The 115,343-nt window shown below is 41.8% G+C and carries 99 protein-coding genes and 1 pseudogene (1 of these 100 running past the window's edge); 38 read left to right on the top strand and 62 right to left on the bottom strand.

Annotation, left to right across the window (positions count from 1 at the left end; translation table 11 throughout):
• Positions 1-77: the end of an NAD(P)/FAD-dependent oxidoreductase gene (locus L1286_RS17100; RefSeq protein ID WP_235408259.1), read on the top strand. It extends 979 nt beyond the left edge of the window; the window shows 77 of its 1,056 coding nt (coding positions 980-1,056); its start codon lies off the left edge, out of view; it ends in the stop codon at positions 75-77.
• A gap of 174 nt (positions 78-251) precedes the next feature.
• Entirely contained in the window at positions 252-1,277 is a 1,026-nt protein-coding gene (locus tag L1286_RS17095) for an ankyrin repeat domain-containing protein (protein WP_235408258.1), read from the top strand.
• 58 nt (positions 1,278-1,335) lie between these two features.
• Here the strand turns inward: L1286_RS17095 and L1286_RS17090 are convergent, their stop codons facing one another.
• Genes L1286_RS17090 through L1286_RS17080 form a run of 3 tightly spaced genes read right to left on the bottom strand, consistent with a single transcriptional unit; the run spans position 1,336 to position 3,711 of the window.
• Positions 1,336-1,944, bottom strand: coding sequence for a glutathione S-transferase family protein (locus L1286_RS17090; protein WP_235408257.1), 609 nt, complete (start codon positions 1,942-1,944; stop codon positions 1,336-1,338).
• Complete coding sequence (locus tag L1286_RS17085) at positions 1,941-2,999, bottom strand: NADP-dependent oxidoreductase (RefSeq protein ID WP_235408256.1); 1,059 nt, start codon at positions 2,997-2,999, stop codon at positions 1,941-1,943. The genes L1286_RS17090 and L1286_RS17085 overlap by 4 nt, the downstream gene beginning before the upstream one ends.
• 34 nt (positions 3,000-3,033) lie before the next feature.
• Entirely contained in the window at positions 3,034-3,711 is a 678-nt protein-coding gene (locus L1286_RS17080) for a type 1 glutamine amidotransferase domain-containing protein (RefSeq protein WP_235408255.1), read from the bottom strand.
• 171 nt (positions 3,712-3,882) lie between these two features.
• Here L1286_RS17080 and L1286_RS17075 point away from each other — a divergent pair, with 171 nt between their 5' ends.
• Positions 3,883-4,761 (top strand): LysR family transcriptional regulator, encoded by an 879-nt coding sequence (locus tag L1286_RS17075; RefSeq protein WP_235408254.1) that lies wholly within the window; start codon positions 3,883-3,885, stop codon positions 4,759-4,761.
• Positions 4,762-4,820: 59 nt separating this feature from the next.
• Here the strand turns inward: L1286_RS17075 and L1286_RS17070 are convergent, their stop codons facing one another.
• Positions 4,821-5,693, bottom strand: a complete 873-nt coding sequence (locus L1286_RS17070) for an alpha/beta hydrolase family protein (RefSeq protein WP_235408253.1) — start codon at positions 5,691-5,693, stop codon at positions 4,821-4,823.
• A 213-nt stretch (positions 5,694-5,906) separates the two neighbouring features.
• On the opposite strand from L1286_RS17070, the gene L1286_RS17065 reads away from it, so the two are divergent.
• Both L1286_RS17065 and L1286_RS17060 read left to right on the top strand, forming a co-directional pair.
• On the top strand, positions 5,907-6,377 hold the full coding sequence (locus L1286_RS17065; RefSeq protein WP_235408252.1) for a hypothetical protein: 471 nt from the start codon (positions 5,907-5,909) through the stop codon (positions 6,375-6,377).
• Between the two features lie 2 nt (positions 6,378-6,379).
• A complete protein-coding gene (locus tag L1286_RS17060) occupies positions 6,380-6,664 on the top strand; it encodes a transcriptional regulator (protein WP_063370534.1) in 285 nt (94 codons plus the stop codon).
• A gap of 60 nt (positions 6,665-6,724) precedes the next feature.
• Here L1286_RS17060 and L1286_RS17055 read toward each other — a convergent pair whose 3' ends face one another.
• The 3 genes from L1286_RS17055 to L1286_RS17045 form a co-directional block, all read right to left on the bottom strand.
• Positions 6,725-8,713: a PAN domain-containing protein gene (locus L1286_RS17055; RefSeq protein WP_235408251.1), complete on the bottom strand. Its 1,989-nt coding sequence runs from the start codon at positions 8,711-8,713 to the stop codon at positions 6,725-6,727.
• Positions 8,714-9,110: 397 nt separating this feature from the next.
• Complete coding sequence (locus L1286_RS17050; protein ID WP_235408250.1) at positions 9,111-10,676, bottom strand: HEAT repeat domain-containing protein; 1,566 nt, start codon at positions 10,674-10,676, stop codon at positions 9,111-9,113.
• Positions 10,677-10,719: 43 nt separating this feature from the next.
• Positions 10,720-11,691, bottom strand: a complete 972-nt coding sequence (locus L1286_RS17045; RefSeq protein WP_235408249.1) for a hypothetical protein — start codon at positions 11,689-11,691, stop codon at positions 10,720-10,722.
• Between the two features lie 497 nt (positions 11,692-12,188).
• Here L1286_RS17045 and L1286_RS24160 point away from each other — a divergent pair.
• From L1286_RS24160 to L1286_RS17010, 8 genes and pseudogenes are all read left to right on the top strand, one after another.
• Positions 12,189-12,308: pseudogene (locus L1286_RS24160) on the top strand (LysR family transcriptional regulator); the annotation flags it as partial.
• Positions 12,309-12,347: 39 nt separating this feature from the next.
• The gene (locus L1286_RS17040; protein ID WP_268832537.1) at positions 12,348-13,034 is read left to right on the top strand and encodes a substrate binding domain-containing protein; all 687 of its coding nucleotides are present in this window, start codon (positions 12,348-12,350) and stop codon (positions 13,032-13,034) included.
• A 112-nt stretch (positions 13,035-13,146) separates the two neighbouring features.
• Entirely contained in the window at positions 13,147-13,746 is a 600-nt protein-coding gene (locus L1286_RS17035) for a short chain dehydrogenase (RefSeq protein ID WP_235408248.1), read from the top strand.
• Between the two features lie 206 nt (positions 13,747-13,952).
• Positions 13,953-16,055, top strand: a complete 2,103-nt coding sequence (locus tag L1286_RS17030; protein ID WP_235408247.1) for a TonB-dependent siderophore receptor — start codon at positions 13,953-13,955, stop codon at positions 16,053-16,055.
• A gap of 36 nt (positions 16,056-16,091) precedes the next feature.
• Positions 16,092-17,255 (top strand): DUF1624 domain-containing protein, encoded by a 1,164-nt coding sequence (locus tag L1286_RS17025; protein WP_235408246.1) that lies wholly within the window; start codon positions 16,092-16,094, stop codon positions 17,253-17,255.
• 198 nt (positions 17,256-17,453) lie between these two features.
• Positions 17,454-17,966 carry a hypothetical protein gene (locus L1286_RS17020; RefSeq protein WP_235408245.1) on the top strand — a complete coding sequence of 171 codons (513 nt, stop codon included), beginning with the start codon at positions 17,454-17,456 and terminating at the stop codon, positions 17,964-17,966.
• 10 nt (positions 17,967-17,976) lie between these two features.
• A complete protein-coding gene (locus L1286_RS17015) occupies positions 17,977-18,567 on the top strand; it encodes a protein regulator of cytokinesis family protein (protein ID WP_235408244.1) in 591 nt (196 codons plus the stop codon).
• A gap of 11 nt (positions 18,568-18,578) precedes the next feature.
• Positions 18,579-18,938, top strand: coding sequence for a hypothetical protein (locus L1286_RS17010; RefSeq protein WP_235408243.1), 360 nt, complete (start codon positions 18,579-18,581; stop codon positions 18,936-18,938).
• 44 nt (positions 18,939-18,982) lie between these two features.
• Here L1286_RS17010 and L1286_RS17005 read toward each other — a convergent pair whose 3' ends face one another.
• The 11 genes from L1286_RS17005 to L1286_RS16955 form a co-directional block, all read right to left on the bottom strand.
• The gene (locus L1286_RS17005; protein WP_235408242.1) at positions 18,983-20,488 is read right to left on the bottom strand and encodes an alpha/beta fold hydrolase; all 1,506 of its coding nucleotides are present in this window, start codon (positions 20,486-20,488) and stop codon (positions 18,983-18,985) included.
• A gap of 129 nt (positions 20,489-20,617) precedes the next feature.
• Positions 20,618-21,529, bottom strand: a complete 912-nt coding sequence (locus tag L1286_RS17000) for a helix-turn-helix transcriptional regulator (RefSeq protein ID WP_235408241.1) — start codon at positions 21,527-21,529, stop codon at positions 20,618-20,620.
• Between the two features lie 17 nt (positions 21,530-21,546).
• A complete protein-coding gene (locus tag L1286_RS16995; protein WP_235408240.1) occupies positions 21,547-23,361 on the bottom strand; it encodes a HEAT repeat domain-containing protein in 1,815 nt (604 codons plus the stop codon).
• Between the two features lie 190 nt (positions 23,362-23,551).
• Positions 23,552-24,190, bottom strand: a complete 639-nt coding sequence (locus L1286_RS16990) for a site-2 protease family protein (protein ID WP_235408239.1) — start codon at positions 24,188-24,190, stop codon at positions 23,552-23,554.
• A 109-nt stretch (positions 24,191-24,299) separates the two neighbouring features.
• Positions 24,300-24,533, bottom strand: a complete 234-nt coding sequence (locus L1286_RS16985) for a hypothetical protein (protein ID WP_235408238.1) — start codon at positions 24,531-24,533, stop codon at positions 24,300-24,302.
• Between the two features lie 250 nt (positions 24,534-24,783).
• A complete protein-coding gene (locus L1286_RS16980; RefSeq protein ID WP_235408237.1) occupies positions 24,784-25,101 on the bottom strand; it encodes a hypothetical protein in 318 nt (105 codons plus the stop codon).
• A 127-nt stretch (positions 25,102-25,228) separates the two neighbouring features.
• Positions 25,229-25,783: a hypothetical protein gene (locus L1286_RS16975; protein ID WP_235408236.1), complete on the bottom strand. Its 555-nt coding sequence runs from the start codon at positions 25,781-25,783 to the stop codon at positions 25,229-25,231.
• Between the two features lie 634 nt (positions 25,784-26,417).
• Complete coding sequence (locus L1286_RS16970; RefSeq protein ID WP_235408235.1) at positions 26,418-26,666, bottom strand: hypothetical protein; 249 nt, start codon at positions 26,664-26,666, stop codon at positions 26,418-26,420.
• A gap of 108 nt (positions 26,667-26,774) precedes the next feature.
• Complete coding sequence (locus tag L1286_RS16965; RefSeq protein ID WP_235408234.1) at positions 26,775-27,137, bottom strand: hypothetical protein; 363 nt, start codon at positions 27,135-27,137, stop codon at positions 26,775-26,777.
• 123 nt (positions 27,138-27,260) lie between these two features.
• Positions 27,261-27,494, bottom strand: coding sequence for a hypothetical protein (locus L1286_RS16960; protein WP_235408233.1), 234 nt, complete (start codon positions 27,492-27,494; stop codon positions 27,261-27,263).
• 540 nt (positions 27,495-28,034) lie between these two features.
• The gene (locus L1286_RS16955) at positions 28,035-28,538 is read right to left on the bottom strand and encodes a hypothetical protein (RefSeq protein ID WP_235408232.1); all 504 of its coding nucleotides are present in this window, start codon (positions 28,536-28,538) and stop codon (positions 28,035-28,037) included.
• Positions 28,539-28,732: 194 nt separating this feature from the next.
• Here L1286_RS16955 and L1286_RS16950 point away from each other — a divergent pair, with 194 nt between their 5' ends.
• The 4 genes from L1286_RS16950 (at position 28,733) to L1286_RS16935 (ending at position 30,885) form a co-directional block, all read left to right on the top strand.
• Positions 28,733-28,981 carry a phage integrase N-terminal SAM-like domain-containing protein gene (locus L1286_RS16950; RefSeq protein WP_235408231.1) on the top strand — a complete coding sequence of 83 codons (249 nt, stop codon included), beginning with the start codon at positions 28,733-28,735 and terminating at the stop codon, positions 28,979-28,981.
• Between the two features lie 119 nt (positions 28,982-29,100).
• Entirely contained in the window at positions 29,101-29,901 is an 801-nt protein-coding gene (locus L1286_RS16945) for an AraC family transcriptional regulator (protein WP_235408230.1), read from the top strand.
• A 4-nt stretch (positions 29,902-29,905) separates the two neighbouring features.
• A complete protein-coding gene (locus L1286_RS16940) occupies positions 29,906-30,589 on the top strand; it encodes an AzlC family ABC transporter permease (protein ID WP_235408229.1) in 684 nt (227 codons plus the stop codon).
• The gene (locus L1286_RS16935) at positions 30,586-30,885 is read left to right on the top strand and encodes an AzlD domain-containing protein (protein WP_235408228.1); all 300 of its coding nucleotides are present in this window, start codon (positions 30,586-30,588) and stop codon (positions 30,883-30,885) included. Before L1286_RS16940 ends, L1286_RS16935 begins: the two co-directional genes overlap by 4 nt.
• 52 nt (positions 30,886-30,937) lie before the next feature.
• Here L1286_RS16935 and L1286_RS16930 read toward each other — a convergent pair whose 3' ends face one another.
• Positions 30,938-38,938, bottom strand: a complete 8,001-nt coding sequence (locus tag L1286_RS16930) for an ExeM/NucH family extracellular endonuclease (protein ID WP_235408227.1) — start codon at positions 38,936-38,938, stop codon at positions 30,938-30,940.
• An 899-nt stretch (positions 38,939-39,837) separates the two neighbouring features.
• Between L1286_RS16930 and L1286_RS16925 the strand changes: the two genes are divergently transcribed.
• From L1286_RS16925 to L1286_RS16905, 5 genes are all read left to right on the top strand, one after another.
• Positions 39,838-40,551 (top strand): hypothetical protein, encoded by a 714-nt coding sequence (locus L1286_RS16925; RefSeq protein ID WP_235408226.1) that lies wholly within the window; start codon positions 39,838-39,840, stop codon positions 40,549-40,551.
• Between the two features lie 183 nt (positions 40,552-40,734).
• Complete coding sequence (locus L1286_RS16920; RefSeq protein WP_235408225.1) at positions 40,735-41,625, top strand: NAD-dependent epimerase/dehydratase family protein; 891 nt, start codon at positions 40,735-40,737, stop codon at positions 41,623-41,625.
• Between the two features lie 116 nt (positions 41,626-41,741).
• Positions 41,742-42,257, top strand: a complete 516-nt coding sequence (locus L1286_RS16915) for a hypothetical protein (protein WP_235408224.1) — start codon at positions 41,742-41,744, stop codon at positions 42,255-42,257.
• A 224-nt stretch (positions 42,258-42,481) separates the two neighbouring features.
• Entirely contained in the window at positions 42,482-42,841 is a 360-nt protein-coding gene (locus L1286_RS16910) for a Ypar14, super integron cassette (RefSeq protein WP_235408223.1), read from the top strand.
• A 122-nt stretch (positions 42,842-42,963) separates the two neighbouring features.
• Positions 42,964-43,575: a rhomboid family intramembrane serine protease gene (locus tag L1286_RS16905; RefSeq protein WP_235408222.1), complete on the top strand. Its 612-nt coding sequence runs from the start codon at positions 42,964-42,966 to the stop codon at positions 43,573-43,575.
• A 32-nt stretch (positions 43,576-43,607) separates the two neighbouring features.
• On the opposite strand, the gene L1286_RS16900 is transcribed toward L1286_RS16905, so the two are convergent.
• On the bottom strand, positions 43,608-44,210 hold the full coding sequence (locus tag L1286_RS16900) for a class I SAM-dependent methyltransferase (RefSeq protein WP_235408221.1): 603 nt from the start codon (positions 44,208-44,210) through the stop codon (positions 43,608-43,610).
• A 236-nt stretch (positions 44,211-44,446) separates the two neighbouring features.
• Here L1286_RS16900 and L1286_RS16895 point away from each other — a divergent pair, with 236 nt between their 5' ends.
• Entirely contained in the window at positions 44,447-44,995 is a 549-nt protein-coding gene (locus tag L1286_RS16895; protein WP_235408220.1) for a hypothetical protein, read from the top strand.
• 29 nt (positions 44,996-45,024) lie between these two features.
• Here the strand turns inward: L1286_RS16895 and L1286_RS24155 are convergent, their stop codons facing one another.
• Positions 45,025-45,156, bottom strand: a complete 132-nt coding sequence (locus tag L1286_RS24155; protein WP_268832517.1) for a hypothetical protein — start codon at positions 45,154-45,156, stop codon at positions 45,025-45,027.
• A gap of 36 nt (positions 45,157-45,192) precedes the next feature.
• Complete coding sequence (locus tag L1286_RS16890) at positions 45,193-45,594, bottom strand: hypothetical protein (protein ID WP_235408219.1); 402 nt, start codon at positions 45,592-45,594, stop codon at positions 45,193-45,195.
• Between the two features lie 228 nt (positions 45,595-45,822).
• Here L1286_RS16890 and L1286_RS16885 point away from each other — a divergent pair, with 228 nt between their 5' ends.
• Both L1286_RS16885 and L1286_RS16880 read left to right on the top strand, forming a co-directional pair.
• A complete protein-coding gene (locus L1286_RS16885) occupies positions 45,823-46,197 on the top strand; it encodes a hypothetical protein (protein WP_235408218.1) in 375 nt (124 codons plus the stop codon).
• Positions 46,198-46,287: 90 nt separating this feature from the next.
• Positions 46,288-48,264, top strand: a complete 1,977-nt coding sequence (locus L1286_RS16880; RefSeq protein ID WP_235408217.1) for a TonB-dependent receptor plug domain-containing protein — start codon at positions 46,288-46,290, stop codon at positions 48,262-48,264.
• 94 nt (positions 48,265-48,358) lie between these two features.
• On the opposite strand, the gene L1286_RS16875 is transcribed toward L1286_RS16880, so the two are convergent.
• From L1286_RS16875 to L1286_RS16860, 4 genes are all read right to left on the bottom strand, one after another.
• Entirely contained in the window at positions 48,359-50,242 is a 1,884-nt protein-coding gene (locus L1286_RS16875) for a PKD domain-containing protein (protein ID WP_235408216.1), read from the bottom strand.
• 401 nt (positions 50,243-50,643) lie between these two features.
• Complete coding sequence (locus tag L1286_RS16870) at positions 50,644-51,726, bottom strand: hypothetical protein (RefSeq protein ID WP_235408215.1); 1,083 nt, start codon at positions 51,724-51,726, stop codon at positions 50,644-50,646.
• Positions 51,726-53,411 carry a molecular chaperone HscC gene (locus tag L1286_RS16865; protein WP_235408214.1) on the bottom strand — a complete coding sequence of 562 codons (1,686 nt, stop codon included), beginning with the start codon at positions 53,409-53,411 and terminating at the stop codon, positions 51,726-51,728. The genes L1286_RS16870 and L1286_RS16865 overlap by 1 nt, the downstream gene beginning before the upstream one ends.
• A 443-nt stretch (positions 53,412-53,854) precedes the next feature.
• Positions 53,855-55,198 (bottom strand): serine hydrolase domain-containing protein, encoded by a 1,344-nt coding sequence (locus L1286_RS16860; RefSeq protein WP_235408213.1) that lies wholly within the window; start codon positions 55,196-55,198, stop codon positions 53,855-53,857.
• 343 nt (positions 55,199-55,541) lie between these two features.
• Between L1286_RS16860 and L1286_RS16855 the strand changes: the two genes are divergently transcribed.
• Positions 55,542-57,704, top strand: coding sequence for a M3 family metallopeptidase (locus tag L1286_RS16855; protein WP_235408212.1), 2,163 nt, complete (start codon positions 55,542-55,544; stop codon positions 57,702-57,704).
• Positions 57,705-57,960: 256 nt separating this feature from the next.
• Here L1286_RS16855 and L1286_RS16850 read toward each other — a convergent pair whose 3' ends face one another.
• Positions 57,961-58,476, bottom strand: coding sequence for a demethoxyubiquinone hydroxylase family protein (locus L1286_RS16850; RefSeq protein ID WP_235408211.1), 516 nt, complete (start codon positions 58,474-58,476; stop codon positions 57,961-57,963).
• A 74-nt stretch (positions 58,477-58,550) separates the two neighbouring features.
• Positions 58,551-58,661, bottom strand: coding sequence for a hypothetical protein (locus tag L1286_RS24315; protein WP_442961739.1), 111 nt, complete (start codon positions 58,659-58,661; stop codon positions 58,551-58,553).
• A gap of 687 nt (positions 58,662-59,348) precedes the next feature.
• Between L1286_RS24315 and L1286_RS16845 the strand changes: the two genes are divergently transcribed.
• The 4 genes from L1286_RS16845 (at position 59,349) to L1286_RS16830 (ending at position 63,310) form a co-directional block, all read left to right on the top strand.
• On the top strand, positions 59,349-59,948 hold the full coding sequence (locus L1286_RS16845) for a DUF4291 domain-containing protein (RefSeq protein ID WP_235408210.1): 600 nt from the start codon (positions 59,349-59,351) through the stop codon (positions 59,946-59,948).
• A gap of 955 nt (positions 59,949-60,903) precedes the next feature.
• On the top strand, positions 60,904-62,235 hold the full coding sequence (locus tag L1286_RS16840) for a hypothetical protein (protein ID WP_235408209.1): 1,332 nt from the start codon (positions 60,904-60,906) through the stop codon (positions 62,233-62,235).
• Between the two features lie 3 nt (positions 62,236-62,238).
• On the top strand, positions 62,239-62,880 hold the full coding sequence (locus tag L1286_RS16835) for a hypothetical protein (RefSeq protein ID WP_235408208.1): 642 nt from the start codon (positions 62,239-62,241) through the stop codon (positions 62,878-62,880).
• Between the two features lie 13 nt (positions 62,881-62,893).
• Positions 62,894-63,310 carry a hypothetical protein gene (locus L1286_RS16830; protein WP_235408207.1) on the top strand — a complete coding sequence of 139 codons (417 nt, stop codon included), beginning with the start codon at positions 62,894-62,896 and terminating at the stop codon, positions 63,308-63,310.
• 165 nt (positions 63,311-63,475) lie between these two features.
• Here the strand turns inward: L1286_RS16830 and L1286_RS16825 are convergent, their stop codons facing one another.
• Positions 63,476-64,741 (bottom strand): hypothetical protein, encoded by a 1,266-nt coding sequence (locus tag L1286_RS16825; RefSeq protein ID WP_235408206.1) that lies wholly within the window; start codon positions 64,739-64,741, stop codon positions 63,476-63,478.
• Positions 64,742-64,907: 166 nt separating this feature from the next.
• On the opposite strand from L1286_RS16825, the gene L1286_RS16820 reads away from it, so the two are divergent.
• Both L1286_RS16820 and L1286_RS16815 read left to right on the top strand, forming a co-directional pair.
• A complete protein-coding gene (locus L1286_RS16820) occupies positions 64,908-65,585 on the top strand; it encodes a response regulator transcription factor (RefSeq protein WP_235408205.1) in 678 nt (225 codons plus the stop codon).
• Positions 65,578-66,912, top strand: coding sequence for a sensor histidine kinase (locus L1286_RS16815; RefSeq protein WP_235408204.1), 1,335 nt, complete (start codon positions 65,578-65,580; stop codon positions 66,910-66,912). Before L1286_RS16820 ends, L1286_RS16815 begins: the two co-directional genes overlap by 8 nt.
• A gap of 146 nt (positions 66,913-67,058) precedes the next feature.
• Here L1286_RS16815 and L1286_RS16810 read toward each other — a convergent pair whose 3' ends face one another.
• From L1286_RS16810 to L1286_RS16770, 9 genes are all read right to left on the bottom strand, one after another.
• On the bottom strand, positions 67,059-67,403 hold the full coding sequence (locus tag L1286_RS16810; RefSeq protein WP_235408203.1) for a VOC family protein: 345 nt from the start codon (positions 67,401-67,403) through the stop codon (positions 67,059-67,061).
• A gap of 120 nt (positions 67,404-67,523) precedes the next feature.
• Positions 67,524-67,757 carry a YciI family protein gene (locus tag L1286_RS16805; protein ID WP_235408202.1) on the bottom strand — a complete coding sequence of 78 codons (234 nt, stop codon included), beginning with the start codon at positions 67,755-67,757 and terminating at the stop codon, positions 67,524-67,526.
• A 105-nt stretch (positions 67,758-67,862) separates the two neighbouring features.
• Positions 67,863-68,354: a DUF1579 domain-containing protein gene (locus L1286_RS16800; protein ID WP_235408201.1), complete on the bottom strand. Its 492-nt coding sequence runs from the start codon at positions 68,352-68,354 to the stop codon at positions 67,863-67,865.
• A gap of 581 nt (positions 68,355-68,935) precedes the next feature.
• Complete coding sequence (locus L1286_RS16795) at positions 68,936-70,876, bottom strand: immunoglobulin-like domain-containing protein (protein ID WP_235408200.1); 1,941 nt, start codon at positions 70,874-70,876, stop codon at positions 68,936-68,938.
• Between the two features lie 321 nt (positions 70,877-71,197).
• Positions 71,198-72,907, bottom strand: coding sequence for an ATP-binding protein (locus tag L1286_RS16790; protein WP_235408199.1), 1,710 nt, complete (start codon positions 72,905-72,907; stop codon positions 71,198-71,200).
• Positions 72,908-73,488: 581 nt separating this feature from the next.
• On the bottom strand, positions 73,489-74,379 hold the full coding sequence (locus L1286_RS16785) for a hypothetical protein (RefSeq protein WP_235408198.1): 891 nt from the start codon (positions 74,377-74,379) through the stop codon (positions 73,489-73,491).
• A gap of 368 nt (positions 74,380-74,747) precedes the next feature.
• On the bottom strand, positions 74,748-75,083 hold the full coding sequence (locus L1286_RS16780; RefSeq protein ID WP_235408197.1) for a hypothetical protein: 336 nt from the start codon (positions 75,081-75,083) through the stop codon (positions 74,748-74,750).
• A gap of 209 nt (positions 75,084-75,292) precedes the next feature.
• Entirely contained in the window at positions 75,293-75,640 is a 348-nt protein-coding gene (locus L1286_RS16775; protein ID WP_235408196.1) for a ribonuclease E inhibitor RraB, read from the bottom strand.
• Positions 75,641-75,899: 259 nt separating this feature from the next.
• Positions 75,900-76,679, bottom strand: coding sequence for an ion transporter (locus L1286_RS16770; protein WP_268832534.1), 780 nt, complete (start codon positions 76,677-76,679; stop codon positions 75,900-75,902).
• A gap of 335 nt (positions 76,680-77,014) precedes the next feature.
• Between L1286_RS16770 and L1286_RS16765 the strand changes: the two genes are divergently transcribed.
• Entirely contained in the window at positions 77,015-77,920 is a 906-nt protein-coding gene (locus L1286_RS16765) for a hypothetical protein (RefSeq protein ID WP_235408194.1), read from the top strand.
• A gap of 24 nt (positions 77,921-77,944) precedes the next feature.
• Here L1286_RS16765 and L1286_RS24245 read toward each other — a convergent pair whose 3' ends face one another.
• The 8 genes from L1286_RS24245 to L1286_RS16725 form a co-directional block, all read right to left on the bottom strand.
• A complete protein-coding gene (locus L1286_RS24245) occupies positions 77,945-78,538 on the bottom strand; it encodes a pentapeptide repeat-containing protein (RefSeq protein ID WP_235408193.1) in 594 nt (197 codons plus the stop codon).
• Positions 78,539-78,658: 120 nt separating this feature from the next.
• Positions 78,659-79,276 carry a DsbA family protein gene (locus tag L1286_RS16755; RefSeq protein ID WP_235408192.1) on the bottom strand — a complete coding sequence of 206 codons (618 nt, stop codon included), beginning with the start codon at positions 79,274-79,276 and terminating at the stop codon, positions 78,659-78,661.
• A 32-nt stretch (positions 79,277-79,308) separates the two neighbouring features.
• Entirely contained in the window at positions 79,309-79,764 is a 456-nt protein-coding gene (locus L1286_RS16750; protein WP_235408191.1) for a macro domain-containing protein, read from the bottom strand.
• A 129-nt stretch (positions 79,765-79,893) separates the two neighbouring features.
• Positions 79,894-80,685: a hypothetical protein gene (locus L1286_RS16745; protein WP_235408190.1), complete on the bottom strand. Its 792-nt coding sequence runs from the start codon at positions 80,683-80,685 to the stop codon at positions 79,894-79,896.
• Between the two features lie 68 nt (positions 80,686-80,753).
• Positions 80,754-81,224, bottom strand: a complete 471-nt coding sequence (locus tag L1286_RS16740; protein ID WP_235408189.1) for a hypothetical protein — start codon at positions 81,222-81,224, stop codon at positions 80,754-80,756.
• Positions 81,225-81,630: 406 nt separating this feature from the next.
• On the bottom strand, positions 81,631-82,251 hold the full coding sequence (locus tag L1286_RS16735) for a helix-turn-helix transcriptional regulator (RefSeq protein WP_235408188.1): 621 nt from the start codon (positions 82,249-82,251) through the stop codon (positions 81,631-81,633).
• Between the two features lie 13 nt (positions 82,252-82,264).
• Positions 82,265-82,660, bottom strand: a complete 396-nt coding sequence (locus L1286_RS16730) for an MAPEG family protein (protein WP_235408187.1) — start codon at positions 82,658-82,660, stop codon at positions 82,265-82,267.
• Between the two features lie 265 nt (positions 82,661-82,925).
• Complete coding sequence (locus L1286_RS16725) at positions 82,926-83,870, bottom strand: sphingomyelin phosphodiesterase (RefSeq protein WP_235408186.1); 945 nt, start codon at positions 83,868-83,870, stop codon at positions 82,926-82,928.
• An 840-nt stretch (positions 83,871-84,710) separates the two neighbouring features.
• Here L1286_RS16725 and L1286_RS16720 point away from each other — a divergent pair.
• The 4 genes from L1286_RS16720 to L1286_RS16705 are packed head-to-tail and all read left to right on the top strand — an operon-like array spanning position 84,711 to position 86,276.
• A complete protein-coding gene (locus tag L1286_RS16720; RefSeq protein WP_235408185.1) occupies positions 84,711-84,935 on the top strand; it encodes a DUF4177 domain-containing protein in 225 nt (74 codons plus the stop codon).
• Positions 84,928-85,152: a membrane protein insertion efficiency factor YidD gene (yidD, locus tag L1286_RS16715; protein ID WP_235408184.1), complete on the top strand. Its 225-nt coding sequence runs from the start codon at positions 84,928-84,930 to the stop codon at positions 85,150-85,152. Before L1286_RS16720 ends, yidD begins: the two co-directional genes overlap by 8 nt.
• Before the next feature lie 10 nt (positions 85,153-85,162).
• Positions 85,163-85,537 carry a TM2 domain-containing protein gene (locus tag L1286_RS16710; RefSeq protein ID WP_235408183.1) on the top strand — a complete coding sequence of 125 codons (375 nt, stop codon included), beginning with the start codon at positions 85,163-85,165 and terminating at the stop codon, positions 85,535-85,537.
• The gene (locus L1286_RS16705; protein ID WP_235408182.1) at positions 85,512-86,276 is read left to right on the top strand and encodes a M48 family metallopeptidase; all 765 of its coding nucleotides are present in this window, start codon (positions 85,512-85,514) and stop codon (positions 86,274-86,276) included. Before L1286_RS16710 ends, L1286_RS16705 begins: the two co-directional genes overlap by 26 nt.
• Positions 86,277-86,307: 31 nt before the next feature.
• Here L1286_RS16705 and L1286_RS16700 read toward each other — a convergent pair whose 3' ends face one another.
• Both L1286_RS16700 and L1286_RS16695 read right to left on the bottom strand, forming a co-directional pair.
• Positions 86,308-87,003 carry a cupin domain-containing protein gene (locus L1286_RS16700; protein WP_235408181.1) on the bottom strand — a complete coding sequence of 232 codons (696 nt, stop codon included), beginning with the start codon at positions 87,001-87,003 and terminating at the stop codon, positions 86,308-86,310.
• Positions 87,004-87,480: 477 nt separating this feature from the next.
• The gene (locus L1286_RS16695) at positions 87,481-89,088 is read right to left on the bottom strand and encodes a right-handed parallel beta-helix repeat-containing protein (RefSeq protein ID WP_235408180.1); all 1,608 of its coding nucleotides are present in this window, start codon (positions 89,086-89,088) and stop codon (positions 87,481-87,483) included.
• A 418-nt stretch (positions 89,089-89,506) separates the two neighbouring features.
• On the opposite strand from L1286_RS16695, the gene L1286_RS16690 reads away from it, so the two are divergent.
• The gene (locus L1286_RS16690) at positions 89,507-90,403 is read left to right on the top strand and encodes a hypothetical protein (protein ID WP_235408179.1); all 897 of its coding nucleotides are present in this window, start codon (positions 89,507-89,509) and stop codon (positions 90,401-90,403) included.
• 194 nt (positions 90,404-90,597) lie between these two features.
• On the opposite strand, the gene L1286_RS16685 is transcribed toward L1286_RS16690, so the two are convergent.
• The 14 genes from L1286_RS16685 to L1286_RS16620 all read right to left on the bottom strand — a co-directional run.
• Positions 90,598-91,455, bottom strand: a complete 858-nt coding sequence (locus L1286_RS16685) for a hypothetical protein (RefSeq protein ID WP_235408178.1) — start codon at positions 91,453-91,455, stop codon at positions 90,598-90,600.
• A gap of 828 nt (positions 91,456-92,283) precedes the next feature.
• Positions 92,284-93,486 (bottom strand): hypothetical protein, encoded by a 1,203-nt coding sequence (locus L1286_RS16680; RefSeq protein WP_235408177.1) that lies wholly within the window; start codon positions 93,484-93,486, stop codon positions 92,284-92,286.
• A 203-nt stretch (positions 93,487-93,689) separates the two neighbouring features.
• Positions 93,690-94,070, bottom strand: coding sequence for a hypothetical protein (locus L1286_RS16675; RefSeq protein WP_235408176.1), 381 nt, complete (start codon positions 94,068-94,070; stop codon positions 93,690-93,692).
• Positions 94,071-94,194: 124 nt separating this feature from the next.
• Entirely contained in the window at positions 94,195-95,154 is a 960-nt protein-coding gene (locus L1286_RS16670) for a DUF4350 domain-containing protein (RefSeq protein WP_235408175.1), read from the bottom strand.
• Between the two features lie 623 nt (positions 95,155-95,777).
• On the bottom strand, positions 95,778-96,251 hold the full coding sequence (locus L1286_RS16665) for a DUF6265 family protein (protein WP_235408174.1): 474 nt from the start codon (positions 96,249-96,251) through the stop codon (positions 95,778-95,780).
• Between the two features lie 620 nt (positions 96,252-96,871).
• Positions 96,872-98,518 carry a cyclic peptide export ABC transporter gene (locus L1286_RS16660; protein WP_235408173.1) on the bottom strand — a complete coding sequence of 549 codons (1,647 nt, stop codon included), beginning with the start codon at positions 98,516-98,518 and terminating at the stop codon, positions 96,872-96,874.
• A gap of 13 nt (positions 98,519-98,531) precedes the next feature.
• A complete protein-coding gene (locus L1286_RS16655; RefSeq protein WP_235408172.1) occupies positions 98,532-99,374 on the bottom strand; it encodes a thioesterase domain-containing protein in 843 nt (280 codons plus the stop codon).
• A complete protein-coding gene (locus L1286_RS16650; RefSeq protein ID WP_235408171.1) occupies positions 99,365-105,985 on the bottom strand; it encodes a non-ribosomal peptide synthetase in 6,621 nt (2,206 codons plus the stop codon). Before L1286_RS16650 ends, L1286_RS16655 begins: the two co-directional genes overlap by 10 nt.
• Positions 105,986-106,008: 23 nt before the next feature.
• Positions 106,009-108,198: a DUF5916 domain-containing protein gene (locus L1286_RS16645; protein WP_235408170.1), complete on the bottom strand. Its 2,190-nt coding sequence runs from the start codon at positions 108,196-108,198 to the stop codon at positions 106,009-106,011.
• Positions 108,199-108,209: 11 nt separating this feature from the next.
• Positions 108,210-109,382 (bottom strand): succinyl-diaminopimelate desuccinylase, encoded by a 1,173-nt coding sequence (gene dapE, locus L1286_RS16640; protein ID WP_235408169.1) that lies wholly within the window; start codon positions 109,380-109,382, stop codon positions 108,210-108,212.
• 31 nt (positions 109,383-109,413) lie between these two features.
• The gene (locus L1286_RS16635) at positions 109,414-111,744 is read right to left on the bottom strand and encodes a penicillin acylase family protein (RefSeq protein WP_235408168.1); all 2,331 of its coding nucleotides are present in this window, start codon (positions 111,742-111,744) and stop codon (positions 109,414-109,416) included.
• Positions 111,741-113,042 (bottom strand): FAD-dependent oxidoreductase, encoded by a 1,302-nt coding sequence (locus L1286_RS16630; RefSeq protein WP_235408167.1) that lies wholly within the window; start codon positions 113,040-113,042, stop codon positions 111,741-111,743. Before L1286_RS16630 ends, L1286_RS16635 begins: the two co-directional genes overlap by 4 nt.
• Before the next feature lie 29 nt (positions 113,043-113,071).
• Positions 113,072-113,740 (bottom strand): DUF6875 domain-containing protein, encoded by a 669-nt coding sequence (locus L1286_RS16625; protein WP_235408166.1) that lies wholly within the window; start codon positions 113,738-113,740, stop codon positions 113,072-113,074.
• A 14-nt stretch (positions 113,741-113,754) separates the two neighbouring features.
• The coding region (locus L1286_RS16620) for a non-ribosomal peptide synthetase (protein ID WP_235408165.1) at positions 113,755-115,343 on the bottom strand (1,589 nt) is incomplete at its 5' end.

The raw sequence follows: 115,343 nt of genomic DNA, 5'->3' as shown, positions 1-115,343 counted from the left end.
TCTCAACTTGGAAACCGCTGGTGAATATCAAACAAAAAGACTTGTTTATCAGCAAAACATTTGATGGATTGGCGTAAGCCCCGATTTTAAAAAGACTAAACCTCAGCTTTGCCAAAATGCTTTAGGCATCTAAAGTGCCAAGGCAATTATTAGTCTATGACTAATAATTAAATAGCTTTTACTCCTCTAATGAAAAGCTGCTCGCTCACTTATACTGCGGCTTCTTTTTTTGACATTTGCTGGGGGTTTCAATGCTCAAACATGTTGTGCGTATTTCAACTTTGGTTGCCTGTTTAGTGATGGGCCAAGTTCAAGCCAATCCTTTGCCACCATTACATCAAGCGGTCATTAATGGCGACTTACAAAAAGTGAAAATGCTTGTTGAAAGTGGCGCAGATGTAAACCAATTAGACAGTGCAATGGGTAACGCCCCTGTGCATATCGCCGCTCAAACAGATCATGATGACATCTTAAAGTATTTGTTAGATAAAGGCGCATTTATTAATCTGCAAGCGCCTCGTTCTGGGTTCACCCCCTTGATGGTAGCGGCTTGGTATTCTAAGAAATCGAATATCGAGTTGTTATTTCAATACCCAGAGTTAAATATCAATCTCAAAACACGTACAGGTACGACCGCAGCAGATATGATCGGAGGATGGGACCGAAATATCGAACCCCACGAGGCCAAGCTATATAACGCTTTGAGCGAGCTATTCAATCACAAGCATGCCGAATTAAAACGTGCACTTGCTATGCAAAAGATTTTAAACGTGGTGGAAGATACTCTTCTCAACGAAACACAAAAAGTAAAACGCATCTCGTTACTTATCGATTATGGCCAAGACGTCAATCAACGTAGACCGGTTTATTCTAGCCGTAATGATTGGCACACGCCTTTGCTTGTCGCAGCCAGAGACGGTTATCCAAAAATCGTCAAGTTGCTGTTAGAGAATGGGGCTGATCAGACGATCCCTGGCTATCCTATGAACGCGATCGCTTTTCATAAAGCCGGATATATGGGGCACCCTGACATTGTTAAGCTATTGCTCAATGCGCCAAAAGCCAACGAGGTACTCAATGCACAAGGGCCAAATAATGGCTATACCCCACTCCATGATGCAATTTGGCATGGCAATACCGCTGCAGCTAAAGCGTTTTTGAAAGGGGGCGCAATCACCCATTTGACAACCTATGAAAATGATACCCCACTGGAACTGGCCAAACGATATCAATACCACGATATCATTCAACTTTTACAAAATAAATCGGCGCTTTAAGGCCATAAAAACAAAGCACAAAGCTCGATATAAAATCGGGCTTTGTTGAGCGGCTTAGTTAACCATAAGCACGTGCCCTTTGATATGCGCAACGCGCTTGCATATCTGCTAGGTAACGTGAAATTTGTGGTCTATTTTCAATAAGGTTGGCACTTAGCGCGATTTCCAATATCACAGTCATCATGATATCAGCAGCAGTGAACTGCTCGCCGGCAAAGTATCTTTGCTCTGATAAAGTTGCATCGATAAAAGACAAGTCTAATTTAAGCTCTTTTGCGATATACCCATCCATAGCTTGCGCACCATCTCGCGACTCCATCTGCATCAATAAGCTGGCGATCACAGGTAACGCCAATGACCCTTCTGCAAAATGGCACCATTCAAGGTATTGGTAGTACGCACGAGTACCTTTTTCAGGGCGCAGATTACTGTGCTTGGCGTGATCTAGGATGTACTCTACAATCGCACCTGATTCGCATATTTTAAGGCTATTATGCTCAATGATGGGCGCTTTATTGAGCGAGTGCACCTGACCTAGACTCGGTTGCGCAAGACGCGTCTGCTCATCACGCTGGTGATGCTCAACCTCATATTCCATTTGCAGTTCTTCCAACAACCAGAGTATCCGCGTGGAGCGAGATTGATTTAAATGATGCACTTTAATCATGACTTTATCCCAAGACCTAATTGCTCAGGACCCACTTGCACAACTAACTTGCCAAAATTCTGACCTTGTAACAACCCTATAAATGCAGTGACAGCTTGCTCAAGTCCAGTGACTTTGTCTTCTTTGTATTTGATTTGACCGGACATTAACCAGGGCACCATCGCATCTTGAAACTCTTTATAACGATGGCCATAATCATCAAATACAATAAACCCCTGCATTTTAATTCTTTTGACCAACATATTTCCCATTAACACACCTGTGCGATCAGGGCCTATTGGTAACTCTGTTGCATTATACTGTGATATCAAGCCACACAGAGGAACTCGTGCTTTCGAGTTTAATAGAGGTAACACGGCGTCAAAAACTTTGCCTCCAACATTTTCATAATAAATATCAATGCCGTTGGGGCAAGCTTGTGCAAGCTGTTCATCTAAGTCTGTAGCGCGATGATCAATACAAGCATCGAAGCCGAATTCATTCACGGCGTATTCGCACTTTTCCTGTCCACCTGCAATACCTACTACCCTGCAGCCTTTAAGCTTAGCTATCTGACCAACTAAACTGCCTACTGCGCCAGTCGCCGCCGCCACGACTAATGTCTCGCCGGCTTGAGGTTCACCAATGTCTAGCAACCCCATATAAGCTGTCAGGCCTGGCATCCCCAGCACACCTAAGCCATACGATGGATTTTGCATCGTTTTATCAAGCTTGATAACCCCAACACCATCAGACACGCTATAATCTTGCCAGCCACCAAATGCGACAACTAAATCGCCTTGTTCAAAATCAACATGATTTGATTTTTCCACTTGGCAGATACTGCCACCTACCATCACCTCCCCAATGCCAACGGGGTCAGCATATGACTTAGCATCGTTCATACGGCCACGCATATACGGGTCTAACGAGAGATAGCGCGTTCTTAACAAGATTTCGCCATATGCAGGAGTCGGTATGGGCGACTCCACCAGTTTAAAATCGTTCGGTGTTGGCGCACCATTTGGACGTGCAGCCAAGGTAATCTGACGATTAATATGGATACTTTGATTCATTATCAAACCTTTATTCCTTTTCGCTCAAAAGTCTTTATTGCTTAGCCAGTTGCTTAGCTAATGCCTCTCCTACCGCGTGCGCACTTGCAGGGTTTTGACCTGTAATAACCCGTTCATCTACAATCACCAGTTCATTCCATGGCTGTACCTTGCTATATTGACCCGCTTTTCTTGCCAAAGCTTCTTCTAGTAAGAATGGAATGTCATTGATGGTGCCAAAGTCGACTTCTTCTTCTCGCGTGAATGCTGTGACGGATTTACTCGCTAGCAAAGGGTCACCTGAACTGAGCGTAATGGGTAATAATGCTGCTGGTCCATGGCATACTGCTGCGATAATGCCACCTGATTCATAGTGTCTTGCTGCCAGTGCACCAACCTCTTTATTACTCGCCAAATCTGACAGTAAGCCAAACCCACCAGGATAAAAAATAGCGTCATAGTCATTCATATTCACTTGCGAAAGCGGTACTGTGTTGTTGACTTGTGCTTGGAAATCTTCGTCGCCCAATATCTTGTTATTGACCGTGTCTTCTGCGATATCGGTACCGTAAAGTGGTGCTTTACCGCCGCGAATTGAGGCAATATCAAACGCAATATTATGTAAATTTAACACCTGCACTACGTGTGTTAGCTCAGGCGCATAGGTACCATTTGCTTGATCTGTACTGCCTAATGTCGCGTGATTAGTTACAGGGATAAGTACTTTTTTCATGATCAATACCTTAAGTATATGTTGTCTTTCGAGTGGATTATTCAACTCTATATTGTTACTGCATGAATGATAATTATCTAAATCTGTGAATCTCTTTTGCTATTTAGCAATAATAGGCGTTAAATGTTGGCATACACCCTCTCGCCTTTGAATAGATTATAGAGAAACTAGATGGATAGCTTTGACGGTATTTTTGAATTTGTTGCGGTTGCTGAGAGCGGCGGGTTTTCGGCTGCCGCAAAAAAGCTTGGCTGCTCCACGAGCCATATTAGTCGACAAGTCGCGCGCTTAGAAAAACGCACAGGCAGTATTTTGCTTGCACGGACCACACGCCAAATTAATCTCACTGAAAATGGGGCTTTTTACTATCAGCAATGCAAACAGCTCGTTGCTGGGTTACAACAGGCCAACGAACAATTAAACCAGCAGCAGTTCAACCTAAGTGGCACGCTCAGAGTCAGTGCTGCCGGTGCATTTGCTGAACGTCATATCGCCCCTGCATTGATGACGTTTGCCAAACAACATCCAGAGTTAAATATTGAAATCGACTTCAATAGCCGAATGGTTAACTTCGTCGAAGATGGTATTGATTTCGCGATTCGTTATGGTGAGCTCAATGATTCTAATTTAATTGCGCGCAGATTAATTAGCCGTTCAATGATGGTCGTTGCCGCGCCGAGCTACCTTACAGCTTATGGCACACCAAACCACCCAAATCAGCTTAAAAGTCATCGCTGTATTATTGCGAATAACGATCATTGGGTATTCAACATTGATGGCACTAAACAAAGTATTAAAGTCGCTGGTCAGTGGCGCAGCAACAACGCTAATGTCGTTCTAGAAGCTTGTGAACAAGGCCTCGGCATTGCTTACATGCCACAAAGTACTTTTACTGAGTCACTTGAGCAACAAACCTTAGTACCAATTTTAGAGCCCTATTGCATCAGTGGTGCAACAAGCTGGATTGTTTATCAAAATAAACAATTTATGCCTTTGCGCGCGAGGCTTGCCATTGATTTTTTACTGGCTCAATTCGCTGATTGGAAATAACGCCATACCAAAGTCGTCGTGGGCTCAAATCAATGAATCCACGACACAGACTTAACAGATCACTTACCTGAATGGCTATCGAGCCACTGCAATGGAATTTGCCATAATGTGTGAGATTTTCTGCTAAAAAACTTCATATGACCAATTTCTTTAAGACCATGATCTTTTGGGTCTAGGGTCAATGTTTGCGCTTTTATGTTGGGGCTAACAGACATCATATCTCTGACATTTTTGTCATTTGCAATAAAATCATCCACGGCATTTACCCACATAGTCGGTAAAGTCAGCTCTTCAAAATAGTGCTTATCAATGGTCTTGCCAAATGCGGTTTTAACATATCCCCCCCCATTGCACCATGTTCGCCATTGGTGACCTACCGCTGCGGGCAGTGGCTCACCCATACCGAACCACTGTGATTTAGTATGGCCAAACAATAAATTAGAAAAAGGAATAAACAGATTCATAAAAAAGTGAGACTTAAATTGGTCTCGCACTTTCATATTCAACAACCGGCCAGAGGAACTGGCAAAATTAAACATGGATGTCAGTGCTTTCGCATTGGCAGCGAGGCCAATTAACTGACCACCTGCACTATGGCCAATTAAATGATAACTTGAATCAGGAAACGTTTTGATTAATGCCGCAATAGCAGCTGGCTGATCAAGTTGTCCCCAGCATTGTAAACTAGCTGGATGCTTGCCAATATCACCCTGCAAGGAATCTCCAATACCTCGGTTGTCATAACTCAAGACACCATAATTATGGTGCGCTAAAAATTCACAAAATGCAGTGTAAAACTGGCGTTTAATTCCGGTTGCAGGGCCAATTAAAACGGCCCCTTTTAGGTCAGCGTTTGGTTGGTATACGGTTCCTGCCAATGGGTATTGATCTTCACAAATTATTGTGATTTCTTGACTGATTATTTTTGACATAACGGCAAAAAATTAAGAGTGCATAACTTTTAGCTTACAAGTGGTAAAACCAGTTAGCAAGCAACAACCCCAAAAGTTAGAGTAAAAACTCAGAAAATAACGATTTACGCCCTACCCTCAGTCACTTTCCGCAATGGAAAATTATAACTTGCCAAAACGGAAAGTTATAAACTAAACTAAGTTTCCATGATGGAAAGTAAAAGGAGATCCCCAATGAAAAACGATTTACCGTCTCAAACAGAAGCAAAAGATGCACTGAATGCGGTGCACAATATTCAACAAAACCTGCTCATTGATTACTCACCGCCAGTTTGGTTGAGACTACTTATGAGTTTAAGTTATGGGGCGATATTTTTTGGTTATGGTATGACCGAACATGAAAACACTTGGGCACTGGCAATAATAGTGGGCGCCATCATCTTTACCTTATCTACTGCGCTTTATTACTATTTATACAAAATACAAGGGATCAGAATCCGGATCATCCCTCGCTCTATTAAAGCTGAGAAAATAAATGCGTATGCAGCAATTGGGTTTGCTGCCCTTGGGTTTTTAAGCCGTTTTTTACGCACCGAAATGAGCCTTGATTGGGCGCCACATATTTGCGCCGCAACGGCTTCAATTGTTATGTTCTGGCTGCTTATCAAGCTCCCGACAGGTGAAACCGTGGTAAAGGAAAACTAGAGATGCCAGAGCTAGATCCCATTATTCATGCTCCAAACAGGTTACGCATTTGCGCAATGTTAGCCACCAGTGCAGAATTAGACTTTAGGCTCCTAAAAGAGCAACTAGATGTGAGTGATTCAGTATTGTCAAAACAACTCAAAGCATTGGAAGACGCCAATTACATTGAAGCGAAAAAGCGCAGCTACAACGGTCGCCCACGTACCTGGGTGTCATTAACAGACCTTGGCCAATCAGCATTTAACAATCATGTCGCGGCGCTAAAAAGTATTATCAATAGTGATTAGATCAAGGTGAAAATGCGCCACACCTTTTTTACATTCAGTGGCGCATCGGTTTGCTAATTATTAAAAGCTCACATTTACCGGTGTAGTTGGCGTTGAGCCAGACGCATCACTCCAACATTTTACTTCACCGTTGGCAATCAACGCGCATGATTTTCCATCGGCATTGGTGATTTGTATCGCATCTGCGATCCCGCTCACAGTGTAGTCACCGTCACCATACGCTGAGCACTTTACAGTACCGTCGTACATTACTGCACATACTCTCGACGTCGGTTCATTTTCACCTGTAATGGCCACACGTTGCGCACCTTTAAGATAAGTGAACTCAAAGGGCGTTAGATACTGTTCACCATCAATGAACCCCCAACATTTTAGTTTATTTTCGCTCGGCTTTGAGCCTGCATCAATGGCACATGCAACAACATCAGAACTGACCAAATCTAAAACGTTGGTAATACCGGAAATCGTAGTAATTTCATTTTTAGAGCTGCGAGAGCCACTTAAGATAGTTTTGCCTAAACACTTGACCTCACCTGTATGCATTGCCGCGCATACATGCCCAGCACCTAACGGGTTGCCAACCGCAATTTGTTTTACGCCCACGAGTTCAGAACTTTCAATGTTTACAGGGTCACTGCCACTCCAGCTATTTCTGTTGTTTAGAATCGGAAAAGAACCCCAGCACTTAATAACACCTCGTTCGGTACTCACGACATTATTAAGTGTTATTTCAGCACTGTCTTGTACTGCACACGTGAAATTATCAGTTGCGGCTAGTTGAATCGCATTCGTAATCGAGTTAGTTAATACCGGTGTCGAAGCATCTGTTGAGCTACCATTACCCAGTTGTTTGTGATCATTTCGACCCCAGCATTGCACTGAGCGATCCGCCAAAATGGCGCAACTATGGTAATTGCCTGCAGCAATTTGCGAAGCATTAGTCAGCGAACCTGCTGACACTGGCGTACTTGAGTCATTCTCTGTACCATCACCAAGTTGCCCGTAGGTGTTAGTACCCCAACATTTTACTGACCCATCTGCTTGTACAAAACACGTATGCGCTTGACCCGCAGCTAAAGTGGTATCTTTTTTAACCTTAAAACCCGATGTACCCGTACCTGCTGTTGCATCATTGGTCGTCACATTCAACTCACACGAGTTTGAGGTCAGGGATGAATCATAATTCCAAGACATGCACTTATTATCATCTTCACATTGCTGCATACATGCTAATTCAGAGGTCACAGAAAGTGTCTTATATGAATTACCAACACGCTGTTGATTGCTAGCTACTGGGCTTAAAGCCAAAGTCTTTTCTTTAACACCTGAGGTACAAACACTACACGTTGCCGGTGTGTTACCTGAGCTCTTCAACCAACACCGTGGTGTTGCGCCCTGAACGCCTGCATCGACATAGGTCCAAGCACCACATAGTCCATCCTCTTGGCACATCGCTTTGCACACGGATGCCTGATCGCCCGCACTCAACGCGACATTGTAATATTCGTTACCAAACCGATCAGTGTCTGGTTCTTCAGAACCCATGTGCTCATTAGTCGGGGCCGATTTGTACCCCGATGTACAGCTTGCACAAGGTTGATTAAAGTTGGTCGAACTTTTTAGCCAGCACATGCCGTTGGTGTGCTGAACACCTGGGTCAACATAAGTCCATGATCGACAACGCTTGTCATTTTTACAAGCAGCCGAACAAACACTTTGATCGTTTTGTTCTACCGCAAAGTTCAGATACTCTCGACCATATCTGTCCATATCAATTTCTGTATCACTCATGCTATTAGAAGCTACATTTACATTTGTGACCACCTTATAACCTGAGGAACACTGAGCACAAGGTGCAGGTGTATTTTCAGATTTTTTTAACCAGCACATCCCATTGGTGTGTTGAACGCCTGGGTCAACATAGGTCCATGAACGACAAATGCCATCATTTTCACATGCTGCTTTACAAACATTTAGATCATTCAGTTCCACAGCGAAGCTTCGATATTCTCCACCAAACCTATCTTTACCCTCTTCCACTGCACTCATTGAGCTTGCTATTGTGTAACAAGGCAATATCACGCTTATCAGTAGAAGCAAAAACCTCAATTGACTATTCATAGTTTATCCTTTCGAATGATTATATATATGGCATGTTCCAAACCTAATTTTCGAAACCAAGCTTGAATAGTGTGTTTTTAACAATATTAAGACGCCAATTCCATTACACCTAATTACATATGTAATTTTGAAGTGTAAAAACCCTATTAAAACGGCATTGAATTCTAAAAAATGAAAATTACACTCATTAATCAACCAAAAACTATTACGACTAACGCAACAAATAAAGCTTTATGCGTAGCTGCACTCGCCCCATGCAAACCTGGTTATACTTCATACAGAAAAGAAGAGGTAGTAGCCAACTAGCTTGGCTACTAAAGCCTGATTAAATATCTAAAATTACCGCTAAGCGCTTTTTTATAAGCGGATTATTTTGTTCGTGATACAGCGCTTGCAACCTATCTACATTACTTTCAGACAGTGTGTAATTCGCTTGCTTATATACTCGAGTGAAAGAGTCTATTGTTGTGACATGAGGCGCTTGCACTAAGCTTGCGATTACTTGATCTTGATACTCTGTTTTATGCGCCAATGATTTTATCGTATTATTGCGAACCTGAGTGTCACTATGATGTAAGTAATTGGGCAGCTTTTCGACCAATTCAGGGTTTTTGCTATTGGCTATTGCCAGTATTGCCGTAGGTAATTGAGCTGGATCAGAGAGTTTAGTATTTAAAAATCCAGCAACCTGCTGAGACTGCATGGGTGAAAACCGATTCATGGTGCCTATGCTCAACATTGCCATGTTCGACAGCGCAGTATCCTCAGCGTTATCAGCCACCGTTTGTAAGCTCGACAATGCAATATTTGTGGCATTTTCAAACCGCCCGAGGGCCATCACTATTTTTTGTCGTACTTGCTGACCAAGTGCTTCATCGCTCATCAGGTCAGACAGCATTTGCTCTGCTTGCGGGGTTTGGGCTTTTTGTAACGCGTAAATCAATGCAGAGTTGAGTCGTATATGATCCATCAATAACAATTTAATATCACTTTGGTCATAATTATCCAGTAAGTATTTACCCAGCTGCGCGGCTAGGTCCGAGTCCAATGACGACTTAAGCTCAGTCAGGTGAGAAAATAAATTATCTTCTGTGATGTCATAAACTTGTTCCGCTTTTGCTTCTGCTGTCAACACCTTTGCATTTTGGTTACTGTTCCAACCAACATAATCAAAATTTAAAAAGTCGATAGGTCTCACAAACACTGACTGTACAACATCATAATGTTGCTCCCCTTGATGCCAAACTTGTTGGTTGTGATAGTTCAGCTCACGAATGCCAACTAACACAGAATCACTGTCTCTCAGCATTAACTGCCATTGCTCTTCCTCATCGCGATCTGGATTTGAAGTGGTGCTTACTCTCATGCGGCTAATGGAATTATCTTGCTGGGTATACCGAAACGTTTTAATCCCTTGTGCATCTTCAAATGTCAAAGGGTCACTGAGTGAGTAACTCATTAAGTTCAGTACCTTTGGTAACACAGATAATGTGTGTTGTGCATTTAGCCCAAGAAGATCTAACTTGGTAAACTGTCCACCACTGTAAGTCATATAAAATGGCAACTGGGTAGGCATTTTTTGTACTTTGTTGTCTGATATAAATTGAATATTTGTAAGCAGTGCCACCAAGTCTGAAGCCCCCTCAGACTTTGGTTTGAAATACATTTGCCAGCTGAGGTCTGAAAATGTAATCGCGGTGCCCGTCTCACTTAAAACAGCTGAATGGATCTCAACCTGATAACCGTAGTCTTGGTTTTCTGTGTGTGTTGATTGCAATGATTCAGAGGCTGTGAGCGCCACTTGCACCGTAGGCTTACTATCTGAATCCTGTAATACCAAAAATGCGCTAACAGCAATGATAAATATCGCAATAATCGTTATTTTTTTCATGTTCTTATCTCAAAGTGGTGGCCTGAGCCACCACTGTCAAATATTAAAGCGCTTCCCAAACAGGGCTTGCATATTCATATAGCACCGTTTCACGCGTATAAAGTGGGTCCCACTTCATGACGTCGACATTAAACTGCAGCAAGCCCCAAAGCTTTTTACAATAAGCCTGGATTTTTCCATCGCCACCAGTAAGTTTGGTGCTCACTTTAAGCTCTAAGAAGCCTTGTTCAACAACTTGTTCGTCTTGAACTACACGACGAATACCTGCTTCGACATAGCCTTTACCCTTTACTTTTAATAGGTTTAGCTTTCCTTTCACACCGGCTTCTGAAATACCGTGACCAAAGCTGCCATACGCTGAACTTGAAACTAAACCACTCACATACGGTTCAACAGCAGCATATAAATAGTCTGGGCGTCTTACGCCATCGACTTCGAATGGCTCTTCATTGCCATGACCACCTACTACGCCACCTACCGTAAACTCAGCGCCAGCTTCAATACCTGCACCAAACTTAACGCCGACTTTGAGCAAACCAAGTGGGTCAAGTGGCAACTCCACCTTTGGCTTGATGACCTCAGGGATCAAATCAAAGTAATATTCAACAGGATAAGTAATAGATGCATTCAAAAGATCATCACAATTTGGCTTGAAGCTCGCTACCGTGTCGTCACCCACTGTAAAGTTAAAGCTCATACCCTGAGTACAATCTAACTTGCTGGGGTTAAACGAAAATTCCAATTCACCAATCGACATTTTGAAATTGCGGTTGTGTAACTTCAGCCAATTTCCAGCTTGATAAAAGCCTTGAGTTGCACCGTTTGCGACTTGATCAACATACATCCACCCTTGTTGATCGCGGTATTGGTGAGACTGCCCAATCACGTCATTTTTTTGGATTGAACGTACATTGCGCTCAACATAACCTGGATCTTTATAAAGATATGCATCAGCGGCTGGTGACAATGTGATCGCAGAGATGACGCCAAGTATTGCAGCGTAATTAAATTTCATGGTTTTCCTCATGTTTTTTTGAGTTATTAAATATATGAATGTTGCGCAACACTTATAAATTAACACTCAATCTTTACATTTTGCTTTCATTTTTACCTTTAATAGTTAAAAATTTAAACCGCTACTAGCGGTATATCTCAGATTTTCAGATTAAAAACAGATACCAAAAAACATTAATTTCATTGAAATAACAATTAGAGCATAGAGTTACGGTGGAATATTTCAGCACAATTGAGATACATAAGTCTGCAACTTATATAATTGTGAAATTTTTAATTAATTTTGATTTAAAACTGGTATTTGACGTCAATAAAAAGCATCTATTTTTACACGGGGTATTGTCTTAACACAGTCAAAACAGCATGTAGCTATTGCAAGCCTTTACCTGATCTTAAAGGACATCATATACTCTTAGAAAATACGTCTTGTATCGTTGAAATCACATGTTACCCAGCCAACTCCCTATGTTTATCGCAGCTGCATAAGAAGGCAGTTTTTCAGGCGCAGGACGCAAACTAGGCGTCTCTGCTTCTGCCGTAAGTAAAAGTATATCTGCACTGGAAATGCAAACCGGTACCCGCTTGTTTCACCGCAGTACACGACAATTTTCCCTTACCGAAGACGGGCAGGTCTTATTTCAAAAAATTTCGCCACTCTTGCTGGAAATAGACAACAGCATCGAAAGTATCTCGCAGCAAAATCAACAGGCCAAAGGCAAGCTAAAAATTAACTTACCCGACAGCTTTGGCCGAGAGTTTGTCTTACCCTATCTGACGCAGCTTTTGCATACCTATGAAGGCATTGAGCTTGATCTTGTTTTTGATGATCGGGCACTCGATATTGTGGAAGAAGGATTTGATATTGATATCGGAAACAAGATTAACGAAGATAGTCGGCTGATAGCACGAAGACTATACACCATGCAATCTGGTATTTTTGCTACACGCCAGTACTGTGAAAAGTTCGGAACACCGACATCTCTCGATGAACTGAGGATGCATAACTGCATTGTTTACAATCCATTAGGGCAAGGTCAACGGTTTACTTGGCCACTACTCAGTGACACTAAGGAGCAGGTTCGCTTGGCGCCAAAGGGTAACCTAACAGTCTCCAATATTAGTGCGGCAAAAGCTGCCATGTTACAAAATTTGGGCGTCGCCTATATGGGAAGGTGGCACGTTGAAACAGAGCTCAGTAACACAGAGGTTGTCCCTATCTTACCTAACTATTGGAATGCACCAAGTACAGTATGGCTCTATTATTCATCCAAAGCGCATTTACCTAAAAGAACACGCTTATTGATTGATTATCTAGTCGATAACATAGTACAGCGCACACCTTAATGCATTTCACTTATGAAATTTAGTCACAACTGAAACAACCTTTACCCTACTACTGCGCTCAACTGATTTCATAAATAATGGCCTCAATTCATCGATAATGAGAGCAGAGAAAATGAAAAAAATACTCGTCCTGGGTTCAACCGGCTTGTTAGGTAACGCAGTAGTAGATACATTAAAATCGCGCCATGAAGTAGTCGAAGCGTCATTCAATCACCCAGAAAATGCCTTTGATTTGTCTGATCCTCAATCACTTATAGCACTGTTTGAAAAAGTCGGCGCAGTCGATGCTATTATTTGTACCGCAGGTGTTGCCAACCTTGTTGACTGGCACACTGCTCAAAGCACTGACTGGACGTTTGCCATCAGCAACAAGATGATGGGACAAATTAATACGCTCAGGTTTGGCGAAAAATTTGTCAATGATGGCGGCGTGATCATTGTAACCTCGGGTATATTGGCGCAACACCCCTTTAAAGGCAGCAGTGTCGTGACAACCGTCAATGCGGCCGTAGAAGCCGCGGAAACAGCCGCCGCCATTGAAGTTGAACGCATTAGGTTTAATGCGATTTCGCCAGGTTGGGTAGCCGAGACCATGGTGAATATGGGGATGGACCCAGAGCCGGGTATACCTGCTAGTGATATTGCACAATACTATGTTAATTTACTAGATAACAGCGTAAGTGGTACAACAACGGTCGCTGCTAAGCACTGATTTCCCACCTAAAACCGATGATAGGCCACAATTTACAGATCACTGTGGCCTGTTCATACTCAGTCGTAAAAAACATCCCACGTCAGCACTTTATAAAATAAATAATGAATTCGTCGAGCCCCCCTGTTAGTTAACTTTATTAATTGCACTGTATCTGCTTTACCAATACCATAATGATACTTTATAACATAACAAACGGTATTCTAGTGTCTAAGCAGTATCTAGCTCTTATTATCTCTTCCCTTCTTGTCCCAAATTTTGTTTTTGCTACCGAGCAAGATCAAGAAATTGAAACCATTCAGGTCATTGAAAAACGGCTTCCTTATCGCGGAAATGTCTCCATAAATGAATTACCACAATCTGTCTCTGTCGTGTCTAGCGATTTACTCAATGATATTGGGGTTAAAGACTTCCAAAACGCGGTGGGGTTGGTGAGCGCTATTTCACGACAAAATAATTTTGGCGGCCTTTGGGAAAGCTTTGCAATTCGCGGCTTCGCAGGCGATGAAAACCTACCCTCCGCCTATTTAATTAACGGGTTCAGCGCAGGTAGAGGTTACAGCGGCTTGCGCGATACCTCTAACATTCAGTCTATTGAAGTTTTGAAAGGCCCAGGGTCTGCGCTATATGGTCGCAGTGAACCCGGAGGCACAGTCAATATCATCACTAAAAAGCCACAGTTTGAACAAAGTGGCTATATCGCCCTCACTGCGGGTGAATTCGCCCAACGACGAATCGAAGCAGATTACACCAATGGCCTCTCTGATTCCGTCGCATTTCGCATTAATGGCGCTTATGAAAAAGCCAATAGCTACAGAGATACCATCAGCTCTGAAAAGCGCGCATTAACGCCATCCTTCACTTTTCATGTTTCTGACGCGACACAGATTAACTATGAGCTTGAATATGTCGATCAAGAAATCCCGTTTGATCGCGGTATCCCTGTCATTCCAGGCCTTGAATTACCCATCGAGCGCTTTTTTGGTGAACCGAGTGATGGTCCTATTAAAGTAGAAGCAACAGGCCATCAGTTTGAAATATCACATCAATTGAATAACACTTGGATGTTTAATGCGGGCTTGGGCTACCGCACTTCTTCACTCACCGGACTCTCATCAGATACCGAGCTTTCGCCAGGACGCCAGTTATTGTATGTCGATGGCACAACATTGAATCGACAACGTCGTTACCGTGACTATGATGCAACAGATTTATCAGCTCGACTTGAGATCAGTGGCGATGTCCAACTGTTTGAACTCAACCATAACCTACTTATTGGTGCCGATATTTATGACTATGAACTGGATTTTGAACAACAGCGTTACCGTGTAGCCTGGGGTAAGGGTGATTCAACTTACAGTATCAATATTTTCAACCCGGTTTATGGGCAAGCAAAGCCTGCAATGAGTCCAACCATTCACAACCTCGAAGCGCAAAAAGCTTGGGGCATATATTTGCAAGATCAAATTGATGTCACGGACGCATTACAAATACTTGTTGGCGCGCGCATTGATAAGTTCGAACAAACGGTCACGAATCAGCTTAAACAAACAGTCAGCGAACAATCACAAACAGAATTTAATCCCCGTGCTGGCGTTGTGTACCGCATCAATAAGCAGCTGAATTGGTACTCAAGCTATTCAGAAGGATTTAGACCTAACGCGGGGGCTGATTTTGAAGGTAATACGTTCGAACCGGAAAAGAGCAAATCGCTAGAAACGGGTATCAAGTTCACAACAGCCAACGATACCGTGCGTTTAAATGCTGCACTTTTTAAAGCGGAAAAGTCAAACATTCTAACGGTCGACCCTGTCAACGAAGGCTTCTCTGCGGCGCTTGGTAAAGCACAAAGTAAGGGAGTCGAACTCGACTTAGCTTGGGATATAAGTAATCAAACCGAGCTGTCTGTTAGCTACGCATATACCAAAGCCGAAACGGCCAACGATATGGTAAACCTCGATTGGGGTGTGCAGTTACCCGCAGGTAGTCAATTGATTAATATTCCTGAACACAGTGCGAATGTCATATTGCGCCACAACCGTGCGCTGGCTGGATACCCGGTCGACTTTGGTGCTCACGTTCAATATGTCGGCACGCGATTAGGTGAAACCATCAACCCAGACTATACCCTACCTGCATACACACTGGTAAATCTGTTTTTCAACGTTGAGCTGACGCAGGACCTTGGCCTGCAATTGAAGCTAGATAACGCGTTTGATGAGCGCTACTACGCAAACTCCTATTCTCATATGTGGACAATGCCAGGTCAGCCATCAAAGTATAGTGCAACGCTAAAATATCAATTCTAATCAATAGGAACGGCCTGCTTGCAGGCCTTTTAAGCTATGAATGAGACAACTATAAAAAAACGCATCGACTCCATCGATATGCTTCGGGGGTTGGTCATTTTAATCATGCTCGTAGACCATGCGCGTGAAAAGTTTTATTTACACAAAAACGTCGCTGATCCGATGAGTATTGACAGCACCGACCCTGACCTTTTTTTCACACGCTTACTCGCCCATTTTTGTGCGCCAATTTTTGTCTTTTTAACGGGGTTATCTGCGTGGTTGTACGCTCACCCAGCCAATAAAGCACCGCGCAGTGCACAGAGTTTTTTACTTAAACGCGGGTTATTTTTGATTTTAATTGAAATCACATTGGTGAACTTCTCTTGGTTTGCAGCCTACACCACCCTTTACTTACAGGTAATTTGGGCCATTGGCGTAAGTATGATTGCATTGGCAGCACTTCTTTACCTGCCTCGTGTGTGGATTGCAGCCATCGGATTAGCCATTGTATTTGGCCACAACGCGCTTGGTTTTATTGAGTTTGCGCCCCATGAAACGGGTTACACATTGTGGACTATTTTGCATGACAGAGCATTTTTGGTGAGCGACGGCGCATTAAAGATCAGGGCATCATATCCAGTGCTACCGTGGGTAGGCGTCATTGCCATTGGCTACGCAGCAGGCCCACTATTCAGCCAAAAAGTAGACGAATTAACACGGCGTAAAACCTTAATCATGGGCGGCGCGGCGTGCCTTATTGCACTGGTACTACTCAGGACGTTTAACATTTATGGCGAGTCACAGCCTTGGCAAATGTATGATGAATCGATTCGTAGTGTGATGTCGTTTTTAAACTTCACAAAATACCCTCCATCACTGATGTTTTTACTATTTACACTCGGTATCGGTGCATTTGTATTGGCTTATCTCGAGGCCGCAAAGAGTAAAATGTGTGACGTACTTAAAACCTTTGGATCTGTGCCTATGTTCTTTTACATCTTGCACTTATACGTACTACTCATCACCTACTTTGTTCTTTCAAAAGTGATCGGTACGACCACCGTCATTGGTCCTAACGATTACCCCTATTTGGGTTTTCCAAACGTTTGGTTAGTGTGGCTAGCAGCCATTGTGCTCGCAACCTTACTCTACTGGCCCTGTAAAAAATTCTCTCAGTTTAAGCATTCAAGTCAGTCTGCTTGGGTGAAATACTTTTAACCGACAACTTAGCAGTAGCACGTTTTAGCCCTTGCTACTGCACCTTTCTTTCACCCTAGTTTGGGTATTCATTGTCATGGAATAATATCGACCTACGCTTGAAATTGACAAATATCAAAAACACATTGTAAACATTTGATTAACACCAGCAATGTGTGGCAATATTCGTGACTTAGTCGTCACTAAGGGATCAAAAGCATGGAGCTCACAAAACAAGTAACACGATTTGTACGAAAACATCAAAATATCGCTTTTTTGAGTGCAGTGTTAACTTTTTTGGCCCCACTTATACCTATTATTTTCTCCTTTTATCAGCAAGAACCCGTGACGTCCACCAATGTGATTAATCACATCGAGTTAAACATAAAAAGTGAAAACGCATTGACTGACCACCCGCCAGCTAAACAACCTCCTGCCAAACAAATTAAACATCAACCTGAAAACCTACTAAACCAGTACGAAATTGTCATTTTTTCTCAAAACCCGGCCTCCGCATCAACCAAAAACGTGCATGCAGCTTTGTCAAAATTGGGAGTGCAGGTCAATATTAAAGAAGATCTGCTTAAAACACCTCAAAAGACAATTAAATACGCAAGCTCTGAGCCAAGAGAAGTCATTGATAAAATATTATCTCAGCTCCCTTATGAGTTTGTTGAACATCAATATACCGAATTTTCGACACCGATTTATTCGGTGCATATATTTATTTAAGGACGTCAACGTGTCTGTAAAAATATTGACATCACTTTTATTACTTTTGTCTCTCACCTCATGTAGTAGTCAAAAAGCAAATTATGCAATGGCGGGTGGCGCGATTGGTGCCGCCATTGGCGCCAGTATCGACGGTAAGTCAGGAGCGATCCTCGGTGGCCTTGTTGGAGCAGGCACAGGCTATGTTATCGCCAAAGAGTTTGAGAATCGGATTGCGCAATATACCGAGCTTGATGACATGCTCACACAAGAAAAGCAAATCAACATCGACCTTTACAATGAAATCAATGCACTTAAGTCTTCGGTTAACGCACTTAAAATAAGCAACCATCAACAAACAACACGGCAGGTTTGTACGCCTCTGACACAAAGAGAAATCGACGCTTATCAAAACTTACAAGCGCAAGGCGATTTGATACAAAAGAAATCCACAGTGTCGACTCAAGTATTCTCTTACTTTGAGGAGTACCGAAATGAAAAACCAAAAGAATTTAAAGAGCTCGACACCTCTCTCAAGATTATTAGTGGTGCCATAAAACGCATAGATAAAGATATTGCGCACTTGGTAAGCATGGCTTCCAAAAGATCAACTGAATGCTAGGAGCAAAAACAATGAAAATAAGATTCACCTTTTTGTTTTGTGTTACAACGACAGTTCTGATGTCAGGATGTACAATGAATGATGCCGTTGACAGCGTCACCAGCACTTTTGAAGACCTCACTTCTGGTTACTCTGAGTTTAAAGACAATAGAATCAAAGAAAGAGCAAAAGACTACGTCACCATAGATAAAAAAAATAAACTCAATAAAGGACGCTTTGAAGCAATGAAACTGTGTATAGACAAAGCATCCTCGAATTCTGCAGACAGCATAGTAAATAAAGATGCTGCCGCTGACAAAACCATCCTAGCAGGCAATGTATTTATCGATAAATGTATGTATATACATGGATTTAGAAAAAAATCAGCATAGGAAAATAGCCAAAACACCCTGACGTTTTGGCTCAAAGCTACATGTTAAAGGTGCGTTGCAAACCACTGGCTCGCTTGCGCGATTGATTCATTGACCTCCACATCTTGGTCATAGAAATTAAATTGATGATAAGGCGAGGCCAAATCAGTTTCCATCCAATGCAGTTTTTTCTCTTCACTGGCAATATTCGCAAAATAGTGTTTTGTGTAGTCTGGTAATACGGCACCATCAGAATGGATCATTAACGTCGGCGCTTTAAGTGCTTGTGCAGATGGCATCGGATCGATGGTTAGCCAACCTTCCCATGACATGACCGCAAATTTATCATCACTCCACTGAGGGATAGCACCGCGTTCGGGGTTAAGATAGTAATCATACGCTCCATACATCGCAGCACTTTTATCAGTTGTTGAAATACTTGGAATATAAGCGACGTCACCGGTTAGCTGGTATTGCCTTTTTGCTTGCTGCGCTTGGGTGATTTTTTCAAATACCCCCGCTTCACCACCGTAAAATAATTTCACAGCCTCAGCATCATGCAACCAAGACGCTGCCGTGACAACGGATTGAATCCTATTATCTTGAGAAGCCGCGATGAGCGTGTACATAGCCCCCGCACAGATACCAAGCGCACCAACTTTGTTCTTATCGACCATAGCCAGCGACTGCAAGTACGTCACCGCATTTCTGATATCCGTCACTTTCTGCGTTGGATTTTCGAAGAAGCGCGGCTCCCCCTCACTTTGGCCAAAATTTCTAAAGTCAAAAGCGAGCGCAATAAAACCTTGCTCAGCTAGTTTATCAGCATAAAGGCCCGCCATTTGTTCTTTTACCGTGGTCCAACTGCCTGACACTATCACCGTGGGATATTGCTTACTGGTATCATAGTCTTTTGGTAAATACAGATTTCCGGCTACTTTCTCACCCTCGCTGAAAAACTCAATACGCTTTATAGCACGCGTATTTTCGCTTTGAATTTGCTTAGTTTGACTCATTTGGCTTGCCTCTTGTAAAAAGTTTAAATTGCCCTTTTGACCCTGTGTTTGTAACGTCATCTCGATGATTTTCCAGCGCCCATTGATATTTTTCAAAACGTGAATATAACGTCCGAATATATCCCAATACTCAATGCCTGACGCACTGTGGCTAGCATATACATGAGAGAATACTTGCGCCGAATCACCCTTTACGGACACCTCAAAATTGCTCAGCATATGGTGCGTCTCAACCTGCACAAGTAAGTTGCGCCAACCAGTAATGAGCTCCGTGGCAGCAACATTGCTGCCAGCCTGACCAGACATACTCGAGTAATCAACGAATACGGTGTCAGCGAATGAAGATTGCGCCCTTTGCCATTGCTTAGTGTCTATGGCATTCACCATATCCACAATCACTTGTTTAATTTCAGCTTGTTGCTGCATCGCAGCTAACCATGTCGACTGGCCAGAGGTAGCCACAACCTCTGTGGCCACGCTAATTGAAGGGAGGCCTGCTAATACTGACAACAAACAAATAGCCAATGATTTACGTTTGCCAATGGTGGATTTCATATTGTCTCTCCTACTCTTAACCCGTCAGGCAAACGATTTGGTCTGCCTTTGCATTGGGGTTAGAATAGCCAGTGACAAAACGAAAAGATTGAACAATCCTGCTCGACTTTTTGTACTTTATTGCTCGGATTATTTGGATACGTGATTTTTTACAAATTGCCCCGGCGTACAGCCCACATTGGCTTTAAATATACGGGTAAAATGAGATTGGTCATTGAATCCAAGCTGCTCAGCAATATCAGCGATGTGTGCAGACGGTTGCATCAAAAGCGCTTTCGCGCGATGCAATCGATGATTAAGTAAGTATTGGTATGGCGTGATATCCATTCGCTTTTTAAACTCACGTAAAAAGTAATACTTACTACACCCCACTAATTCAGCTAAGTCGTCTACCATAATGGTATTACTGATGTTTTCGGTGATGAACTTGTCAACTTTTTCAATCTGATACGTATCCAGTTTAGAGGCATGTTTTTTTTGGTTGATTAGATCTTGATAGTTAGAGTAGTTATTGATGTAGTGATTACTGAGCAATGACACTAAGTTGTGTATAAAAGGCTTGCCATTTCTTCCTTTGTTTTTTGCTTCCAGAATAAACAGCTCCATAACGCTTTTTATGGCGTCGTCTTGCACATTGTAGTTATTCAAGAATTGGAGCGACTTGCCCTTTAAGTCGAGTGGGCAAGAGTCCAAAAAGAGGGCTTCTTCAATCGCCAAAATCACAAAGAAACACGGCTCAGAAATATTGTGCGTAAACGGTGTTTTTGGGGGATTTATCCAAATGTTCCCCGGCACTGTTTTCAGCGCAGTGATCCCTTCATCCGTATGTACTTGCCAATTGAGATCTTTTTCTAATGCCAATGCAAAATAAAAGTACGGGGTATACACATGCTGAGGATAAAAGTGTGGTGAGCTACCCTTTTCTAATACAATGCCTGGCCAATCAAGCCCGTCATTAGAAAACTCAATGTCCAATACGCTCCCACAATCAGAACGTTGTTGGCTGTCATAGCAATAAAATTGAAGTGCGGACCTCATCATGCCCCTACCTGTTATTTTTATCTTATTTGTTGTAGTTGAACGCTCTGCTTATCGCAAGTGGCGAGTTCAACGCCTTTTTCAGGATGAAAGACCACTGCACCCACACCTATTTTTATGAAAATGCTTCCATTTTTGAGTTTCCATGACGCACTCGGTGCGCCCGGTAAACGATAAAATGGCGCAGACACATAACCCTGTTTTGTCGGTTGGATCTTGTAGATCATACCAAGATTAGAAACCCCATGTGCGAGCCCAGTAATAGCATAAGCGGCGTCACCAATGACATAGACATCTTTAATATTCTCTCTTAGTATCATTTGGGGTTTATCACCTTTAGCAAAAAACATTAACTCGCCGCCAAACTCACCACGGTTGTCGCCTACTAGCCATCCTTCTTGGAACTTAGCGGCAACGATTGGGGCGATGAGATAAGGTACATCACAGTATTTAGGTTCAGAAGTACATACCGGATCAAGATAGTTAAACGCCGTTAAAGGCTGCACTTTGGTTGCATACTTTTTAACTGTGACCGATTCGGGCACTTTTTCAAAAAAGAGTGTATGGCAAATAGGCGGGACCTCAGCCAATGCCATCAGCTTAAAAAAGTCTTCGGATACAGTTTGCTTTTGATAAAAAGTACTTAACGGGGTTTCCAGATTAAAAGCTCTTACGACTTCATGGGCATATTGCCTCAGTGGTGTATACCAATGCTTTTGCGCGACTTGGTCAATAACGGGGATTGCAGACTGAGCAGATAACAAATGTAGTGCTTTAATGCCAGCGTAGGATTGGCGCCAATCATAAGGGTTCTCAACCAATGAAGTCAGCTCTGAAATACCTTGCCGATACCCGATATAACCCAAGCTTAGAGCCGCTTCGACTCTGACTTCCCAGCTTGGCGCCTGCAAAAATGCCACCACTTTCCTGCCCGTTTTTTCAGACACTTTCCCCAGCCTCGCTAAGTCAAAAAATGGCAATTGATGAACCGAAGAAGGGAAACCAGCGATAATCTCTTTACTCAATTGTGCGAAATAAACATGTTCTACCAATGGGCTTTCCATGGTTTGCAATGCTTCAGTTACAGAGTCAACAAACTCGGGATGCACAATTGCATAGTTATAAGCCCATTGGGCGATTTTGGGGGATTTAGCCATGTCACCGATTGCTGACATGGCAACCTGCCTTGCAGCATCAGATACTTTGTCATCTAGTATGAGTTTAATCAGCTGTTTGGCATATTCTACATCGGTTATATTGAGTTCATTTCCTAGCATATGGAAAACATCTCTAATCCCATCAAACGCCCCCTCATCTTCATCACAGGGCTCAAAACATTGGAGCCCTTCGATCAGAAAGGGAATGCCATCGGCACCTAAATGTTTAAACGCAGCACCTATTTGGTTTGACGCTGTTTGAACACGCATGAGCTCTTCGACTAAAAACGTACCTACATTTTCACCGCCTATATGCCCTAATGCTCGGTAAGACCAAACCCCTCCCATTTCATATAATCGGTTGTGTTTTATCACACTTTTGATAATCTCAAAGTCTTCTTCCGTAAGCTCTTGTATCTGTGCAATCAGACTATCTGCGACAGCTTGGCGGTTAGGGTTAGATTCTTTCGCGACTTTCACCAAAGGCAAGAGCGCTTCTCTGCCGTAGGCCACCAACGCTTCTCTCACTGACTTGTCAACCGTGCCACTACCTCTTACGTTTTCCTGTATGTCAGGGATCTGTGCGATGCACTGCTCAATACCTCGACATTGAGCCGCACCGAGTGCATTTGACACCGCCATCGTGCAGAGAAGCCCAACCCATGTTATCCATCTCATCAATTTACTCGTTACTTGTCAGCTCAGATACCATAAACTCATCAATTCGTTGCGGGTCTGTCATTAAAAGCTCCAACCTTAAATGGCTACCTAAAGTTCTGATAGGGGCGTTAATGTATGATTTAACTAAGCAAGGTACGAATACAACCATACTTTTTCGTCGTTGCCATTGTTGGCTTGTTATTTCTCGTTACCACCTGTATGACGTTATCGCGACAATCCAACTAACTAGTAAAACAACTAGTATTATTGAACCTAATTTACCAAGTACTTCACGTACTTGTTCAGGCAGGCCTAAAAGCTCTAAAATAGCTTGCCCACCATTTGATACAGGCAAAGGAAGTAGATTAAAAGCTGCAAGCTTAATTGAAGTAAATGCAAACACCATTATTAAGGTGTTATTAGATACAAAATTTACTATCTGTGAAACAGATTCACTACCAATAGACATAGGTTTCAAACCACCCAAAACAATCTGACTAACGCCTGTATACAGCTGAACGAATGCGCTTTCTCCTAAAATCAATAGGGAAATTAAGATTAAACCAATACAGCCTGATAATGGCATTAAAAACCTTATAAATCTTTTTTGGTGATCAAATGCATATTTCAAATCGCTTTCCTCAAGATCATAAACCCTTGAATCAAGCATTTTGACATAGCCTCCAAATATAAATGGCTTGAGAACACAGCCTTTGTAGCTTAATAACTTAGGTCCGTAACCAATAGATACTTCAAGCACTCTAACACCAAAAAATCGAGCGGTAATTACCATACACAAGGTATGAATAATAACTAAAACATTGATAGATATTAAAAAAGTATACAAAACGTTCCCTTACGAGCTAACATATTGATAATCTGAAAAATTATAGTTGGCTAGAATATGCAACAAGAGAGTAAAAGCCAACTGTATTTTGCCCGCATTGACAGTCTTGTTATAAACCTAATTCCGCAATTTTCCTCAACGTCTTTAATTGATTTTCTAAATCATGAATATATCGGATGCTTCGCATACTGCACTGATTTACTTCACCGTCCTTACCTTCAAACACAAGGTATTCCTCATTTAAAGTGAAAAATAATGAACAGCCACTGCTTCTTTGCACCACTTCTTCTAGATCGAAAACTTCCCCTCGATACTTTTCAGTGACCTTCAAAGTTGCAGACATGTGGCCTTCGCTCCCAAGCATTTGGGAATTAATAATGCGGCCAAGGTACACTTTTTCAGCATTTGACAAGTATTGGCCAGCATTGAACTCTATACATTTACATGCAGTAGCTAGTGGAGCAACTAATAGTAGTAAGAAAGTAATCAGGTATTTCATAAGGATATATAACGTTTGATTGCTGGGTTAAAAATCAAGCAAAGCGAAAAGCCTGCACGTTTAAAATTCCTGTTTAACTGCTTTTTTATGCGGTTTAAGCTGAACACGCTTTTATTATATTCGTCAGAAATACTCTCGCTCCTTTTGAAGTATTACGTGTAAAGACGTCATCAGCGTCATCTGATTTGGTGCCATCAATAGTTAATTTATAGTAAGTAATTTTCCCCCCGTCTTTCTCTACTTCAACGGATAGCTGATAATTTGTTGACGCTCGATACTCTTTAAAATGCTCAAAGAAACAGTCTTCATAAACCGGAACGTCAAACTTTTTACCATAACCCACTAATTTGACAGAGTGGAAACCACACGCAGTTAACAAGGAAAAAAGTAAAATTGCAGTTAGTGTTTTCATAGCACCCTAGAAACGTAACACATTAATAATATTGAAATTATAGGGTAGACTGCAATCCCGAGGCAAGCCTATCATTTTATTTCCAGTTGATTGACTTGCTCGGTGCCTTCACTCTTGGGTTGGCTTACTATGTGCTAGGCTCTGCCGCATACATTTTATTAATGCGAGGTTGAACAAACCAAATCCCCAAAGGGAAAAACCACATTAAGAAAAACGTACCTGTTGAAGACTTATTGGTTCCATAAACTTTGTTTTCAAAAGTAACTAAGTTTTTACTTATAAAGTAGATGGAATAAAACATAAAATACATTGAACATATATGAAGAATAAAGATGACAGGCACAAGGAAACCAAAACTTGTGCCGTTTGCGGTAGAAATGAAAAAAGCTTGAAATAGAACCATATAAATAGCGTTGAACTTTATTCCAAACTTAAATCTTGAAGCACTTGGCCTTTCTTTTTCTGGAATAATTTTGTTTAACTCTGTTCCAAGAGTCCAAAACCATAGCAGGTAAAGTGCTATGAAAACCAACATCATCAACGGTATGACATTAAACATCATTTCATGATCTATTTCAGAAGATGACATCAAAGTCTCCATCAAAAGAAATTGAAAACCAAAAGGCAATAGCACGACAAGCAAAAATACTTGCCATGATTTCCACGTAAGAAAAAACTTCATTGATATTCCTCAAACACATAACGCCTCGTTGAGAGGCTAAAAATAGTTGTCTAAAATAGGTGACAAAGGATCAAAAACCAACTGTTTCTTGCCCTTTTAATTGCATTACTATACGTACATTTCACTCGCTTTAATGAAATCGGAAGCTAGCTTTATTTTTTGTTCATCCATTGGCAGAAAAAGTGAACCCGATGAAAATCAATGAGATGTGTTATCCAACCAGCAAAATGGACGCTCAAACTCTACACTTGGTAGCTGATCTCTTTTAGCAAATCAAAAAAGATGACGACAGAACCTCCTTTTTCGTCATCGAATTCGCCGTTGCCAGAAATGAAATTCATGACCCCCACTTTCACTAATGGACTAAATGCTGCGTAACTGGCCTTTGAAACATAGAGATTAAATTAGTTTTCCACCATCCATTAACCGCATGAAGGGCGTAAAATTTCATGCTGTAGAGCTGGTATCTAACGCATAGCTAAGCCACCAAACTGAGTTAATTTTTTGTGTGAGCGTAGCATTAAAGCGCTAAACGAACAACGTAGAGGAACCCGGTTTGAGTCGTTTGCTATGCATGTTCTGGCCACTCAGATTGAAAACACCACTCAATATCCGCGGCATTAAGGCAAAAGTGCTACAATCCACTTGGTAACTTCTTTGAATCGAAGCCTATTATTGGTAAAGGGTACTCGATCACTGCTCCTTCATCCGTTAAATCTTGCTCATACGTTACCAAAACTTGATCAAATCTGAATACCTTCAATGTGCGGTGATAGAAAGCTGGCGAAATTGTCATTACCAAATAACCAACCTCTTTACTTAGAGCAACTAGATCATGCGCAGTATTACCACCCAAAACAAACGCCTCAATTTTAGAAAGCATACAGACTCCTTATTCTTGTTGATGCATGATAGTAATAACGCGATATGCTTTAAATATTGAGGGGTATAATACCTCGTATAACGAGCTAAAAATGCGTTAATGCGTTTGTTAGGTATACGTTTCCCAATGGTTTGTTTCAGCTATTTTCTGGGAGTGCTTCAAATTGGCTTTAACAAACGCTATGGCTGCCACCTTACTTTCTGGCAGTACTGGATCTTCATGACTCCCACTTCCGCAATATCTAAACCCTGCTTCCCACAACAGTTTAGCTGCATACCATTTTTGCTTGTCTGATTGTTTAGGGACTCGAAAGTTACGACCTAGGAAAGCCATTTTATGACCACAATTTGGACATTTATGCACTAACTCTGAATCTGCTTGCCATGCACTGCCTGTATCTGACTGTTCCGTTGCTCGCCGTTTAAAAGCAATACGACAATCAAAACAAGCAAATTTGTGTAGAAATTTCATAACTACCTAACGCTTGCGAACCGCGCGAAAAAGCAGGCTAAAATTGGCGATGAAGGAGCGCAAGCCTGCTGTTTTGCGTCCTTTGTTTGGTTAAGGCATTTGTTACGTGATGGCTCATACTGTTCAGTCTGGAACTGAACTAACAAATGCTTTTAGCCTTACTAAATATTGTTGAGAGTTTATACAGCCATCAGCCAAGTCTTCACATATTCTTATTACTTCGTTTCTTAAGCTAAATGGAACAGCTTCTAAGCCTCCAATATCACTTCCAAGTTCTTGAAGAGCTTTATGGATGCTATCAAAATTTTGAGATTCTATTACTTTAATAATATGTTCTTTTCTTTCTTTGTTATTCATAAATGTAAAGTCACATAATGCCGCGTTAAGCAGACTCAAATCGTGGTTTATAATGTGTTAGCGGTGTAAAGCCTAATCTACTGTTTTAGTTCCGCTTAAACACCTCATTAGACGTTCCCAAAGCCATACCTAGCTCTTTTCTAAATTATAGGTTCCCAACCAAAATGGTTATTCTGGTTTTATTAGCGAAATAATAATCGCCATTTTTATCTGTTATTTCACAAGCATTGATTAAAGCGCCACCTTGTATATCTAGCAACCCTTCAGACACCCCAAATGAATGCTTTAATGCTAACTCTCGAACTAAAATGTGCTCAATATAAACTAACTTTTCACTCTTTATGTAGTCAATGCTGATTAAAAAAGCCCAATTAAAATGAAAATAGCTAATTCCAAGCCTTTTAGCTCAACAAAAGGTATTGAAACTAACGAGAATGAAATCAAAGTGAGTAATGCTAGAAAGATGCGTATCTCTAAGTAATCTTAAGCGGTGAATAACAGTTTGCTAAAATGTGAAACGACGCAAAACCAAGCAAATTGTTACGAATCCGACTTTAAGCCCTTGTTAGCCATATTGAGTTCCTCGACTGAAGAAACTCGATCTACAAAATTACTTACGTGGGTAGCCCTAATTACCTTCCCGTTTTTCATATAGATAAGATAATAGCGATCATCGGAGAGGTAAGTTTCGTTTAACTCACTTTTTGTAACGCCACAGCTAATTTCGATAGGTTCATGCTCAAATTCTTTAACTATGAGCTCCTTTGGAACACGAGAGCCCTTAAAAAGCTTTATATTATTAAACGCATATTTATAAACATAGTATCTTCCTTTACTTGTAACCTCATCTTCTAATGCTTGCTCGGCAACGAGTGCACTAAAAACAAGATCTGCATCATCAAATTTCTTTATAATGATGTTTTTATGCAGTGTGTAATTCTCCGATGCTTGTTTTTTAGCTGCCGGAAAATCGAGATACTTTATTCTACAAGCCTCTGATCCAAAACTAAAAAATGCGAAGGCTAAAAATATAACTTTATTCATATGACTAACATTTTATTCTACGACAAAAGCCGCATAACAACGACTATCCATGTATAGGTTTTACTTCGGCCAACCATAACAATAACTTGAATAGATGTCACCAAATTAGAATTGATAAAAGTACGTCAAATATCGCATCACAGTGATAGTTAACAAACTGCATAAACTATATATAAATCCAAGTGAAATTTACTATGCAATCAGCATTTTTATCTATCATCCAAGCCCATATATACACAAAGGTATGTCAAACGCTCTTTTCATGTTACCTAGACTGGGCGCACCCTAACGTACTTGGTGAAGAGGCAATCGAGCTGTTTTTAAGTCATCTAGCGAATCAACAAAACGTGACTACAAACACGCAAGCTCAAGCGTTCAGTGACAGATGCCGTAGATTTAACGGCTTAATAAATGCAAAGGCCAAGCATAATACCTTTACATGATGTACGACGGTATTAAAAACACCCGATATTGTCATCGCGTAGAACAAACCAACCCCGCAATTTTGTACAAGCACTTATTACTGAGTTGCGTTAAGCTGATTTAAGTAAGGGGGAAGTCTATGCAGCACTCAAAATTCAGCTTTCATCACGATTTAGGTGGTTTGGAAGTACTTCATAATATTGATAAAAAAACCGATTTTGGCCGCCATAACCACAGCGGTTATACGTTGGCACTGGTCGATTGTGGCGCACAACGTTTTTTCCGCTCTGGCGCTCAGCATTTGGCAGGGAAAAACAGTTTAATATTGATTAATGCCGAACAAGTTCATGATTGTAGAAAAGCCTGCGAGGGTATCTCCTCGTACCGTTCAATGTACCCCACACCCGAACTTTTCAATCGTTTGATGGACAATACCACAAATCGTGCCCCCTATTTTTCGGATGCTGTAGTATATGACCAAATATTGGCGTCACAATTACACCGCTTGTTTAATACATTGGAATCACCGGCTGGCCAATTAGAAAAGCAAACTCAACTAGTCGAGTTTTTATCAAACCTCTGTGCAAAAACGGGCGAGCGAGTGCGCTCAAATGATCAAACATCGATGAAATGTCGCATCGAACTAGCAAAAACCTATTTGCTTGACCACTTATTTGATGAAGTCACCCTAAACGAACTTGCATCACTGATCCATATGAGCCATTTTCACTTCGTTCGCGCTTTTAAAGCGCAAACAGGGCTAACGCCCCATGCATTTCAAATTCAGCATCGTTTAAACCATGCAAAAACCTTACTGCGCCGTGGTGACACTATTTCACACGTGGCAAATTCCGTCGGTTTCTATGATCACAGCCACTTTAGTCGACACTTCAAAAAGAATATGGGGATCACCCCCAATCAATACAAACAGGCTTGCTAACACCATGAAAATTGCAATCAAAAAAGGGCTTCTGGACATGCTGCCCCTCAATCTAGCAGTGTTGCCATGGGGCATTTTGTGTGGTTCACTCGCCATTCAAAATGGTTTCTCTGTGTTGGAAGCGCAGTTAATGTCTCTGCTCGTTTTTGCCGGCTCAGCACAGCTTGTCGCCATAGAATTGATGGCTAAAGATGCCCCCTTTATCACATTGCTTATTACAACCTTTATCATCAGCGCCCGTCATTTGCTATACGGCTTAACAATTCGCAATAAAATGATCGACAAACCACTGAAATGGCGTGGATCGATTGCCTTTTTTTTAACTGATGAGCTGTTTGCTTTTTCACATCACCACCGTGCCTATCAAGGTAAATTGCGCTTGGTATACGCATTGGTTGCAGGAGCCAGTTTTTATTTTGCATGGAATGTTTGGACCTTACTCGGTATTTTCGCCGGTCAGTTTTTGCCCGATTTGACAAATTTCGGGTTAGACTTTGCGATTGCCGCTATTTTTATCGCCCTCGTCGTACCTGGTATTGCCAATGTATCCACGCTAATGGCTTGTATTGTCTCTGCCCTGAGCATGCTGTATTTCAAAACAATCGGTTTTGAATTTGGATTAGTCGCAGCGGCACTGCTTGGCATGACCACGGGGTATATTCTACACACGAGAGAGGACACACCATGATTACCACGATTTTTGCACTAGCTTGTGTGACGTTTGCAACACGGTATTTATTTTTGATAAAGCACTTACCTTTTACCGTAGGTCCCAAGTTTTTGCGCTTTTTAAGCTTCAGTGCCCCCTGCGTATTAACGGCTATATGGGTGCCTATCGTGTTTATGCCTAACGGGGAATTGGTCAGCGACGTGGGTAACCCATATATTCTAGGGGCGGTGGTTGCTATTTTGCTGGCTTTAAGGTTCAAAAATCTATACGTAACAGTGTTTGGTAGCTTGGCCGTTTTCTTCGCCTTACTCTAACAAAAAACCCCTGTCGCCTAAGGCGACAGGGGTTTTTGATTTTACCGAATGGTTATTTTCTGCGACGTAAGAGTGCAGGAATAACCAGTAGTAACATGTATAAAGGCATCGAACCACTAGAGAACTTAAGTGTTTCAGCTTCGCCTTGAACATCTTCAGGACGTACCTTCACCGTCACATACAATGTACCTGTAGCTTGTGCATTTTGCTCATCAACCACGACATAATGAATGGCTACTTTGCCTTCACTTTTTGCAGCAGGCTTAAAGGTAATCGCGCTATCGTTAAACGTTACTTCACCTGATCCAGCCGTTGCACTGATAATTGTCAACCTACCCCCTTCAGGATCCGAGTCATTACTCGTAACTTCTACTGTGACTGAGGCGTCGTTAAACACATCTGCAATATCGTCCACAGTGACAGGTGGTTGGTTTTGCACTTGTGCTTTTGCCACTACGTTAATTCGCACAGTCGCAGTGCTTGTCGCGCCTTTACCATCACTAATAGTGTACTGCATCGTATCACCACCGACATAGTCTTGGGCACTTTGATACGCTAGCGTAGAGTCAGTATTGATGCTCACAGAACCACGTCCTGCAACCGCATTGATCACGTAGAGCACATCGCCATCGGCATCCGAATCGTTAGCAAGTACGTCAAGTGTCACTGATTCGTTGCGCACAACCTCTAAAGTATCGTCAATCGCAATCGGCGCTTTGTTGTCGCTTTGCGTCACACCCACACCGCCTGGGTCAACAATTTTGCCATTTTTAACGCCATCTGCGTCGTATTCACCGCCATCAACGAGTGTCAGTCTTACACACCAAGCACCTTCAATAAGGCCTTCCTGCCAACTCGCATCATTGATACTTGGACAGTAGCCAGCTTGACCCATGGCAGAATAGATTGCATTGCCATTTTGCGCTGAGAATGTAACCCAACCTTGGTTTGGTAAATACTTACGATATTGTGCATTGGCAGGTATCGCAGCTTGCTGTGGCAATACAACTTTAACGCTATCTACGCCCTTTGGCGTATTAACGACAAAGTCAAAAATGCCCCCTCGATTGTCAATACCTTCATCAGCGGTCACTAACCCAGTATTCACTGCATCAGAAGCACTGAGTGACGCCGCATGTTTATCACTGCTAAGCCCTAGGCTACCCAATGACATACACACACCGGCTTCAACTTCAATCAGGCCTGAATTCCAATCATTACCACTTGATGGCAATACATTACATTGCACATCAATTGGGTCTAAGTAATTAGGGATACCATCGGCATCATCATCACCAAAGCCTTCTAATGCATCGTTAAGCAAATCACCATCTGAGTCTGTGTTTTCATCTAAAGTAGGTTGCGTTGAAATAACCTTAAATACCACACCTTGCGTATCAAATAAGCCGCCATTGTCGGTGGCCGTTGCACTAACTTGATAAACGCCAGCTGAAAGCGTTGCAGCGTTGATGCTAAATACCGTTGAGTCGTTGCTTTCGTTAGTTAACCCATCCTGTGCAGTCCATTCAATAACGTGGGTATCTGCACCATTTTGGTCTAACACATCAGCAGTGATCGTAATAAGACCATGCTCAGACACCATAATAGAACGCACTTCGTCTTGTTGCTTCATACTTAGCATAAGTACTGGCGCCACGTTAGACTCAACGATTGTGATTTCATGGCGTTGTTCCGCACCCGCATTTAAGCCGGTGGTGTCTAGCTCAATCACTAACGTTTCGTCTGAATCATTCACTTCATCTAGCAATGTTTCAACCGTGATTTCGCCACGCGTGCCTGATTCAAGTGTCAATTGCCCTGACGCAATGACATAGTCCTCTTCGCTTGCCGAACCAGACACAGTAAAAGCAATGTCCACCGGATATGCGAAATGCTCTCCGCTTAACACGACAGGTACTGTCGTTGTTTGCCCTTCAACAACAAGCTGGCTTGGAGAAGGGATACTCAGCATGGGACGTACATTGACTGATTGCACGGCTTTTGCGCAAACATCTTCTGCACTACAGGCCTGCCAAAGCACCTTATTCGCACCAGACGGCAAGAAGTTACTACCTACAAGCTCGACAGCAACTGGTTCGCCACTGCTATCAACTGCAGTCGCCACGCCCAAGTCAACTTTAGTAAGCTGGCCAGTTGCGTTTACCGTCAAATCTGCGGGTACAGTGATCACTGGAGCTGAAGGTTGTTCCTGACGGACTTCTAACACCGCCTCGGCACGCCCGCCGAAGCCATCTGAAATTGCATAGCGAACCTGCGCCACACCATTAAATGTATCGTTGGTACTAAATACAATCTGATTTTCGTCAATTACAGCATTACCAGCATCAGTACTTACAGCAACCAGTGATAACTTATCACCATCTGGGTCACTGTCATTGTCTAATACGGCAATGGTCGCAGATGATTGGTTAACATCTAATTGAACAAAGTCATCTTTGGCCACAGGCGCTAGGTTTGCAGTGCTTATCTGAACACTCACCGTACCTTGTGAAGTCGCATTACCATCACTAATTTCGTAATTGATTGTCGCGTGACCTGAATTCACAGCGGGTGCTTTATACAGAAGCGTATTACCATCGGTGACAACATTACCAACATCTGCTGAAGCCGATGTTATTTGTAGTGAATCACCGTCAATGTCACTATCATTTGCAAGTACGTCAATTTCAGCGGTTACTTTTGCAGATACACTAACGGAGTCGTTAACGACTGTCGGCGCATCATTTTGAGGCGCAACCAACACAGAAACGAGTGCGGTGTCTGTCAGGCCCTGTTCGTCACTAATTACATAAGTGATTAGTGAAGCACCGTTATAATTTTCAGCTGGTGTATAGGTTACTGCAGAGTCTGAATATGTCACTTGACCGCGACCTGCCGTTAGGGTTGCCGATGTCACTTTTAGGCTTGCAACATTTTCATCAGTATCGTTACTTAAGACTGGAATCGTCACGCTCTGATCTTCTAGCACATTTGCTGAATCATCGATTGCTATTGGGGCAAGGTTCTTTGCAGCTACATTGACAACAATGTTTGCATTAGCCGTCCCACCATTTCCATCCGCAATCGTGTAGCTAATCGTTGCCACACCAACAAAATCTGAGTTGGGTGTAAAGCGCACTTGCGAATCTGTGAAACTTACTTCTCCCTCACCTGATACAAGCGCTGCTGCAGTGATTGAAAGCGAATTTGCATCAGCGTCAGTATCGTTTGCCAACACATCGATAACTACTGCTTCGCCTTGTACCGCATCTGCTTGGTCATCATTTGCAACCGGCGCTTTGTTATCAGGGATCACAATCGCTTCCAAATCAAAATCGGCGATCACAGGATCATGGTCCGATGAGCGGTATGGAGAATCGGAGAACCATTTCGCTTGTTGCGCTTCAGATTTGCCTTCTGTGTTGTAGTCTAAACCGGCTGCTTCATCCGCATTTATGTGCCAGTGCATGGTCTGTACGACACTGCCCATACTGCTGCTAGCAGTAAGCATATGGTCTAAGCTGCCTGCCACCCCACTGTAGTAGTATGAATAATTGTCGCCAACAGCTTTTTCAAGACTGACATTCGCAAAACCTGCGTTGTAAAACTCCAACATGGGTGCTTCATAGGCGTATGCATTAAAGTCACCTAATATTGCATAAACGGGTGCATCAGCGTTTTGGTTTGCTTTAGTCAGTTCCGCAATGACCGTTTTGGCAGCCAGTAAACGTTGACCATTACACGCACCTTCTACGGCATCGTCCATGTCTGCACCACACGAGCCACCTTTGGATCGGAAGTGGTTAACCACCATACGTACTTCTTTGCCACCATTGATAGGTTTAAATGATTGAAGCATTGGCGGCCTATGGGCACGCGTAGCTTCATCAAATGGCGCGTCGGTAATTACCTGCGCAGCCCCTACAGGGAGTACACGGTTTGCACGATAAATGATACCAACTGTAACAGCATCGGTGCCCACTTGTTCTAATTGAGGATTGATGAACGCCCAATCATGCACGTCGTCCAGTGCATTTAATCCATCAATCAGGTTCTTAATCGCACTGCTATCACCATAGCCATTGTTTTCGATTTCCATCAGACCCACTACATCAGCATCTGATGCCAATATTGCGCGGATCACTTTGCTACGTTGGCGGTTAAACTCTTTCTCATTGTTTGCACCGCGTCCGTTGAAGTCAACGAAGTAGTTTAGTACGTTGAAGCTCGCAACTCGAATATGTTGCTCAGACTGGCGAACTGGTGGCTTAGTACGACGAGGGTTAGACTTTTCAAACTTCGGTAAGCTAGTAGGAATTAGCTTGTAATTACCGTAAGTATAGTGAATAACACCCGACATATTCGAGACCTGATCACCAGAACGTAGTGGCATTTCGGCACTAAAACCAGGGTAGTAACTGATGTCCTCAGGGTTACTTTGTGTCGAGTTATCATCAACAAGTAAAACATTTCTGACATTAAGCTCAGCTAGCTCAGCTCGGCGAGGGTCATCTTTAGGGTACTTGTTAGTAGGCTGCATTCTCATGCCTTGTGACAAGTAAATTTCACCATACTTTGTAAAGTTGTGGCTAAGCGTTACATGTAACTTTTGTGGCATTGAAACCCACATACCTTCTAAAGACTCTTGGTCAAAGTCTTTTGCAAAAGGTAGATTTACCTCAGTTGGTGTGACTTGTGTTAAGACATCAGTCGCACACGACAATGTACCTGCCACTGTATTGATTTGAGTGAGGTCATACTTTTCCGCAACTTTACCTAGCACCCTAACTTGTTCACCCACTTTTACTTTAGTGTTTGTGTCGGCGACGAAAATACCTTCTGAAGTAGTGTTGTCACGGTCCGCATGTTGATCTTCTTCTTGAACGAAGAACCCACCATGCTGTCCCGCGTCTTGGAATGACGCAACAACCACACCTTCTATTACCACGGACTGTTCAACTAGCGGACTAGACTGACCATTCCCCTGAATCACACTAATGCGTGTTGCAGGATCATTACAGACACCAATTTCAACTTGCGGCGGAGTTGTCCCACCATCAGAGCCACAGGCTGCAACACCGCTACAACCAAGGCCATCTGCGGTATTCTTCTCAAAGCCTTCCCACTCCACACTTGGATCAAATGCATCATCTAAAATTGTATCGCCAGAAGTGATCCCCTCTTTACGGCGAAGTGTTTTATCTTTAGTTGATGTATCGCCACTTCCCCAAGCACTGCCTGGATCAGTTCCGACCTGACCAAATACATCTGCGATTTGACCATCAACCGTCAGAACCAATGCATCGTCCCCATTGAAGTAGGTTATGGTGCTGGTACTGTCTTGGCGACTTTTAATTTCGTCGTTTGCACTACTATTCGCAATAACGTGTGTTTCGCCATGCTTTAATTCACCAGACAGTGTTTGTGTTCTTAAACCATCCGTCGTCAGCGGCTTGCCGTTATCTGCAAGTGTGATTGTCACACGGCTAAGATCGAGCGTTGCACCAGTAAAGTTGGTAATTTCTACGGCTTTGTTGCTGCTACTTCCCTCGATATACTCGGTGAAAATAACTTTGCTTGCTTCAACCTTTTCACTAACTTGGATTGAAAACTCAGGTAAGTTGACGACCTCCGTATTCCCGTCAGTCACCCCAATCACAATATTGCTCGTGATACCGATATCACTCTTTGATGGTGTACCAGACAATTCGCCGTTTTGCGTATTGAATGATGCCCAAGTTGGCTTATTCGTGATGGAGAAAGTCAGCGAGTCATTGTCTACATCATTTGCTTGAGGCTTAAAGCTATAGGCAATGTCGACGACTGCGCTCGTGCTAGGTGTCCCCGTTATTGTCGGCGGGTTCTTAATCGTGCTCGGATCGACGACTTCAATGTTGAAGCTCGGCAACGACACTGTCGAGGTACCATCTGTCACTGAGATTTGAATATTCTCATAAACTGCAATATCAGCAACCGCAGGGATACCAGATAAACGACCTGTTTGTGTATCAAAAGTCGCCCACGATGGTTTATTCACGACAGAGAAAGTTAAGTCATCTTTATTCTGATCTGACGCAGTTGGGGTAAAGCTATACGCCCTACCAGCGCCAACGACAAGTTCTGGTTGGCCACCGATGACTGGCGCTACATCGCCTAATTTTGGACAGGTATCGCCGAATAAAATCTCTGCAAATTCAGGGTTATCGACAAATGGGTTACGGTTACCCTGTTGTTCCACGATGCGTTGGTGTCTATCAAGCTCTAACTGATCAATGGTATCTTCACGATGCCAATCCATGAGATTACATAACACACCTAACGTAGGTGAGCTACTTGCGCTGATGTTGTTCACAAGTTCAAGATCTGGCATGCCACCGTCCGTGCCATCATAGCGCACTGCCATGTAGAACATCATACGGGCAGTATCGCCTTTCACTGCATCTCTTGGCTCAAATGAATCGCTGTCGGTAAAGTTCCCAGGGGCGTTATCAACCGGGTTACCACCGTCATCATAGTCTTTGCTACTGCGTGTTGAGTTAACTTTTACATCAGTTGGTCTCAAATGGTGAATATCGGTGTAACCGTATTGGCCCTCGCTCGGGAAGCCATGCGATTTTGGCCAACTATGCTCGCGGTTCCAATCGGTTGTTCCACCACCATTGGTGTTTTTATCCTGACTTCGACCAGTATAAAACAGCAATACATTACTTGGGTTATTGGGATCTTCGTCGGTATATTTTAATGCGTCCCACACTTGCGAGTAAGTCATTCTTTGCTGACCTTGCCTCGCTATCTGAGACAATGCATTTTCTAGCTCGCTCCCTACTTTGCCAATCGCCGAGGCATAGTATGTGTTGTAGTCGTAATTACTACCTGGCTTGTCTGTCACGGTAATCGAAAATGCAGGCAAACTTACGGGAGCATTTACACCATCAGATACCGAAATTACGATGTTGTCGTTGTTACCGACATCAGATTCAGTCGGCGCACCTGAAAGCTTACCCGTGGCCGTATCGAAAGTCGTCCAGTTAGGCTTGTTGGTAATGGAGAATACTAAGTCGTCATTCTCAACATCATTCGCGATGGGTGTGAAGATATAATTTCGAGTGGCTTGTACCGAAGTATTTGGGGTACCAGAAATCACCGGCGCATCATTCGTGCCTGCCGCTCTTACGGTTATAGAAAACCCGTTTAAAGCGTTGGTGACTGTGCCATCATTCACCGTTATAACAATGTTGTCATACTTACCAATGTCTGTGGCTACAGGTGTGCCAGCCAACATTCCCGTTGCCGTATCAAAACTTGCCCAGCTTGGTTTGTTCTCGATGGCAAATACCAGTGTATCATTATCTAAATTGGTGACACTCGGTGTAAACGCATAGCTGTCAGTGGCATTCACAATGGTTTTAGGCGAACCGCTGATTTCAGATGGAATATTACCACTGCCACCACAGGCAGCGACACCTGAACACCCTAGGCCGTCGAAGGTGTTTTTTGCGAAGCCAACCCACTCATTCGCAGGGTCAAAGGCGTCATCAATAACGGTATCGCCATTTTCGATGCCAATTTTACGACGTAGCGTTTTGTCTTTCGTACTGGTATCGCCAGAACCCCAACTACTGCCAGGATCGGTACCCACTTGACCAATGCTGTCCACGATCACGCCATTGACTAAAAGTGTCAGCGCGTCGTCTCCATTGAAGTATGTCGCGGTACTCGCCACATCACCCAGTGCTTTAAGCTCATCACTCGCACCGCCGTTATACAATACATAGCTACCGCCAGCAGCCAATGTGCCCGACAAGGTCAGTGGTGTGACTTCATCCAGTTTTTTTCCATTTGCAGTCAATGCAATGCTAACGGTGCTTAAGTCAATACTGCTGTTGCCAAAGTTGGTTATTTCTAACGCTTTATTGTTACTACTGCCTTCCACGTATTCAGTAAAGATAACGTTCGCAGTGGCATGCCCAGCAACGATACTTGAGCACAGCCCCATGGCGATACAACGTCTCAAGTATCGCAGCTTTGTGCGATGCTTATTATTAGAGTTCATATTTTTCCCGTGTGTTTACTACTCTGTTTTATCATTTGAGAGTTAATTTGGTTTTATTAAGGGTACAAACATTCCCATAAGAAAATGGGAGGCGAATATAATACTCTATTATGAACTTTTTATTAAAAATGAATTAAAGATAAGACATTAAATAGCAACAATTGTCTTGGATTTTATTTAACACCAGATAGAATTAAAGTACCATAAAGGGGACATATGTCCTCATTTAAGTTGCTGATTAATATATATTAATAAAGTCAAAAAGTTAAGTTATCGACAGTTCAGTCATCATCATCGATTCTGACTCAGCATGATAAAAAACATAAATAAAACATGATGAAAACAAATGAAACACAAAATAAACACAATAGAACGTTCTAATTTTCACAATTATTTACAAAGTGTTCATTTTTTCCCCTTTCATTACCTTTGATTACTTTCTTAGTTTGGAGAAAACCCAACCAAAATGAACAGATTGCCACCATGTTGAACTTATTATCCTGATACCTTTACAAGAAAGTGTACGGTGTCACTGATAAAAAACATGGTTATCATGCAAGGCCATCAGGTTCGGACACGGTGTAGTTCAAATTATCTTATCTCTGGTCAATGCAAGTGCATTCTTCTCCCCTTGCCATAGCTGCATAGAATTTGGGCTGCCGCCGCAGTGACAACTTTTGCGAGATAAGGTCATTCGTATTGACAAAACTCGCGTGTAATGGTGTGTAATGGCGTTAGCCACAACAGGATTCTAATTTAGTGTTGGAGAACTGCGCTTTGGCTTATATCGGTAAATGGATGAGCTCTTTAGGCTGATCGCGCATTAAATGCCGTGACTCATCAAAGTGAAGTAGGCACTTTTTGATGTAACAACTTATCCAACTAATACGGAGAAATACATGGAACCAAAAATGATCGGTGGCTGGTCTCAATTCTGGGATGTTCCCCCTCCAAGCTCTTTTTCATATGCTATCTATGGCATGATCACATCCTTAGAGACACTGACAAATCCAGGAAACAAAAGTCCAAATCATAAACCCAACTTTACTCAGTGTGATTTAATGTGGGCATATGGCGGCGGAGGTTGCTCTCCATCTGGGTACCCGCTTAAAAATGGCATCGCTGATATTGTCAATGCGAGTGTAAATAATCAGTGGCACGGCGTAGATTTTGACGATGAGTGCTACATGAACACATCTAATATCATAACAGCCATGACACAACTAAAATCACACAGTATTCAATCTAGTTATACTTTTTTAGCGGGTGCTGACTACGTCAATCTAGGGAGCGGCGTACAGCAAGTTAAAGAAATCGTCGCAGCCAACTGCTGCGACCGTTTTTGTTTAATGTGTTATGGCGCTGAGATGTGGTCTATGCAAGATATTAATCAATACGTAGACAAGGCGATTAAACAAACCATCGAAATCACTGGAGACAAATCCAAAGTGATATTAGCACTGACTCCAGCAGGCCTTAACGATGACAATCTAAACGTGTTCTTAAATGCAGTCGTTCGCAATGATATCGGTGGGTTATTTATTTGGGAATTTAAAAACCTACCGCCTAAGTATTTAGATACCATTGTCACAACGCTTGGCATAGCCAAGTAACTGCCACTACACCAGCGATATACCCTAATATATTGCTGGTCTCTGCGATATCTATATCGGCCAATTGACTCCATTATCAACAAAGTACTTGGCATCTCATTTTTTATCTTTAACATGCTCAATTCTAACCAAATAGAGCCACTATTTTGGCGCGTTGGATAAACAAGATAAAAAGGTACAGAGATGAAGGTCTTAGTGACAGGCTCCGCAGGTCGTGTAGGGCGTGCTATTTACATAAAATTGATGCATTCTCATCACGTTATTGGCTTAGACACAACGCCCTGTTCAACTGCCGATTTTGTTGGAGATATTCGAGACAAAGCACTCGTGCGTCACGCCTTAAATGGGGTAGATGTCATCGTCCATACAGCGGCACTTCATGCACCTCATGTGAGTTTGCATAATGAGCAAACCTTTAATGAAATCAATGTTGATGCAACCGAACAACTGGCGCTTTTAGGGATTGAAGTTGGCATTAAACAATTTATTTTCACTAGCACCACGGCCTTATATGGCCACGCCTCTACACCAAATGGCACCGCTGGCTGGGTGAATGAACAAACCGTGCCAAAGCCCAAGACGGTTTATCATCGAAGTAAAATCCTAGCGGAGCGTAAACTACAATCCATTTCAAGTCACCATAATTTACCTGTCACTGTCCTTCAAATGTCTCGATGTTTTCCTGAACCGGCTGACTTGATGGCAGTCTACAGGCTAACGCGCGGTGTAGATGCCAGAGATGTTGCCTTCGCCCATCAATGTGCAATTGAAAAATGTTTACAAGGGTTTAACCGCTTTATTATTTCTGGCGTCACACCGTTTAACCCATCGGACACCGAGAAATTGTACAACTCAGCAGAAGCACTCCTCACACACAAGTGCCCCAATATAGCAGCAGCCTTTAAAGAACGTAACTGGTGTTTGCCTAAAAGATTAGATAGAGTCTATGACTCTTCAGCTGCACAAACACAACTTGAATGGCACCCAAAGTTTGGCTTTGAAGATGTCCTAAGCCAACTCGATAACGACATCGCAGAAGTACTTCCCGTGATTAAAAACAAACTATACCAATAATTTTAATATGGTATAAATTCAATATTATAGATATTTCTATGGTGCTTTTGAGTGGTTATGATTAAGCCAAAAAGTCGCAATAAAATCCTCCCCTAGGTGTGCAAAGTTGAACAATTATGCTTAAAAGTACAGACAGTATTGTTGAAGCCCTATTTGACCAAGATGGTAGCTTTAGGGATTTCAATCTCATTGCAGCTAACATAGAACAAGCTATGGTTCTGGTAGGTTGGTTTGAAAAGCACTTCAGGTCATTGTCTTGCTTGAGTTCCTTGGAAGACAACACTGGTTTTTCAACGCGACTCACGCACCTAATTACTCTGAAACCGACCCAATATGCTCAGATAATCTGTAAAGATACATCAATCTATATCAGCCATATTCAAGTGTTTTTATATGCTTTAGATGATGGCCAAATTGATGTGGAAATCTCTTTTTCACCTCAGGATATCAATAAAGATATGTTCGAACTCAGCGCTTTCCTTAAACTCATGAAAACATGGCAGACTTTGGCTCACTCGGATGTGGGTTTTCTGCGTTATGAAGATGGTGGATGGAAATATGGTGATGCACAAGGTGTGATTTACGTCTCAAAGCTTAATTGCATGGATGTACTGGATAGCTCACATCGCTAAACCTCACTTTTCCAAGTTTTATCGCTCATTCCATTGCTTAACAAACCAGTAAAAGTATAAGGTAACCTTGATTCAAGCTGGTATTTAGCAAGTTTACGAGGGCGAGTTCAAAAACAGACATGCCAAACCTAGATTGCAGAGAAAAGCGAACACCTGAGCAATGCCCTATTGCAAACAAGCTCAAAGGTGCGAAAAAACAATGAGCGCACAATGGGAGACGCAAGATGTTAGTGTGGAATGAAACCGACGTATTAACGGTCCTTGAAGTGATACCACAAGTCGAATGTAACGGGATATGGCATCTTTATGAGGTTGAAAAAGAAGGTATTAAGCTAGTAATTCAAGTTTTTCAATACGATGGGGATGTCAGAATTGAACTTGTTAATACTGCCAATAATGTAACCATTTTTTCAATGTTTCTCATGGACTGCGACGGTGTATTGAGAAAAAAAGACAATACCGGTGAATACCTTCAGTTTGCTCCGGCCAAGTGTTTTAGCCATCGGTACGATGGGGAGACCACGATCCCTTATGGTGTCCGCGTTATGGTAAACCCCAATATTAATGTGATGCTTTACCGATAAGGCCACTAACACTGTAAACCCCGTTCACCCTCACCAAATGTAAATTCACATGGGTAATCATAGTCTGTTCATGTTCGTTCAATAAAAATCACGATAAATTGGAGCTCCAAGGATGATTATAAATGAACAAACAACACATCCCCTTTTTTACTTTTTTCTTATGTGCCGTAACACTTTGTGTTTCAATGCTTGTTGCCCTGCAAATTACCGGAACGCTACTTGGTAAGTCGAGAATAATATACCTCGCAGACTATGGCGGTATCACGTGGCAAAGCCTAAAAAGCATGGAGCTCTGGCGATTCTTTACCGCCCAACTTATCCATGTACATCAAAAGCACATGCTATACAACGTACTGTCCATCTTAATACTTGGAATCATACTGGAACGACAAGTCGGGTATAAATATATGCTCTCGATTTGGCTAGTAGCCGGAGGATTTGGAACCGCTTTTACCACTGCTTTTGGCTCTGTACCTTGGAATACCGGCACGGGCGCTTCACAAGCAGCTTTGGCGTACGCGGGATTTAGTGTGATTTTTTTAATGACGCACCGTAAAACTAAATACGACCTGTTAGGCGCGGCTTTATTCGCAATTTTACCTGCGCTATATTTAGATTTAAAAACAGCGGGTTACCCAAAGCCAGCTCATGCTCTGAGCTTTATGCTCGGCGCCATCATCGCGTGGTATTATCAATGTCGAGTGAAGCTTCATTCGCCAGTTTTGGGCAGCTAGCTGGCGCTCAACTGAGTCTAACCAACTAGGATTTAACGTTTTTTAAGTGCAACTCGCGACCAGGTAACCTGTGCTTTATTTGGCATTTTACTTGGTTGATTCTCAAGGTTTAGTACAACGACGAAGCCAAACTCGTTCGCATAATCTAGCAGCTCGGAGCTGCGAGTGGGGTACACATGCGTACCAGCCCCTGCCGGACCATGTCTGAGCGAAATCGCACATATTGCCCCCTCAGACATCAAGGACGCAAGTCGTTCAATACACCGCCTACGCTCACACAGGTTGAGGTGATGCCAAACACCATCGAGTAAAACAAAGTCAAAACTTCCTTCTTTTACGGATACGTTTGCCAACTCAGGCAAACTATCATTTAACCATTGCACTTTTAGACTCGGGTATTGCGAAACCGCTTTTGATAAAAAAAGCTGGAGCGGTTCCACTGCGACAACGTCATACCCTAATTGCGCGAGCGCGGCTGCATTCTGACCTACACCAGAACCCGCGTCCAAGACTCGTGCGGGGCGCGTCGGTAAAAGGCTCAAAAAGTCCTGGTTAATTTCTTCAAATTTTAAATTGAAACTGGCAGTCGCAAATGCATCAACGACCTTTTCATACCCCTGAGTTCCCGAAACCATCTCTATCCTCTCTTATTTCGTTTCTTTCATCACGCTGTGGCACAGCGATTAAATTCGCTGCTTTATTTAGACAACAGATAAAAATGCCTGCGGGTATGACCGCTTCATAATTTAACGTTCCCTATTCAAAAACCACCTAATAAAATATTAATAATTTAATAAAAAACAGAGGCATACACATAATTAATGCAAAACAAATTATACTCCAACTGCTTTTATAAATACAAAGGGACATTATGAAAACTAAAATAGTATTAGCCAGTCTTGCCATGGGGATGAGCGCAAATGTAGCCGCAAAGTCAATTTCTTATAACGCGACAGAATGCGTACAAAGATCGGTTACGCCCGCAGAGGTGACGCTTAAATATCGACATATGTCATCTTCAAGCATTGAAAACACGACCAATCAAAATATCTCTGTATATTGCCCTATCAACCTAGCGCAAAACATCACGATAGAGTCCGTCGATGCCTATTTTAACTTGGCCAGTAAAGATCCAAGTGCCTCGGCTGCATGTACTTTAGAGATCAGAGGGATGGCAAACCCTGCTGTGAAACTTTCGAAAACATCCGGCGTATTCGAAGGCTTTTCTAGACTCACAATGAGACCCGCTGACGACTATGAAACACGCCTACTACACTACCAAAACAGCTATGCCTCTCGAGGAGATGCCGTCTCGGCACACTTAAATTGTACCATTCCAAGAGTATCTGACGAGGCACTAAACGGTCCATACGGCTTCACTAGACTGTCTGGATATGTCGTTAACTACGCACCATTATAGACACGGTTTGAACGCCTCTGCATTTTAAGCTAAGACATTGTTGTGCTTGGTGTAATTAGTGACCAAAGCACAACTTTGTCACTCATCGCATTATCCTCAATCCACATTAAGTGCGTTAACTGAAAGCGATTGCCTGCAAAATAGGCTTGTGCTTTTTGCATTCTCTTTATGCGATACCTTTTAGCAGCGCCATGCTGCTATTTTTTGGCACTATTTTCAAATTGAGCAATTTGCTCTAGTTCAGATTGCGATAAAGGTCCATAAAATCGTGGGTATGGCCACCCATAACCCCACCTAAACGTAGTGGGAAAGTAAGGACTCCCACCGACTCGTACACCTGCTAACATTAACTTGGCAATATGCGCTTCCCCGACTTTTTCAACACAGGACTTGAGGTCTAGGTCTGCTTGCAACCGCGCTTGATAAGTTCCCCCCTTCCAATAAGCATAATCATGGGCTGAGCAGCAAGACAGCCATAGGTTTTTTTGTTCAAGCGTACCATCAGGGAAAACACTGCAACCATCCGAAGTAAATTGGCTTATGGTATCGGCATACATTGGAAAAGATAAAAACATAAGTAATGACAAGACAAATCGCATAAAGATTCCCTTATTCGTCGCAATCGTTCTTTGAGCCACTCGGACTCAACCACATTGTTGCAAAATATATCATATAATCTGACTGTCCAATTGGCATCGATACATATGTCAAACATAAAACGCTTCAGTAAAGACCTCCCATAGAGAAACCGAATCAATGCACCAGATAATTATTCACATAGAGCACAAAATATCGTAGAGTAAGCGCGATTTTATGATGAGAGCGATATGCATAAGCCCCTAACAAACCTGTTAATTGTCCTAACAATGTTGGTTACCTTCATTGGGCAATCGGCTGCATATCATTTAATGCCTGCACTTGAGCAGACAACAAACTCACATCTGGCTTCTGCCCAAATACAATCGTCTGCCGTTGCAGAGCAGCCCTCGCATGCGGTGAGTCAAGATGACTGCTGCGAAGTTGACTGTTGTGAATCAGAGTGTATTTGTCCCTCAAACGCTTGTATTTCATTTGCTTTTTTACACGCAAATAACCGCCAAGCAGCTCTAAACATGGCGAGTGAAAACGTCTCCATTAGAGAAATTGGCCACCCAAATACTTTGTCAGACGCCTTATATCGACCCCCTATTTTTACCGCTTAAGGGTTAGTGCGCCCAAAATTCGTACACGTTAAAAATTTACACATTAATTCGCGCGATTTGCGCGCAGTTTTTAGCATGTTTGAGGTAAAAATGCTTAATCAATACTCTAAGTTAGCAATATCTATGATGTTGTTACCATGTACTACTTATGCCGTCGGCCACGAAGAACACCACCATCACGATGAACATGACAAAGAAGGTAAAATTGAGAAAATCCAAGTTACCGCGTCAAGATTAGGAAGAATAGTCACGGAATCAGCGACACGCACAGAAGTGATCAATGCTGAAGAGGTTCAAGAAAAAGCACTCATGCGCCCAGGTAATATTTCAATGTTGGTGGCCGAAACAGGCGGTGTGAGAGTACAAAATACATCCCCTGCTTTGGGCAGTGCCAATATAAAATTACAAGGTCTATATGGTCGTTACACTCAGTTGCTGAGCGATGGTCTCCCCTTGTATGGTGGCCAGACTGCTTCCATCGGTTTGCTACAAATCCCCCCTACAGATCTGGCTAATGTCGAAATAATTAAAGGCTCGGCCTCTTCTCTGTATGGAGGCTCAGCACTGGGTGGCGTAATCAACCTAATATCTCGCACACCGAATGATGAATTTGAAGGTGAGGTGTTACTCAATGCCACCTCAAAAAGCGGACAAGACATTACGGCATACGCTGCTGCACCTCTCTCTGACTCTCTCAGCGGATCAATCACCGCAGGGGGACATCATCAAAAAGAACAAGATATTGATAACGATGGCTGGATAGATATGGCAGCCTACAACAGAGCAACCATGCGTCCTCGTTTGTATTGGTCTGGTGATAACGGTGAACATCTTTACATGACACTTGGTGCAATGACGGAACAGCGCACAGGTGGTACTTTGGAAGGTGCGGTAATGCCCGATGGAAACCCATATGTTCAAGCGCAAGACACCGTGAGATTAGATAGCGGGTTTATTTTTGAACAGCCATTGAGTGAGGTCCTGAACCTCAATGTGCGCGGCTCCGTCATGCACCAAGAACACCAACATCAATATGGCTCGGTATTTGAAAATGATGCCCACGATAGTTACCTAATTGAATCAAGTTTATCTGGATATACAGAGGCAACAGCATGGTTAGTTGGGGTTGCATATCAATCAGACTCTTTTGATTCTGATGAATATTCAGACTTTAACTACACTTATGATGTCCCTGGTTTATTTTCACAACTTGATTATGACATAACGGACGATATTTCACTGTCACTGAGTGCCCGTGCTGATTGGCACAGTGAGTACGGCACACAAATAAGTCCACGAGTGTCCATGCTCTACAACCCAAATAACTGGACTATTCGCGGCTCATATGGCCAGGGCTTTTATGCGCCGACACCGTTCATAGAAGATATCGACGATACCGGCTTATCTCGACTGGCGCCACTGGATAACCTTGAAGAAGAACGCGCATCAACAGCGTCTGTGGACATTAGCTACACTTTTGACAAAGTTGAAACCAGTGTCACATTATTTGCCTCAGATATTGAAAATGTGACCGAATTAGAAGCAATAGACAACGCGCAGTCAAACACACAAGTGCGTATCGTGAATGCGCCGGGTGAAAGTGAGATCCGCGGAGCCGAACTTCTGCTTCGCTACCGCTGGCATGACATCAAATTTACTGCCAGTTATCTGTATACCGATGCAACAAAAGCAAACTCAATAGGGCTAACTCGAGCCCCCCTGCCACTTACACCAAGACACTCAGCGGGTGCCGTGATCATGTGGGAAGAGCACGGGAGCCACTTAGTTGGATTTGAAGCATACTACACAGGTACTCAGCACCTCGAGAATAACCCGTACAGAGAAAAGAGTGATCCATACTGGCACCTTGGATTGTTAGGTCAAATCACGCTTGGCAATGTTAGTTGGTTCTTGAATGCAGAAAATCTGCTCAATGTACGTCAAACCAAAGAGCACTCATTAGTGTTACCAACTCAAGCACCAAGTGGTCGTTGGACTACCGATATTTGGTCTCGCAATGACGGATTTACTGTCAATGCAGGTGTCCGGATCCAATTCGGCAGCTAATCAACAAGCGTGCGTTAAAAGCACGTTTAATATGCCTTCATTGTGCACCACAAGCCTTGATGCACAATGTAGGCAAGCACTAAATCTTACGCACTTAGTTACAGGCTTTTACCCATTTCCAAACAGCCCACTGTGTAGAGTTGTCTGCTGGAGAATCCCCTCTGGTCCACCATTTTGCCTCATAAATACTGCCGTTTTGAGACGCTTGGTCGCCTTTTAGGTAGACCTTTTGACTGTCCCAATTACCAACACTGCAACCGCTGTCAGCATTGACAACAACGGCATGTGTGATTGTGTCTTGCTGGCCAGCAGTGTCCGTCACGGTGAGGGACACATTATAAGAGCCCGCAGCACTGTATGTATGAACTGGGTTTTTCGATTGGCTGGTATTGCCATCACCAAATGCCCAAGCGTAGCCATCGACACCATTGTCATCGATTGACGTATCTGTAAAGGTCACCTTTAAATTGTTCACTGTATGAGTGAACAACGCGACTGGGGCTCTGTCAGTGCCATCAGTCACTGATACCGACTGAGTCACGGTACCAGTTGCACCTTCGTTATCAGTCACAACCAATGACACCTCATAGGTGCCAGGTTGTGCATAGGAATGTTCAACACGCATGTGCGATGATGTTCCACCATCACCAAATTGCCATGCAGTTCCGACAATTGTTCCATCTGTATCCACTGACCCGCTCGCATCAAATGTGCAGGCGAGCTGGTTACAATTTACCTGAATGTTTGCAACAGGTGGCGTATTACCGCCATGACCAGTGTCACCTATTGGCACAACCCCGCCAAAGTACGACGATACTTTTGGCCAAATAAGTTCAATTCGAGTACCTCGGTTCAGTTTTGACGTACACTGTGTGCTGTTTCCATAATGATGCAGCGCGACCACATTGTTATGCTCTGCTGACACAACTGGTGAACCTGACGAGCCACCGATTGTGTCACACTTATAGCCCATGTCTGTTGTGCTGCCGCGTCCAGCTGTCACAGTTTGATCGATCTGGCAATAACCCGTTGCATTTTGGTCACTTTCAATTGCCAGCTCTTTGGGGTTACCACTACCATGCTGAGGAATGAAAATACGCTGACCCTGCACCTGCGATGTCACATCAAGGCCAAAGTGTCCGAACTGCTTTATCTTTTCAAATTCTTTTACTGTAAATAAGGTATAATCAAGGCTGTAGTCGGTGGCAAGCAGCTGATCTCCCATGACTTTAACTGTGCTATTCGGCTCCCCTACCCCACAAGCAGAACGCTGATAATTAAACCAAACCTCTACATTTTTAGCTTCAGCAGCTGTGTCAAAACAGTGATTGTTCGTAAACATGTGATTACTCGAGCCAACACGCCACGCTGTACATAGACTTCGTCCGCCAATCAGTAAACGTGCGACGGGACGGCTCCGTTCGAATTCAATTGGATGAGTAGACTCCCAGCACGCCACATCTCTTCGTTCATTAATACCACAGGTTGATTTTGGTTCAATTAAATCCGCAGCAAGAGACTGCGCTGTTGCTGCTATTTCTGACTCTGGGTATCCAGCAAAAAAGTGGTCGATCTCAATACCATGATGAGGACGCCATGCACTTGGGTTGGCGACGACTAATTTGAGCTTGACTGCATCAGCCGATATGGACATTGCAGAATTGACATCGCTGTCATTATGATCATAACGATAAAGTTCGTGTTCGTTTAAGTCACTGATCTGCAAATACGCACCTTTTGGCAATGAAAATTTAGCAAAGTTAACTTTGATGAAGTTTGCGTTTGGGTGGTGAATCGTTTGCTCCAACTCGCTTTGAAGCGTACCCATAGCGTAGTCTAAACTTAATGCCAACTGATACGGTACGGCCTCAGCGATTTCGGTTTTCTGATGCATACTTTCTAGAACACTGGCATGACTTGATGCAACAAGCAGTGCACACGCAGCCATCGAGGTTTTGATTACTTTACATGATGTCATAAGTTAAATATCCTTTATTTGTAATTATTGTGCTTAAAATAAAAAGCAATTGAAACTTATGTTATATCAAGGTTAATGTAAAGTTTGTTTTGTGATATTAAAACGCATCTTTATAAGACCATCGTATGAAACAATCGCCATGACATGTGCTTATTGATCAGACAAGGGTGCGAATAAATTGAGGAATAACGGCGAGTAAAACACTACAAGCCATCTTTAAAATCGAGAGACAAAAAGTAAAGCTTATTGCTCACCAAATACGCTTTCATTGTTACTTTATGAGCCTATCGCAGAGGCATGATTCAACAATCAACCCCGAAGCAAACGGCACATACAAACGCAATGGTTACCAATTGACATTCACCGCTAGGCTGAATAAATAAAGAAAACGCGTAAATTTACTAGCGTTGCTCATACTTGAAATAAACCCTTACTTTCTTCAGATACAAAAACATTGTGATACCGATGGGTGTCATAATGGGAAAACACAATATAAATAAAATTGAGACCGGCCACATCGAATAAATAATGTACTTGTTGCGTATTGATACACCTATCACTTGAATGAGAAGTACCACTAAAAAAACGCGTAAAAATTGCACCCCACCCTCAATGCCTTGGTTAAGAAATTCTGTAATAAGTATGCCAGATATCAAAAGGCAGGCGCAGAAAGACCGATACGTTAAGGTTTTTAGTCGCGCCATCACCTCAACTGCAATCATGTATTCATCAGCTTGGTTAATGCTTTGCGATTTTTTTTCAGTTACTTTGGCGCCTTGCACCGAATTTATGGCATAACTAGCGTCTGTAATATGTTCGTGCGCCTCAATCAGGTTTAATATTTTTAAAACCTCTTGCTCAGCGAAAAAATAATACAAGGAATGAGCTTGTGAGCGCCAATTGAACACGCTATCAAGATATAAAATAGTTTCATTCGAAATGTTTTCCCCACCGCCACTATAACGTTTTCCCTCTTGCCTCAGCTGTTCAAACTTCTGATTTATTTGTAAAATATTCTCAAAAACAAACATGCCTAACTGAGTATTATAATGAGGCTCTAAAGCTAGTTGAGAGTGTTGTAAAAATTGCCATGCACTGATGTTATTTCTCGCTGCTTTATCATCAAAAACTTTAGTAATCTCTTCAATGTGGTGTTGATATTCAACTTGCATTTCGTCTAATTCAGCTTGCCTTTCATGTTCCATTTCATCGAAGGTGTCTGAATCCTTAGCAGCCTCTACAACGACATCTTGCTCGGAGGATATGTCTTCTATTGAACTAGTTTCTATCGAAATGTTAACCCCAGAGCTTGCTTCGGGTGCTGTTTTAGCCCAGTTAAGCGCACTTTTATAGGCCGAGTGAAGGGTTTGAAACGCTTCCGGATGAGCATCTGGACGAGACACTTTTAGCTGGTTGGCGTAAGCCGCTTTTATGGCTTTAACATCCTTCGTTTCTTGTATTTTTAAAATATCCCAAACAGACATTAGAAACGTCCTTCTATTTCCAATGCTTCTAAAAAGTTTGAAAATTTAACTTGCGCTTTCTTAATTGCTATTTCATTTTGCTCTTCGAGAACACGTTCAAAATTTGTAACTGAGATTGCAATCAGCTCTCTTGCTTCACCTAAGTATGACTCATACAGTCTATCTGCTTTGGCTATCAACTGTTTATTTTTTTGATTATCCCGTGGGTGAAATTTAATTTTATCCAATTTCGAAAGTACTTTTTGTTTTTCTTTTTCGCTCAATGCACCCGGCGCATTCTCAATGATTTTGTTGAATTTTGCGCCAGTGGCTTCAATGGTAATATCAACCACCAAGAGTCCACTCATATCGTAGCTGTACCTTACTGTGATTGGATGTTCTCCCGCTTTTGCTTTCGGCACAGGCACATTTAAAAAACCAAGACAGACATTTTTTTCTACCAGTCTGTTTTCACCCTGAAATATCTTAACCAGAATCTGCTTTTGATTATCGTTGACGGTATAAACCTTTTTTTCAATACTGACAGGGACGACAGTATTACGCTCGATCACAGGTAAAAATACGCCGGGGTTGTAATTTTGATCCAACACTTCAGTTCCTAATGTGTAAGGACAAACATCGGTTAAAACAACATCCTGTAAGGCTTGATTTTCAGCTAATAATCCAGCCTGAATACCGGCGCCAATACCCACCACAGTGTCGGGGTCCAAATCACATGATGGGAGCCTTCCAAACAGCTTCGCAATCGCAACTCGAAACTGCCGAAGTCGCGTAGCTCCCCCTACTAAAATGACTTCGTCGATTTCACTAGGGCTCATATCAGCATCCTGTAGAGCCGATTGAATAGGCTTTTTTACACGTAATAAAAGAGGGTTAATTAGGCTCATAAACCATTGATTACTTGCCTTAAAATCAACATACTTGTTGTTAATTTGAAGCTGTAAAGTCTCTTCTTCAATTTGGTCTATGCGTTTTTTAAGCGACTCCATCTGCAGATAAATTAAATGGTGCTCCTGCTTGGTCAATTCGGACTTTGTGACATTCAATTGATTTAACACATCATCAATCATTACTTGGACAAAATCTTCACCACCCAGAAAATTGTCGCCAGAACATGCGTGTACTTCCATTACGCCCGAAAAGTACTCCAGAATAGAAACATCAAACGTGCCGCCACCCATATCCAGGATTAGAAACGTCCCTTCGTCACGTTTATTCAAGCCATAGGCCATTGCCGCTGCTGTTGGCTCGTTAATCAGTCTGCGCACTTTTATACCTGCAAGCTCACCCGCTAATTTGGTAGCAGCTCTTTGATTTTCATTGAAATAGGCGGGCACACTGATCACCGCTTCCGTCACCGTTTCTTCAAGAAGCGTTTCAGCATCTTTAATCAAGCTTTTAATTACTAACGCAGATAATTCGGGTGCTGAAAAGGACTTTGAGCCCAACTTGACCACGTGCTCACTGCCCATTAACCGTTTAAATACTGCCACCGTCTTTTCTGAGTGTGTCAGAAGACGTTCTTTTGCAATTTGACCGACAATGACATTTTGATCTTCGTCGATTCCAACTACGGAGGGAGTAAGGTAAGAGTCTAACGCGTTTGGGACTTTAATAAGCTCATCGTCTTGCCATACACAGCAAGCACTATTCGTCGTCCCTAGGTCAATTCCAATTATGGCCATGAGATTCGTTACCTTCCATTATTATTTTTAATACTCATTGTGACAATTGCTTGCCCCAAAATCGCCTTCAGAACCACTTGGTTGTCACTGAAGTAAGTGTTATCAAACAGTGGCTACATTGTGCACAAAATCAGAACAAATAACAAATGACCAAACCGCTGTCTAGAGGGCAAACTGAGTCTGTTTTTTGCTTTGCTCCTGCAGTCACTGCTGTTCTATAAGCCATCATGCCGCCTCACAGTAATTGCACATATCAAAACAAAAAAACTGACATCATCAACCAGAGCTTTGCTTAACCACTTCTTGTGCCAAGGCACTCAAAATCTTTGGGTTATCAACTGAACATCATCACGCCAAACACCTACTTGTCTTTAACAAACAGTTCAAAGTCTGCATTTATCCAAGCGCAGCTTCAAAGTCATTGCTTGAGGTTTAGACAGCTATTACTGCGCTATTAAAAATTTAGCCAATGCATGATAGGCAGGTAAAGAGGTCGGATCTATGGCAGAGTTTGCCGCGACTGGGTGTGAGGAGAGCCTGACAATGACCATCTCAGCTTTAGGGTCAATGTATATTGTTTGCCCGTGCACGCCTCTTGCCGCAAAAGCCTCATGCTCATTGTGGAAATGCCACCACATACTACGGTAACTTCCATTGGGCATGGTCTTAAAACCAGCCGCTGAGAATACTCTTTTATCACCCCCTTGACGAATACTTAACACTGCTGACGCAGGGATCACTTGAACACCATTTATCTTACCCTTGTTGAGCATCACAATACCGACTCTAGCTAAGTCTCTGAGTGTTGCACTTAACCCACCTCCTGCAAACGGCGTACCCAAACCATCCACTGTGATATCTGCGCTATATTCCATTCCTAACTTTGACCAAACGAGTTCGCTTAATAAATGATTGAATTTTTTCCCAGTGACACGTGCAACTATCCACCCCAACACATCGCTATTGACGGTTTTATATCCAAACTTTTGTCCATGCTGCCCGCCTTTTTGCACCGTTTGTAGATATTCGAAATAACCAACTGGCCCTTTATATTCACTGGGCTTGGGCAGAGGATTTGCCGCATAACTATATTTCCATATGTCAGCGTTTGGATCGGCATAGTTTTCGCTGTATTTCAGTGCACTAGTCATATCCATAATTTGTCTGACCGTTGTATCACCAAAAGCAGATGACTGTAATTCAGGAATGAGCACATCAACTCTAGCATGTTCGTCAAGCTCTCCACGAGCGACGAGGATTTCAGCCACTAGCCCTGTCAGTGACTTTGTCATCGACATAGCAGCATGGTTGGTTCTTTCATTGAGACAGCCCCGGTACTGTTCATAAACAATTTTGTTTTTGTGTAAGACCAAAATGCCATCGGTATAGTTTGCTGCCAAACTTTCACGCCAATTCAAACGAACCTGACTATTCAAAGGCGTAAATTCTACGTGGTCTATGCCTTCGACCAATTTGTATGGCAAAGGCGTCGCACTAAAAGGGTGTCTGTCTACACGCGCGGTAGGTAGCAAAGCGCGCATATTACATACCGACCAACGCAGATTCGGAAAGCTAAAGAAGTTAGAGTCTGGCTGTGTTACTCGTTTATCGATTGGAGGTGGAAAGCCAACCATTAAACCGAGTTTTGTCGGATCGGACTGTTCATCTGATAACTTGGCGTTAAAAGTATTAGACCAAGCAGCACCAGTACTCAACGCCCCGCCTACCCATGCCGTCATATGCACGAATCTCGTCACACACTCGATTACGGTTTTATACATAGCCATAATGCTCTGCCATTTTATCCTTCAAATATTGAACCTGTGATACGTATTGATAAGTTAAATAGTCCAATAAATTGTTTAAGTCGACTTTATGCAATAAAACGGAGTGATTTTGTGAACAAACCTATTAAAAATGACAACACATGATGGTACTGTTAGCTGATGAGGTTATTTAAAATCTCCCTAAAACTAGGATAAATCCCCAAAAAACAAGCCCAGTTTGCAGATTTTTAAGCTCAACAGTGACTTTTTTGCGACAAGCACCCACATATTGCAAGTTTTGTTAGGTATCATTTCAGATACAAGTATATTATAACATTACACCAATTCTATTAGGGGATACCCAGTGCTAAGAAAAACTCATCTAGCTTTGGCAATATCAGCAGCCGTTTTATTTACGGGCTGTTCGAAAGCGCCTGAAGAGCAACAAGCGACTACTGCAGAAAAAACTGTTGCAGAAGCATCAAGCAGTGACATCAAACAAAACCCATTCTTCCAAGAGTGGAATACACCATTCGGTGCTCCACCTCTTGGTCAAATTAAAACAGCACACTTCTTACCTGCGTTCAATCAAGCCATCGTAGAACATAAAAAAGAAATTGATGCAATTACTGAAAACGAACGCCCTGCTGACTTTGACAACACTATCGCGGCAATGGAATTAGCGGGTTCAACACTTTCACGTGTTTCTGCGGTATTCTTTAACTTATCAAACACTGAATCAAACGATCAGATGCAAAAGTTGCAGAGAGAAGTTTCTCCACTGTTAACGCGTCATCGCAACGAAATTCGCATGAATGAAGCGTTATTCAAACGTGTTGCTAAGGTATATGAAAACCGTGGTTCGGCACTTTTGAACGCTGAGCAAACGCGTTTACTTGAACGTGTTTACAACAGCTTTGTTCGCTCAGGTGCACAGCTAACAGGCGAGCAACGTGCCGAGTTTGCAAAAATTAACGAGCGTATTTCAGCACTGACGACTGAATTTGGTCAGAACTCACTAAACGACTCTCGCGCCTTCACTTTAGTGCTAGAAGAATCTGATCTCGCTGGTCTACCACAAGCACAACGCGACGCGGCAGCGGCGGCAGCGACAGCAAGAGATCTACCAGGTAAATACGTCATTACACTTAACCGCTCAAGTGTACAGCCTTTCTTACAATTCTCTGACAGACGTGATCTGCGTGAGAAAGCGTTCAAAGGATGGGCAAACCGTGGCGACAATGACAACGAATTTGATAACAAAGCTATCATTGCCGAAATCGTAGAGCTGCGCGCAAAACGTGCTCAACTTTTAGGATATAAACATCATTCTGAATACGTGCTCAGCAATTCAATGGCAAGTACGCCGGAAACAGCAATGGACCTATTATTGAAAGTTTGGGAACCAGCTGTTGAGAAAGCAGAGCAAGAACGTGAATGGATTAAAGAGCTAATGGCCGCTGAAGGGGTCACTCATGAACTTGAGCCTTGGGATTGGCGCTATTACGCTGAGAAAGTACGTAAAGCGAAATTTGACCTAGACCAAGGCCAAATCGCAGAGTACTTCGAGCTGAATAATATGATCGAAGCACAGTTCTACACAGCGGAACGCTTATTCGGTCTGAAGTTTGTCGAGCGTACAGACATCCCAGTATACAATCCAGTTGTACGTGTTTGGGAAGTGCAAGATAAAGCTGGCAAGGCAATTGGCTTGTTCTATGGCGACTACTATGCACGCTCAACAAAACGCTCTGGTGCTTGGATGAGCTCATTCCGCACACAGCAGAAGCTCGCTGGTGATGTTAAGCCATTAATTCTAAACAATATGAATCTAAACAAACCTGCTGAAGGTGAGCCGACGTTAATGAGCTACTCAGACGCGGTTACTTTATTCCATGAGTTTGGACACGCACTACACGGCCTACTTTCAAATGTTACTTACCCGACGCTAGCAGGTACAAGCGTACCACGTGACTGGGTAGAGTTCCCTGCGCAACTATTTGAACATTTCATCGCTCAACCTGAAATGCTTAAAAAATTCGCGCTTCATTATAAAACGAATGAACCAATGCCTGAAGCGCTACTTGAGCGTATCAAACAAGCAGGTACTTTCAACCAAGGGTTTGCAACGGTTGAATTTACCGCATCTGCACTTGTAGATATGGCATATCACCAAATGACCGATGTAAAAGATCTCGATGTGCGCGCATTCGAGAACAAGATTTTAACTGAGTACGGCAAGCCTGAAGAAATCATCATGCGACACCGTAGTACACACTTTGGGCATATTTTTGCAGGCGGTTATTCATCTGCTTACTATGCTTACATGTGGTCTGAAATCTTAGATGCAGATGGCTTCGACGCTTTCCTAGAGAAGAAAGACATTTTTGATCCAGAAACCGCAGAACGCTTGTACCAATTTATCTACAGCCGTGGCGACACGCTAGATTACTTTGAAGCGTATGAAGGCTTTAGAGGTAGGAAACCAACCACAGACGCGCTATTGCGTAACAGAGGTCTAGACTAATCCCACCTTATAAAAGCCGAAGTCTTTGTACTTCGGCTTTTTATTTAACAATCAACGCAAGGTAAAAGAGTAAATTAATATCCCCCAGCAACATTACTGAAAAAACCGAGCTGTGATTACTACTAGACTGTGCGCTAATCGTTAAAAATTAAAAACAACACGGCTAAAAATATAATTTATTCAAACTGTAATGTTATTCGAAGAGGCTGTTCCTGTCACGCATAGTCAATCGAATAAAATTCAGCCTATCATTACTTTATAATCTAGTTGACAACCAAATAGCAAACTTAGTTGATGATTTTACCACTAGCCGTATTGGTAGATATAAGATTGAGTTTGAACCAAGTTCAATACCAAAATTTAAATGCTCTTCTTCGTCTTTTTTAATACTCATTACTGCCTGAAATGCACTTTGGTCATGCACTTCCAAGTATGCTAGTTGTCTCTCTAGATGGTGCAGTACTGTAGATTCAACTGCTTGAGTACATACCCATATTGCTTTTTTACCCATTAGAGCCGTAACCCCACCCAGTAAATACCCGCCCAATGACCAAAGCCAAAGTGCGTAACAGTGCCTAACATTATTTACTCTGAGCCAGGTGTTAAATGTATCGCAGTGCTGTTTTTCATGCGCCAACATCTCATCGAGTTGTTTTACCAAATCTTTATACAACAAACGAGCAATAAAGCGCTGTGCCCTGTAGATGCAGATCGCACCTCGCTCCCCAGCATGGTCGACACGTATAATTCTTTGTACTTCTTTTATTGGCATTTTAAACCTATATATTGACTAGCCTTGGTTATTTTTATTTAAATTCACTCTAATAGACAATTGCTTATATAGCTTTACACACTCTCTGTCAGAGTCCCAATCACTGCAATGTATCCATGCTTGATTTGTTTTCTGTGGCCATCAACTAAAATAAACTTTATTAGGGCAAGCGCTGATAAAAGCACATCGAGCTAGGAAAATTGAATTACTTGGTTTGACACTGTCATGTTAAAAAGACTAAATACCCAAACCATTGTTCAATAGCCAGGTTAACAATGCATCGCATGGTATAAAAAACTTAACAGAGTGAGAATCAAATAATAGCCTTTCATATAAAATACTTTTAAATTTATATTGGGAGAAAAAGACGAATTGCTATATTAAGAGCACCGTTTATTTTTTATCTCATTCTATATCATAATCTTTGAGCCTTTCGGATCCACTTGTTTTATATCTCTGTCATTTTTCAAGGCCACTGTATAAAACACATACAATTGGAAACTCAAAAATTTAAAAATGGATTAAAATAAGCACTTGTAATGTGCCCTCCTAAATGGAGCTCAATCAGTCAATTTTTTGTTCTAATACAATAAGAAGCGTTAAGCAAACTTCTAAAGGAAATACACCAGCAAGCTCATGAATTCGACATATAAAACATCACCTTCACCCACTTCTCTCATCATTGTCCATGACCCTTTACTATTGTTACATAGATAGATTGAGTTACTTAGTTACGTGCCAAAACAGACATACCCATTAAATTTTATGAAAAATCAAAGCCCTCTCAGTTGCTCGTACTCAAGCAATCAGTAATAATGCCCGTAACCCAACAAACATAAGTAACGTCTAATCAATAGAGAATAAAAAAATAAATGACTTTTCCAAATCGGCAGATCCGTGCCGTTTATGACAAACAAACCATTCGTGTTTACCAAGCTTACAACGACGCGATTGCCAACTCCACACTTGCCCATGGTACGTTTATTTCGCCGCCTTTTAAAATGGAGCGAATGACTTGGATTAAGCCTTCATTTCTTTGGATGATGTATCGTTCTGGTTGGGCGCAAAAAGACGCTGGTCAAAATCGAATTCTGGCGATTGATATCAGTAGAGAAGGATTCGAGTGGGCACTTAATCATAGTCTTTTAAGCCATCAAGCGAAGGAATTCACAGATAAAGCAGCCTGGTTAAAACTAAAAAATAGTACACCCGTTCGGATTCAGTGGGATCCGGAGCGCGACATATTCCTACAACCACTTGCGCATCGTGCAATTCAAATCGGGCTCTCTAGCGAAGCGGTAGACTTATATGTGCATCAGTGGGTCCAAAACGTCACCGACGTGACAGAGCTTGCCACAACAATAAAAGGACACATAGACAATCATCAACTAGAGTCCGCTAAGGCGCTATTGCCAAATGAAGTTCCGTACCCCCTGTGCACGGTTCTAAAAGACAAAATAATGGCAGAATAGGACTTTAAGGCTTTGTCTGTCTGCTTGGATCTATAGAACTGATGGACAACAGCCAAAGACAAAAAAAGCCGCGACGAGGTCGCGGCTTTGGCTATCACAATAGAATAAAAATTGATTCTATTGTTATGGTGACTACACTCTCTAAACCATAGCCATCATTCATGCCATAAATGATGTGTCAAAATACGTCGATCCCGTGCGCACTTCCCCCAATTCAACATATACTAGACGCCACAGTGAACAACACTGCTTCCCCGTAAGGTAATACACCACAGATTGTGCCACTCGCACTGGTTTTAAATGACATACCCATTATGTTCGTCACAGACTGAGTGACTACAACGCCCTAAAAGCATTCACAGTACAAACTTGCTTAGATTCAACATATTGATAAGTATGCAATAGTCACTTCCTTTTGAGCGAGCCAAGATCAGGTTTATCCGCAGAATTTATGCCATAGACTTGTGCAATAAATGTGGAGTGATTCAGACATTATAACGAGATTTTTTGAGTAATAGAGAGTGGCGTATCACTGTCTGTGACTTAATCTATACTGATTTAGTGTGATACGAAATTTACTTTATATAAGAAGGTGATTAGAGATTTAAACAACTTGACTTGCATGAATATAAAATATAAACCCGTTACATTTGTAGACAGGTAAGACTATGTAGAAAAAGAATTTATAATTATAAAGACCATATTCCCTTCTAAAAGCCGATTAAAAATAAAACAAAAAGCAGGTGGCATAGCGCAACATCAATCCTGACTGAGAAACATGCCAATACCAAGGTGTAAAACATGATTGAAATGGTCAATTAACAACCAAAACTGTTAAAAGTAATAATACAAAAACAGTAATTTTAACCAGCCATTCTCAATATTTAATTTTATGTTCCTTTAATTTTATTTCTGTTATTATAAGGCCTATTTTGTTGCAATAAAATGGATTAAAATGTACAAAACACTCTCCTCAATCGCTTTAATGGGCGCCTCTTTCACTGCTTTAGGTCAAGGTGTTGTTGAATTCCCTGCGCACGCTTACTTTGAAGAAATTAAGAAAAAGAGCATTCATGGTGTATACGAAACCATCAAAATACCAAAATCCAAAAAAAGAAAGATTAAGCTTCCAGCTGGCGAGTACAAATACAGAATATCGTTACAGTCATCATCATCTGATTTTGAGGGTGAAATAAACATCAAAGATGGTGAGAAATTCTATATTCACAATGCCATAACACCAGACAGAAAAAGAGTATTTTCTTGGCCATCGAAAAGCGAACCAAGAAGTGACGCTTTCAATATAGAGAGTAAAGCACATTTTTGTCGCGGCGTTTTTCAATACCCTTCTCCAGTTCAAGATTACAGTATAGATGCATGTATAGAGTTGAAAGAAAAGGAAAATGGTGTTGGTTATTTAGGTATGGGCTATATCTATGACAAAGGAATTGGAAAGCATGGCGCTAGCCGTGGTAAAGCCATCGAAAATTATACGGCTGCTTTCCAAAAAGGTGAACTAGAGGCGGCGGCTGCTAACTTTCTTATCGATAGAAATAGCGACCAAGCGTTAAAAATGCTTGATGAAGCAGCATCAAAGGGGAATCAGTGGGCAACTGAAATAGCAGCTTTACATTTCGCAAATTCAGACAAGCAGGAAGAGCTTGATAAAAGTCGCACCTATTCAATGACGCTCCTAGATAAAGGCATCGCTTCTGGCTATAAATCGTTAACTTGGATGCTAGTCAATGATGCAATAAAGAATGACTCACCAGCTATAGAAGCCGCTGCACACTTCAATTTATTTAGTCTTCACAGCCCTAGATTGGGTTACTACGAAAAAAACTTAAAAAAACACATCGAAACGCTGCTCTTGAGCTCTGATCTTGACAAAGTGAACGACAAAACTGTGGAACTAGCAAACCACTATTTAAGTAACGCCAATAAAATATATATCGACACATCAAAACTCAGCAAATATAAAGATCGAAAAGAACTGTCTATTTCAATTAACGATGACTTTTCGATGCCCATTAAGGATTTCTCCTCAGTCTATGTTTTGCCAGTTTCAAAGTTGGATGGATACTTCCGTGTAACGCTGAATGACAGCGAAGGCTTCTTGTCTGAAGATACATTTAAAGTAGCTGATTCATCGGGAGAGGTGTTCTGTACATTTATCAATGAGAGAGCGGATTCTATCGAAATGATAAAAGATACAGAAAATAACAATTGCGGTGTAGAGATTGAAAAAACGGTGTCAGCTTGGACACTTTTAAACCAGTATATGTAAAACATGAAAATATTATTAAATTCAGTATTACTTTTAATACTGCTGCTATTAGCTGGTTGCAAAACAACCGTCTCACAACTTCAAGATTCCGATCTGAATAAGCCAATTGAAAAAGGCTATGCGATCGGTATTATTAAAGTACGTGAATCGGACGCAGATTCGAGCAACACTGAAAAAAGCTTCTATATACATGAGCGACATAAGAGACGTGACGGTACGTATACTGATCCCGTGGTGCCTCTTTCTTCTGGCTCGACCATCATGACAAAAGATCATATTGCCATTTTCAAATTCAAATTGGCGACACGATCTATTGTGAGTGTCATCGCTTCTGCGAGCCACGTACACGACTCCCAAGGAGGAGAAAGCAATATTTTTGCGAGTGCATGTGGCGGCCCAGTCATCCCGCTGCAAGCATCATCGCAAGGGGTATACTACTTTGGAGAAATAACGTTCAAAGAATGGGTATCAGAAATTGGTGAATTGAAGTTTGATATTTCTGTCAACGACTCAACACAAGGTCTCGAGGCATCCCTTTCTGATGCTTACCCTTCGCTATCTTACAGCAGCATAAAAGTGGCGCCAGCAGAACTCGGCTGGGATAGTTCACAATGCCAACCTTCCACAACGATTATTTATATATAAGGTAGAATTAAACGTGAAATTGTTAGTAAAAGTGCTTACTACGGCATTGATGGCACTCGCCGTAACATCATGTGCAAACTTAAGCACCTATAAAAACTATAAGAACAAAAAGCTCAGTGACGATCTCGTGGCCAAGATTAGACCGAGTACAAAAAACTCGGTATTCACGCCTGGTATTGCTAGTGTTAGAAATACCAGCAGAGACGCGAGCGACAAAAAAACGAAAAGCGTTGGCGGAGCAATGGCGGGCTACCCAGTAAAAATGAATTTGCTACCCGGCAGATACGTCATTACATTTTATTGCTTCACAGGGAATACCTACGCTTTCCCGTCGGCGGAGGTAGTTGTTGAAGAAGGTAGCACCTACTACTCTCGATGTTTTAATGCACCAGAAGGTAAAGTGGGCGTCGAAGTTTACGAAGCAGAATAGCCTTAGCTGACCTCATACTTTTGAATACCAATAAAAGCTACTTCGACAGGTAGCTTTTATTTTCATCCCTCAATGCCTTCCCTGATAGGAAACTTATATGCGCACAGCAGTTGTATGGTTACCTACCTCCTACTTTTAGGACAACCAATCAGTATACACATTACATTAGTTGCTAGGGACATCGATTGTTGTATCTGAAAATTTCAATTTTTCTATCATCGTCAGTGTATTCTCTCCATCTCGATTATCCCGCATATCTTGAACAATTACGCGGTCATTTTCATTAGTAACGAGATATTCTGAAGAGGGGCCAGAAAATATCACCGTATTCTCTCCAGCGTTGCCTGTAATGTTATTGTCTAGCTGGTTAACAATCACGTTGCTATTATTGGTCCCTGTCAGCGTAACATCTTTCAAATACTGGGCGTGATGAGAATAAGGTAAATCAGTGTTTAAGCGCAGACTAAAGTCACCGATAAAACCCTCGTCTATTCTCGCGTTATAGGTTAAAAAAGGAGAGAAGAATTTATTGTCGAGCAACAGTGCACCGGACGCATCTTCATTGGCTATATCACCTCGAACTTTAGCAACATATATATCATACATGCCAGTTGTTACATGTTCGGTATTTGCGCCCCACAAGCCATAGTAAACATCAATAACAGCGGCTAGATATTCTTGAGAAAGGCTATTCTCTGCCGAGAGTTCAGCTATCCACTCCGGAGCGCCCATTCCCCATAAGTTATTTGACAAGGCATCGACCTGAGCTGCTCTAATTTCAGCTTGGAATGAAGGCAAAGCGCCAATGAAAGTGGCATTGTGATCTACACCAATACCATAGTCATGAACAAGGTGAAGGATCTCCTCAAAAGAGGCATCTCGATGCGTATAATCTTGTTCAATGTACCATGGATGTCCTTCTACTTGTATTTCGCCATAGTACAAAGGTTGACCGTCGAGTTCAGCAGCTTTATTAGTGCCATCATCCACCCCATTTAACAACATCAAAACAGCACCGTTTTCAGACATTTTATTCGCCACGGCGCCTTTATCTGCACCATACTCAGACCCAGGTAAAGGCGCTAAAAAGTGCATTAAAATAGAGCGTGCCCGAACAATTTGATTATCGGTAACTTGATTCTGAGCAACAATATGTATTGCCATACCATTCGGCGTGTCCACTTTGGTATATCTATTAAAGTGCAGAGCTTCGGTGTAAGTCTCTTTAAGTGTGGCAGGTAGTTCGCTTATTCCTAACGCCAAAGTCTGTGCGGAAAGTCCTTTAGAACCGCTATTCTCAGTCTTTATCGTCGCTGTTTCGGTTGTTGCAGATTTGACTGCCGCTACCTCTGAGGTTGAACTCGAATTACACCCCATTAAAATTGAAAGAGTGGGTATGAGTAAGAAAAAATTAAAATAAGCAGGTTTCATGGGTTGTCCTCTTGCTGACATTCAAGAGGGATCTTACAAGACTCCTTTTCACCACGGGGTAAGCCTATGTAAGCAAGCAGGTGGTTTGTAAGCGTTTGTAAGCACGGCTAAAAAATTCGCTATAATCAGTACAATGTTAACTACTATTTTCCTGCCGTTTTAAACTATGCATATATTAATTATTGAAGATGATAAAGAAATTGCTCGCTTGACCGAAATGTACCTTCAGAGTGAGGGCTATCAAACGACAATTGTGGATCATGGTAGTGAGGCTGTCTCTACAATTAAAGCATTAACACCCGATCTCGTTTTATTAGATTTAATGCTACCAGGGGTAGATGGGTTTGATATTTGCAAAGAGGCTCGCGCATTTTACTCTGGCCCTATTATCGTGCTAACCGCAAGAGAGGACGAAATTAGTGAGGTAAGTTTGCTAAAATTGGGGGCTGACGACTACCTAAGAAAGCCCGCAAAGCCTCATATAATGTCAGCAAGAATAGAAGCTTTATTACGCAGAACAAATACCAATTCAGAAAAAACAGTTCATATTTTATCAAATACAGTAGCCATCAATAGTGACACCTTGTCGGTCACATTGAATGATGAAACTATCGATTTAACGACTTCTGAATTTGATTTATTAACGCTTTTAGCAAGTAAAAAAGGACAAGTAGTATCACGGGAAGATTGTATTAAAGCACTCAGAGGTATCAGTTATGATATCTCCGATCGCTCAATAGATATGCGTATATCAGGACTTAGAAAAAAATTCAATGACGAAAAACCACCATATAAAATCATCAAGACAATACGTAACAAAGGGTACATGCTAGTCAATGAATAGTTCAATTTCACCCTACTTTACTCGGATATATGGCGCTCTGTTTCTGGCAATCTTCACAAGTGTTTTTCTGACTTTTTTTATTTTAGATAAATGGAATGAACATGATGCACTTGAGGACTTTGTAGCCGACACCCTATTCGTCATGAACCTATTGGAGAATCAAAGGAAAGCGGACAAAGTCCAAGCCAGCGTGTTCTATAACAATCTCAATAGCGAACTATACCCTTTTGATATTGAGTGGTTGGACTCTACGAGCATCGAACAATCATGCAGTGACTGCTTTTACTTAACCAAGCATAAAGGCATTGACGTCTATGAGTTTAATACAGGTGAGTTAGTGTCAATTCACGCAATAGCAAACACATCTGCTCAGTTAGTTATTAAAGATAAATTATCCAAATCTGAGGGTTTTTATCATGGCCTGCACTCAGAGACTTTCGATATTGAAGCGTACTCCATGCTCATTCTATTGATAGTGATTGTGGTGGTCATTGGCCTCGTGTTATATCTCCCTATCCGGAAGCTTCAAAAAGAAATAGATCATCTCAATCATATGAGCTATCAGATTGGTAAAGGTAATTTGAAAACACAAGTAAAGCCTTTATCCGAACCCCTCACCTTATTGGCAAAAACTTTTAATAACATGGCGTTATCTTTGTCTGCCAAAGTAAATGAAAGTCAAATTTTCGCGCAGGCAGTGCCACATGAGCTTAGGACGCCACTGAGTAGAATACAGCTAGCCACTGGCATTCTAAGAAATAAGTCCACTAGCAAAGAACAATTAGCCTTAATCGATAATATTGACCAATACATCACCGATATAGACGAACTATGTTCTCAAGTTATCCAATTTTCAAAATTGAATATTCAAGCAAGCACAGAGCAAGGAGAAGCGTTTAGTCTAAACCATTTTGTCACGTGCAGAGTCTCGAAGCTGTCACTGAACGAAACAATTTGTGTCGATGTGAACTTCACCGAAGAAATAACCGTAGATTATAACGCGGCTAACCTTCGGTTAATCATTGATAACGTATTAAAAAATGCTGTTCAACATGCACAAAAAAGCGTCACTCTGAAAGTATGTAGAATTACGACATCAATTGAAATTACCATAGAAGACGACGGTGAAGGTATCCCAATTGAAGATTACGACACCGTCTTCATCCCGTACGCTCGGTTAGATGATAGCCGTACAAGAAAAACTGGCGGCATAGGGCTGGGTTTAGCAATTGCTAAAAGTGCAGTAAATCAACTTGGTGGAGAAATAAGTGTGACAAATTCAAGCTCAAATGGTGCTATTTTCAAAATAACACTGCCAACCTCGTAACGCATGTTCAAGTTTCTAGTACGCTCCCCATGGTCGCTAATCACACACAGTTGATAGCTCGTTAAAACATCCGCATTTTTCGCGCTATTATTGGGCGTCATGAGCCTCGGCACATTGCCCTCACTAAGCCATGTGTGCAACTCACCCTAAAGTTGCCACAACCCTTGCTCTACACCGCCTAAAATGTATATTGCGAATAGGCCTTTGCTAGGTATGTCTAGCGGTGCGACCGCGATTTCAGCCCCTTTAGATTGAACCTCTAATACAGCTTGTTCAATATTTTCAACCAACCAATATGGACGTATCACTGGCGCTTCATTCTCACGTAACGGTGCTCGAACACCAATGATGCACCCATCAGCTAAGACACATGTTTTTGCCCCGCCCAGTAGTGGATCACTCGGTGAAAAGTTAACGCCATGTGCGAGCTCGTAGCTCTCACAAACGAGGTCAACATCCAGCGAAACGATTTCAAGATAATGTACTTTCATATTATGACTAAGATAAATGGTTATGGCAGTAAAATTGAGTATAACCCAACGCCGCACCAAACTGGTTGCACGTTGGGCAATATCAATTAGCGTAGTGTACGCCTTGTATTCATGCGACGCTTAGTCGATTAAAAAGGATAAACGCGCATCACATTTGGAGGGGGTTAACTCTATGATCTCAGGCACAACAATCTGCTCTATTACAAATGGGTCTTCGGCAATAATCCTTTCCAATGCATCTCGCGTAATATCAGTGGCGATGATCCCACCCCCAGCACAGGATTGAAGACTGCCAGAGAGGATAAATACGCCTTTTTCAAACCATGTTTCGAGCCACATTTTATGGCCTGCCATATGATCCTTTGCCCGCGACCTATTATCTGAAAATTTCAATTGAATAATAAACACAGTATATCTCCTTTAATGTATGTTGCTAGGGCACAACCAGATTCATAGTGACTAAGCGCATTTCGTGAATACCATACGCCAGTTCGTTTCCCATGTCTCGCCATTGTCTTTAGAAAAAGCCTGCTCCCATGTCGGTCTATGCGGATGAGTTGCATTCCAAATAAACCTGACTTTGATAGGCTCGCCTTGCAATGTGTCTTGGGCGTAAAAATGGCCAATACCATCGACAAAACTGCCAATAACGGGCGCATCTAATGCGTGAGGATTACGCCCATCTAACCACCAAATTGACCACGCTTTCGTCTCTGGGTTATAAGAGCGAATGGCCTTCGCCCTCACGCTGGCGTCAGGGTAGTGTAGATGGTTATCTTCAACATTGCCGAATCCACCTAATGTTTTAACCGTGGCAGAATCCCCTTTAAATTCAACCCATTCATTACAGTCATCTAGAATACGCTTCAAACGGCGGTGTACTACATTCCAGTGGCCAATAATAAAGTCAAAATCGTTTGGCGCTGCTGGATCGAAATCACTTAACATCATTAATCCTTTATTGTTTTGAATATTAAAATACAATAACACACTGTATATATAAACAGTTATATTATTTCAGGTAAATGAAAATTCAGACAATCAGAACATGACTTATGGCTAAAATCAGTTGTACCTCAGGAAAAACGGTTTTTAAATGGTCTGTGCCAAGTTGAGCAGTGCACAGATATCGCAGCGTGCTTTTCTTACAGGGTTAGTACGTTGACACTACGCTAAAAATCGTCGTAGTTAATTGTGACCAATAGTGCAGAGATAAGCATGTCATTTACGAAAATAACGACATTCAGTCCAGAAACGTTTCCACCACTACTCAAAAAGGGATTTCAAGTTTAAATAACAGCAAACGAACTGCAACCAAACCTGTGGTAACACATCAAAACACCTAGATAGAGTATTACTTAAACGTCATTTAGAGAGTGTATGGGCAAGTTAGTCTTTATCCACAGGCAGCATGATATACAGCGAGCAGAGATTAACAGGTATAGATATATAAACTAAAAAATTGAAACGCCCGCTTGAGCGGGCGTTTATAGGCATTAGGTATAACTCAAGTGCACGCTGTGCACCATTATCTACTCAGCTTCTCTGATTAATCTAAACCCTTTTTTAGCATTGGAACCGTAGTTACTTTCTCTCACGTTACATGCGATTTGGCCTGCAAAATTTTCTACATCACCACCTTTAAGCTGAGGATATATAACCCCAAACTCATCAGCGCGCAGTTCACCCACCATCTCCCATACATTGCCGCTCATATCATAAATCCCCCAGGCATTCGGGATTTTAGTGGCAACTTTTTGCACGGCAAGTTCTGGCGTATTACTCGAATACCAACTGTAGTTGTGCAAGGGTATGTCGTAAATGGTAGGGTTCGTAATTGGGCCATTTTCTGAGTTAACGTTTGGAAATTCACCCGAGCTTCCAGCTAAACATGCATATGTCCACTCATCTTTTGTCGGTAAACGATAAATGCCCTCTCCGCGAGCATTAAGCGCATCGATAAACGCTATGATATCCTCTCCCGTCTCATTTTGTGCTGGGAAGGTATCACCTTCACCTTTAAACTGCATGTTTGTCACTTCAGTAGTTTGCATATAATAAGGCTTGGTAATGTTGATCGTATAAGGACTACCATCCACGTTAATTGTCACCGTTCCCGCGGGCACTAATACAAATGACATTCCCTGCGAATTGACTAAATCCGGTGCGGCATTTACAGAAACAAGCCTTTCTATCTCTGCGTGATTGCCAGAAGAGTCCACCACTGAATAAGCAATTTTATATACACCAACGGCTGTGCTATCCACAACACCGTTCACAACAAGCTTATCCGCAAGATCACCGTCAACATTGTCAGTGACTGTCACACCCAAATCGTCATAGTTCTCACCGACATTTAGATTGACGATTTGTTCACCCAACAACGTGATAACGGGTGCAGTACTGTCTACCACACTCACTTTACGCTGCGCAGTTCCTTGGTTCCCTGAATTGTCAGATGCAGTATAAGTAATAGTATACTCACCCAGTACTGAAGTATTAACCGAGCCTGATAACTCTATCGTGTTTGTGACATTGCCTTCAAAAGCATCATAGGCAGTCGCGCCCTTCTCAACATATACACCACCAAATTCGATTTCTGATTCAGATCGGCCACTTAAACTAACAACCGGCGCCACTCTGTCTACCACTTTTACAGTTCTAATTTTTGACGCTGAATTACCGTTTCTATCAGTCACCGCATATGAGAGTTCATAATCTCCCAGTTCTCTCCAATTGACTTCACCACTGATTGTCAATAATGGCGTGATGTTTCCGTCCGCGTTGTCAATTGCCGAAGCGCCCATCTCTACATATTCTTGATCAACATCGTGTATGTATACTTCTTCGCCCGTCAATGTAATAACGGGCGCAACTCGATCCACGACTTTAATGAGTCTTTCTGTCTTGGCAGTGTTGCCGCTGTCATCTGCCACTGAATAAACTAAGGTATAGTTACCTAAAAGCGCCGTATTAACTTCGCCAGAAATGACAACTTTTGAAGAGATGTCACCTTCTGCGTTATCCTGTGCTTGTGCCCCCGCTTCTTGATACACATCCCCCGCATCTAAGGTGACCGTTTGGTCTCCAACCAAAGTGATTTCAGGTGCGACTTCATCAACAACATTGACGACTCTGTCCAAACTCGCTTTGTTCCCAGATTTGTCTGATGCTGTGTAAGTAATAATATATTCGCCAACTTTTGCTGTATTAACAGTACCCGAAATTGTAACATCCACAACAAGGTCGACATCATCGATAGCTGCCGCACCTAACTCTTTGTATTCTTCGTGTATACCCACTTCTGTTTCGGGTTGACCACTGAGCAGAATCACAGGCGCTTTTGTATCTTTTGGTGTAGGTTCTGTTACACCCCCATTGTCATCATTGACTTTTTCACCATCGTTACTGCCGCCACAGCCCGTTAGCAATAAAGCGGTCAATAAGCATACTGAAATTTTAGAATTATCCATAATTTCCCTTGTTAGTTATGTGAATTCAATATTAGTCTGAATTGTAACAACACTGCTTGCGTGTGTAAGTGTAATAATTGATTGAATTTTATCCACTTTCAGATGTCACATTCTAGTATCGTTATTATATATACCGACATTATGAATATTATAATAAGTAGTACAAACCCATCATAAAATTGTCAGGCAACTTGATGTAGATTGGATTATCTGTGTGCGTGCATAATAGGTCAATGAAATAACGTCAAACACAGCTAGCAAACTTGAGCTCACAATTTACATACACGAAAACGTGCTACGGCACATTTTCGTGTATGTAAATTAATGAATTATGCGTGCGATTACGTGATACAAAGTGATCATTTTCACCGGCTTGCCAATGTGGCTAACAAAACCTAAGCGTTCATAAGCCTTGATGTCCTGTGGCATGACGTTGGCTGTTAGCGCGATGACCGGTACACTTGGGTCCAATTTTTGGATGTGTGTATAGGCTTCAACACCATCCATTTCAGGCATCTGTATATCCATGAGTACCAAATCATAGCGGTTGCTTTCAAAGGCTTGTACTGCCATCAGTCCATTTTCTACTACGTCTAATTTAGCCCCTGTTTTTTCCAGCATTTTTTTAATAACCAATTGATTAATCTGGTTATCTTCTGCGATCAATATATTCAAATTACCAAAGTCGGGGATCCCTTCATTATTGACGTCTTGTTTTAGACTCGCTAAGGAAGCTTGCTGAAATGGCAGTGTTATGCAAATACGGGTTCCTTTACCGACTTCACTTTCGAGCTCAATCACTCCTTTCATTAATGTCACTAAGCTGTCTGATATCGCCAAGCCAAGACCTGTGCCTCCGTACTTACGAGTGGTCGAAGAGTCAGCCTGCTCGAAGCGATTGAAAATCGATTTTTGCGTCTTTTCATCCATTCCAATACCGGTGTCGGACACGACCAGACATAGCGCTGATTGCCCTTGATATTGTACGGTTTTCACGTCAATTTTTATGCCGCCAGATTCCGTAAACTTGACGGCATTAGAGGCTAAATTCAATAAGATCTGCCTAACTCTGACCGAGTCCCCCAACCAACCTAAGTTGAGGTCTTGTTCAAAGTTTGCAGTCAAAGAGATCGACTTTTTTTGAGCGTCACCAGCTAAATCAGATATCACTGAATCAACCGCTTCTTGAATTGAAAAAGGCGCTACTTCAAGCACTAACCTATGCGCCTCAATTTTCGAAAAATCCAGAATATCATTAATCACTGTTAGCAGCGAATCTGCGGAATAGATCGCTTTAGACACTAAATGCTTAGACTCTTTATTTAAGTTATCTTGCTCAATAATCTGAAGCGCGCCAAGAATGCCATTCATCGGTGTACGTATTTCATGGCTCATATTTGCTAAAAATTCGCTTTTTGCTTTTGAAGCTTGCTCAGCTTTGACTTTCGCTTCAATAAGCGCTTGATTTTGCTTTAGCATTTTGTCTCTTGAGCGTTTCAGCTGCCCAGAGTATTTCCGGTTAAAGAAGCCGACATTGCAACAATACAAATACACACTTGAGGCCGCAACAATTTTAGTCACCAAAGGGGATTGCTCAACAAATTCAAATCCAAATAACACCCCGCCCAACATGCAGCCTAGCCCAAGTGCCCCCGTTCCGAGGTAATATCTTTTGATACCGCCCAGAATGAGGCTGTTTAAAGAATTTACGATTAATAAAGCAAAGACAACCCAGATCTGAAACCCTGTTGCAGCACACCACATGCCGTAAAATAGTGCATCCAGATACAAGTTTATATACTCGGCACCAGCGCGCTCGCCATTAAGCTTACTTTGCCAACGCGCAAGGTGTGGCCAAATGGCGCAATTTAAAAAGATACAAACGCCAATTACTAAAGTTAGGTCATTGTAAAATGTACCAATCAGCATAATTGCCATGAGTATGCAGCCAATAATACGCGGCGCATAATTCAGCTTGCTAAGCGATGGTTTTGGTTTTAGTGTCTCTTTAGAATGTGTGGCGGACGTCATGTCAAAGGCTTTAATCCAAGCGCAGCTAATCTTTTAACTTTATACACCAAAAAGCAGGTTTTTATTTATTTTTTAAACGAATAAGTTAAAAAATTGCAAGTATTTATGCTTTTCGCCACCTGCGCTTTTGCAAATAACGCAAACAAAGTCATAGTCCTATACATACAACAATATCAGGGCCCCATAATAGGACTAAAGAACATGACTTTTGCGTCCCTATTATTTATCACTAATATGAAGATCAGCGTTTCGACCTCTTTGACATCATCCCACAAGAAGTAAGGCTCATCCGGTGAAATTAATGCGTTTGCAACGCAGGTGTTTGTCATGCTCTCTTTGTTCAACCACAACGAGGCTTTGTCGTTGTACTCAATTGCGCTAGATTAACGCAAGGTATACTATCCCGCATGCCTGCATCAGCAGTGACATTAAAACTAATTCATAAAGACATGAGACGCACAATGGTAAGTACGACCAAACATTACTTCGTGCTCTGCTCCCAAAGTCATGGGGTGATAATAAAATTCAGTATATACAAAAGCGCTCGACCTATTTCACCAAGCGCTTTAACCAGTACTAACCTAAATTTTAGGCCTGAGCCCTTCAATGACTTGGGCATCTACCCAATAACTTTTTCCGACCCAATTTTGACTACCATCATCTTGCACTACCCAGTCTCCTCGCGAGAAAAACAGATATTTGCCATCATGTGTCACGCGAGGGGAGCTTTCACTTAAGTGAGTGTTTATGTGTGATCCCATATTCATCGCAGGGAGCCAATTACCTTTTTTGTCTTTAAAACTGATGTAAATATCAGATTTTCCATGCCCATCCGCTCGCACAACATCCCACATTAAATAAGACTCATCCGGCGCAATATACGGATGCGCAATCCATTCTCCCTGATTAATTTGAGCACCTAATTTGATGGGGCTCTGATATTCTCCATCAATCAAACGAGAATACCCTAAATTACCTTTGCCATTGTCTGCTTTTTTAAAGAATGGAAAAAAATATGTCCCATGCGCTGATATTGACACTCCATGTCCCTGTTCTTTTAAAAACTTCCCTTGCCTTTTAGGTTCAGACCACCCTATTTTTGTTTTTTCTCTGTACCACTTTCCGCCATACATCATACTGCCATCAGGCGTAAACTGTGGCCACCTGATTGCTGACTCTGAAACCTCCCCCCAACGACCATGCTCATATCGAATCACAAAAAATACGCGCTCTTTATACTTGCCGTTTTTTCTTGTGAAATAAAATTCCTTCATATCTGGCGAAAACACCCCACCTTCAAATCGACCGTCTGGTGACACTACTTTTGGGTCAAAAAGCGTTGGTTTTAACCCCGGTGGCGTTTCACCAAAATAATGCTGTTTTGCGCTAACGGGGACATCCTTCGCATAAGTATTACCGTTCACTGTCATCGCTGACAGCAGCAAACAAGCAGACATATAAATCCGATTCATAGTTCACCTTAATTGTTATATCAATACGTTAAATCTTTTTAGTGATGTGACGCAGAGGTCAAGCTCACTGTAATCGAGGTGGTAAATAAAGACCTGACGTCATCATGATTTTGCAATGAATTGATACTGATAAATAATAAAACGCCTAGAAACCTGAGAGATGAAGGAAGGGGAATTTTTGTTAAAAAGAGCAAAAAGATGAAATTATAACCTTTCTAATCATGTGGTTATAATTGAATAAATGTATCAAACATCAGCCCAAAGTGTTTTGTGCACTGAAACTCACAATGACCTTTGTTCGGCTCACAACACACAGCACGCTGTTTTGACTAACTATTGTGTGTTATGAACCAAGAAAGTTAGACTGACTAAGCCCCTGTCAAATCATAAATATAAGAGGCATGGAGGCCATAAAAAATACAGGGCGTTAAGACCACACTGGCTAAGATAAATACCTTAGTGAGCAACTTGTTGTTCCTGTCCCTCACTAATTTAAGTCCAAATGCGGCAATGATAAGAAGCGGTAGCAAATAGTGAATTCTAATTAATGGCATTAGAACAAAGAGTCGCTTAACTTCTATGGACATTGTTAAATCATAGGCTTCTATCATGATAGGTGCCCCAATAAACACACCAATAACCAATGTAGTGATGTATAAAACGATTAGGAACCACCAAGGTGTGGATTCTACAAATTTGATCATATTTATGTGCACTTAACGCCGTAATACAAGGCATATAAAAGCTTGACTAGAACTAACTCGGTTTGCGCGTCAGCCAAGCTTTAGACGCGGCAACCTTCTCTTCCGTCGTATTTTACAACTTTTGCCACTGCAAGATATAGCAATTAATGTATAGTTTTGGATAAACATAGCAATATATGAGCAATTTTTATTGCGCTTAGGAGGATCCTTTAGCCACCGCAAGGGCTACACACCGCCCAAGAATTGCAAAACCCGCCCATATCGGTGACGATATCGCTCAGCCTTTTTTGCTCTTGCGTAACAAACTCATGGGTCACTTTACTTTTGGCGGTAAACAGCACATGGCCAGGTAGTTCGTCCTCGACATTTGGTTCAATGTAATCTACCTCAGGAAGTTTATTTTCGATTTCTTTTTGCTGCGCTTCAGTCAAAGGCCATGACGCGAACTCTACATAAAACTCAATGTTGTGAATCGCCTTAAAATCAAAGTCTCTTTCAGCCAAAATACGTAACATCTCGCCATCAGCATCCGATGGCCAACTGCTTGTTTCAGTCATCAATCAATTCTCTATCATTTACACATACATTATCTAGTCGATTGACGACGCCTTAGATTTACTATTTTTTTGCTCTTTCTGAGCATGACCATGAACTTTTGGCCAACACAAAGCCAAAAGTGTACGTTTAGATGGATTTAGGGAGTGTGTATGACACTGCAATTACCGTTCACTGGATGGGATAACAGATTACATAGAAACGGGGCGTTATAAGATAAAGCCGCGCTCTTCACGCGGCTAAAAGAACACAGCAAGGTAATTAGCTATCTTGTTGCTTTAACAATGCATCAAGCTTGGCTTCAACCCTTAATATGTCTTCTTTGGTTGCAAGTGCTTGCTCCGGCTTACCCTCTTCGTCATGCATGATTTGCATCGCATCCACAATAATACCAATGAAAAGATTCAGTACAGCAAAACTTGTAATAATGATAAAAGGCACAAAGAACAGCCATGATAGGGGAAAAAGTTCCATCGTTGGACGTACAATGCCCATGGACCAACTCTCAAGTGTCATGACCTGAAACAGTGTATATGCTGAAGCACCAATGCTACCGAACCATTCTTGCATATTGGGGTCTGAGTGTTGACCAAATAGCTTGGTTGTCAGTACGGCTGATACATAAAATACAATTCCCAGCACGCCAATCACCGACGCCATACCGGGTAACGAATGTCCCAGCGCACCGATAACACGACGCATTTGTGGCACAACAGAAAAGAGTCGCAATACCCTCAAAATCCTGAAGGCTCGTAACACGGACAACGCACCACCAGCAGGCACCCAAGATATGGCAACAATAATAAAGTCGAAACAATTCCAGCCAGATTTAAAAAACTTAAAACGATACACTGTGAGTTTCAGTAACAGTTCCACAGTAAAAATCAGCAAGATCACAAAGTCAATTTTTTGCAATAGCCCTGCATTTTCTTTACCAAACTGTGTGGTCTCTAAGCCTAAAGTCACAGCATTAAATAAAATTACTGCTATCAAAAAATTTTGGAACCACTTTGCCTCTACGAGTGTGGTGAGTTTTAACATGAAATGGTTTGAAGATGTCATGGATCTTTTTTAGGAAAAAATAAGATAAGCAATGATTTGGTGATAGCGCAATTTTGTCAAGCAGTATTCGCGATCGCGACATATCGATTACGCTTAAAAAATGCTAAGTTTGCAAAATGAGTCTCAATTTGAGTAAAGACATAAGACCCTCCCATTACTAGCCAGCGCAAAAACTCGTAAGAAATTGTAAATTATAGAAATTTTATATCAACCACTTTATGGCATAGGTTTCGCTCTGTTTTATCTTAGCATCCGTATGCTAACCCCATTGAAAGCAGTAAACGAGGTATGCTCAACGAAGTAATGCGTTCTGCATGCCTGTAAAGTTGGACGCAAATGAGGAATCAGTCATGATCAGCTTAGACAAACGAGAGAGCATGTTACACACAATGTACCAAGAGCATGGTCTGTTAAGATTTAGAAATTTGTTCAGCACAGAAAAACTCGCTAAATGGAATCGTTTACTAGACCCACTTTTTCAACAGCATTGCACACAAAAACGAAAATTCATCGAAACGGATGAATTGATGGCGTTAAACATCTTAAAAGAAGTGATGGTGCCCAAATTATTGAACGTGATCAGCGTCCTTGATCCTTGCCCAGTATTTTTCCATTGCTGTTGCTTCGAAATTGAAGGGAACCAAAAAGACTACCATAAACATATGAAAAGATTAGAAGGATGGCATCGCGAGCACTGTCACCCGCGCATGATGTCAGTGAGAGGTTGTAAGCCATACTCAATTTATATTTATCTTAGCGATGTCACCGACACGGATAGCGGGTCGTTCGAAATTATCCCACGTTATCACGAAGGGCCGCTTGAAAGTAATTTAAATAGTTGCAATATAAAAGGGACCAAAGGCACTTGCTTTTTATGGAATCGCGCCCTATTCCATCGATTAAATATCAACCGCTCTTCACAAAAACAGCGGATCTTAAAGTTGTCTATTCAAACCAACGGCTGGGCAAATCCGAGCATTCAGCACACTGAATTCCAAGGTGCACGCTCGTTGCTGGGAAACGATAGTCCCGCACTTGCTTACCTGTTAGGTAGCCACTTTAAAAACAACCTATCGATACAAACAATACCGCACCCTCGTACAGGTGACCTACCTCAAATAACACCGCTCTACTATTCTGAAAAGACCACCCTTCCAAACAAAACAAAAATTGTACTTCGCAGAATTAAACATAAAGTTGATGAAGTGCTAGGGTTTTAGCTAAGTCGCTTCGACGGCGTAATGTTAGACCAACTCTATGTCTAGGCTTCCCAGTAATCGGATCGCTTCAAAGCGATCGAATTTAGCCTGCTTGAGCATATTGTTAAAAATATCAATATCGAAGTCAGTTGCACTTGAAAAATCTGCACCTGATAAATTGGTGTCAGAAAACAACGCGCCGCTAAAATTCGTATCCCTAAAATTAGCATTGCGAAATTCCCCACTTCTGAAGCCAACTCGGCGAGCAACACTGCTTTCGATGGCAATGTCAGGCAGTGACATTCCGTCAAATGAACAGTCGTCGAGCATACAATCAAAAAAGTTAATGGGTGCACTAAAAACAATTTTCGGCAAAGCCATTTTGGTCCAGTCGATACCAATGGCTTTTGAGTCTCGAAAAACGACATCTGAAAATTTGCTATACCGTATATTCACCATACTCAGATTACATTTTATGAACTCGCAGTCCACAAAATTACACCTATCAAAAACAGCATCGGAAAAGTTACACCCTGTAAAAGTGCAGCTTTCAAATTCAATTGAAGATAACACTTCCCCAGAAAAGTCCTCTCCCGCAAATGTTTTAGACCAATTTGCTTGCGCTAGTACGATACTCACTAATCCTCCTTATATGCTTACGTTTTAAAAGCGTCTATCGCTTTTGATTAACACACCCCCTGTGATACACCCTACCTTATCATCAGGTTATGTACAGGGTGTTTCAACCCCCGCATAACGTCATTCAATGTCCTGAATTTGGCCAAAACGTTGCGCTAGTTCTGCAGCTTGACAAAAGCCTAAAGCCAACGGGAAAGCCCTATTTTCACTATTGATAAAAAAAAGTGCCGGAAACCCAGACACTTGCAGTTGCTGAGCAACCCCAAGGTGTCGTTGAAATTCGGATTCGGTTTGGTTGGACGCCAACCTATCCAAAAACGCTTGCGTATCCAAGCCGATTGCCTCAGCACACGCTGCCAAAGTGTGTCCCAACGACGGGTTTTTGGCTTGTTGATAATATGCTGATTGAATGGCTTTGGCCATGCTTTGCGCACTGTTTTCTGACAAACTTTCAGCGGCAATAATGGCTCTGCAAGCTTGATATGTAGATCGATATGGCGTATTCGAAGACCAAAAGTCATGATTAAACGTCACCTGAGTCCGATCTTCAATCTGATACCAATAAGACGCAATCGTTTCTCTTAAACTTTGTGCCATTGGCTGATTGGTGTCCGGCGCTAATCCACCCACAACCCAATCCATTTTTATGTGGGGGTGCATATTTAAAAATTGCTCTAACTCAGGTTGAAACCCATAACACCAAGCACACATCGGATCCATCACGTATAAAAATCGCATTTTTTTCTCTACTAAAATTGAATACCTGAATACTATCGCGCGAATTTAACCAAAGTATGGTCTTCACCCATGAGCTCTGTATCAATAATCTCGGCAATTACGCTCCAATCACCACCGGCCAACCCTGCACCAATTAAAGGGTAACCAAAACGTGCTCCGCTATAGGTCTGTTTAAGCTGCGCAAAGATGCGTTGAATTGCATCGTAGTCAGCCTTAACACCACGCCCTCGCCAATTGTATTGCGAATAAGCATTGATGATCGTTAGCTTTTTCCCATTCCTTTCTACCGTTGCATGAGAGTAAGTACCAAGTTTCAGTCTGTCACCTTTTTGAGTTTCAAGGTCCGCTTTAGCAGCGTCAGGAAATTCAGACTTTATTGCCTTAGCAATGCCTGCGCCCATTGTGCAAAAACAATTGCATCCATGAATGATGACATCAAACTCCCCTTCTAGCGCCAATTTAATTAAGTCACCATCAACGGTCTTCATACTTTCTCCTTTTAAAAATAAGCCTCAATATATTTTAATGTGGCTACTTTTTTGTTTATAACAAATATATTTCACTGACTTTTTCGCTATCAACCAATGTGAATTATCCCCTCCGATAAACTGGGTCAACTAAATTCCCTCATATGGTTCAACAAACTGCTCAAAGTATTTCGCATCATTAAAATTTAATGTGCCATTAGAATCAAGCCAGGCCTGCGCACCTTCCATAATCACTGCCGTATATGCTGAACGACTTAACATGTCAAAATAAGGCCGGATGTCGTCAACACGACTTGTTTTAGCCAGCAAGCTCATTGCTTGCCAAGCCACCATCGGGTTGAATTCAGAATGCGATTCAATAATGCGAAGAAGTGAGGGAATACTATCAGCTGTCACGCGCCCATGTAATACCGACAAAACCTGCGCCATTTCAGCTTTATGATTTGGCTCCGCGAGGTGCACGGTTTCCAGTAAATGAGATACAATTTGTGGCTCTACAATAGATAACTCCAATTCAATCATCGCCGTCAACACCTCAGAGATGGTCTCGATGTCGCCTACATTCGTGCGTTTAATTCGCTCAAATAACGCCTGCTCAGCTTGCACATTTTGTGCAATTTGATGCGCTTGAATTTGCTCGATGACCTCACCGACATGGTCAGCGTACAATACCTGCTCGTATATATGATCGTCGTCACTTGGCAAAGCAATGCTGATACTTCCCACCGACTTGGGCGCAGACAACTTGGCATTGCAAGCAGCGTAAATGTCTGACGCTTGCTTTGCTTTGTGGCTATCCAACGGGTGGCTTAAGCAAGCATAATGTGTCTCAAGTGGCTCAGAAGAAGCGAGGAATATGCTACTTACAGCAAAGCCCGCAGAGAAATAAATCAGTGCAATTAAGGTTAATTTAATGTTCATTTTGAAGCTCTTTACGCTTTTTAAATTGGCTGGTCCCTCAGACCCATATGAATCCATTCTGTAAGTTGTTAGCAGTTTCGGTGTTCGAATGCTGCAGGCCATGCCCAACCTGTTGCGGCCCAAATCGGATCTGGTGCTATCACGATGCAGCGTTTACTGTTCTTCTTGCCGGGTAACTTTCCATATTTAATCGACCGCACATGGGCATATTGTTCTGCTTGCCCATAGTAATCAATGCCCCACCAGCCCATCCGGCTCTTCGGCCCCATCCAGCCTAAAAATGTCTTCACGTAAAATTCGATGGTGAGATCATTTTCATTCTCACACTTATCCGTATTCAACTGTCTCGTCTTACCTTGCATAATTGGGTAAGTATCCGAGTCTTTATGTTTCCCATTGCAAAACCACTTTACTTTCACATTCGTTGGAAATGTATTCTTTATATTTAGTTTATGCTGGCCAGCCTCAGTAGCTTGGCTAGACAACAATAAACCAACGCTTATCGCCGTTGCGCTTAAAGTGCGCAAATTAATCACCATATTAACTCCCAAAGTTTTTGATTGAACATGGGCGCGACTTGCTCCCATGGGCGTAATATAGCGAAGTGAGAAAACACTGCATTCGTAAAGCGGACATGTTTAAATTCTTTTAATTAGCATATTTTTCAAATGCTTATTTGTTTTATGTCGTTTTTTTATGGGTCGCTCCCCCTAATCACCTGGCGTTGCAACCTCTGCTTTTTGATCAGTGTTGTAAATAACGTATAGCGAGTGGATAAATTAGCGTATTAATCCTGTTCCTTAGGCGTGCAACTGAGGGAGCATTAGGCTTATTTTATTAGGCATGTTCATGCCATTTGGCAGTATGTCAAAAAAACTGTGTCAAAGTGGCTTGTATTCAAATACTGCACGTCGTAGCAGGAGATTTATGCTGCTAGTTCAGTGCCTAAAGGCGACTAATATACTCTGAAGGTGTCATCCCGAAGTGCGTTTTAAAGCACTGACTAAAGTAGTTTTGTGAACAAAACCCAACATCAAGGGCAGTCACCGTCACAGAGCGACCTTGTGACAGCATTTCAGCCCCCAAATTCAGTCGATGTGCTCGAATAAATTCGCTTGTTGTTTGCCCGAAGTGGGCTTTCACCTTTCTTTGTAACTGCCGCTCGCTAATTGACAAGGCATGGCTTATTTGGGCGATATCTAATGACTGTTCACTGTAGTTTTTATCAATATATGCTGCAAATTCAGCGCAAAACCGCGCATCTTTCTTTGCGCGTTGATACCACGCACGACTGTTTTTTTTGTGCTCTGAGACACCCTCTTGGCGTGTCGAAGAGTGAGTGTTGAATGTATATGGGCTCAGATCAGTACTCATGCGTTTTGCATTAAGTGCACTGTTAGCTTGTTTATACGAAAGTGCTTTAGCGCACAAATAGGTCAACATAGACACTGTTGCAATCAGTGCCACAATGAGCACTACTTCATACATACCGTCATCATGCTCTGACATATTTGCAAAAGTACTGCAAGATACCAAACTTAAGAGCAAGCTTATCTTTCTATACATGAATACAATCAACTTAGCGGTATGCAACTAACGCTACTGACACGCACATAATGGAGCCGGCAACAAACGTGCTACCTGCACCAAAAAAACGGAGTAAGTTTGGCTTTGCCATTGTTTCACAGGTAAGTAACCCGATGAAGTGAGTATACCTGGCAACCGTAAGCCAAATCATGCAAATCAGTAACCATGTAGGCGGCTGGTGCTGAGACAATATATAGAATGTCAAAGCGATGAACCCATTGTATTCAGCAGAGTTACCATGCGCTCTAATCGCTTTGTGCAGGGTGTCATTTAACGGCATTGGCACCCCACCCACAACATCTGTCTTGCCTCTAATTAAGGAGACATAGAACCCACCCAATGTAAGTAATAAACCCAGCAACGCGATACATAGGTAAGCAACGACCACTCTTCACACCCAAAACATGAATAACTTGTGGGTGTAAATTAATCCTTAATTATGGAGGGAGTATGGAAGTCTAATTATTAGACACGACCTGACATGTGAATGACCGTTACCACAAGTTAGATACTGCTTGAAGATTCTCTGGCTCTCAACGTTGATTTAGAGAAGGTACTTAGCGACTTAAAATACATCAGCCCTGCCCGCTAATATTTAGCCCTATACCGACAAATAGCAAGTGCGATGCAATAACACATCGCACTTGCTATCGCTAGAATTCAAAGTTTACTTGCACTGGGTAATGATCTGAAAGTTCATTGTAGTACCCATTATGATAATATCGACCACCACTTAAATTCCAGTTGCCTCTCAAATAACCCCAATACCAATTTTCTGCGGCTTTTAGATAACGCACCGTCATATTGGGTGAATTAATGGGTTGTTTATAATTGCGATGCCAAAATACATAATCTAGGGTGTCATTATAGTCTAGGTTATATTCAAAGTAATAAGCATTGGCCTTAGTAAACCAGTTATCTTTTGCGGAGAAAGAACCAATCAGCGGGGTTTTAAAGTGCAAGTTAGCTTGTGCAATATCAAGCATATCAGCCACTTCATCTTGCTTGCTCCATTCAACATTCATGTCCCCGCCAATAATCACAGGTTCGTTGTAGGGTATATTTTCTGCTTCGATAAATAATTGAATTTCACCCAATTGACTCATTCTTACACGATGCTCTTGCTCTGTGTTTGTATCGTGCGTTGCTTGTAAATGCGTGCCTATTAAATGATATCGACGGTTTTCTTTTTCTATCTCTACATAAGCAAACCCTTTGTTTGCTAAGTAGTCCCAGCTACCACTTAAACTGTTATGGAACACATGTGCTTTTTGAGAAATAATCGGGTATTTTGACAGAATAACAACCCCGCCTCGAATAACAAAAGGGCTATTTGAACACTGACCAGACAAGCTGTCCCACCCACTGCCGCTGCAATCTTGACCAACATTAGGCGTTTGATACGGGTACAGGTTGGAAAGAGCTACCAGTGCTTGCTCTGCATCACTGTTAAACACTTCGCTTACTAGAATAACATCTGGACTGTCATTCAATGAACGTATTACGGAGGGCAAACGTTCAGCTCTATTGCTTTGATCCCAATCCTGTACATTTAATTGCATAATATTATAAGCCATCACTTTGAGTGACTCGGCCATTGTATGCGTACTAAAAAAAATAGATATACATAATAATATGCGCTTTATTTTCACGACCACCTCAAAACTTAATTATATTTGGTTAAATATGCCAAATCCATATTTTTACCAACTTAAAAAATAGAATTTAAAATAATAAAAAAAAATTTCAATTCAATGTCTAAAAAGTTATATTTTTATTAAAAGGCCATAGGAATATAAGACAGTGTATTTAAGAGACCTTATTTACATTACCTTGAGCAGCTAAATGGTTAACATTAAAATGGGTTTATAAAGTCAGTACGGACACTTAGTCATGCTGAACACTCAAAGATAGGTCGCTGCAATCGTTCGCACATGTTATGGCAATACTGTAGGGACCAGTAATACTCATGCTAAAGTCGCTTACCCCAATCCTTCACTACTTGTGCCAAAAACGGTGAGTCCCCCCTTCGCCAAACCAAACCCAGGACTACCTGTTTTTTCTGCTATTATCGTTACATAATAAGCTTTAGTGCTGTTGTATAGAGCGTCGCCTAAAAACTGATTTAAATAAAAGTTTGCTGACATCCCTATTTTGCTATCTTTCAAAGCGTTTTGAGTTAAAACTTGTGGGTTACTATTGATACCAGAAGATAAAAAATCAAACAGTTAATTAAATAACAAGACAAAATCATTCATATATTTAAAAGATCTTGAAAGCTACCTTTCATTGACAGTAAATATAATGAAATAGAGCGGCTGAACACCATATAATTGGCTTCGAATAATTTGCGCTTTGAAGCAAACGGCCCGCTTGTTTAAGTGGCAGTTTGTGGATATAGTGGGTAAACATCGAATAAACTAAATCATGGACGTAATATGACTCAATACGATGAATATAAAGTTATCCACGTTGTAGAGGGGGGATGTGGCACGTTACTGTTAGGTTCAAGTGGCTTACCATTAAAAAAGCTTGAAGCGACTTTAAACCGAGAAGCCCAAGATGGCTGGCAATTAGTATTCCAGGTAATTGAAAATAAACGCTTTATGCTATTTTGGAATCGCGAAGCCGTTATTTTAACCCTTGGTAGGAAACGTGGTTAAACGACTTATACTTAGCGCCATTCGCCGCTATCAGGCAAATGGCGGTGCTAAAGCCCATTTTAACTTATCTTGCAACTTTACCCCTTCATGCTCTCACTATACCTATCAAGCCATTGAAAAGTATGGATTGCTGAAAGGTGGCTGGCTAGGGATAAAACGTATCCGACGTTGCAATGATCCCGACTGTGTCGACGTAAAGTCAGACCCCCTGCCCTAGGAGCACTAATATGGATGAAAACAGTTTAAGAGAACAAGAAGAGGCACTACGCGCGGATATTTCTTCACTCACGCCAGATGCTCGCAAACAGTACTACCAACTCGAAGAACAGCTTGTGAAAGACCCTGACACCTACGCTGTACTGAATTACTTCTTTGCGGCTGGGCTACATCACTTTTACTTAGGAAAAATAGCACGAGGTATCTTAAATGCCGTCTTGATGCTGATAGGTCTAATTACATTCGCTATTGGTGGATGGGTACTGATTATTTTGGTTATTGTTATTGAATTACCTCAGTTATTTAAAAGCCAAAAAATAGTTAGGAAGCATAATATTGACGTCATGAAAGGTGTGATAAATGAACTCCATAGAGCGCAGAGTTAAAAGCCAGCAACAAAAACAATGGCTTTGGATCGTTTCCACGACGTTAATTCTGATAACCATCTCGGGTTATAAACTGTATGTCCATGGATTGCCCTACTTGGCTGAGAAAATTGCAGCGACAATACCTGCGCCTGTCTACACAGCTGTTGATAAAAGGACACTTGAATCCCTAGACGACGCCGAATTTGAACCATCCCAATTAGATACGATAAAACAACAAACACTGCGAACATTGTTTGCCTCACTGAATAACCACAGTGAAAGCGAGCGTCAATTTAAATTAGAGTTTCGTAGATGGAATGGCAAAGCAAATGCGATGGCTTTAGCTGATGGTACGATTGTTATTACAGACGCCATGGTCGATTTAGCTAATGAACCTGAAGAACTTAGCGCCGTTTTGCTCCATGAATTGGGGCATGTAGAACACAATCACGTGATGGAATCAATTGTTAGCTCATCTCTGGTTGTGGCAGGCTTAACTTTAACAATCGGTGATATCTCCACATTGAGCGACATCATACTACAAGGTGCAGTGGTAGGTATCAATCAAAGTTACTCAAGACAAGCTGAACTGGAAGCTGACCATTACGCGTCGCAAAAACTCGTTACCCGCTATGGTCAAGCACAAGCAATGGAATGTATCTTGGCAAAGCTTGCTGAGGCGTACCCAAACGAAGTAAGTTGGTTGAGTACACATCCGAGCTTTGAAGAGCGGATAGCGAAAATAGACAGTAAATAACTGTAAAATGATGGCTTCTTGCTATATTTGGTTAAACCTCTAGAATTTCTATGCCGTCGTCCGCAGCTCTCACAAATTCGTCCCCCCAATCCATCACCTGGTGTTCATTCAATGCCACTAAGCCTTGATTTTGCAATTCATTGACTTTTGCCGCTATCGAATCCAGTTCATGAACTTCACAAGGCTTGAATAATTCTGGGTACATTTGCGCCATGCGTTTGGCTTGTTTAGGGCAAACTGTATGTAGTGGATGTTCAAAGGGTACGTATGGACCCAGTAAAACCTCTACGACCATTGGCCTATTTTCTGCCCCCCAGAAGCAATGTGGGGTCGCGTGCGGAAACAAAATGACATCACCAGGTCCAACTTCCTTTTTAGCCATTTTCCCAGTACAAGTTTGCACGATTGCTGTCCCAAAACCCTCTAATACCGAGATCAAACGGCTGCTTAGAGGGTGAACATGCATGTCGCCTTTTGCAGCAGATTTTGGCGGGAACATATCAAATCCAAATGACAAACCATCATCTTGCTGTTTTACAATCTTTGTGAGCATGCAGTCAATCTTTTCCCATGCAATAGACTCATACGAATTGTAATTGGGTAAAACATGCAATGGAACGTGGCCGAAGTGCTTTCCTTGCTGCCATTGCTCATACACAAATTGGTCAAGTGTGGTTTTAGTCAGGCTGCACCGGTTGGATAATAAACGCAACAATGAATCAAACATAGTCATATTCCTTTGTTAAAAATAGTATCGGGTTAAGCGTATTTGTGCATAAACAATAAGCTTGGCAGATCCAGCTTTGACACGTTCAAACAAGTAACCAGTCGATATCCCTGTTATGATCGCTTTTTCAAAACCCAGACTAACCCTTCCCAATAAAATAGTTAACAAAGTGTAAAAACCAAGTATCAAAAAATCAAACCAATAAAAATCACTTTCACTGTTTAGCGGGAAAATCAACAATATTTAATTAATAAAAACATGTACTTGTTCTTTAAATCACAATCAAGAGATGAGGTATTATTCAGTTAACATAAGCCGTGGAGGATTAACTATACCTAATTGAAATATACGACAGTTTTAATTGCTCTTTCTACAGCCGATGGGACGAAGCACCGGCTGGCCACTGCTATTCATGCAGGATGCTAATAAGAAATACTATTTACGTACGAGCTTATCTAGGTAGACTGAGTACGTGTACTATACAACAAAAGCGCCATAAGGCTGCCAATCGCCAGGAGAGCCTGATCTAATACATACATAGCCAACATACCCTTTCGTCATATTGGTTGTTAACATCATACGCCCAGCCTGATTTTCCCCTTGCGTTGGTGGATTTGGCTTGATGGCGATTTCTGACTGAATAAAATGTGGATTCGCATTGACGTCATATTTCGGAAAAGTAGCAATATTCGGCACTTTCCATACATCCGGCTGATAAATCATATCGGCATGACCAGCGCCCGAAAAGTTATAGAAGAAGTTCCCTTGATAATTGCCATCATCTACGATGACGTTATTACCTACAATAGAGTTTTGAAACCCTGTTTGAGAGCCTATAGAGTATGAGAAGCTGGTGTTTTTTCGATTGGGTCTTACGATTGTATTTCCTGTTAAAGTCCCGCTCGAACGTGCATTAAAAATAATACTTTCATAAGGCGCATCGCGGATGACATTACCAACCACCCTGACACTGCCTTCACCAGATGAAATAGATTCAACATATAACGGTACCTCATGCCCTGATAACGTCGTGCCTGCTGTACAATTCACTACATTGCCTTCAACCAGAATATCCTCAGCAGAATTGATGAAAATGGCCCCCCCGTCACAGTCTCTAATGGTGTTGTTCGTGACCCTTGAAGCAGAGTCGGATGTAACTTGAATACGTCCCGCAGCACCCGTTCCCGGGCAATCCGAAATAAAGTTGCCGTCAACGATCACACCATGCCCCGCTTCAACCCAGATAGTCGGCTCAACACCTGAAGCGTTGCTATCGCCAATATTGTGCAGTTGATTATTGATGATGTGCACATTTTTTGCGGATACATCATTACCACCTGCGTAACACTTGATACCCGCAGCGTTACCCGTGGTTGTATGACAGATGTTATTAATGACCGTAATGTTTTTCAGTACCGTGCCTTCAAGGTTGATACAACCTACCTGATAAATATCATGCACATAGTTGCCGTCAATCAGTATGTCTTCACCATGAGTGACAGCGATACCATTGCCATAAGCAAAATAGCTATGCCCTGCTTCACCGATATTATGCACATGATTATTAAGAATTTTGATATTCCTACTCGGGCTCTCTCCAGGACCAACACCGATGCCCGCGTTCACCCCATTATGAACGACACAGTCTCTGATAGTAATATTTGAACAGCCATGTATCGGCAAAGTATATTGCTGATTGCTGCTCCACTCGGTTCTATTTCCATCGATAATCACCCCTGTTAAAGTGACATTCTCAACACCTAACAGGCGCAACGTTGCGGCATTGCCACCTAATAGAATCACGCCACCTTTACCAATCACGGTAGTATCAGAGCTGATAAATACTTCTGCATCGATATGATAAATACCTTCCGTGATCTCGATGCACCCACCCGCAGCAGCTTCAAAGGCTTTACTAATAGCCAAAGTCTCAGCTTTGCCATCTCCTTTCGCGCCATAGTCTCTAATATTTACTGCATGTTTGTTATTCGAGGCAGGTTCAGATGTCGTGGTCGCCTGCACTTTTAGCGATCCAAGTACCGCGGCGCCAGTCAATGCGCCACCGAGAAACTTTCTACGTTCCATTTTGCAATATCCATGATTGTTGAGTGATTACTTTTCGCCTGAAGCTCAACTAAGTTTCAAGCTACCGCCAACACTTTATCAAAATAAACGGACATCTGTAACCATTACGAGAACAAGTAAAACCCTGATTAATAGCAACTTTGCATTATTTTATAAATGTAAACGCACAGGTGAGCTAGCCTTATTTTATGACAAATAGAATAATCATAGCCCCCTTAAACCAGTGCGAACTTCGCCTCACTCACAGTGGGAGATAGACGTGCTCCCACAATCAAAGCTAATAGTAGACAGCATCGTTTCCTATCATTAAAAATACGCACCACAATTCATATCCTAAATTTAACTTTACAGTCGATATATATTCACAATAGAATTGTAAATATAATAATTCTCATTTTTATTAAAGGAAAATAACTAAATGAAATTAGTGTCTGTATTACTATTTATACTGCTGTCAGTACCCGCTTTAGCAAAACAACCAATCCGTGTCGTAGATATTGGTGTGATTGGATTAGCTTCTCACGATCTGTTTCAGTGGAACGCTGATACGCGTCAAAATGAAGAAAACGGACGGTTTGATCTAAGTACTATTTTTGACTTTGCCAATGGAAGCAAAATCTACCAAGGCGGAAATCCTAAGAACGCATCCAATGCGGCTGTTTACTCGGTGACCCAAAACCTAGTCAGTTTCTATGCGGGCAAAAAGGCGACGCTACTGATGTCCCGAAGATTCACGGACGAGGAGGCGCATGCCATTGCGCGCCAACAAACCGTAGCGTTTTTTATGGGTATGGTTAAAGAGTCTTATCAGCGTTTTACCAACGCCAGATTTCCCAATTATGCGCTTGCCCAGAGTGTAAATGACGACGAACAGGGTGTTATGCGTGCGCTACATGATATTTTACCGGGGAAAATATACGTCAATCGAAATCTAACCAGCGAAGTTTTAGTCGTCACCGACTTCAAACTCGCCATGAATCAACTGTCGCCCACTGAAATGATGCAAACCGTGACGTTTTTTGATGGTAAATACGATGAAGAATACTTACATGTTGTCATTCCGGGATTCCCCGACTCTCGTATAATCAATTTAAAAGAGATAGATCAGCGCTTTATCGCCGAGCAAACCAACTACAATCTAGACAACATGCTACGAGAACTTCAATTCTATGGGCAGTTTCCTTTCTTTGGCAATCTGATTGATTTCACCAGTTTTGGTTATCACCTAGAAAACCTGTTCGCAAAAGGCATATGTAATAAATACGCCGACGGCAGTCCAAACCCTTGGAATACAATTACGATAGACTGCCACTAATCGGCAACCTTTTCTTTACCCTTGCGACGATGCACCCATTCAATAGAACGATGCGTTCTATTGATCATAGAAAGCAGCACCGCAAGGAGCTTGCAGGCTTTGAACACTCAATTCAAAGCCTGACTCACGAATAGGCACCTAGCGCTTGTACATAGCTCAATGCACATTCAGTGTGCATTTATTTATCAATTTTCTTACTTGTTTGTTGCTTCCAATCTATGCAAAGAAGACTTCTTAAAGTAATGCACACCAAATGTCAGGCCCCCCATAAATTGAACAAGATTATAGTTCCCTTGCATTCTTACGATGATATCCGTCTCGGTTTCTTGAATTACTTTCGCATTTTGAAAGTATAGCTCCTCTGGCTGCGTATAAATTCCCATCCCTCCCATCTTGGCACCCACAAAGTGTAAGCTTCCAATATTGTGAGATACGCCTTCATTCGGAAGTTGACCTGAAAAATCTAGGTTCATTAAATCGACTAATTTCTGTGAGGCTACATTAAACGCGGATTCAAACGCTGGTGTGCTAATCCCACTCGGGAAGTCGTCAATCTTGACCGCTTCCTCTAGATGGTAGGTATATCGCCCTACCCACTTATTCCCAGCATCTTTCACATGGTGGACAAGAGAAAGTCTGTAAAAGCCATCATCACCTTTTTGTAAAAAAATAAATGGCGTTATCATCAAAACGGCATCATTACTCAACGTAAAATGATTATTGCGTAGTGTTTTCTTTGCGAGCTCATAAGGAGAGATTAGTGTCAGCGCTTGAATAGATTGCGCCACTTCTTTTGAGTTTTTAGCAATGTTCATAGAACCAAGTACAGGTCCTAGAAATACGCTGCCACCAGCCGCTTGAACTAGCTGAAAACCTGAATCGCCAACCGGATAAGAGTGCTCTGGATAGATATCTTCGCTCGATTTTCTCTCCATGACTTTGACTTTTTTAAAGTTTGAGTTTGTCTGATTAGGGGCGACACTTTGGTGTGTTGTTACACATGCCGATAGTAATACGGACAAGAATACCGGAATTAATTTTTTATAATTCAACTTTGTTTTTCCTCAATTAGCATTTAATTTTTTATAATATTTACCCACTAGTACACACTGAAATTCTATTATCTGCGATCGATGATGCGCTCATTTCAGTAAGCTCTACAGTGACACCTAAACTTCATCAACGAAGATGAATACAATGTTGCCTGATAGTCGCTTTTCATCGACCTCAGGCTTATTGCTGTACTCATGATTGCTCAGATTTTTACTTCAGATGGCTAGCTGACGCGCTGAATTGGCAACCTGTATAGATTGAGATCAGCAATTTGATCATTACAAAGTGACAAACTGGCATCTTTAGCATTCTCAGCAGCATGCGCTGAGACTGATCTTTTTATAAAAGACAACCATCAATATATCGTTGCAAAATTTACAAAAAGGATGCCATAGTAATACAAGGTGTAAACATTACAAGCAAAAAGTTATTCCTGAATGAATACAGAGTATGAAAAGCACCAACTTAATTAGACTCTTTACGACATAACTTAATCATAATTTGAAAATTATATGCGCGCTTGGGCAGTATTTATTAAGTGGGGAATAAAATTTTAATTGTAATAAGGGCATTGCCGTTAGGCGCCAGATAGCCCTGCCCAGTAGAAGGGATAGCTAAAAAACGAGCTAGCAAAGTGCTGTAATCAGCACCAAGAGGAATAACAAGTCCAATTACTTTCTTGTTGCCTTGACAGACTCGACAAAGACGCTATGACCTCTTTCATGCGACTGATATAAAGCAGATTTAATATGTATTAGCCATTAACATTGGTTGGCAAATAATAGCCAACCTGTAGAAAAACGATATAATATTATTAAATCACCGTACTAGAATACCTTTGAGTTCTTAATCGTTTTCATCGCTTCATCGATATTCTGAATTGAATAAGGGGGGAGGTTATTCTTTTTGCCAATATTCACTAAGAAATTCCCTGTATCGTCGCTGTCAGGTAAAGTAAATATATAACCTCCAGCTGCAGACTTATACGCCCAACCCAGAAGCATACGTTCGTATTCTACTCGCTCCATTTTCGAGATAAGCGCACTGCAAATATTGCTACGCCTAGAGCGTTGCCCAATACATTCAATGACCGATACATCTTGAGTGCTTGGCGTAACGGGTATCCAATGTTCATCTGCTGATTTCAACCCAGCTTGCGATCCCACACCTACCAAATTGCAATTGAGGAATTTATATTTTAGGTGATTGGCAAATTCATACGTCAGATAGTTACTGCGCAGCAAATCATCGATTTCCGCTGGCATTGCTCTGGGAGCTTGAAGCAGTAACAGCTTATCATAGTCTGAAACTTCCTGTTTACTCCATTGTCCATTGCTTATCCCACCTTGCCATTTATCCATATCAAACTGATTTAGGCATAACTTAAGATTAACCTGATGTTTTAATTTTTCTGCTTGCTTAGCTAATTGCCTTACAAGCCATAGACTTGTTGGCCCCGCACCAACTATAGCAACTTCTCCGGTAAGAATGATTTCATTAAGAGTATCCTGGTTATTCAAAACGGATTCATAGTCGTAACTATATAGATTGGTATCTGGCTTTCTTTTAATTGAACTGAGTTCATCAAATTCCACAACTAATCGCTGTGGACTGCCAAGGCTATCGCCTAAAAAAACATTTTCGGTAATATAAGAATTAAATCTACCTTTTCGAATATCATAGTAGTTCACCTCAAAATTTCCGCATACCGATGTTTTAATCTCATTTACGTAACACTGCAACATTACTTGTTCTTTTGAAAATCTGTTTATTAGCTCGCTTGCTACATACTGTGAGACGATACCGCTCGGCACATAGTCACCTTCGCCTGTATATCCATGCTTAAGCCCCCACTTCCTAATCATTGCCTCCCTGTCTATCCACATCATCGTATTGGAACGAGTCCACGAACTCATACTTACAAAGTGCTTTGCCTCAGTAATACCAAGATATTCCAGTGCTTTTAAACACCCGTAACCACCAACGGTGATCATTTTCTCTGGTGGGACAGCAAGTTTATTTGAAATCATTAAAACGATACCTTATTCAGTTAATAACAGAATACGCACTTTAACTAAGGTGTTTATTTCTTACTTGGTATATTTTAGGAAGGATCCGGCCCATAAAATTGAAACCATATGTGCTACTCGATGAAAGCAATCAGGCTAAACCCATGCTATGAGTCATCCTGTTTTCATATTAAATGCAGCCTTTATTTCACGAGGTGATACCTTTAACCTCTTAGCTCACAATTAAATTTAGAAAAAGCTTTCAAAATAAGTAAAGCGATGGTGACATAGGTCAAACCGATTACACAGCCTGTCGGTATTGCAACAATGAGCACGGCTGGTAGAAACTCAATCGCTGCACCCAGACCATATTTATAGCCGATTGGAATCAAAATACATAATAACAAACTAAGCATAAAGACGAGGGGCGTTGCCACGATATATTTTGTCATATTTTGAGTGGGCTTAAACCAGACGTAGGCTGCATAAAAAAAGCCAAATGGGATATAAAATACTATCCATGCACCTTGAAAATGGGTTAACCAAAGTGGTAGTAGGAGTACTGGCAATAAATAAATGATGCCTAAGTAAAGTGCTTTAATCATGTAAAAACAAACACCTAATCAAAACGGAAATAACTAGCTTAGTAAAAGTTCGGAGTAAGACGAAACAGCCACACATGAATAAAGCACATAGCGTGATGCTCAGCTTACCTGCTAACTTGCACGACTAAATGACGCCAGCAAGCCAGGCCATGACATTCAGCAAGAACGCTTCATTTTGCTCAGCACCATGAGATGTAAAACCCATAGGCTTCCCCGTATTGGTATTTAATTGAGATGAAAACATCATTCCTTCAGAAAACACGGCCACACGCCCTTTACCAACCTCCAATACGGCGCCTTGACTCCAACCCCGCACAGACAATCTTGGAGTATCAGAATTAACTTGAAAAGGCACTTCAGGAACAGTCGAAAACGCCCCATCTCCCAGTGTTAATAACGACACAGACTCCGGAGGCCCAATAAAAGCCGCGCCGCCAAATGTTTTGATCTGCGCTATTCGGTTAGAGCGAGGTGTACTTGTGGCCACTTCAGTTAACATGGCAGGTAATAAAAGCTTATTTTTGCCATGTTCAACACCTGTAGTAATCGCATGCGCACCCAGTGTTTTGTCCTTAATATGAAATAAGGCATTACCGACATGTCCATTACTGAATTCAAATCCAAATTCAACCGCTAAATTCTCGATGATACGCGGAAAAGGTGTATGATCTGCAATCAGAAACAGGGAACCACCTTCAGACACCCATGTTTTGATGCTTGATACTTCACTGGTGGTTAAAGCATCCGTATATGGGGGACGCCAGTCCTTTCTTTTTCTATCCAACGCATTTGCGATAACAATGATATCAACAGGACGTAAGCTGTCTAAAGAAAAGCGCCTTTTATTCCGCCAAACTGTGTAACCGGCACTCTCCAGCACTTGCTTAAACGGCCTATACCGCCCATTTGCAGTTAAAAAATTATTGTGTGCCTCATCTATAGACACAACAGGGCTGTTATTATCTGAAAAGGTTTTATGTGTATTTTGTGGTATAAAATTGGGGTCAGCTAGTTGATTGCTGTCAGAGCAAGCGATCAAAAAAATCAATAGTCCCCCAAAAAAGCTGAACTTAAGCAGTCGCATTCCTTCTCCTTTTTTAACTTGCCACAACACGATACAAGATCTATGAAGATATGCATGCCAGACAAATGCACCGTGATTCACATTGCCCTCGTCATCTCAGAGCGTGAACCGTAGTAGGCTCGGTTATTTTTACACTACTCCAATCCGATTAAAAGAGGTTGAGCTACGCCATGTTAGTTTTTAATGTAAACACCGACATCTTCGCATAGCTCAATAACTTCAAAGTCGGTGATTAGCGCCCAATTAACTCAAGTGCTCACTTTTTGGATAGTTAGGCACTCTTTCTTTTCAATACACCATGAGTGTGCGGTCCTGACATCGATATGCACACACACCATTGCACATCACGTCCTATTGAAGCGTGAATTGATATTCAAAAAACATATTCGCGTGAAGTAGTACGCTCGTCGCGAATGTAACCCCTAGTGGCGCTTTATTCGTTAGGCACATAAGAACACCCTCTCTGGTTGAGCAGCTCTAAATATCACGTTTCAATCTGTGTGAGCGCTGATTTTCAATCGCGAGTACCATAGAATATATGTACACAAGGCTCAATGGCCATTGCGTCTCAGACAGCTTTACTCTAGTACAGCACCACACTTATCCCCTTTATTTTAAATGGTTTATTGGCGCGTGTGTTCGCGCCTAAATTTAATTGAAAAGGCCTTCCCTTTTTCTCCAGAAACAAATACGGTCATCTGCCCCTCTTCCATTGCTTGGTAATGTAGTTTTTTAGGAAAGTCATGGTGCGGATTTTCAAATATCACCGTATTTGCTGCGCAACGTGTCAGCTTAAATGCCACAGGCGCTTCATTGCTCGCTACCTTAGCAATATAAAACACCTCTCCAGACATTTCGACAATGCGTAAAGTTTCGGCACTGACCATTTTGCCTTTCTTGATGGAGTACGTCTCACCGGCACCCTCAAGGGTTTTTCCACTCACTTGTTGCCAAGACTCGTTAATTTTTAGACTGCGACTTTCAGAATACCAATGGCCAACAAGCCAAGACAAAGACGCTATAGAGTCACATGCCTTTGCTTGTGCGCCAGCATGAAAAACGAAGCACGGCAGAACCCACTTTATTACTCTCAACATCGAACACACTCCTTTTAATTGACCAAGTCAGTAAATATTCCCTCGAAAGCATAGCCTGCAAAAGTTGTATAAATGCAGACACACTCAATTTTTTGATCTATTCATTGCGATGAGTGGTTGGGTAACTTAATGGATGGATAGTATGTTTACAGGCTTAATCCGCATTTTATTGACGTATCAATCACGATAGGTCAGCGCATTAACATGTTAGTAGAGGACCGTATAGACACCAACGTGGGTAAAGTAAATTGCAAACATCACTCGCAAGTATTACAAATATTGAACTTTTAAGGGGGAGATGAGCGCCGTATTTTCTCATTTATTGGACGCCTTGAAACCACCTAGCAATCCCCTTTCGGGTAGAAATGAAAAATGCTCATAGGAAGAAAAATGACATATGCGGAGGTTTCGCAGGTGTTGACTGATTACTCTTTAATGACTGCGCTTTGCGTCCTAAAGTGAAAACCTTGACAGCAATCTGTAGAAAGTGGAGAGTGACCATGACTGAGTCTCGACAGAAGCTTTAACTAAGTTACATCTCAGAATGCGAGGATAAGGGGCTAAAAACGACCTAGCCCCTTGTTTTTTTCAGTTCAATTAAACTGAGCTCAATGGTTATCTCAAAGCGCAGGCTCTAAAATCGCGCCTTTACTTTGTGCATCTGTTTGACTGTCATACCAAAGGTTACCATCTTTGAACTCGAGTACCCTATCAGCATTGTCAAAGTATTCGAGGTCATGGCTAATTACAATCAGCGTTTTACCGCGCTTTTGAAGCTCTTTTAAGAAATACTGATAGAAAAAGTCTCTAAACGTTTTATCCTGATCTGCTGCCCATTCATCAAACACGTAGATTTCAGAGTCTTCAAACAATGAGATAATCAATGCCAAACGCTTACGCTGACCATGTGACAAATTAGTCGTTGAAAATTTGCCATTTGAGACCGTCACTTTTTCGTCCAGCTTTAGCTTCTTAAGTAACACTCTAATTTCTTCATCATCTGCATTGTCGGATTTTTTATCTATAACATTGTTGAATAGATAAAAATCGGAGTGGATCACACTAAACAGATTCTTATATCGATTGTAATCTTCTATTCCAACTAATTTATCATCGATATGAATCTGTCCGTCCATTCTTATGAAAAGCCCAGTTAATAGCTTTATGAATGTAGATTTACCACTGCCATTACCCCCTTTGATAAAAATCAACTCATTGCGTTTAATCTCCAAAGAAAGTGGACCAAACTCAAAACCTTCATCAAAGTCATTGTACTTATAACTCAGGTCTGAGAAGGTGATCTGATCCCAGTCTGTATATACGTCAATGCTGTTGACTTGCTCTATTTGCTCCTTTGGAGCCAACTCCATTGTGCCGATTTTCTTCAATGACACAATCGCTGAACTAATCTGCTCTTGCGAAGACAAAAGAAAATCAAAAGGGCCTATCAAAAACACAATCACAAACACAAACTTTAAGAACTGCTCACCACTGCTATAGCCCATGAGATTAATAAACGCGATAACAGATAAAATGATAAATAAAATACACTGTCCCCAATTTTGTGAAATACTCCATGCACAATCCGACTTATAGGCAAACGAATTGGTTTTTCTGAGTGTTGGAACAAGGTCAACATTGTAAAAATGGCTACGACGGACTTGATTTGTCTGAAGTTCTTTCATGCCATCCACGATTGTTTTAAATCGATCATGCATCACATCGTAACTGTCCCTGAATTTTTCCTCATTGCGATATGCGACCTTAATTACATAGTACGACGCTGAAAACCCTATCGCTAGCGTGACTAAAAAACCCATGAATAATTCAATTGAGGTATATGCAAGATAAATAAAGCAGCAAAAAACCACCAATAAATTGTAAATAAAGTTAGGGGCAGCTGAAATTGCTGAAGCGATATCATTCACGTCTGAAGTAAAGGTTGCGAGTATCTTGTGCTTACCCATTTTTTCAATCGTATTATATTGCGTATTCAACACGCGACCTGATATTTTCTCTTGAATTGCCTGTACAATTTTAACGCTCATTTTATTTAATATGAGACTTGATCCAGTACTCATTGCAAAAAACACCGCAATGAGGCACAAAATTTTAACTAACCACAAGCTCGGATCGTTTAAATCCCCTCCATTGGCCATATTCGTCATTTCATCAATCAGGTAAAGACTTAAGATTGCACTTGCGCCACCCAATAATGTTGATAAGAGAATTCGATACTTAAATTTATAAACTAGTTCTAAAAACATAACTCACCAATAATCATGGGAAACAATTGCTTAATACGCGTGAAAGCACATCGACCTTCGCATTTGAAAATATGTCGAGATGCTCGCTTTCAACTTCTGTGATGCCAAATGCCTTTGTAGAAAATGCATTTAACTGTCGTTCAATCTCATCTCGCCGTGGCGCAATAACCCCATGCAAGCAAGACACATAGTGACCTTGCCCGTGGAACTGTTGACTTGGCTTGTAATTTGACATGAGACGCACATGATTCAGGTAGATTGGCTTAATGATTGAGTCTAAGCTCTCGACTTCCTCATCTTGCAAAGTCGAGTTTTCATGCGCGTATTCATATAACGTGAATAAACTGTCAATCAGCAATAGATTCACCTTTTTCCCTTGCTTTTCTAGCTCAAGAGCAAGTTCAAAAGCCACAGTGCCTCCCATAGAAAAGCCAATTAAATTAACTGTTTCATCGTGCACAGTTTCAACAACATTGTGCGTGTAGCAAGCGACCATATCTGCGAAGGTATGAAAGGGCGCGGCACCTGTAAAACTCGGGTCTTCCAAGACATTAATATTAAATGCATCCGCTAAAGGCTTTGCACATTGCAACAGCGAGGCTGAAGACATACCAGCGCCAAGGACAAAGAAAAGATCCGTCTTCGCGCCGTCACCCAGTTTCACCACCGCATGCTTTCGCTCAGAAGACAAAAGCGCAACAATATCGCCTTTATTAGCAACAATTTCTTGCTTTAACTGTGAGTCAAAGCACCCATTTGCTTTGACCTTGTATCCCAACTTTCCATCTTCCACAAACAAAATAACGCCGCTATTTTTACTTGCTTCCAGTAGTTGAATCGCTTTATTTATAGCCATCCTTCCTCCGTAAACTGCTCCGACGCCACAGTTAACTCACCGTCTATCATATGGCTTAATGCTTTGATCGTAACGTTGTTGTAAATGTCCTTAACCGTGAGTTTCACACCAATCTCATGGTCAATTCTATCGACAAGCTTCAGCACCAATAGCGAATGCCCGCCCGCTTCAAAAAAGCTATCATTGATAGAGACTGTGTCGCTGGGCATGGCCAGAAGTGCGCACCAAATCTCTAAAAGCTGCATCTGCACAGCCCCATTGGGCGCTTCGTATTCTCCCTGCTTGGTATAAGTAATTGGGCTAGGTAATGACTTATGGTCAATTTTCCCCGTGGCAGTCAAAGGCCATTGTTGTACTTCAGCGTAACTGTTTGGCACCATATAACTTGGGAGATTTGCGACCAAATACGTGTACAGTGCTTCAATCGAGAAGGCTGTTTCTGACTCATTCACAACATATGCAACCAGCTGATTTTCATCATCATGATCTGATTTTTGGATTAAAACTTGGCAATCTTTGACATCTACATGCTCCAGAAGCATAGCTTCGATTTCACTGAGCTCTATGCGATAGCCTCTGACTTTAACTTGATTGTCAACACGGCCAATAAATTCCAAATTACCATCGGACCTCATGCGCACTAAATCGCCCGTCTTATACAAGTGGCTATTGCGTTTTTGTCCATCAATCTCACGATAAGGGTTCTCGATAAAGCTCTTCGCCGTCAAATCAGGCTTATTTAAATAGCCCCTCGCAATACTCACCCCAGTAATGTAAAGCTCACCGATACTGCCTTTCGGTACGAGGTTTAAATGCTCGTCAGCAACAATGATCCCCCGCTCTCCTATTGCAGAACCGATGCTCACGTTATGCTTATCCGCTTGTATCACTGTATGCGCCGTTGCCGTTATCACTGTTTCTGTTGGCCCATAGGCATTTATTAGTTTGCAGCTCTGCGCAATTGGCGATTGGTACCAATGTTCCACCGATTTTGCAGGCAGCGCTTCACCCCCAACCACGACTTGACGTAAACTCGATAACGCCGAACCATGGAGATACTCAGAATCACTGCTTAACAACACCTTAAATAAAGCAACAGGCATATCCATTAGCTCTATCTGATACCCATCTACCGTGGTAATTAACTGGGATAGATCAAGCGGTCCATCATCCGGGAAGTGTACACACGCGCCATTGCTCAAACCGGCAAAGGTATGCTCTAAAAACGCATCAAAAACAAAACTGTTTAATTGCAGTACATTGCGCACGTCATCATGAAACGACCGCACAATATTTTGGATGTGTGAAACAATTGCCTTGTGCTCAACCATGACACCTTTCGGCTGACCTGTGGAGCCTGAGGTATAAATTACATAAGCAAGGTGAGTAGGTTGCACCTCACTATGGACTGTCACTGAAGGCAAGGATGTTATCTTCGCATCGTCAATATGAATAGCACTACAGTGCTCAGACATTGACGTGATATCCGTGGTGTTTAACTCTCCCGTGCACAACACGACAGACGCCTTTGTGTCCGATAAAATGTAGTCGATCCGTTCCTGTGGATAATTAGGATCTATCGGCGCAAATGCGGCACCGGCTTTTAATATACCCAGCATACCGACAATTAACTCGATACCACGACTTGCATACAATCCCACAACGTGTTCTGGTTTGACGTCGTGATAATCTCTCAAATACTGTGCAACTTGGTTTGCCTTAGCTTCAAGCAATTGATAACTAATTTGCTGGCCCTGATACATAATCGCCTGATTATCAGGGGTCACTGCGGCTTGTCGCGCAACGAGTTCATGCAAACACACAGAGGATGACTGAACGTGCGACGCTGGCGTTAAATAGCTATGGAGTTCCGTTAATTCGCTTTCGCTCAGCATGGTCAGCTGAGACACATACTGATATTCGTCACATACCAGGCTCTCTAGCAACTTTACAAAATGCCCATGTAGCCTCTGAATCGTGTCAGTTTTGAAAAGGTTTGTATCAAATACCCAATTAAACTCCAAGTGGCCTTCATGCCACTGCGCTAAAAGCTCCAAATCGAATTTGACCGCTGAAACGCACACTTCACCCAAGGCTTCCTGTTCGTCTGACCCTTGTGATTGTTCATCCGAAACCATGTCAAACATGATCTGAAATAGTGGGTTGTATTGGGTACTTCTTTGTACATTACACAACTCAGTAACACGCTCGAATGGTACGCTTTGATTTGCTTGTGCATCCAGATGAAGTGTCCGTATATGTGCAAGAAACGCGTCAATACTTTGTGCCTTGCAATCTGCGCGCAGTACTAAGGTGTTTACGAAAAAGCCAATGAGCGGCGCTAACTCAGCTTGCATTCGATTGGCAACGGGCACCCCTATTGCGACATCTGATTGATTACTGTGACGCGAAATCAGCAGTGAAAATACACCATGGAGTAACATGAACATGGTCATATTATGCGCTTGAGCAATGGCTTTTAGTTGCTGACTGAGCGCCTTAGGTAATGCCCACGTAAACTCAGCGCCCACATACGACTTATGCAAAGGACGCACATAATCAAGCGGTAAACTATGCACTAATGGCAAGCCAGCTAATTGTGCCTCCCAGTAAGCCTCTTGAGCTCTTATCGCGTCACTCGCTAACCACGCTCTCTGCCAAATCGCATAGTCAGCGTATTGGAGAGGCAGAGGTGCATAAGGGCTAGGCTGACCCGCTACAATAGCATCGTACTGCTGCTCAAACTCTTCCGTTAATATTGGCATTGACCAACCATCCGATGCAATATGATGCACAGTCAGCTGCATCACCGCTTCCTCTGTAGATAACTTAATGTAAGCTGCGCGTAACATGAGGTCTTGTTCGAGGTTGAAAGGCGTGCTGCTCTCATCATCAATAATGCTGTTCAGTTGCGTCGCCTTCTGCTGCTCATCGAGCTGAGCCAGATCGTAAACTTTAATAGCAAAATTAACGTCACTAAAAGGCGTAATACGCTGTACAGTTCCAGCTTCAGTGTCAATGTAAGTGGTTCTTAAAACTTCATGACGTTCAATCACTCTTAGTAGTGCAGTCTCCGCCGCTGCAACGTCAAAAGTACCATCCACCGGCCATGATTCAGGCATGTTATAATGCGCACTGTCGCCCTCTAAACGGTCCACAAACCACAGGCGCTGCTGGGCAAAAGATAACGGAATCGCAAGCGCATCTTTAGTTTGTGCTACTAACGGAATAAGCGCTTCTGCCCCCTGGCTCCGCTCAATGAAGGATGCCATTGCAGCTAGGTGTTCGCTGTCATAGGCCGATTTGATAGGTAGCTCTACACTCATCGAGCGCTGAATCTCTGAAACGAGTTTAATCACCATCAATGAGTGACCACCTAAAGCAAAAAAGTTTGCAGACGTTGACACTTGCTCAGCTTGAAGACCTAATAACTCAGCCCAAATCGCTACGAGTTGATGCTCAGTCTCACTCTTCGGCGCCTCGTAATCTTGCATCAGTATCGCAGATGAAGGGTTCGGTAGGGCTTTATGATCAATTTTACCATTGGAGGTCAATGGCCACTCGTTGAGGTCGACAAAAAACTGAGGGACCATATAGTCAGGCAACCTCGCAACCAAACGTTGACGAAGGCTTTGAATGTCTAGTGTTTGCGTTTTTCCAATCAGTAAATACGCGACCAGCTGAGCATCTGCGCCATCACTTAATTGCTTAGGTAAGACCAAGCAATCTTTAATCTCACCTTGCGCTAGAATCGCCGACTCAATTTCTCCCAATTCAATTCTAAAGCCGCGTATCTTAACTTGATTGTCATTTCGACCTATGTAATAAAACTCACCATGATGAAAATAGCCTAGGTCACCTGTTTTATACATACGCCCATTGCTGAACGGATCAGCAACGAATTTTTCTGCTGACATGTCAGGGTTATTCACATAGCCACAAGAAACCAACTCACCAGCAATGTAAATTTCTCCAGCGCAACCATGTGGGACCAATTCTTGGCAATCATTCATGATATACACTCTGTTGCCGGGTAAAGGGCGTCCCATTGCAAGTTTACCCTCGGAGTAATTTTTAGTCTGATCAAACTGCTCGACGGTGGCACACACAGTCGTTTCTGTCGGGCCATAATGATTAAATAACGCAATACGATGATGAGTGAGTTCATTAAAGTTGTGCAACGTCTCAACATCTATCGCTTCTCCGCCAAACGACACGGCGACAACAGGATCCAGATAGTCACCTGGGGAGAGCGCCATCTCTCGAATCCAATTTTTAAGCATTGAAACGGGGGCGTCTAGGTGCGTTATTTGATTGTCAAGGCAGTATTGATTAAGTGTTGATAACGTCAGCTCAGCAGGGTTTGGATACATCGCCAGCGTATTACCAGTCAACAAAATAGGAAATACATTACCAACGGACGCATCAAAGAATAGTGGCGGTATCATCAACACAGTAGAGTCAGTAAAATCATGCAGATCTATAAAACCGTTGCACAGATTAATTAGATTCGAATCAGTGACTTTAACGCCTTTTGGCAATCCGGTAGAGCCCGATGTATAGATAATATATGGTGCGCTATTTAAGTGTCTTTTTACGGCAACAAATTTATGATCAGATGCCGCTACCTGCGCAGAAACAGGCACAACCTTAACCTGTTCAGGGAGCAAATCTGCATCAAACTCAGTCTCCCTTTCGTTTATCACCACAACGCGAGCATCGCTGTCCGAAATAATATATTGGATCCGTTCTTGAGGCAGCGACGATGCGATTGGCACATAGGTCCCTCCCACAAGCAGCGTACCTAAAATTGCTGCGATAGACTCAAATGAATAGCGACATACGATAACTACCCTATCGCCTGCAACGACTCCTTGTTGTACGAGTGAAGCCGCAATTTGATGGCTTTTTTCTTGTAAGTCTTGATACGTGTATTGTTGCTGTTCATCAATGACTGCTACGCTTTGAGCGCCATTGACAAAAGCATCGGTGATAATTTTATTCAGTTCCACTTCTGCGTTCAGCACAAATGTCGGCTGACTATCAACAGCATTCATGTAGGTTGCTTGCTCAACCTCACTGATAGTTAACAATTCTCTTAACGTCGCGTTAGGGGCATCGACAATGCGATGAATTATCTCATTCATCGCCAGCGCGAATTTAGTGATCGACTCAGTCATAAAGAGCGATGGATCATAGATAAGGTCCAGCTCAATATCATCACCCAAACTAAATACGAAATTAAGGTCTACCGCTGATTCGGTGTCTTCAGTGTCCCAGCTCTCTTTCAATACTGATGGGCTATCAGGCTCGGCATCTGTGGTATCCACGTCAACATTCAGCATGATTTGATACACTGGCGAGAACGCTTGACTACGCGTGATCGACATATTTTCAAGTATGATGTCTAGACTAATCTCTTGGCTGGCTTGAGATTTAGCATGCAACGCGCTGACTTTGCTCAATAGACTTACAAATGCTTCATCAAGATCTTCAACCTTGACTCGAAGTACCAGCGTATTAATAAAGTAGCCGAGCAGCCTCTCTAAATTCACATCGTTTCTATTTGAGCTTGGTATACCTATCACGATGTCTTTAGATTCAGAATACATCCCTAACGACAACACCATCACAGCATGTAAGAACATCAATGGCGTCACGGAGTGTTGCTTACAAAATGCATATACTTGAGCGCTGACCGCATCATCGAGTACAAATGATTCTGACTGTGTTTTGCTAGATTTAACTTCAGGGCGACTATAATCCAATCTGAGATCATGAACGGCCGGAATATCACTCAGCATATCTAGCCAAAAGTCTAGCTTTTCTTGATACCCAGCAACTTTATTGTGGGCAAGGTGATCAGCATAGTCCACGTATTGGATCTTTAATGGTGGTAAAACACTGGGCGCTCCGTTAGCCAAATATAACGCGTTAAACTCATCATAAAGTAACCCAATTGAACTCCCGTCAAAGGCAATGTGATGTACTTGAATAACCAATACTTGCTTGACACTACCCAGCTTTTTCGATTTACCTTTAACAAGTAATGCGCGAAGCATTAGATCATGTTCAAGGTTGAATGGGTGCTTGAATTTATCTCTCCGTAAATCATTCAGTGACTTGTCGAAATGTTCGTCCTCATACATCACCTCTTCACAATCCACCTTAAAATCAAAGGTGTCCCTGATCAGCGTTTTTGGTCCATCAGCTGTATGCACGTAGTTAGAGCGTAGCACCTCATGGCGCTGAATGATGGTTGAAAAGCACTTACTCGCAAGTTCAAGAGAGAATTGTTCATCCACCTCGTACGAAAACTCAATTACATTATCTAGTGCCCCATCGCCTATTTGCTCTTCGAACCACAAACGTCCCTGTGCTGGAGAGAGATTGTACATCGCGTCGGCACGACGAGGGAGCCTTTTAACGCCATTTGATGGTGCGAAATGTCGGCTGTAATACTCAATAATTGCAGCTTTATTGTCCTTTATTTCCTGAACTAGGCTTGCAGAGACTTTATTATTACTTGAAACTTTTAATGTTTCATTTTCTACCGAAAGCTTAATACCGTTTTGAGATAGTCTCTTCAGTAAAGTTTCTATTGAATCCATTTTATAATAGCCATCAAAGTGAATTAAAATACATATTTTATTTTGGAGATAAAGACATCTTCTCCGTTTTCAAATAACAGATCAGAGAAGCCTTTTGATTTGTTTTTAAGGTTTTTACCAAGGTAGTTTTTCTCTGAAGACTTGTTGTATACAACCAATACCTCTAAGCGATCATTTAACTTAACTCGATATCGAACTTGTGCGCTAACTACTTCATCTAAGAAATCGTCACCTGACGATGTAGAAGAAATATTACCGGCCTGATCAACTGATAACATTGATATATTAACTGCATCAACCTTTTGGTATTCTGCTTTAAAAATGAGCTCATTATCTTTACCAAAGTTGAATGTACCACTTAAAGAATAACTATCTGAATCAGACTTATACCGACCTAGCTCATTTTCAGATTCTCCAATAACCCAGTCATTTGACTTTTCAATTGTGGTATCAACGCCAATACTAAATAGCTCACTTATTTTTGCATTCGTTGATGCATAGTAGCTATCTGTCCAGTCTGATAAACCTTGCTGATAACGTTGGTAAGAGAGGCTATATTCAAAGATTGAATGTCCTTCATCGGTAAACTCAACATAGTATGAATTGAGAGAAGGAAGGTGTACCACTTGATTGTCATCTAAAGTGTTGTCATTAAACCCACTTTCAGTATACAAATATTCAAAGTGTAAATTTGAAGATTCAAAAATAGTTGCATCAATTTGATAATAATACTCATCTTGCAATTGATAACCAGTTAAGTTCTTAGAGTATTGAATACCAACAGCTTGGGTGTAGCTAGAAACAAACTCCTCTGGTTCATTAACAATATACTCAAAACGACCACTTACCTTAAATATATTCCCTCTTTCATTATAACCAGATGAGTTAATATCAAACCCATCTTCTAAATATATACCTCTAGATTTAAATCTAAAGGCTTCACTATAATCATGTCTAAAGTCATATACAAAACCATTTTTAGAATCTGACTGAGCATTATCATCACTCACAATAAACATCGAATTGATTCTACTTTTATCGCTCCAATAGGCCATATCAAGCGTATGGACCTTTGATATTTCTCCACCTATGTCTGCATAGTTTGACATCACACCAACATACGCATTGTCGAAATCTTTCTTCGCTCTAAAAAGCGCATAATTATTGCGCTTTCCAGGTACTACACTCTCTTCTTGAGCGACAAATGCCCCATATTGAGCAGAACCCGCATTCAAGAAATATTTGGCAGCAAAATCGACTTCTTGACTTCGGCTACTGTCACCAACACGCCGAGTATGAAACACAATCACTTCATCAAAAAAGTTGATGTTAAACAACTCATTGTTCCTACTAAAGAAATGGCGCTTATCACTACGCAAAGTTTCTGTCGATGAATAATTAAGCACGATCTCATCACTTTCTGCAGTGCCAAAGTCGGGTTTAACAGTCCCCATCACTTTGTGTTTGCCACTGTCAATACTAAAGTCAAAGTCCAAGCCATAGTTCAATTTACTATTGGTCAGCGAGTCGCCACTATTTAATATGTAACCTTCATATCGACTGTCAAAATCCAGCTCGTACGCTGCGGTTTGAAACTCATGTTGTTTAAGCAAGAAGCTTGGGTTATCAGGTTTCGTATATGGGAAAGCAAATTTTTCAGATTTCGCTTTGATTTCTCGGCTAAACCAGAGCTTTAAAACGGGATCATCTTGATTGATGTTGGTTGCAATGATATTCGCTGGAATAAGTATTTCCGTGAACCATTTGTCGTCATTTTGTGATGAAGCAAACTGCCAATCTAAATCAACATCATAGTTATACCCATTGGTAAAACTATAAGCTGCATCCGAGTAGCCCCCTCCTAGTGACACTGAGAAGTAATAGCTTGTTTCGTTGCCAAACCCTACGATTACTTCGTTGTTGTCTGCACTAGAGTCTTCATCTCGTTTGTGATAGCGACTTACTCGTGATTGCTTATCTTGACTATTTTCAAAGGCAATATACAAACCATCTTCAGTGTTTTTAATATAAACAAGGGTGGTATCTGAGGAAACTTTATTCGTCTCAGGTTCCACCTGTCTAAAGTCATTCAATAAGGTCGCGCCTTTAAGTTCATCAGATGTAATAACTCCATCGATGACTTGCGCTCCAGAGAATGGAGAAAAGCACATTAAAGATAAAGAACAAACTGCGTGCCTAAAATTAAGTTTCATATATACCTTCACTACTTTGACAATAATATTTCGAACAGATCTATGTAGATTTGCTCTAATAGTTTCAAATCAGAAACACTGACATTTTCATTAATTTGATGGATTGTTTTATTTGGCAGTCCTAATTCAATTGTCTGCTCACATATTCTCGATATGAAGCGTCCATCTGATGTACCTCCAGATGTAGAAACGATCGGGTACTTACCTGTTATTTCTTGAATTACACTACTTGAAATATCGAGAAGATTGTCACCTTTCCCATGCGGAAAATTAGACATATAGGGAGGGCAGTATCTATATTTACTGAGTTTATAATTGTCCTGAACTTGCTCAATACTCTGCCTTATAAAATCATCAATACTCTGCTCTGATTCTTTAGCACTAAAACGCACATTTAGAGACAGTTTAGCTTTTCTTGGTATAATATTATCTGTCCATGCGCCAGAATCTATGTGCGTTATTTGAATCGTCGTCCCAGGCAAATTATCACACCCCTTGTCAAAGTTGTGATTTATGATATTTCTAATAATATCACTTAGCCTGTGTATGGCATTAATCCCCATGTCAGGATAGGCAACGTGGGCGGCCTTACCTTCGATTTCAATATCGTAACTAATTGCGCCTCGTCTTCCTATTTTAATTGCATCACCAGTATGTAAACTCGATGAAGGTTCACCAATAATACAATAATCAAGCTTTATATTATTTGACTCAAAATACTCTACTAATAAGCGTGTTCCATACTCAGCTTCACCTTCTTCATCACCTGTAATAAGAAAGTAAAAGCAATAATCAGTCAGATTAAAATCCAACTCTGATAGGGCCGACAACGCACACGCGATCCCCCCTTTCATGTCGACAACACCACGCCCATAAATATGGCCTTGCTCTATTTGGCAAGCAAATGGAGCGTGTTTCCACAAACTACTATCTCCTGGTGGCACTACGTCTGTATGGCCTGCAAAAGCGATGCTTTTTTTCTGTCCTTGACCTATTTTGGCAATAAAGTTTTTAACACCTTTCTCTTCAATTTTAATAATTTCTGCACCAAATTGCTCAAGCTGCGCTATTAACCAATCTTGGCAGCCTGCATCCTCTGGTGTAATAGAAGCGTACCCAACTAATTGCTTTAGGTATTCCATTGCTCTTGACTCAATATGAGTGACTTGTTCTGCAATACTCAAAATTATGCTTCCTTAAATAAATGTTATTCCGTTAGTTTTTAATATATGTGGAACTGATACGATTACTTTTGATGTTGTTCTTATCAAACGGGAGCGGACGCATACCTTTTCCAGACATATAAATATGCGTGTCTTTATGTACAGTCTGCTGTAACGGGTTAGAGGATTGAGGTGTCACTAATAACCCGGATGGATGAACGCGGCCATCTTTAAATGTAACAGCCATAATCCAACTCGAACCCATTTTGATCTCATACCCTTGCGCTGTTAAGCCCGTGTCAGACACAAGTTCATTTTCGCTCGTCTGTTCAATACGAGAGTTATTCCAAGTCCAATTTGCGACCCAGTTAAACCCACCCTCTTCGTCTATCAAACCAGGATAGAGTGGTCGATTCTGAAAACCTAAATACGGCGTTGCATATTGGTGCTCATTTAGACTCGCAGCAATATCAATACCTGCGGTTTCAAGGAGGGAAATACTGTACTTCAGGGTTTCAATGACTTCATCGTGTTGCTTGAGTCCATAAGGTGTCGTGATAGGATGTGCTGGATCAAACTCGCCACGTGCAAGCGATTCATAGTCGAGGTGATATAAGAACTCCCTCATCAATACACTACCAGGCGAGCTCAAATATTGTCGATTGTCAAAATTGGCAATCAGCCCACACGCTTTTTTCAAACCCGGACTTGTCTCAGCATGGACTTTACACGTTTTATTTAAGTCTTTTTCAATAAGCTGAAAAAAGTAGGACTCATTTTTGAATAGTATTGACGTCACTTCATCTGTTGAGATTTTACCGTCGTCTTTAAGGAATGACTTGATAGATTGAATAGCTTGCCTAGTTCTGAAATTAACCTCTGTCCCTTCATAACCAAATAAGGGGGAATATCCTTCTAGTGGCGCCTCAGGGTTACTCATCCAATGGGTGTCATTGGAATTTTGTACATAATCATCACGAATTAATACCGGTAACTGGGCTATGGCAACTTTATCACCGAGTATGTAATCCGATGAAGAGCTGGGCAGCACTAGATGGTCGGTTGTGGCCAAATACGCTTGGTATTTTTCTACACTGGTCGCTAAGTTCGCTGCCTCTTCAGTAATTTGATGTACCGAGTTATCCGCAATAAATGCAGCTTTGCCTTTGGCATCACTTGCAATTGTATTGTTGAATACTAGGCCATTATATTGCTCAAAACTTTGGGTAACCTCTTCAACAGATGAGGCTTTGTTTAAAGCAAGCCAGTGGTCGATCAAATCAGGGTTGTGTAAATTTACATCATTCAAGACAAAGAAACGTTGCTTGTCCCAAGAAAAGAAGTCACTCTCAATGATAGGCCCCAAATGCGTTGTATAAACAGGCACTTGATGTTTAACTAATTGATTACCCTCTTTGACTTCTATGACTTCATTTCTTTGCTTTACCGGGTATTTTTTATCATCAACCACATAAGTCATCGGGTTCTTTTCCGATGTACTCATTTCATAGATGACGACTTTATTTGCTGTTGAGTAGGTATGACTCCAAGCAACACGATTATTGAAACCAATATTAACAATACCAGGAAAGCCAACAATGGAAGCGCCCATAACATCAAGCTCGTCCTTCATAACATGATGTACTTGCCAAAACTTGTAATACCCTTCCAACGGAAAGTGCGGATTACCCAGTAAAATACTTTGACTTCCTTTGGCATTCGCCTTGCCTATTGCCCAAGCATTAGAACCCAAAACGGGCGCTTTTTTCTCATTAGGCCGCATGTTAACTGCAAACTTACTTTCATTGCTAGGCGGGGCCGCTGTGACCAGTTCTTCCCCCCAACCCTCAGCACCAGCGAAAATAGAAATGGAATTTAGGTAGCCAAGGACGTCCGCAGTAGAAATACTTTTCACCCAGGGTTCATCGATGCAGGTACCTGTTTTTGTTTGTTTTACCTGTACAAGGTATTTATTGTACCCCCGCACATAACCTTTAATAAGCTGCTGTGAGTTTTCGCTCAGTTGTTCGAAGCGAGCTTGTGCCTGCCCATGGTCATGTAGTGTTTTGGCGACATAATCACTGTAAAAGTTTAACCCATCATTTTTTTCATTGAGATCAGCGCCAAAGTATTTTGACCGTTCACCTCTGATGTGAACATAACGATCTGCAATCAAGCAAACATTGTCTTGTGCCTGTGCATAACCATTGCCAAAACCAATCCCGGATAAAGTATCCGCATAAATATGTGGGATCCCATCTCGAGTTCGAACTATGCTTGCTGAATATTGATTTTCAGTAATCGGCATCACAGCTGGGGCCTGCGCCCCACTGTAAAATGTCGCGATGCTCAATGAACTGGATAGTAATAGTGTATATCTCATATTAATACCCAAGCTACGGCGATAAGTGCAACACCAGCCACAGAGAGAGCCGTAACCCTTTGCTTCTTATGCATGGCAATTGCCTGATCATATGGAATAGTCGTGTGCGCTATCATTGTATAGAGCGGCTTCCAAAGCTGTGGCGCAAAGTACCCTAGCCAGTAATCGGTTTTTTTAAAGAAATTAAACCAGCGATTATTCACTTTATTCTTTAACTCAATAAAATTGGCTTTAGATAAGCTTTGCAATACGTCGATTTGTGGCTTTCGAACGGACTTAAACTGCTTCAATGCGGCACCAATATCATGGGTGTTCCCCTCGATGCATGATGTCAAGAGTTTGCAGTCTTCCAAACTGGAGTTCATACCTTGACCGTAGAAAGGGTACTGTGCATGACACGCATCCCCAATTAACACCACCCAATCCTCGTGATACCAAGCACTTGTCGATATGTTCACCAACTTGCCAACCGGTTTCTCAAACCACTCTTTGGTGATCTCATCAATTTCAGGTAACAGGTCTTTAAAATAATCCGCGAATAGACTTTGAACATCGGCCTCGCTTTTTATCGAATCAAACCCTTGCTCACCTTCCAACGGCATAAACAGAGACAAGGTATGTGAGCCATCTTGATTTGGGTGAGACACTATCAATAGCTGATCACGTGGCCAAACATGCAATGCCTCTTGAATTATTTTAGAACTACCATCAAAACTTGGCTTGAGCGTAAGTTCTTTATAGCCCCAGTCTAAAAACTCTTGGCTATAATCGACACTGTTCCCCTTTAAGATGGACTTTCTCACTGCGGAGAACGCCCCATCTGCACCAACGAGTAAATCACACGACTCTGATATGGTGCTACCATCATCTTTTTCTAAAGTTAAAACACGCTTGCCTGTATCTACTTCAAGCAACTTCACATTAAACATGACATGAATGTTTTGATGCTGTTTTACTTTCCCAATTAGGATTTCGCTTAATTTATTTCTATCAATAGAGTGCAAAACTTCTTCTGACGACTTTCCATACTTTTGAAAATGAATGGCACCGTCGCCACCATGAATTGCGCGACCTTTCATGGTTACTGAGGTTTCCAATACCGCTTCATCGAGGCCAACTGCACGTAATGTTTCTATACCGCGCTTAGATAACCCTAAATTGATTGATTTACTCTCAGAGTGAACCGTAACCGTTGGGTCATCCCTTTTCTCATAAAGTTTTACCTTATGACCTAAATCTGCCATTAATAAAGCAAATGAGGCTCCTGACGGTCCTGCACCGATAATACTAATATCCATGTTAATCTCTTTCTTATTCACGTTATCAATTAAGCTTCTTCTAAAGGAATATTAACCATCACATTTATAACCTCTTCAAACCTGGTATCACTAATATCAGAACCAAGATTTTTTAAATATGAAGAAAGGTTAAATATTTTATCCTTTGAGTTATACTTTTCCGCCTTTAGAAACTCTAAATCAGTGTCAACCATCAGCCTCATTGCTAAAATCGGGAATGGGCTAATTAAAGGTTTAAAATCCTTATTCCTAAGCCCTTTACCAGAAGCATGTTTATGAAATTCACCAAGCATCATTCCTTTTAAAACAAACATTTTTTGTAAGTTTTTCTGAACCGCATCAATCGTTGCGAAGTCCTTTTCAACCAAATCTGGAAAAATAACAATACTGGACTGGTATATCGTATTTTTATCCTTTGGAGTACAGCTTCTAATAAAGTCCTCAAAGTAGTGCGTAACGACACTTTCAACTTCGTCTGCTGATAGGTCTTTACCTTTAACTTCAATCACCTTTATTGCATTCAACTGAGTCGCTCTTGCTGTAAAAGGGCATATATGGCCTTTCCTTCCCAAATCAGGGTGTGGCTGACATAAATAGTCAGCAACCCATCTCGCCACTTCATATACCGAGGAGCCTTTTTCAGTTTGAAATGCTTCCTTTATTAGATATTCGCTTATACTTAATTTATTGAATAACATTTTTGTTCTCTTTTTTATATTTCAAAAACCGTAGCATCTTCATCAAACTCATCTTCCATAGAGAAAGTATCTTTATATAATGAAATGCTATTCGATATTTCCCTTACCGTCGGAAAATCATATATAAGCTTAACCGGCAAGTTCACATCAAATGATTCACCAATTAGATTTATCATTTTCATTACCAATAAAGAGTGTCCTCCTATACTAAAGAAATTATCATCAACACCTATTTCAGAACTGTTTAAACCTAACAAATCACTCCAGATATTAATTAAGTTTTCCTCTATATCGTTAGAAGCACCAACATAGTTATTACTAACATTTATGCCAAAGATCTCTGGAAGCACATTTTTATTGATTTTCCCATTCGGATGTAATGGCCAATCAGATACAAAAGTAATAAATGATGGAATCATATAATCTGGTAACAGATCTTTTAGATGCTGGCGTATACTTTGTTCGGACATATCTACATCATGAACAACACTGACATAAGCAATAAGTTGAGCTTCACCACTGGGCGTAGACTGCGCCAAAACAACCGCCTCACTGATGCCATCAAGCTGTGATAAGACGACTTCAATTTCGCTGAGCTCTATCCTGAAACCTCGGATTTTCACTTGCCCATCAATTCTGCCTAAATACTCTAGCTCTCCGTTTCGATTCCATTTCACTAAATCCCCTGTCTTATACAGCCTTAAATTACTCAAGTGCTCGCTGTCGTCATCAAATGAAAAGTTTAAATATTTCTCTTGTGTTAACTCAGGGTTGTTCAAGTAGCCACGTGTTACACCCGCGCCTTCCAAGTACAGTTCACCAACAGACCCAAACGGCACTAGGTTCATTTGCTGATCAAGAATAAAGCCCCTTGTAAAATCGATGGGATAACCAAGAGGGGGAGTATCCGTCTCTGGCGCTGTAAACTTACGAACCGTGGAGTACGTTGTGTCTTCAGATGGTCCGTATAAATTCACCACCTCAGTGACGTTCTGATAAGCAATTAACTGATTGAGAAGTGACAAATTCAGTTTTTCACCTGCAGAGTTGACCGTCTTCACTGAAGCTGGAATGGCATTGGCTTTGACTAATACTTCAAGACCTGAGGGCACAGAGCTCACTAAAGAGATTTGCTCATCTTCATAGTCCCTTTCCATCAGTGAAGTGATACGATCCACGATGACTACTTTGCCGCCTACAGTGAGAGGAGCAAAAAGCTCAAAGACGGAGACGTCGAAGTTGATTGACGTACTAAATAACACACTACTCAATTGTTCAGGGCGATAATAACTTCCACACCAAGTTAAAAAAGACACCGTGTTACTATGCTCAATCATCACGCCTTTAGGTTTACCCGTCGAGCCTGACGTATAAATGATGTACGCCAAGTCTTGCTCTGAGCAGTCTGCCTCTGGGTTGCTGTGTGGTTGCGCCGCGATCGCCGCATCGTGCAGGCTTACCCACTGACATTGGCTATTCGCTATCGGCGCGGCGTCCGTTTTTAGTGTACTCAACACAACCTGTGCTTGTGTGTCGGATAACATGTAGCTCAAGCGCTCTGCTGGGTAATTCGGGTCCAGTGGCACATATGCCCCACCCGCTT

This window comes from Pseudoalteromonas sp. SMS1 (assembly GCF_021530565.1).
Classification (GTDB): Bacteria; Pseudomonadota; Gammaproteobacteria; order Enterobacterales; family Alteromonadaceae; genus Pseudoalteromonas.
Note: the sequence above shows the minus strand (reverse complement) of the source record. Positions and strands in the feature narration are given on the sequence as shown.

Coding starts and splice junctions, on each gene's coding strand:
- L1286_RS17095 (WP_235408258.1), top strand. CDS start 252: ATGCTCAAACATGTTGTGCGTATTTCAACTTTGGTTGCCTGTTTAGTG.
- L1286_RS17090 (WP_235408257.1), bottom strand. CDS start 1,944: ATGATTAAAGTGCATCATTTAAATCAATCTCGCTCCACGCGGATACTC.
- L1286_RS17085 (WP_235408256.1), bottom strand. CDS start 2,999: ATGAATCAAAGTATCCATATTAATCGTCAGATTACCTTGGCTGCACGT.
- L1286_RS17080 (WP_235408255.1), bottom strand. CDS start 3,711: ATGAAAAAAGTACTTATCCCTGTAACTAATCACGCGACATTAGGCAGT.
- L1286_RS17075 (WP_235408254.1), top strand. CDS start 3,883: ATGGATAGCTTTGACGGTATTTTTGAATTTGTTGCGGTTGCTGAGAGC.
- L1286_RS17070 (WP_235408253.1), bottom strand. CDS start 5,693: ATGTCAAAAATAATCAGTCAAGAAATCACAATAATTTGTGAAGATCAA.
- L1286_RS17065 (WP_235408252.1), top strand. CDS start 5,907: ATGAAAAACGATTTACCGTCTCAAACAGAAGCAAAAGATGCACTGAAT.
- L1286_RS17060 (WP_063370534.1), top strand. CDS start 6,380: ATGCCAGAGCTAGATCCCATTATTCATGCTCCAAACAGGTTACGCATT.
- L1286_RS17055 (WP_235408251.1), bottom strand. CDS start 8,713: ATGAGTGCAGTGGAAGAGGGTAAAGATAGGTTTGGTGGAGAATATCGA.
- L1286_RS17050 (WP_235408250.1), bottom strand. CDS start 10,676: ATGAAAAAAATAACGATTATTGCGATATTTATCATTGCTGTTAGCGCA.
- L1286_RS17045 (WP_235408249.1), bottom strand. CDS start 11,691: ATGAAATTTAATTACGCTGCAATACTTGGCGTCATCTCTGCGATCACA.
- L1286_RS17035 (WP_235408248.1), top strand. CDS start 13,147: ATGAAAAAAATACTCGTCCTGGGTTCAACCGGCTTGTTAGGTAACGCA.
- L1286_RS17025 (WP_235408246.1), top strand. CDS start 16,092: ATGAATGAGACAACTATAAAAAAACGCATCGACTCCATCGATATGCTT.
- L1286_RS17020 (WP_235408245.1), top strand. CDS start 17,454: ATGGAGCTCACAAAACAAGTAACACGATTTGTACGAAAACATCAAAAT.
- L1286_RS17010 (WP_235408243.1), top strand. CDS start 18,579: ATGAAAATAAGATTCACCTTTTTGTTTTGTGTTACAACGACAGTTCTG.
- L1286_RS17005 (WP_235408242.1), bottom strand. CDS start 20,488: ATGAAATCCACCATTGGCAAACGTAAATCATTGGCTATTTGTTTGTTG.
- L1286_RS17000 (WP_235408241.1), bottom strand. CDS start 21,529: ATGATGAGGTCCGCACTTCAATTTTATTGCTATGACAGCCAACAACGT.
- L1286_RS16995 (WP_235408240.1), bottom strand. CDS start 23,361: ATGAGATGGATAACATGGGTTGGGCTTCTCTGCACGATGGCGGTGTCA.
- L1286_RS16985 (WP_235408238.1), bottom strand. CDS start 24,533: ATGTCTGCAACTTTGAAGGTCACTGAAAAGTATCGAGGGGAAGTTTTC.
- L1286_RS16980 (WP_235408237.1), bottom strand. CDS start 25,101: ATGAAAACACTAACTGCAATTTTACTTTTTTCCTTGTTAACTGCGTGT.
- L1286_RS16975 (WP_235408236.1), bottom strand. CDS start 25,783: ATGAAGTTTTTTCTTACGTGGAAATCATGGCAAGTATTTTTGCTTGTC.
- L1286_RS16970 (WP_235408235.1), bottom strand. CDS start 26,666: ATGCTTTCTAAAATTGAGGCGTTTGTTTTGGGTGGTAATACTGCGCAT.
- L1286_RS16965 (WP_235408234.1), bottom strand. CDS start 27,137: ATGAAATTTCTACACAAATTTGCTTGTTTTGATTGTCGTATTGCTTTT.
- L1286_RS16960 (WP_235408233.1), bottom strand. CDS start 27,494: ATGAATAACAAAGAAAGAAAAGAACATATTATTAAAGTAATAGAATCT.
- L1286_RS16955 (WP_235408232.1), bottom strand. CDS start 28,538: ATGAATAAAGTTATATTTTTAGCCTTCGCATTTTTTAGTTTTGGATCA.
- L1286_RS16950 (WP_235408231.1), top strand. CDS start 28,733: ATGCAATCAGCATTTTTATCTATCATCCAAGCCCATATATACACAAAG.
- L1286_RS16945 (WP_235408230.1), top strand. CDS start 29,101: ATGCAGCACTCAAAATTCAGCTTTCATCACGATTTAGGTGGTTTGGAA.
- L1286_RS16940 (WP_235408229.1), top strand. CDS start 29,906: ATGAAAATTGCAATCAAAAAAGGGCTTCTGGACATGCTGCCCCTCAAT.
- L1286_RS16935 (WP_235408228.1), top strand. CDS start 30,586: ATGATTACCACGATTTTTGCACTAGCTTGTGTGACGTTTGCAACACGG.
- L1286_RS16930 (WP_235408227.1), bottom strand. CDS start 38,938: ATGAACTCTAATAATAAGCATCGCACAAAGCTGCGATACTTGAGACGT.
- L1286_RS16925 (WP_235408226.1), top strand. CDS start 39,838: ATGGAACCAAAAATGATCGGTGGCTGGTCTCAATTCTGGGATGTTCCC.
- L1286_RS16920 (WP_235408225.1), top strand. CDS start 40,735: ATGAAGGTCTTAGTGACAGGCTCCGCAGGTCGTGTAGGGCGTGCTATT.
- L1286_RS16915 (WP_235408224.1), top strand. CDS start 41,742: ATGCTTAAAAGTACAGACAGTATTGTTGAAGCCCTATTTGACCAAGAT.
- L1286_RS16910 (WP_235408223.1), top strand. CDS start 42,482: ATGTTAGTGTGGAATGAAACCGACGTATTAACGGTCCTTGAAGTGATA.
- L1286_RS16905 (WP_235408222.1), top strand. CDS start 42,964: ATGAACAAACAACACATCCCCTTTTTTACTTTTTTCTTATGTGCCGTA.
- L1286_RS16900 (WP_235408221.1), bottom strand. CDS start 44,210: ATGGTTTCGGGAACTCAGGGGTATGAAAAGGTCGTTGATGCATTTGCG.
- L1286_RS16895 (WP_235408220.1), top strand. CDS start 44,447: ATGAAAACTAAAATAGTATTAGCCAGTCTTGCCATGGGGATGAGCGCA.
- L1286_RS24155 (WP_268832517.1), bottom strand. CDS start 45,156: ATGCAAAAAGCACAAGCCTATTTTGCAGGCAATCGCTTTCAGTTAACG.
- L1286_RS16890 (WP_235408219.1), bottom strand. CDS start 45,594: ATGCGATTTGTCTTGTCATTACTTATGTTTTTATCTTTTCCAATGTAT.
- L1286_RS16885 (WP_235408218.1), top strand. CDS start 45,823: ATGCATAAGCCCCTAACAAACCTGTTAATTGTCCTAACAATGTTGGTT.
- L1286_RS16880 (WP_235408217.1), top strand. CDS start 46,288: ATGCTTAATCAATACTCTAAGTTAGCAATATCTATGATGTTGTTACCA.
- L1286_RS16875 (WP_235408216.1), bottom strand. CDS start 50,242: ATGACATCATGTAAAGTAATCAAAACCTCGATGGCTGCGTGTGCACTG.
- L1286_RS16870 (WP_235408215.1), bottom strand. CDS start 51,726: ATGTCTGTTTGGGATATTTTAAAAATACAAGAAACGAAGGATGTTAAA.
- L1286_RS16865 (WP_235408214.1), bottom strand. CDS start 53,411: ATGGCCATAATTGGAATTGACCTAGGGACGACGAATAGTGCTTGCTGT.
- L1286_RS16860 (WP_235408213.1), bottom strand. CDS start 55,198: ATGGCTATGTATAAAACCGTAATCGAGTGTGTGACGAGATTCGTGCAT.
- L1286_RS16850 (WP_235408211.1), bottom strand. CDS start 58,476: ATGCCAATAAAAGAAGTACAAAGAATTATACGTGTCGACCATGCTGGG.
- L1286_RS16845 (WP_235408210.1), top strand. CDS start 59,349: ATGACTTTTCCAAATCGGCAGATCCGTGCCGTTTATGACAAACAAACC.
- L1286_RS16840 (WP_235408209.1), top strand. CDS start 60,904: ATGTACAAAACACTCTCCTCAATCGCTTTAATGGGCGCCTCTTTCACT.
- L1286_RS16835 (WP_235408208.1), top strand. CDS start 62,239: ATGAAAATATTATTAAATTCAGTATTACTTTTAATACTGCTGCTATTA.
- L1286_RS16825 (WP_235408206.1), bottom strand. CDS start 64,741: ATGAAACCTGCTTATTTTAATTTTTTCTTACTCATACCCACTCTTTCA.
- L1286_RS16820 (WP_235408205.1), top strand. CDS start 64,908: ATGCATATATTAATTATTGAAGATGATAAAGAAATTGCTCGCTTGACC.
- L1286_RS16815 (WP_235408204.1), top strand. CDS start 65,578: ATGAATAGTTCAATTTCACCCTACTTTACTCGGATATATGGCGCTCTG.
- L1286_RS16810 (WP_235408203.1), bottom strand. CDS start 67,403: ATGAAAGTACATTATCTTGAAATCGTTTCGCTGGATGTTGACCTCGTT.
- L1286_RS16805 (WP_235408202.1), bottom strand. CDS start 67,757: ATGGCAGGCCATAAAATGTGGCTCGAAACATGGTTTGAAAAAGGCGTA.
- L1286_RS16800 (WP_235408201.1), bottom strand. CDS start 68,354: ATGATGTTAAGTGATTTCGATCCAGCAGCGCCAAACGATTTTGACTTT.
- L1286_RS16795 (WP_235408200.1), bottom strand. CDS start 70,876: ATGGATAATTCTAAAATTTCAGTATGCTTATTGACCGCTTTATTGCTA.
- L1286_RS16790 (WP_235408199.1), bottom strand. CDS start 72,907: ATGACGTCCGCCACACATTCTAAAGAGACACTAAAACCAAAACCATCG.
- L1286_RS16785 (WP_235408198.1), bottom strand. CDS start 74,379: ATGAATCGGATTTATATGTCTGCTTGTTTGCTGCTGTCAGCGATGACA.
- L1286_RS16780 (WP_235408197.1), bottom strand. CDS start 75,083: ATGATCAAATTTGTAGAATCCACACCTTGGTGGTTCCTAATCGTTTTA.
- L1286_RS16775 (WP_235408196.1), bottom strand. CDS start 75,640: ATGACTGAAACAAGCAGTTGGCCATCGGATGCTGATGGCGAGATGTTA.
- L1286_RS16770 (WP_268832534.1), bottom strand. CDS start 76,679: ATGTTAAAACTCACCACACTCGTAGAGGCAAAGTGGTTCCAAAATTTT.
- L1286_RS16765 (WP_235408194.1), top strand. CDS start 77,015: ATGCCTGTAAAGTTGGACGCAAATGAGGAATCAGTCATGATCAGCTTA.
- L1286_RS16755 (WP_235408192.1), bottom strand. CDS start 79,276: ATGCGATTTTTATACGTGATGGATCCGATGTGTGCTTGGTGTTATGGG.
- L1286_RS16750 (WP_235408191.1), bottom strand. CDS start 79,764: ATGAAGACCGTTGATGGTGACTTAATTAAATTGGCGCTAGAAGGGGAG.
- L1286_RS16745 (WP_235408190.1), bottom strand. CDS start 80,685: ATGAACATTAAATTAACCTTAATTGCACTGATTTATTTCTCTGCGGGC.
- L1286_RS16740 (WP_235408189.1), bottom strand. CDS start 81,224: ATGGTGATTAATTTGCGCACTTTAAGCGCAACGGCGATAAGCGTTGGT.
- L1286_RS16735 (WP_235408188.1), bottom strand. CDS start 82,251: ATGTATAGAAAGATAAGCTTGCTCTTAAGTTTGGTATCTTGCAGTACT.
- L1286_RS16725 (WP_235408186.1), bottom strand. CDS start 83,870: ATGGCCGAGTCACTCAAAGTGATGGCTTATAATATTATGCAATTAAAT.
- L1286_RS16720 (WP_235408185.1), top strand. CDS start 84,711: ATGACTCAATACGATGAATATAAAGTTATCCACGTTGTAGAGGGGGGA.
- L1286_RS16710 (WP_235408183.1), top strand. CDS start 85,163: ATGGATGAAAACAGTTTAAGAGAACAAGAAGAGGCACTACGCGCGGAT.
- L1286_RS16705 (WP_235408182.1), top strand. CDS start 85,512: ATGAACTCCATAGAGCGCAGAGTTAAAAGCCAGCAACAAAAACAATGG.
- L1286_RS16700 (WP_235408181.1), bottom strand. CDS start 87,003: ATGTTTGATTCATTGTTGCGTTTATTATCCAACCGGTGCAGCCTGACT.
- L1286_RS16695 (WP_235408180.1), bottom strand. CDS start 89,088: ATGGAACGTAGAAAGTTTCTCGGTGGCGCATTGACTGGCGCCGCGGTA.
- L1286_RS16690 (WP_235408179.1), top strand. CDS start 89,507: ATGAAATTAGTGTCTGTATTACTATTTATACTGCTGTCAGTACCCGCT.
- L1286_RS16680 (WP_235408177.1), bottom strand. CDS start 93,486: ATGATTTCAAATAAACTTGCTGTCCCACCAGAGAAAATGATCACCGTT.
- L1286_RS16675 (WP_235408176.1), bottom strand. CDS start 94,070: ATGATTAAAGCACTTTACTTAGGCATCATTTATTTATTGCCAGTACTC.
- L1286_RS16670 (WP_235408175.1), bottom strand. CDS start 95,154: ATGCGACTGCTTAAGTTCAGCTTTTTTGGGGGACTATTGATTTTTTTG.
- L1286_RS16665 (WP_235408174.1), bottom strand. CDS start 96,251: ATGTTGAGAGTAATAAAGTGGGTTCTGCCGTGCTTCGTTTTTCATGCT.
- L1286_RS16660 (WP_235408173.1), bottom strand. CDS start 98,518: ATGTTTTTAGAACTAGTTTATAAATTTAAGTATCGAATTCTCTTATCA.
- L1286_RS16655 (WP_235408172.1), bottom strand. CDS start 99,374: ATGGCTATAAATAAAGCGATTCAACTACTGGAAGCAAGTAAAAATAGC.
- L1286_RS16650 (WP_235408171.1), bottom strand. CDS start 105,985: ATGGATTCAATAGAAACTTTACTGAAGAGACTATCTCAAAACGGTATT.
- L1286_RS16645 (WP_235408170.1), bottom strand. CDS start 108,198: ATGAAACTTAATTTTAGGCACGCAGTTTGTTCTTTATCTTTAATGTGC.
- L1286_RS16635 (WP_235408168.1), bottom strand. CDS start 111,744: ATGAGATATACACTATTACTATCCAGTTCATTGAGCATCGCGACATTT.
- L1286_RS16630 (WP_235408167.1), bottom strand. CDS start 113,042: ATGGATATTAGTATTATCGGTGCAGGACCGTCAGGAGCCTCATTTGCT.
- L1286_RS16625 (WP_235408166.1), bottom strand. CDS start 113,740: ATGTTATTCAATAAATTAAGTATAAGCGAATATCTAATAAAGGAAGCA.